The sequence below is a fragment of the Paenibacillus sp. BC26 genome (genome assembly GCF_900116125.1).
Classification (GTDB): Bacteria; Bacillota; Bacilli; order Paenibacillales; family Paenibacillaceae; genus Paenibacillus_Z; species Paenibacillus_Z lignilyticus.
The window spans coordinates 230,686-346,028 of record NZ_FPAD01000001.1 but is presented as its reverse complement, the minus strand read 5'-3'; the positions used below and the strand labels follow the sequence as shown (position 1 = coordinate 346,028).

At 51.5% G+C, this 115,343-nt stretch carries 98 protein-coding genes and 1 riboswitch (2 of these 99 only partly in view); of the genes, 17 read left to right on the top strand and 81 right to left on the bottom strand.

Annotated elements, in window-relative coordinates; all coding sequences use genetic code 11:
* Together BM412_RS01540 and BM412_RS01535 are read right to left on the bottom strand one after the other, a co-directional pair.
* Positions 1-731, bottom strand: partial view of a sensor histidine kinase gene (locus BM412_RS01540; protein ID WP_091220076.1) — the 5' portion only. Its footprint begins 160 nt before the window's first position; the window shows 731 of its 891 coding nt (coding positions 1-731); it begins with the start codon at positions 729-731; the stop codon falls past the left edge of the window.
* A 23-nt stretch (positions 732-754) separates the two neighbouring features.
* Complete coding sequence (locus BM412_RS01535) at positions 755-2,404, bottom strand: copper resistance CopC/CopD family protein (RefSeq protein WP_091213003.1); 1,650 nt, start codon at positions 2,402-2,404, stop codon at positions 755-757.
* A gap of 446 nt (positions 2,405-2,850) precedes the next feature.
* Between BM412_RS01535 and BM412_RS01530 the strand changes: the two genes are divergently transcribed.
* The 4 genes from BM412_RS01530 to BM412_RS01515 all read left to right on the top strand — a co-directional run bounded on the left by BM412_RS01530 (position 2,851) and on the right by BM412_RS01515 (position 8,143).
* Positions 2,851-5,076 (top strand): ribonucleoside-diphosphate reductase subunit alpha, encoded by a 2,226-nt coding sequence (locus BM412_RS01530; protein ID WP_091213000.1) that lies wholly within the window; start codon positions 2,851-2,853, stop codon positions 5,074-5,076.
* 144 nt (positions 5,077-5,220) lie between these two features.
* A complete protein-coding gene (locus BM412_RS01525) occupies positions 5,221-6,258 on the top strand; it encodes a ribonucleotide-diphosphate reductase subunit beta (RefSeq protein WP_090977289.1) in 1,038 nt (345 codons plus the stop codon).
* A gap of 162 nt (positions 6,259-6,420) precedes the next feature.
* A complete protein-coding gene (locus BM412_RS01520; RefSeq protein ID WP_143111543.1) occupies positions 6,421-7,269 on the top strand; it encodes an AraC family transcriptional regulator in 849 nt (282 codons plus the stop codon).
* A gap of 139 nt (positions 7,270-7,408) precedes the next feature.
* Entirely contained in the window at positions 7,409-8,143 is a 735-nt protein-coding gene (locus tag BM412_RS01515; RefSeq protein WP_091212995.1) for a hypothetical protein, read from the top strand.
* Between the two features lie 13 nt (positions 8,144-8,156).
* Here BM412_RS01515 and BM412_RS01510 read toward each other — a convergent pair whose 3' ends face one another.
* From BM412_RS01510 to BM412_RS01485, 6 genes are all read right to left on the bottom strand, one after another.
* Complete coding sequence (locus tag BM412_RS01510; RefSeq protein ID WP_091212992.1) at positions 8,157-8,564, bottom strand: gamma-glutamylcyclotransferase family protein; 408 nt, start codon at positions 8,562-8,564, stop codon at positions 8,157-8,159.
* A gap of 32 nt (positions 8,565-8,596) precedes the next feature.
* Positions 8,597-10,726, bottom strand: a complete 2,130-nt coding sequence (locus BM412_RS01505; RefSeq protein ID WP_177245605.1) for a putative bifunctional diguanylate cyclase/phosphodiesterase — start codon at positions 10,724-10,726, stop codon at positions 8,597-8,599.
* 107 nt (positions 10,727-10,833) lie between these two features.
* Positions 10,834-11,655 carry a LamB/YcsF family protein gene (locus BM412_RS01500; protein WP_305728713.1) on the bottom strand — a complete coding sequence of 274 codons (822 nt, stop codon included), beginning with the start codon at positions 11,653-11,655 and terminating at the stop codon, positions 10,834-10,836.
* A gap of 4 nt (positions 11,656-11,659) precedes the next feature.
* On the bottom strand, positions 11,660-12,724 hold the full coding sequence (locus BM412_RS01495) for a 5-oxoprolinase subunit C family protein (RefSeq protein ID WP_091212987.1): 1,065 nt from the start codon (positions 12,722-12,724) through the stop codon (positions 11,660-11,662).
* Entirely contained in the window at positions 12,721-13,428 is a 708-nt protein-coding gene (gene pxpB / locus BM412_RS01490) for a 5-oxoprolinase subunit PxpB (protein ID WP_256256339.1), read from the bottom strand. The genes BM412_RS01495 and pxpB overlap by 4 nt, the downstream gene beginning before the upstream one ends.
* 146 nt (positions 13,429-13,574) lie before the next feature.
* Positions 13,575-14,960, bottom strand: coding sequence for a VWA domain-containing protein (locus tag BM412_RS01485; RefSeq protein ID WP_256256072.1), 1,386 nt, complete (start codon positions 14,958-14,960; stop codon positions 13,575-13,577).
* A 160-nt stretch (positions 14,961-15,120) separates the two neighbouring features.
* Here BM412_RS01485 and BM412_RS01480 point away from each other — a divergent pair, with 160 nt between their 5' ends.
* On the top strand, positions 15,121-15,423 hold the full coding sequence (locus BM412_RS01480; RefSeq protein WP_091212983.1) for a hypothetical protein: 303 nt from the start codon (positions 15,121-15,123) through the stop codon (positions 15,421-15,423).
* A 92-nt stretch (positions 15,424-15,515) separates the two neighbouring features.
* Here the strand turns inward: BM412_RS01480 and BM412_RS01475 are convergent, their stop codons facing one another.
* Positions 15,516-16,097, bottom strand: coding sequence for a TetR/AcrR family transcriptional regulator (locus BM412_RS01475; RefSeq protein ID WP_177245604.1), 582 nt, complete (start codon positions 16,095-16,097; stop codon positions 15,516-15,518).
* 269 nt (positions 16,098-16,366) lie between these two features.
* Here BM412_RS01475 and BM412_RS01470 point away from each other — a divergent pair, with 269 nt between their 5' ends.
* Entirely contained in the window at positions 16,367-19,291 is a 2,925-nt protein-coding gene (locus BM412_RS01470; RefSeq protein WP_091212978.1) for an MMPL family transporter, read from the top strand.
* Positions 19,292-19,345: 54 nt separating this feature from the next.
* Here BM412_RS01470 and BM412_RS01465 read toward each other — a convergent pair whose 3' ends face one another.
* Both BM412_RS01465 and BM412_RS01460 read right to left on the bottom strand, forming a co-directional pair.
* Positions 19,346-19,960 carry a hypothetical protein gene (locus BM412_RS01465; protein ID WP_091212975.1) on the bottom strand — a complete coding sequence of 205 codons (615 nt, stop codon included), beginning with the start codon at positions 19,958-19,960 and terminating at the stop codon, positions 19,346-19,348.
* A gap of 100 nt (positions 19,961-20,060) precedes the next feature.
* Positions 20,061-20,849 carry a phytanoyl-CoA dioxygenase family protein gene (locus BM412_RS01460; RefSeq protein WP_091212973.1) on the bottom strand — a complete coding sequence of 263 codons (789 nt, stop codon included), beginning with the start codon at positions 20,847-20,849 and terminating at the stop codon, positions 20,061-20,063.
* Between the two features lie 140 nt (positions 20,850-20,989).
* Here BM412_RS01460 and BM412_RS01455 point away from each other — a divergent pair, with 140 nt between their 5' ends.
* Positions 20,990-21,880, top strand: coding sequence for an AraC family transcriptional regulator (locus tag BM412_RS01455; RefSeq protein ID WP_091212970.1), 891 nt, complete (start codon positions 20,990-20,992; stop codon positions 21,878-21,880).
* Between the two features lie 57 nt (positions 21,881-21,937).
* Here BM412_RS01455 and BM412_RS01450 read toward each other — a convergent pair whose 3' ends face one another.
* The 4 genes from BM412_RS01450 to BM412_RS01435 all read right to left on the bottom strand — a co-directional run bounded on the left by BM412_RS01450 (position 21,938) and on the right by BM412_RS01435 (position 26,747).
* Positions 21,938-22,903, bottom strand: coding sequence for an aldolase catalytic domain-containing protein (locus BM412_RS01450; protein WP_091212968.1), 966 nt, complete (start codon positions 22,901-22,903; stop codon positions 21,938-21,940).
* A gap of 106 nt (positions 22,904-23,009) precedes the next feature.
* Positions 23,010-24,545 (bottom strand): methyl-accepting chemotaxis protein, encoded by a 1,536-nt coding sequence (locus tag BM412_RS01445; protein ID WP_091212965.1) that lies wholly within the window; start codon positions 24,543-24,545, stop codon positions 23,010-23,012.
* Between the two features lie 74 nt (positions 24,546-24,619).
* Positions 24,620-24,709: riboswitch (cyclic di-GMP riboswitch) on the bottom strand.
* A 107-nt stretch (positions 24,710-24,816) separates the two neighbouring features.
* On the bottom strand, positions 24,817-26,196 hold the full coding sequence (gene fumC / locus BM412_RS01440) for a class II fumarate hydratase (RefSeq protein ID WP_091212963.1): 1,380 nt from the start codon (positions 26,194-26,196) through the stop codon (positions 24,817-24,819).
* Between the two features lie 161 nt (positions 26,197-26,357).
* The gene (locus BM412_RS01435; protein ID WP_091212960.1) at positions 26,358-26,747 is read right to left on the bottom strand and encodes an acyl-CoA thioesterase; all 390 of its coding nucleotides are present in this window, start codon (positions 26,745-26,747) and stop codon (positions 26,358-26,360) included.
* Between the two features lie 1,243 nt (positions 26,748-27,990).
* Here BM412_RS01435 and BM412_RS32005 point away from each other — a divergent pair.
* A complete protein-coding gene (locus tag BM412_RS32005; RefSeq protein WP_091212958.1) occupies positions 27,991-28,383 on the top strand; it encodes a hypothetical protein in 393 nt (130 codons plus the stop codon).
* Here BM412_RS32005 and dgoD read toward each other — a convergent pair.
* From dgoD to BM412_RS01405, 5 genes are all read right to left on the bottom strand, one after another.
* On the bottom strand, positions 28,307-29,440 hold the full coding sequence (gene dgoD, locus BM412_RS01425) for a galactonate dehydratase (RefSeq protein WP_091212956.1): 1,134 nt from the start codon (positions 29,438-29,440) through the stop codon (positions 28,307-28,309). The genes BM412_RS32005 and dgoD overlap by 77 nt on opposite strands.
* A gap of 56 nt (positions 29,441-29,496) precedes the next feature.
* Positions 29,497-30,270 carry an SDR family NAD(P)-dependent oxidoreductase gene (locus BM412_RS01420; RefSeq protein ID WP_091212953.1) on the bottom strand — a complete coding sequence of 258 codons (774 nt, stop codon included), beginning with the start codon at positions 30,268-30,270 and terminating at the stop codon, positions 29,497-29,499.
* Between the two features lie 10 nt (positions 30,271-30,280).
* Positions 30,281-31,603, bottom strand: a complete 1,323-nt coding sequence (locus BM412_RS01415; protein WP_091212950.1) for a carbohydrate ABC transporter permease — start codon at positions 31,601-31,603, stop codon at positions 30,281-30,283.
* Positions 31,604-31,676: 73 nt separating this feature from the next.
* Positions 31,677-32,582: a carbohydrate ABC transporter permease gene (locus tag BM412_RS01410; RefSeq protein ID WP_091212947.1), complete on the bottom strand. Its 906-nt coding sequence runs from the start codon at positions 32,580-32,582 to the stop codon at positions 31,677-31,679.
* 80 nt (positions 32,583-32,662) lie between these two features.
* On the bottom strand, positions 32,663-34,123 hold the full coding sequence (locus BM412_RS01405; RefSeq protein WP_091212945.1) for an extracellular solute-binding protein: 1,461 nt from the start codon (positions 34,121-34,123) through the stop codon (positions 32,663-32,665).
* 207 nt (positions 34,124-34,330) lie between these two features.
* Here BM412_RS01405 and BM412_RS01400 point away from each other — a divergent pair, with 207 nt between their 5' ends.
* Both BM412_RS01400 and BM412_RS01395 read left to right on the top strand, forming a co-directional pair.
* Positions 34,331-36,172: a cache domain-containing sensor histidine kinase gene (locus tag BM412_RS01400; protein ID WP_256256338.1), complete on the top strand. Its 1,842-nt coding sequence runs from the start codon at positions 34,331-34,333 to the stop codon at positions 36,170-36,172.
* Positions 36,150-37,748, top strand: coding sequence for a response regulator (locus BM412_RS01395; RefSeq protein ID WP_177245603.1), 1,599 nt, complete (start codon positions 36,150-36,152; stop codon positions 37,746-37,748). The genes BM412_RS01400 and BM412_RS01395 overlap by 23 nt, the downstream gene beginning before the upstream one ends.
* 470 nt (positions 37,749-38,218) lie before the next feature.
* Here the strand turns inward: BM412_RS01395 and BM412_RS01390 are convergent, their stop codons facing one another.
* The 16 genes from BM412_RS01390 to BM412_RS01310 all read right to left on the bottom strand — a co-directional run bounded on the left by BM412_RS01390 (position 38,219) and on the right by BM412_RS01310 (position 61,188).
* Entirely contained in the window at positions 38,219-38,956 is a 738-nt protein-coding gene (locus BM412_RS01390) for a Bax inhibitor-1/YccA family protein (protein WP_091212936.1), read from the bottom strand.
* Positions 38,957-39,005: 49 nt separating this feature from the next.
* Entirely contained in the window at positions 39,006-39,791 is a 786-nt protein-coding gene (locus BM412_RS01385; protein ID WP_091212933.1) for a DeoR/GlpR family DNA-binding transcription regulator, read from the bottom strand.
* Positions 39,792-39,806: 15 nt separating this feature from the next.
* Positions 39,807-40,907, bottom strand: a complete 1,101-nt coding sequence (gene phnW / locus BM412_RS01380; protein WP_177245865.1) for a 2-aminoethylphosphonate--pyruvate transaminase — start codon at positions 40,905-40,907, stop codon at positions 39,807-39,809.
* An 11-nt stretch (positions 40,908-40,918) separates the two neighbouring features.
* A complete protein-coding gene (gene phnX, locus BM412_RS01375; protein WP_091212928.1) occupies positions 40,919-41,719 on the bottom strand; it encodes a phosphonoacetaldehyde hydrolase in 801 nt (266 codons plus the stop codon).
* Between the two features lie 17 nt (positions 41,720-41,736).
* On the bottom strand, positions 41,737-43,416 hold the full coding sequence (locus BM412_RS01370; protein ID WP_091212925.1) for a putative 2-aminoethylphosphonate ABC transporter permease subunit: 1,680 nt from the start codon (positions 43,414-43,416) through the stop codon (positions 41,737-41,739).
* On the bottom strand, positions 43,413-44,462 hold the full coding sequence (locus BM412_RS01365) for a putative 2-aminoethylphosphonate ABC transporter ATP-binding protein (RefSeq protein ID WP_091212923.1): 1,050 nt from the start codon (positions 44,460-44,462) through the stop codon (positions 43,413-43,415). Before BM412_RS01365 ends, BM412_RS01370 begins: the two co-directional genes overlap by 4 nt.
* Before the next feature lie 110 nt (positions 44,463-44,572).
* Complete coding sequence (locus BM412_RS01360) at positions 44,573-45,676, bottom strand: putative 2-aminoethylphosphonate ABC transporter substrate-binding protein (protein ID WP_091212920.1); 1,104 nt, start codon at positions 45,674-45,676, stop codon at positions 44,573-44,575.
* Positions 45,677-46,417: 741 nt separating this feature from the next.
* Positions 46,418-48,046: a sensor histidine kinase gene (locus tag BM412_RS01350; protein ID WP_177245602.1), complete on the bottom strand. Its 1,629-nt coding sequence runs from the start codon at positions 48,044-48,046 to the stop codon at positions 46,418-46,420.
* A 259-nt stretch (positions 48,047-48,305) separates the two neighbouring features.
* Positions 48,306-49,148 carry an NAD-dependent epimerase/dehydratase family protein gene (locus BM412_RS01345; protein ID WP_091212910.1) on the bottom strand — a complete coding sequence of 281 codons (843 nt, stop codon included), beginning with the start codon at positions 49,146-49,148 and terminating at the stop codon, positions 48,306-48,308.
* 35 nt (positions 49,149-49,183) lie between these two features.
* Positions 49,184-50,404, bottom strand: coding sequence for an enolase C-terminal domain-like protein (locus BM412_RS01340; RefSeq protein WP_091212906.1), 1,221 nt, complete (start codon positions 50,402-50,404; stop codon positions 49,184-49,186).
* 45 nt (positions 50,405-50,449) lie between these two features.
* Complete coding sequence (locus BM412_RS01335) at positions 50,450-53,137, bottom strand: glycosyl hydrolase family 28-related protein (protein WP_091212904.1); 2,688 nt, start codon at positions 53,135-53,137, stop codon at positions 50,450-50,452.
* Between the two features lie 154 nt (positions 53,138-53,291).
* A complete protein-coding gene (locus BM412_RS01330; RefSeq protein WP_091212901.1) occupies positions 53,292-54,905 on the bottom strand; it encodes a DUF3502 domain-containing protein in 1,614 nt (537 codons plus the stop codon).
* 76 nt (positions 54,906-54,981) lie between these two features.
* On the bottom strand, positions 54,982-55,866 hold the full coding sequence (locus tag BM412_RS01325) for a carbohydrate ABC transporter permease (protein WP_091212899.1): 885 nt from the start codon (positions 55,864-55,866) through the stop codon (positions 54,982-54,984).
* 36 nt (positions 55,867-55,902) lie between these two features.
* Entirely contained in the window at positions 55,903-56,859 is a 957-nt protein-coding gene (locus BM412_RS01320; RefSeq protein ID WP_371264691.1) for an ABC transporter permease, read from the bottom strand.
* Between the two features lie 905 nt (positions 56,860-57,764).
* On the bottom strand, positions 57,765-59,552 hold the full coding sequence (locus tag BM412_RS01315; RefSeq protein ID WP_091212896.1) for a cache domain-containing sensor histidine kinase: 1,788 nt from the start codon (positions 59,550-59,552) through the stop codon (positions 57,765-57,767).
* The gene (locus BM412_RS01310) at positions 59,545-61,188 is read right to left on the bottom strand and encodes a response regulator (protein WP_091212893.1); all 1,644 of its coding nucleotides are present in this window, start codon (positions 61,186-61,188) and stop codon (positions 59,545-59,547) included. Before BM412_RS01310 ends, BM412_RS01315 begins: the two co-directional genes overlap by 8 nt.
* A gap of 321 nt (positions 61,189-61,509) precedes the next feature.
* Between BM412_RS01310 and BM412_RS01305 the strand changes: the two genes are divergently transcribed.
* Positions 61,510-62,583 carry a M42 family metallopeptidase gene (locus BM412_RS01305; protein WP_091212890.1) on the top strand — a complete coding sequence of 358 codons (1,074 nt, stop codon included), beginning with the start codon at positions 61,510-61,512 and terminating at the stop codon, positions 62,581-62,583.
* 158 nt (positions 62,584-62,741) lie between these two features.
* Entirely contained in the window at positions 62,742-63,275 is a 534-nt protein-coding gene (locus BM412_RS01300; protein ID WP_143111541.1) for a hypothetical protein, read from the top strand.
* 47 nt (positions 63,276-63,322) lie between these two features.
* Here the strand turns inward: BM412_RS01300 and gntK are convergent, their stop codons facing one another.
* The 36 genes from gntK to ilvB all read right to left on the bottom strand — a co-directional run bounded on the left by gntK (position 63,323) and on the right by ilvB (position 105,455).
* Positions 63,323-64,867 (bottom strand): gluconokinase, encoded by a 1,545-nt coding sequence (gene gntK / locus BM412_RS01295; RefSeq protein ID WP_091212884.1) that lies wholly within the window; start codon positions 64,865-64,867, stop codon positions 63,323-63,325.
* Between the two features lie 201 nt (positions 64,868-65,068).
* A complete protein-coding gene (locus tag BM412_RS01290) occupies positions 65,069-66,067 on the bottom strand; it encodes a zinc-dependent alcohol dehydrogenase (protein ID WP_177245601.1) in 999 nt (332 codons plus the stop codon).
* A 94-nt stretch (positions 66,068-66,161) separates the two neighbouring features.
* On the bottom strand, positions 66,162-66,998 hold the full coding sequence (locus BM412_RS01285; RefSeq protein WP_091212876.1) for a helix-turn-helix transcriptional regulator: 837 nt from the start codon (positions 66,996-66,998) through the stop codon (positions 66,162-66,164).
* A gap of 75 nt (positions 66,999-67,073) precedes the next feature.
* Positions 67,074-67,778, bottom strand: coding sequence for a hypothetical protein (locus BM412_RS01280; protein ID WP_091212873.1), 705 nt, complete (start codon positions 67,776-67,778; stop codon positions 67,074-67,076).
* A gap of 3 nt (positions 67,779-67,781) precedes the next feature.
* Positions 67,782-69,242 carry a serine hydrolase domain-containing protein gene (locus BM412_RS01275; RefSeq protein ID WP_091212870.1) on the bottom strand — a complete coding sequence of 487 codons (1,461 nt, stop codon included), beginning with the start codon at positions 69,240-69,242 and terminating at the stop codon, positions 67,782-67,784.
* Between the two features lie 16 nt (positions 69,243-69,258).
* Positions 69,259-69,564 (bottom strand): hypothetical protein, encoded by a 306-nt coding sequence (locus BM412_RS01270; protein WP_091212868.1) that lies wholly within the window; start codon positions 69,562-69,564, stop codon positions 69,259-69,261.
* A gap of 366 nt (positions 69,565-69,930) precedes the next feature.
* A complete protein-coding gene (locus tag BM412_RS01265; RefSeq protein WP_091212866.1) occupies positions 69,931-70,707 on the bottom strand; it encodes a DeoR/GlpR family DNA-binding transcription regulator in 777 nt (258 codons plus the stop codon).
* 73 nt (positions 70,708-70,780) lie between these two features.
* Positions 70,781-71,887, bottom strand: coding sequence for an ABC transporter ATP-binding protein (locus BM412_RS01260; protein ID WP_091220065.1), 1,107 nt, complete (start codon positions 71,885-71,887; stop codon positions 70,781-70,783).
* Positions 71,888-71,892: 5 nt separating this feature from the next.
* Positions 71,893-72,723 (bottom strand): carbohydrate ABC transporter permease, encoded by an 831-nt coding sequence (locus BM412_RS01255; RefSeq protein WP_091212864.1) that lies wholly within the window; start codon positions 72,721-72,723, stop codon positions 71,893-71,895.
* A 25-nt stretch (positions 72,724-72,748) separates the two neighbouring features.
* Complete coding sequence (locus BM412_RS01250) at positions 72,749-73,687, bottom strand: carbohydrate ABC transporter permease (protein WP_091212861.1); 939 nt, start codon at positions 73,685-73,687, stop codon at positions 72,749-72,751.
* Between the two features lie 88 nt (positions 73,688-73,775).
* Positions 73,776-75,164 carry an ABC transporter substrate-binding protein gene (locus BM412_RS01245; RefSeq protein WP_091212859.1) on the bottom strand — a complete coding sequence of 463 codons (1,389 nt, stop codon included), beginning with the start codon at positions 75,162-75,164 and terminating at the stop codon, positions 73,776-73,778.
* 132 nt (positions 75,165-75,296) lie between these two features.
* Positions 75,297-76,637: an aspartate aminotransferase family protein gene (locus BM412_RS01240; RefSeq protein WP_256256070.1), complete on the bottom strand. Its 1,341-nt coding sequence runs from the start codon at positions 76,635-76,637 to the stop codon at positions 75,297-75,299.
* Positions 76,638-76,679: 42 nt separating this feature from the next.
* Complete coding sequence (locus tag BM412_RS01235) at positions 76,680-78,038, bottom strand: MATE family efflux transporter (RefSeq protein ID WP_091212854.1); 1,359 nt, start codon at positions 78,036-78,038, stop codon at positions 76,680-76,682.
* A gap of 9 nt (positions 78,039-78,047) precedes the next feature.
* Positions 78,048-79,004 (bottom strand): CehA/McbA family metallohydrolase domain-containing protein, encoded by a 957-nt coding sequence (locus BM412_RS01230; protein WP_091212852.1) that lies wholly within the window; start codon positions 79,002-79,004, stop codon positions 78,048-78,050.
* Complete coding sequence (locus BM412_RS01225; protein ID WP_091212849.1) at positions 79,001-79,966, bottom strand: CehA/McbA family metallohydrolase; 966 nt, start codon at positions 79,964-79,966, stop codon at positions 79,001-79,003. Before BM412_RS01225 ends, BM412_RS01230 begins: the two co-directional genes overlap by 4 nt.
* A 257-nt stretch (positions 79,967-80,223) precedes the next feature.
* Positions 80,224-81,198, bottom strand: coding sequence for an ABC transporter ATP-binding protein (locus BM412_RS01220; protein WP_091212846.1), 975 nt, complete (start codon positions 81,196-81,198; stop codon positions 80,224-80,226).
* Positions 81,191-82,174: an ABC transporter ATP-binding protein gene (locus tag BM412_RS01215; protein ID WP_091212843.1), complete on the bottom strand. Its 984-nt coding sequence runs from the start codon at positions 82,172-82,174 to the stop codon at positions 81,191-81,193. The genes BM412_RS01220 and BM412_RS01215 overlap by 8 nt, the downstream gene beginning before the upstream one ends.
* A 12-nt stretch (positions 82,175-82,186) precedes the next feature.
* The gene (opp4C, locus tag BM412_RS01210) at positions 82,187-83,116 is read right to left on the bottom strand and encodes an oligopeptide ABC transporter permease (protein ID WP_091212840.1); all 930 of its coding nucleotides are present in this window, start codon (positions 83,114-83,116) and stop codon (positions 82,187-82,189) included.
* Positions 83,117-83,129: 13 nt separating this feature from the next.
* Entirely contained in the window at positions 83,130-84,083 is a 954-nt protein-coding gene (locus BM412_RS01205; RefSeq protein WP_091212837.1) for an ABC transporter permease, read from the bottom strand.
* Between the two features lie 69 nt (positions 84,084-84,152).
* Positions 84,153-85,895 (bottom strand): ABC transporter substrate-binding protein, encoded by a 1,743-nt coding sequence (locus BM412_RS01200; protein ID WP_091212834.1) that lies wholly within the window; start codon positions 85,893-85,895, stop codon positions 84,153-84,155.
* Between the two features lie 270 nt (positions 85,896-86,165).
* Positions 86,166-87,101: a helix-turn-helix domain-containing protein gene (locus BM412_RS01195; protein ID WP_256256068.1), complete on the bottom strand. Its 936-nt coding sequence runs from the start codon at positions 87,099-87,101 to the stop codon at positions 86,166-86,168.
* A 98-nt stretch (positions 87,102-87,199) separates the two neighbouring features.
* The gene (locus tag BM412_RS01190; protein WP_256256067.1) at positions 87,200-88,465 is read right to left on the bottom strand and encodes an MFS transporter; all 1,266 of its coding nucleotides are present in this window, start codon (positions 88,463-88,465) and stop codon (positions 87,200-87,202) included.
* A 75-nt stretch (positions 88,466-88,540) separates the two neighbouring features.
* Positions 88,541-90,076 (bottom strand): leucyl aminopeptidase, encoded by a 1,536-nt coding sequence (locus BM412_RS01185; RefSeq protein ID WP_091212825.1) that lies wholly within the window; start codon positions 90,074-90,076, stop codon positions 88,541-88,543.
* A gap of 180 nt (positions 90,077-90,256) precedes the next feature.
* On the bottom strand, positions 90,257-91,630 hold the full coding sequence (locus BM412_RS01180; protein ID WP_091212819.1) for an ATP-binding protein: 1,374 nt from the start codon (positions 91,628-91,630) through the stop codon (positions 90,257-90,259).
* A gap of 4 nt (positions 91,631-91,634) precedes the next feature.
* On the bottom strand, positions 91,635-92,033 hold the full coding sequence (locus BM412_RS01175) for an ATP-binding protein (RefSeq protein ID WP_091212716.1): 399 nt from the start codon (positions 92,031-92,033) through the stop codon (positions 91,635-91,637).
* Between the two features lie 181 nt (positions 92,034-92,214).
* Positions 92,215-93,849, bottom strand: coding sequence for an anti-sigma factor domain-containing protein (locus tag BM412_RS01170; RefSeq protein WP_091212712.1), 1,635 nt, complete (start codon positions 93,847-93,849; stop codon positions 92,215-92,217).
* A complete protein-coding gene (gene sigI, locus BM412_RS01165) occupies positions 93,846-94,676 on the bottom strand; it encodes an RNA polymerase sigma factor SigI (RefSeq protein ID WP_371264690.1) in 831 nt (276 codons plus the stop codon). The genes BM412_RS01170 and sigI overlap by 4 nt, the downstream gene beginning before the upstream one ends.
* Before the next feature lie 99 nt (positions 94,677-94,775).
* A complete protein-coding gene (locus BM412_RS01160) occupies positions 94,776-95,201 on the bottom strand; it encodes a hypothetical protein (protein WP_091212707.1) in 426 nt (141 codons plus the stop codon).
* Between the two features lie 169 nt (positions 95,202-95,370).
* Entirely contained in the window at positions 95,371-95,919 is a 549-nt protein-coding gene (locus BM412_RS01155; protein ID WP_091212704.1) for a peroxiredoxin, read from the bottom strand.
* Positions 95,920-96,129: 210 nt separating this feature from the next.
* A complete protein-coding gene (leuB, locus tag BM412_RS01150; RefSeq protein WP_091212701.1) occupies positions 96,130-97,209 on the bottom strand; it encodes a 3-isopropylmalate dehydrogenase in 1,080 nt (359 codons plus the stop codon).
* Between the two features lie 842 nt (positions 97,210-98,051).
* Positions 98,052-98,711, bottom strand: coding sequence for a response regulator (locus tag BM412_RS01145; protein WP_091212698.1), 660 nt, complete (start codon positions 98,709-98,711; stop codon positions 98,052-98,054).
* Positions 98,708-100,072, bottom strand: coding sequence for a sensor histidine kinase (locus BM412_RS01140; RefSeq protein WP_091212695.1), 1,365 nt, complete (start codon positions 100,070-100,072; stop codon positions 98,708-98,710). The genes BM412_RS01145 and BM412_RS01140 overlap by 4 nt, the downstream gene beginning before the upstream one ends.
* Before the next feature lie 247 nt (positions 100,073-100,319).
* Entirely contained in the window at positions 100,320-101,861 is a 1,542-nt protein-coding gene (locus tag BM412_RS01135) for a 2-isopropylmalate synthase (RefSeq protein ID WP_091212693.1), read from the bottom strand.
* A 188-nt stretch (positions 101,862-102,049) separates the two neighbouring features.
* On the bottom strand, positions 102,050-103,042 hold the full coding sequence (gene ilvC, locus BM412_RS01130) for a ketol-acid reductoisomerase (RefSeq protein ID WP_091212692.1): 993 nt from the start codon (positions 103,040-103,042) through the stop codon (positions 102,050-102,052).
* 182 nt (positions 103,043-103,224) lie between these two features.
* Positions 103,225-103,713 (bottom strand): acetolactate synthase small subunit, encoded by a 489-nt coding sequence (gene ilvN / locus BM412_RS01125; RefSeq protein ID WP_091212690.1) that lies wholly within the window; start codon positions 103,711-103,713, stop codon positions 103,225-103,227.
* Positions 103,710-105,455, bottom strand: a complete 1,746-nt coding sequence (gene ilvB, locus BM412_RS01120) for a biosynthetic-type acetolactate synthase large subunit (RefSeq protein WP_091212686.1) — start codon at positions 105,453-105,455, stop codon at positions 103,710-103,712. The genes ilvN and ilvB overlap by 4 nt, the downstream gene beginning before the upstream one ends.
* A gap of 560 nt (positions 105,456-106,015) precedes the next feature.
* Here ilvB and BM412_RS01115 point away from each other — a divergent pair.
* A complete protein-coding gene (locus BM412_RS01115) occupies positions 106,016-106,465 on the top strand; it encodes a GNAT family N-acetyltransferase (protein ID WP_091212684.1) in 450 nt (149 codons plus the stop codon).
* A 19-nt stretch (positions 106,466-106,484) separates the two neighbouring features.
* Here the strand turns inward: BM412_RS01115 and BM412_RS01110 are convergent, their stop codons facing one another.
* The 6 genes from BM412_RS01110 to BM412_RS01085 all read right to left on the bottom strand — a co-directional run bounded on the left by BM412_RS01110 (position 106,485) and on the right by BM412_RS01085 (position 111,266).
* Positions 106,485-106,871 (bottom strand): hypothetical protein, encoded by a 387-nt coding sequence (locus BM412_RS01110; protein ID WP_177245600.1) that lies wholly within the window; start codon positions 106,869-106,871, stop codon positions 106,485-106,487.
* 223 nt (positions 106,872-107,094) lie between these two features.
* Positions 107,095-107,454, bottom strand: a complete 360-nt coding sequence (gene rplT / locus BM412_RS01105) for a 50S ribosomal protein L20 (protein ID WP_090977446.1) — start codon at positions 107,452-107,454, stop codon at positions 107,095-107,097.
* A gap of 47 nt (positions 107,455-107,501) precedes the next feature.
* Positions 107,502-107,705, bottom strand: a complete 204-nt coding sequence (gene rpmI, locus BM412_RS01100) for a 50S ribosomal protein L35 (RefSeq protein ID WP_090576365.1) — start codon at positions 107,703-107,705, stop codon at positions 107,502-107,504.
* A 23-nt stretch (positions 107,706-107,728) separates the two neighbouring features.
* On the bottom strand, positions 107,729-108,226 hold the full coding sequence (gene infC, locus BM412_RS01095) for a translation initiation factor IF-3 (protein WP_143111540.1): 498 nt from the start codon (positions 108,224-108,226) through the stop codon (positions 107,729-107,731).
* A 314-nt stretch (positions 108,227-108,540) separates the two neighbouring features.
* Complete coding sequence (locus BM412_RS01090) at positions 108,541-109,779, bottom strand: glycosyltransferase family 2 protein (protein WP_091212675.1); 1,239 nt, start codon at positions 109,777-109,779, stop codon at positions 108,541-108,543.
* A 308-nt stretch (positions 109,780-110,087) separates the two neighbouring features.
* A complete protein-coding gene (locus BM412_RS01085; RefSeq protein ID WP_091212672.1) occupies positions 110,088-111,266 on the bottom strand; it encodes a glycosyltransferase family 4 protein in 1,179 nt (392 codons plus the stop codon).
* 273 nt (positions 111,267-111,539) lie between these two features.
* On the opposite strand from BM412_RS01085, the gene BM412_RS01080 reads away from it, so the two are divergent.
* A complete protein-coding gene (locus tag BM412_RS01080) occupies positions 111,540-112,097 on the top strand; it encodes a phosphatase PAP2 family protein (protein ID WP_091212669.1) in 558 nt (185 codons plus the stop codon).
* Here the strand turns inward: BM412_RS01080 and trmB are convergent.
* Genes trmB through BM412_RS01070 form a run of 3 tightly spaced genes read right to left on the bottom strand, consistent with a single transcriptional unit; the run spans position 112,016 to position 113,199 of the window.
* The gene (gene trmB, locus BM412_RS01075; RefSeq protein ID WP_091212666.1) at positions 112,016-112,801 is read right to left on the bottom strand and encodes a tRNA (guanosine(46)-N7)-methyltransferase TrmB; all 786 of its coding nucleotides are present in this window, start codon (positions 112,799-112,801) and stop codon (positions 112,016-112,018) included. The two genes, BM412_RS01080 and trmB, sit on opposite strands and share 82 nt — an antisense overlap.
* Complete coding sequence (locus tag BM412_RS32310; protein WP_218163115.1) at positions 112,791-113,003, bottom strand: hypothetical protein; 213 nt, start codon at positions 113,001-113,003, stop codon at positions 112,791-112,793. Before BM412_RS32310 ends, trmB begins: the two co-directional genes overlap by 11 nt.
* A 10-nt stretch (positions 113,004-113,013) precedes the next feature.
* Positions 113,014-113,199, bottom strand: a complete 186-nt coding sequence (locus tag BM412_RS01070; RefSeq protein ID WP_090977456.1) for a hypothetical protein — start codon at positions 113,197-113,199, stop codon at positions 113,014-113,016.
* 309 nt (positions 113,200-113,508) lie between these two features.
* On the opposite strand from BM412_RS01070, the gene BM412_RS01065 reads away from it, so the two are divergent.
* From BM412_RS01065 to BM412_RS01055, 3 genes are all read left to right on the top strand, one after another.
* Positions 113,509-114,477 carry a tRNA modification radical SAM protein MnmL/YtqA gene (locus BM412_RS01065; RefSeq protein WP_091212663.1) on the top strand — a complete coding sequence of 323 codons (969 nt, stop codon included), beginning with the start codon at positions 113,509-113,511 and terminating at the stop codon, positions 114,475-114,477.
* Position 114,478: 1 nt separating this feature from the next.
* Positions 114,479-115,048 carry a tRNA 5-(aminomethyl)-2-thiouridylate-methyltransferase MnmM gene (locus tag BM412_RS01060; RefSeq protein ID WP_091212661.1) on the top strand — a complete coding sequence of 190 codons (570 nt, stop codon included), beginning with the start codon at positions 114,479-114,481 and terminating at the stop codon, positions 115,046-115,048.
* A 66-nt stretch (positions 115,049-115,114) separates the two neighbouring features.
* Positions 115,115-115,343: the 5' portion of a VOC family protein gene (locus BM412_RS01055; RefSeq protein WP_091212658.1), read on the top strand. The gene runs 173 nt beyond the window's last position; 229 of the gene's 402 nt are visible here — the first part of the coding sequence; its start codon is at positions 115,115-115,117; its stop codon lies beyond the right edge, outside the window.

Genomic DNA, 115,343 nt, shown 5'->3' with positions numbered 1-115,343 from the left:
TATCGCCCCTTAGCCATAAGCTGAGCCGGCTCAGCTCCCGTTCCGTCATCCTCGATGGTGCAGCGAAAGCCGCTGCCGCCTTCCGAGTCCGGTCGTGCATGCACCGCCAAGCAAGAAGCATTCGCATGCTTGCGTACATTCAGCATCGCCTCGCGAACGATCGCGAGCAGCTCCACCTTTTCCTTGCTGTTTAACATGCCTTCGGCAAGCTGCCAATTCAGCTCGACTGCAAGGCCGCCGCGCTCGAGCTCCTCCGCCATTTCGCGAACCGCCTGCATCCACTGCACATCGGTTCGCGAAGGCTCGCTGCGAAGCGAAGCAATCGACTGCCGTACATCTTCATACACATGCCGCACCGTGCGCCTAAGCTGCTGCGCCGTCTCTTTGACAGCTTCATTGTCCTTCGCCTGCTCCAGCTTATCCAGCTTCACGGATAACAGGAAAAGGGACTGCGAGATGCCGTCATGCAGCTCGCGGGCAAGCTGCTCTCGTTCCATGAACGCTGCCTTAGCCGCTTTCGCCTGCTGCAGCGATTCGTTGGTGCTCTCCAGCATCCGAAAAAGCTTAATAAGAAGCGTTGCCGTTACGGTCATTACAATAACAGGAGCGAGCGCATTGCCAAGATCCATCGAAACATAGGGAAGCAGAAACGTATGCCGCAAATATTCCCACAGCGCTATCGTTAAGGTCGGCGTCCACAAAATGAACCATTTAATCCGTTTATATGTCATTTTGCCGCCACCTTCCCCCGCCATTAATAATTCCGGAACTTCACCTTCTGCACTTGCTCGTTATCATCCTTATCGAGCACGCGGATTTCGGCCTGCCAGCGACCCGCGAACGGAACGAACGGTCCTTCCGCTTTGTATGCCGCCTTCACATAGCCGTCAAAGGTAGTAATTTCAGTATCCTCAAACAGTTTGATCGGCACTTGAATCGGGCCAAGCTCCTTCTGATCCAGCGCAAACAAGCGCATCGTCACGGATTTCGGGGCGCCTGCCGCATCCGGCAGCCACACCTTCACGATAAACTGATTATCGCCCGGCTTATTCGGCGTAACCCGCAATGACAGATGCATGGTGTCGCCCATTTTGTGATAAACAACCGGTTCATTCGCCGGCAATGGGCTTATATAGGTAAAGAGCGCTGCCGATACAATGATAAGGGCCATCAGCGCAGCATCTATGCGAAGCAGTACCGTAGTAGGCAGATTGCCTCTGCGTACGCGCAGATGCAGAATGCCGCCAACGACGAGGACCAGCAGAACGAGTCCGGTCTTGACCAGCAGAATCGTTCCCCAGGCCGTGTAGAATAAATAGTTCAGGGAAGGCAGGAATAGCAAGGTCATGCCAATTCCCGACAAAATAAGAAGCGCAAGCGACAGCAATGCCGCTCTGGAGAACAAGACGGCAAAACGCCCTGCTTCCTTGCGATCCGCCTGCCAAAGCAAACCAAGCAGGATCAACCCGCCTATCCAGATTGCTGCAGCAGCCAGATGTACGAAATCAAACATGACGGAGGCTGTTTTCGGAGCGAAAACAGCTGCATGACCGCTCCAGCTCTCAAGCGCGAGAATGAGCAGCGCCCAAATGGTCTTCAGAATGGCAGGGAAACGGACGATAATAAATCCGAGAAGCACCAGCACCAGAAGCGCAATCCATTCCCGCCCGATGTTCGTCTGCAAGAAAAGCTTACTATATTCATCCCTTGGATACCCGGTCAATATCTCGCGTGCATGAACAAAAATGTACACAAGAGTACCAACCAAGAGTGTCCGCAAGGCAATCTGTTCCCATTTTCGCTGGAGGTCCGGAAGCAGTTTCCCGCGTCCTCGCGTTAGTAACGGCCATAGCATTAGACCTGCCGCCCAGAGCAATGATCCATAATAAACGATGCGGGCGGCGTAAATAATAAATTGTCCTGTCGTCAGCTGGGTGGCCGCGCTGTGCCCTTCGTGACCGAGCTCTTTGTGGGGATCAAATGTGGCTGCATCCACGCCTTCCTGAGGATTTCCTACAATAAAGACGTAAGATCCGCTGACCGGATGGCCGTCTTCGGAAATGACAGAATAAGACACGGTGTACACGCCTTCGCCAAGCGAAGGAAGCGGCAAGATGAGCGATTGATGATCCTTGCTGGCTTGCGCGGTTTCGCTCGTAACGGGTCGTGATTTGGAATCGAGTACTTCAATGGCTCCTACTTTAGCTTCGATGGATTCGTTAAAACGAAGCTCAACCGACTTCGGACTCTGCTCATATTTGACGTTGGCCTCCGGTTCGGATCGTTCAAGCTCAGCGTGCGCGGAAGCCATGCCCGGGATGCTGATCAGTGCCAGGCACATCCAGATGCACAGGACTAAGGCTTGTATGGCGGAATGGGATTTATATCGAATACGGCGGTTCATGGTGTCGTGTAGTCACGTCCTCTCCTTTAGATATGAACAATAAACTCAGAATAAGTGTACTAAAGCTGATGGGCGAACACCAACGGAAAATCCAAACGTTGTTTGAACATCGTTTCAAGAGAAAATACGGCTCCGCTTATCCCTATTATTGTCACCACACGGTCCCTACAGTTAGTGCTATAATTAGGATCCGCAATTCATATAGTACTCACTTTTTTATATTAGCTACGTTTATAGAACTAGCTGTCCCGATCGATAAAAAATGCCGCAGCTATACGTTTTCACGGGATTTTCAACCCCTCAAAACAGTAGTAACGGTATGGTTGGTTGTCGAATAGTATAACTTGACAACCACTATATATTGGTGTAATTTAGGGAAGTACTAACAACATATTGTGTATTAGAGGTTGTCAGACGACATCCTTCGACAAGGAGTGGCTCTGCTCGTGGATATTATTAAGAGGAACGGTCAGAAAGAAGAATTAATCTTTTCAAAGCTTAAGAAGGTTATTGATTTCTCGTGCGTCGGCTATAACGACTGCGATCCGCTTGAGCTGGAAACTGCTTTACTTCCTTATTTCCGCAACAACATTACAACTAAAGAAATTCAGCGTACACTCACACAGGTTGCGGTAGAGAAAACAAGCATCGAACAGCCGAACTGGCAGTACGTTGCAGCCAAACTTCTTGTGTACGATCTTTATAAAGAATCTGCAATCAATCGCAAATACGGCTATTTCGGCTACGGAGACTTCTACTCTCTGATTACGTATTTGACGGACAAAGGGCTTTACGGGAGCTACATACTAGAGTATTACACCCGTGATGAAATCCGTGAGCTCGGCAATTACATCGTGCCTGAACGCGACTACTTGTTCAACTACATCGGTCTCAAAACGCTTGCGGACCGCTACTTGATCAAGAGCTTCAGCGGAGACGTGCTTGAGCTTCCGCAAGAATTGTTCATGGGCGTGGCGATGCATCTGGCTATGAAAGAAGATGACAAGCTCGCTTGGGCACGCAAGTTCTACGATGTGCTTAGCCGTCTTCAAATGACGGTTGCCACACCTACGCTTGCAAATGCACGCAAACCGTTCCACCAGCTTTCCAGCTGCTTCATCGATACAGTGCCGGATAACCTGTGGGGCATTTACAATGTAGACTCCAGCTTCGCGCAAGTGTCCAAATTCGGCGGCGGCATGGGCATCTACATCGGTAAAGTGCGCAGCCGCGGCTCCAACATCCGCGGATACAAAGGCGTTGCCGGCGGCGTAGTCCCTTGGATCAAGAACTACAACAACACGGCGGTTGCCGTTGACCAGCTCGGCGTTCGTTCCGGCGCGGTCGCGGTTTACCTCGACGTATGGCATAAAGATATTTTCGACTTCCTTAATCTTAAAACAAACAACGGCGATGACCGGATGAAAGCACATGACATCTTCCCCGGCGTCTGCATTCCTGACTTGTTCATGCGCAAAGTGCAAGAGCGCGACTCCTGGTTCCTATTCGATCCTCACGAAGTACGCAGCTATATGGGTTGGGCACTCGAGGATTCATGGGGCGATGAGTGGGAGCGTCGTTATGAAGAGTGCGTGAATAACCCTGCGCTTTCCCGTGACGAAGTACCGGCAATCGACATCATGAAGAAGATTCTTGCAAGCTCCTTCGAAACAGGCACACCTTTCGTGTTCTACCGCGATACGGTAAACCGCGCGAACCCGAATAAACATAAAGGCATCATTTATTGTTCTAACCTTTGTACGGAAATTTGCCAGAACATGAGCCCGACTGAATACATCACGACAACTCATGAAGACGGCGTTATTACAACGCAAGTGAAAAGCGGCGACTATGTCGTGTGTAACCTCTCTTCCCTTAACCTTGGCCGTTCCAGAACGAAAGAGGAAATCGAAGAGGTTGTCACTTGCCAAATGCGGATGATGGATAACGTGATCGACCTGAACCATTACCCAATCCCGCAAGCGGAAATTACGAATCAGAAGTACCGTGCGGTTGGCCTTGGCACGAGCGGTTATCACCAATGGCTTGCTCTGAACGGCATTGCATGGGAATCCGAAGAGCATTTGGATCGTGCTGACGAGCTGTACGAGTGGATCAACTACTGTGCAGTCAAAGCTTCGATGGAAATCGCCAAAGAAAAAGGCGCTTACCGCGTATTCGAAGGCAGTGAATGGCAGACGGGAGAATTTTTCGATTCCCGCGGTTATGATGCGCCGCACTGGCAGAAACTGAAGAAGGATGTAGCCGAGCACGGCGTCCGTAACGCATGGATGTTCGCAATTGCGCCTACAGCCTCCACTTCCTTGATCGCCGGTTCCACGGCAGGTATTGACCCGATCTTCAACAAGTTCTTCGTCGAAGAGAAGAAGAACGCGGTCATCCCGCAAACGGCGCCTAACCTGAACGAAGAAACGTTCTGGTTCTACAAAGAAGCGCATCACATCGATCAACACTGGAGCATCCGCGCAGCGGGCCGCCGTCAGCGCCATATCGATCAAGCGCAATCGTTTAACCTGTACATCACGCCGGATTACACGGCGAAGGAATTTATGGATCTGTACATGGCAGCTTGGGAGAACGGCCTCAAAACCGTTTACTATTGCCGCAACAAGAGCCTTGAAGTTGAAGATTGCGTAAGCTGCAGCGCTTAAGAAGCCGTTGAATGATGGTGGCCCGTAGGGTCGGAAGAAGTCGGCAATCGCTGTTTCGACTCGACCTCCGGGCTTCCATTCTCAGCAGTTCTTAAAACGATTGCAGCTTATTTTAGGAAAGTACAGAAGGAGGCAGCCCATTTAATGGATCTGCAAAAGAAAAAATTATTTAACGAAGAAGGCGACCGCGATTGGGGCATGCGTCGCATGATTGGCGGAAATACGACCAATCTGATTGAGCTTAACAATGTGAAATATGACTGGGCAACGAAGATGTACCGTACGATGATGAATAACTTCTGGATTCCGGAAGAGATTCCGCTTGCCCAGGATGCCAAAGATTACAGAAACCTGTCGCTCTCCGAGCGTAACAGCTACGATAAAATTATCAGCTTCCTCATCTTCTTGGATTCGCTTCAAACGGCAAACCTGCCGAACGTAAACGAATATATTACAGCGCCTGAGGTAAACCTGTGCTTAACGGTCCATACTTTCCAGGAAGCCGTTCACAGCCAATCTTATTCCTATATTCTAGACAGCGTGGTTTCTCCGGAAGTACGCGACCAAATTTATAACCTGTGGCGCGAGGACAAGAACCTCTTGAAACGGAATCGGTTCATCACCGACCTATACGAGAACTTCATTGCTAATCCGTCATCGCAGAATCTAATCAAAACGATTATGGCGAACTACATCCTAGAAGGTATCTACTTCTATAGCGGATTTAGCTTCTTCTATGCGCTTGGCCGCCAAGGCAAAATGCTCGGTACCGTTTCGGAGATCAAATACATTCAGCGCGATGAATTGACTCACTTAGCGTTGTTCCAAGGTATTTTCCGCGAAGTTCGCAAAGAAAATCCGGAGCTGTTCACGCCGGTTCTGATCGAAGAGCTTCGCCAAATGATGCGCACAGCCGTTGAGCATGAAATCGAATGGGGTCAATACATTACGAACAACACCATACCGGGCCTCACGGATGAAATCATCGAGAAGTACATCAAGTTCCTCTCCAATGAACGTCTGCGCAAGCTGAATCTCGATATTCTGTATCCGGAAATCGTCGAGCATCCAATGAAATGGGTGGAAAGCTTCAGCAATATGAACGGGATGAAAACCGATTTCTTCGAGCAGAAAGTAACCAACTACAGCAAATCGTCCAACCTCAACTGGGGCGATCTGTAAGTTTAAATCAAAGAAGCTCAAGCCCTCTCCACTCGCGAGGCTTGGGCTTTTTTTTCATGTGAGGTGCAGTTCAGGATATGCACGAGTCATGATACAATAGGGATAAGGGCAGGACATGCGGCAGGGAGTGAATCGAGGTTGGATGCAGCCATACAGCAGCTAATGAGCGAGATACAGCCATTCATCCGCGTAGGACATCACTATCAGTTCCCATACGAGCGCAACGAGTTCGAGTACGGCCGTTTCGGATACTGTTATGCCTTTCATCTCGTGGATGGAGGCAGAGGAAGGATTACGATTGACGGGCAATCCTACCCGCTGAAGAAAGGCGATTTGATCTATTTGCCGCCGCAGCTGATGCATTCCTTCTACACCGATGATGAGCATCCATTAGCAACTTATAATTTGTATTTTGAGCTTTGGAATGAGAAGCCGCGGTCGACCGAGCATCACTTGTATTGGCATCCGGCTGATCTACTGCCAGAGCTGGTGACAACCGTGCGAGAGAACACCGTTCTGGATACCTTGCCGCATCTCTATCCTTTGCAGCATCATACGATCTTGATGGATGTGTTCGCCCATATTGTGAAGCAGCATCAACAACAGCGCGAATACGGCGATCAGATCGCACATAGTCTGCTCAAAGCGTTTATGCTGGAGTTTATCCAGATTGCCGGCGAGAGCTGGCACAGCGACTACCGAATGAAAGCGATTATGCACCGCATCGACAAAGAGGCGCATGCCGGATCGAATTATACGAGCTGGCTGGCACAAAGCGGGCTTCGGAAGACGAGATTCCACTCGCTCTTCAAGCAAACTGCCGGCATCTCTCCGAAAGCCTATTGGAGCCGCGCTGTCATGAAGCAAGCCGCCGCCGCACTTTGGGAGAGCAATCGATCCATTACGGCAATTGCTTCCGATTTAGGCTATGCCTCCATTCATCATTTTACGAAACAATTTACCGCCTACTATGGCGTGTCGCCTTCACAATATCGCAAACGCAAAGAGTAAGGTATATAGGGGAATACAATAAGCACTATGTCTACGACCTAAGTCCAGTTCCGGCACTGGACTTGCGCCCGTTCTCGAATAGCCGTGCTTCCCAGTAAACTAAAACAAGTTCATTCCGTGGAAATGGGGGAAACCGAATATGTCCACACCCGTCTATGTCATCAATGCAGCAATGGCTGTTCTCTTACTTTTGCTGTCTCTTTTTGCGGGGCTTACAACAGGCAGCATGGCCTTCCGGCGTACGACGCACAGTCTAAGACGTACTGCCATCCTGACGCTAGCCCTGCTTGGCTCCATGACACTTCTGGCCTTAGCCAAAATGATCATGCTGATTGCGACGTATTCCTACCGCAACTGGTTTGTGCTCGATAATGCTCTGATGTTCTTCGCGCTCATTATGCTTCCGACTGCAGCCATTGCCTTCTATTCCGTCTCCAGGCTGCTTAATCTGGCTCGACTTACCGTGAAGCACCTGAATGATGTCGTGAGCCGTACAAAGCGTCGTGCTGCGTCTGAAGTCGCTCTAGTCGTCCCAATTCAAGTACTGGTCATCGAAGCGTTCCTATATGCGTCCATTAATGTATTTCCGCTTGGCATGGCTTACCGGAAGCAGATGATTACCGTTGGGCTCATTATTCTCGCTGCGCCGTTACTGCTCATCTGGCGCCAATCCATCCGACGCAGACGGATCCACCGCGATGACGGAACGGCTGTCATTCACAAAATAAAACGCGTGATCGTCTTTACAATGGCTTGCTTGGTGCTCGCCTTCGGTATTATCCATACGTTCAACAACGCAAAAACGCTCAGCAGGACGACTGAGCGTAATTTATCCTTACGTATATCGATGTCAATTCCCGCAACGAACGAGTAATCGCATCCGTTAGTCAGCCCCGCTTGCGGGCGTAGAAGTCAGGCCAATAGTCTTCCGCGATTGGCGGGCAGCCTCTCGGCGTATCCCATACATAAACCCACCCGCTTTGCTCCGGCTGATGCATGTCGGTTACCCAGACCCGATCGTAATCGTTATCATCTTCGATCCCTGCGAACTGCTCCAGTTCATCCATACGTTTCAAGCCTTGCTCATTCACGACAATCCACATTCCCCGAACACTGGCACCATTCGTGAAAGCTGCGGCATCCCGCAGCATTGCCGGGTAAGGTCCGTAATCAACCAGCCTGCCTTGAATGACACCCGGCACAGCAGATTGAATAAATCCGGCACATATCTGATGATTGCTATGGCCCGGCAAGAGCGAGCCATAGATAAAAACCGTTGCAAGCCGTTGCTGCATAGGTGAACACTCCTCTTAAGCTTCCTAAGAGCTTAAGCCGTTTGACTACTGCGATGTCTGTACCAGTTCTCGAACAAATTCGCCGGAATCGGCTTGGTGAAGTAGAAGCCTTGCGCTTCCTCGCAGTTGCGTTCACGCAGAAACTTAATCTGTTCGTCATTCTCTACGCCTTCGGCTGTCACTTTAAGCTTTAAATTTTTGGCCATCGTGGTAATGGTCGCAACGATTGCCGCGTCGCTGCCGCCTTGCGCCAAATCGCTGACGAATGAGCGGTCAATCTTCAGCTTATCAATCGGGAACCGTTTGAGCGAGATCAGCGAGCTGTAGCCCGTACCGAAATCATCGATGCTGATCTGCACGCCTATCTCCTTCAAGCTGGTCAGCGTGTCGCTGGCGAACTCCACGTCACTGGTCATACTCTCCGTAATCTCCAGCTCCAAATACTTCGGCGGCATACCCGTCGAATCCAATATGCCCTTTATCCGCTCCGCCAGCTGATGCTGTCTAAATTGCCGCATGGACAAGTTCACGGACATCATCATTGGCGGCAAGCCTGCTTCCTGCCAAGCAACGTTCTGTTTGCAGGCAGCTTTGAGCACCCATTCGCCAAGCTGAAGAATAAGTCCATTCTCTTCCGTGAGCGGAATAAAATCGCCCGGCGGCAGCAATCCCCGCTGTGGATGATTCCAGCGAACTAACGCCTCCACGCCGATTACTTTACCCGTACTCAAATTGACGAGCGGCTGATAAGCCAGCGTGAACTGTTCCTGATCGATCGCCCGCCGCAGATCGCTTTCCAGCCTCAGACGATCATGCGACTTCCGATTCATCTCCGGATCGTAGCTGGAGAATTCATTGCGATGTGCTTTGGCGCAATACATGGCCGTATCTGCGTTCTTGAGCAGCACCTCAACGCTTTCGCCATCTTGCGGGTAGAAGGAAATGCCCAGACTAATCGTAATATGATATTCCGCTTCGCCAAGCACAAACGGTGCATCGAAGAGCCCCATCAATGCTTTGGCTCTTGTGTCTACCAGCTCCGTCTCCGTATCCTTAATATCCGGCATTAAGACGACAAACTCGTCTCCTCCCATGCGGAACACGTGATTCGATTTGCCCGCTGCCAGTCGCAGTCGCTGGGAAACGGCCTGCAGCATCTGATCGCCGAAGGAATGACCGAGCGCATCATTGAAGGTTTTGAACCTGTCGATATCAAGTAGAAATACAGCGAGCTTATGGTTGCTCTGCTGCGCGCGTGCCAGCTCCGCACTTAGCTGCTCTTGCAGCTGGCGCCGGTTGGATAAACCGGTTAGCTCGTCATGATAAGCCAAGAAATTGATGCGTGATTCCGTCCGTTTCTGCTGCTTAAACGGCTCTTCAAGCGTAACGTAATAGATTCCCTTCATCAGGAAGTAGAATCCGGCTAATTTATAGACATGCCCCAGGAGCATATCCGTGTCAACGACGCCGGCGCTTAAGATGAACTGCAAATTGGCGAACAAGAAGAAAACAAGCGATTGTATGATGGTTAGCAGCGCTTGAGGCCGTTCATTGCGATTCAGATAAAGCACCATGCCGATTGTACTCAAGTAGGAGAAAATGATGACGAAATAAACAAGTACGCGCAGCAGCTCGAGCGATTCGCCCGCAAGCACGGCAATACCTGACCGATCCGCCATCGCAAAGTAGGCGAATCCTACAACGGTTGCAAAACCAAGGGAGATCAACATGGCCGGGAGCCGTTTCCTTGCCGAAACCGGTGCATCATTCTTGCGGAATATGATAAACAACCCGACAGAACCTATGAACTGGGCAGACATGGAGAACAGGGCGGATAATGTTGTTTCTCCAACGGGATGGAAGAACGGCATTCCTTCTGCTGTAAGTCCATGAAGCATGTCGAACACACCGACTGCGCCGAATAATGCCGCTGTATAGAGCCTATGCTTCGACAATGACTTGACGAAGAACAGCCAGCCTAACACCAACATGGTGAAGCTCACTGCATAACTGATAAATTCGATGCCGGAATGCACAAACAAATAAGCTCGGCCCGCAATCGGACGATAGAGCTCGCCATGAAAAACCCGCATCACGATAAAGCTGATGATGGCGGCGCAGGCCGTCCACATCGTTATTTTTTCCGCCCTATTTATAGACATGTTGTCTTGATGTCCTCCTTCAACAAAGAAAGCCGATGCTGTCTGCATGCCCATGTGATGATGTTCGAAAGTTACGAGCAGAGCAGTATCTTCTCGAAAGCAGCAAGTTACCTACGCGGCGTCGGCGGCTGAAGAGCGATTCCCGCTGCTTCCAAGCCTTTACGCAGTGCAGCGGCAAATTCTCCTGCGCGCTGTCCGTCGCCATGGAGACATACCGTGTCTCCATGAATAACGATCTCTTTGCCTTCGATTGTCCTTGCTGTCCCCGTCGTAATGATGCTAAGCGTCTGGAGCAGCGCTTCTTCGGCGGAGGCCAGCGTCGCGCCCTGCCGATTTCGGGGAGTAAGTGTTCCATCCGCTTGATAAGAACGGTCTGCGAAGATCTCGGACGCCGATTGCATGTTATGCTTATTCGCTGTTGCAAGGAGCTCGCTCCCCCATTGTCCATAAACGATGAGGGAAGGATCGTACACGCTCACCGCGCGTACGAATGCGTCCGCAAGCTCTTCGCTTCGCCCTGCCATATGATAGAGCGCGCCGTGCGGCTTCACATGACGCAAGCTGACGCCGGCTGCACGGACGAATGCATCTAACGCGCCGATCTGGTAGAGTGTCATGTCGTAAATTTCCCGCGCGCTGACCGCCATCTCGCGCCGCCCGAAACCAAGTCGATCCGGCAAGCCGGGATGCGCGCCGATGGCTACGCCGGCCTCTGCTGCGCGATAAACGGCCTCACGCATCGCATGCGGATCTCCGGCATGGAAACCGCAGGCAATATTCACCGAAGTCACATGCGCCAGCAGCTCCCTATCTTGTCCAAACGTATAAACGCCGTAGCTTTCGCCAAAATCACAGTTCAAATCGATCACCTGCTGTGACCGCGATAAATCGTGGATAATAGTCATATCGGCTTTTGGCGGTCCTTTCATGATCCTATAATAATTTCCAGCTCGGTTTCTGGCATATTGCGAGAACGGCAGCGAGCTGCCGCATGCCACGTTCTTGCTCTCTATTCCTGCGCTGGGCTTCAGCCAGCGTCACTTCTTCGAAGGTGATGGAATCGCCCGGCTTGCACTGCGCGAGCAGCGGCAGGTCGGCAGTGATGACATGCGCCAGCTTCGGATAGCCGCCGGTCGTCTGGCAGTCCGCGCCGAGAATGATCGGCGCGCCGCCGCGCGGCACCTGTATCGTGCCGGCGATGACGCCGTGGGACAGCAGTTCTTCGCTGTCCTCCATAGGGAGCGGGGGGCCTTCCAGGCGGACCCCCATCCGGTCTGATGCGGGAGCTACGCGATAGCGCTCCCGCATGAACGCCGTACGGGCCGCTTCGCGGAATTGCCCGTACTCGGCGCCCGGCATCACGCGCAGCCGGATGCCGGCGGGGTTTGCGCTGCCGGGCAGCAGCGCATGCGCCTGCGGCGGCGGCGGCGCGAACCAGCCCGGGGCCGCCCAGCTGCGGCGGCCCTGGCCCTGCGGCGCTGCCGCGGCTCGCGCGGCAAGCGCGGCGTGCCACGCGGCCGCCCAAGGCGCGGCGCTGCCGAGCGGCAGCACGTCGCCGCTGCGCAGCTTGCGCCCCGCGATGCCGCCGATGCCGGCACGCGTGTCCGTGCTGCGGCTGCCGAGCGCCGCTTCGGCGGCAATGCCGCCGGCTGCCGCTACGTAAGCGCGGCACCCGCTGGCCGCGGAACCGAAATGGATGACCGTTCCGGCGCCAATCCACACCGGCCGCCACAGCGGAAGCGCCTCGCCTTCGATCGACGGTGCCAGGTCGGCGCCGCACACGGCGATCAGCATCGCTTCTTCCGCCAGCAGCTCCGGCCCATTCAGCGTAAGCTCAAGGCCTGCCGCGCCGGGCGCATTGCCGACGAGCAGATTAGCCGTCCGCAGCGCGATGCTGTCCATTGCGCCGCCTTCGGGAATGCCGAAGCGCCGCCAACCCGGTCGTCCCAAATCTTGTACCGTTGTATGTAAGCCCGGTTTGATGATGCGTAGACTCATGGCGCTTCACCTTGCTCCTTCAGGTCCTGCTCGGATATCGGAACAAAACGCAGCTTATCGCCCATGCGAAGCAGAAAAGGCTCGGCTCGCTTCGGATCAAACAACCGAAGCGGCGTTAGGCCGATCAGCTGCCAGCCTCCCGGCGTCGATAACGGATAAATGCCGGTCTGCCCGCCGGCAATGCCGACAGCCCCTGCGGGCACGCTGCTTCGCGGCCGGGCAAGACGCGGCTGACGGAGCTCGGCGGGCAAACCGCTCAAATACGGAAAGCCCGGCATGAAACCGATCATCGCAACCTGATACTCCGCAGCAGCATGGCAAGTAACGAAACTCGCTTCCGTCATGCCCGCACGTGAGGCGCATGCTGCTAGATCAGGCCCATAATGACCGCCATAACATACCGGGATTTCGATTAGCCTGGGTTCAACCGCATGCGGATGCCGCGTATCCAGCAGAATCCGTTCTACATCGGCAGCCGCCTGCTCATAGTCGAACCTAGCATAAACAACGGTTACCGTATCATAGGCCGGAACCACATCGACGAGCCAAGTAAGCCCGGCCTCTCTCAGCAATTCCGCCATTCCGGCAGCGAGCAGCCAGCGCTCTCCTTCATGCATCTCCGTATCCAAATATACGACAAGAGCCCGATCTCCAAGAGGTCTGATTCTGAACAACCGCGCTGCAGACTCGCCCACAAAATTCACCAATTTTCTCATATTTTCAACATTGCAATTCCCAATTGGAAGGTAATCCCGCTTAATGATAATCTCCTCTAGTTTGTACCATTACGTGCCTTTTTGTCCAGCATCTTTACAAAGCTTTTCCAAAACATTTTCCGACATAAAGAGTTCTATTCTGACGTATAGCGACTAATGACCTCCACGAGCAAATCATTGAGACGTTTCACCTCATATTCCCCGACAGCCGGCGCCATGTGATCATTCCCGATACCGCTGTGATCCGTTAGAAATAAATAAGTCCCGCCTGTCGACGTTGCCATGAAACGCATCAGATATTCGGTCTGTACATCTACGCCGCTGGAAGCTACCGGAATGATCCGTATTCCTTCCGCTGCGGCCGATTCCATCAGCTCATGGATGCGTTTGGTCACCTTGCGCTCATGATGCGGCGGAGCGTCAAGCACGAGAAACAACAGTCTGGCTCTTGCTTCGCCGCTCCATTTATGATCATCAATGGCATTCTCCAGCGCTTCATCCACCGCTTCCGGAAAATCGCCTCCGCCTGCTGCGCTTTGCTGAGAAAGCTGTTTGACGGCCGTATCGATATCCTTCGTAAACGGATAATCTTTAATGAGATATTTATCGCTCCGATCCCGGTAGAAATTCGTGCTGACTTGAATATCCAGCTGCTGGCCGTTATCCCGGCCGACGCGGGCCACGACATCCTTCAGCTCCGATTTCAGAAAATCCAGCTCATCCTGCATGGAGCCTGTCGTATCCACCACGAGCATCAGATCAACGCCAAGCGACGGATTCACCTGTTCGTTTAGATCCACCTGCAGCGCGGAACCTCTCGGAATCTGCACATTCTCGTATTGCTTCTCCTGATTGCCCGATCGAATGATAACCCCGTATCGCTCTTGATTCTGCTGTTCATCGAATAATCCCGCATAGGCTGACGCTTCCCCGTCGATATTGGTCCGCGACTCCCATACCGTATCGCCATCGTCATCAATAAGGCTGACCTCTGCATCGGATACCGGTTTTCCGCCTCCGGTCACCACAACTTCCAATCGATTTTGCGGAAACACGGACCAATAGGACTGCTGCTCTCTGCCCTCGCCGCTATTCAGCAGCTTGATCCATTCCCTCCAGGAGGTAAGATCATTCCACTCCCCGGCAGTCAACTGGCCCGGCTCGGAGTCGTCGTACTGGCTTCCCGGCGAAGTCGTCTCGTCTTTATCACCGGAGCCATCGTCCGTCGGCGGAGCCGGCTCTTCCGAAACGGATGAATCCGCTTTGTCATTGCTGCTTGAGTTGGTAGTAGCTTCACCGCGGTCGCTTGCGCTGCCGTTGTCCCTTGCTTCCGTGTTCGAGCTGTTACTTGTAGAATCCGTATTCGCCGCGGAGTCGTTCTGATTATCAGCCGAGGAGCAGCCCGCCAGCAGAATAGTTAGCGCAGCCAGCAGCATAAGCGACGTCTTCATCTTTCCTTTTGCCGTTGCATTCTCTTTGCTCGGTGCATGTTCTCTGTTTATTCGTTTCCGTTGTTGCATCCGAATTCCCCCTCGATTCTTTTGGAAGCCAAACCATTATATGTAAGAGTCGGCTTATATCCATCGACGGAAACGGGTTGTAAATTGTTGCATTCTCGGCGGCGCGACAGTACAATCGGGGGAAGTATATTTTGGGGGAAGAAAGGAGCGCTGCTGCCTTATGGAAACTTACTCGCTTGCAGAGCTGAGCATTATCTACAACAATGTCATTACAAAATTAATTTATAGGTCTGCTCATTTGGTTGTGGTCACGGACGCCGGCTACAAGCTGTGGTACATCGAGATCGACGGCATGACCCAAACCGCACTCCTTCACATGTTCCATGAATCCGAAGATATCGGCGTTTCCTTATCCGGCATCACGGTCGGCGGCAAGCCGTTCCAAGCAGGCGGGTATTTCCACCCGAATGCCCAGCATCATGCTGCAGCTATCCGCGGTGACGGCGAGCTGATCGGCTTCTAGCAGCTAAAGATTGTGCGTATAAAAAAAGCAGCTTGGTTCTCCTTCCTAAGGTGGAAGGAATGAACCGGAGCTGCTTTTTGTCATATAAGGGATTACTGTACGGCAATGCCTTTGAAGAAGAGCTCAAAGGTAATGGCCATTCGGTTATCGAGCGAATCCTCGGACTCTTCCATCGACCAGACGAAGAGCGTGCCGAAGTAAGCTTGAAAGGCTTGCTGCGCCATCATCTCAGCCGGCATGTCTCTGCGGAATTCGCCGTTCTCCTGCCCTTCGGCAATAAGCGGCAGCAAAGCTTCTTTGAGCGTAGTCAGCATCGAGTTATGGTTATCAAGCGCCTTGGCACTGCCGAGCATGGCTTGAAATAATGCGCGCGTAAGCGGTTTGCTAAGCTCGAATTGTTTCACGATTTGGAATAACAGCAGCTGCAGACGGGGCACCAGCGGGCCGGGCTTGTCTTTGAGCTTCGCCACCTCGTTTAACGCAAAGATCGCTTGCAAGTCGCAGATTAGTTCATCCTTGGAAGAGAAATAATTGAAAAAAGTGCCTTTTGCAACACCTGCTTGCTTGGCAATACTTTCAACGGATGTCTGCTCGTAACCCAGCTCAGCAAATAAAGAGAGCGCAGCTTCTTTGATTCGAATGCGTGTCTGTTCTTTCTTGAGCTCGCGGTTCATCGCTATATCCTCCATCTGAGTTGTTCGCGTTCAGTCAATGCTAATTGTAGCACAGCCCTTACGCTCCGTAAACACGAGTTGACCGTCGGTATAAAACTCAGCTTCTCTTCTCGCATTCATACGATCGAGAATGAAACCGAATTCATGGTACAGGCTTATTTTGAACCTGTGAAATAATTATGACCGATAGTTCAAAATTATTGACGAATGGTTTTGTCTTGCGCTATAACTATTCATAGAGAACCTGTTAGTATCGAGGAGGTATTGAAATGTCTGAACGTATCGTTCGAGGAATTGCCCGCGCCAAATGGGCAGTCCTGATCGCTTGGCTGGCGATAACCGTCGCCTCCATGTTTGCGTTGCCTGATCTGGCGGCCATTGTCCGGCAAACCGAGCAGAAATTTATTCCGGCCGATTCCGAATCCGTCGTAGCCAAGCAGCTTATGGAGCGGATCAATCCGGAGACAACCACCAAATCCAGTGCGATCCTCGTTTATTCCCGCGAAGGCGGCATGACAGCGCAGGACCGCGATTGGCTCAAGGCCAAAGCTGCCGAGCTTGCACAGCTTAGCGGCAAGGACGGCTTCAAGTCGGTACAATCGGCTTATGAAACGCCGGAGCTTGCGGAGAAATTCCGCAGCAAGGATGGCACGACCGAGCTGCTTATCGTCGGGTTCACCCGTGCGGATAATGATACGCTCACCCAGGAAGCGGTCGATATACTTGCCGCTAAAGTGGAAGGCGCTCCGAGCGGAAGCAAAGTAGAGCTCACGGGGAGCGCTCCGATCGGCAAAGATTTTCAGCAGAGCTCCGAGGAGGGTTTGAAGAAAACAGAGCTGCTCACCGTAGCGCTCGTGCTCGTTATTCTTCTGCTTGTGTTCCGTTCGCCGGTCGCTCCGTTCATCCCGCTTATTACGATTGGCATTTCCTTAGTCATCACACGCGGGCTCGTTGCACTGGCCACGGAATACGGCATGCCGGTTTCGTCCTTTACGGAATCCTTCCTTATCGCCGTCTTGTTCGGTGCGGGAACCGATTATTGTATTCTGCTTATCCAGCGTTTCCGCGAGGAGCTTACCCATGACGGCGACAAAGCGGAAGCACTCGTGAGAACGATGCGAACCGTCGGCAAGACCGTCGCGTTCTCTGCTAGTACGGTATTCGTTGCGTTCTTCCTCATTGGTTTCGCCCAGTTTGGCCTTTATCAATCCGCCGTGGGCGTATCCATCGGCGTTGCCATTACGCTCATCGCAGGGCTTACCTTAACGCCTGCCTTGCTGATGATCTTCGGTAAAGCCGCCTTCTGGCCGAGCAAAATCGCTAGCGGTCAAGGCCATGGCGAATCCAAACTATGGGGAGCGATGGCAGCACTTGCCGCACGCAGACCCGTAGCCATTCTGGTTGTCACCGTCCTGCTGCTTACGCCAATTACGTTCCTGTACCATGGCAAACGGTCCTTTGACGACTTGGCAGAAATTAATCCGCAGCTCGGCTCCGTGCAGGGCTTCCGTCAAGTGGAGCATGCCTTCGGAGCCGGCGAAGTGTTCCCGCTCTCCGTAGCGCTGCGATCGGATGAGTCCATGCGCAATCCTGCCGCACTGGCCGCTCTCGAAACGGCAAGCGCGAATGTAGCGAAGCTCAGCGGTGTCAAAGAGGTACGAAGCGCCGTAAGACCGCTCGGCGAACAGCTGGCTGATCTGACGGTGTCGAATCAGCTGATACGAACCTCCGATGCGCTTGAGAAGATGAAGACCGGCGTCGATCAAGTAGCCGACGGCCTAACTACTGCCGGCAGCTCGATTTCGAGCGGGCAAGCCGATATTCAGAAGCTGACGGATGGCTTGCGGAAGATGGCTGCACGCACCTCGGAAGCGCAAAGCGGATTGAAGCAAATCTACGGCGGCATGCAGCAGGCGTCCCAAGGCGCCGGCCAGCTGTCCGGCGGACTCAAGCAGAGCGCTGAAGTATCCGGCTCCATGAGCCAAGATTTGCAGGCGCTGCTGAAGAAATATCCGGAGCTGAAGAATGAGCCTGCCATGCAGCAATTACTAGGCAAGCAGCAAGGGTTATCCGGAGGATTAAACGAACTTTACGCCGGAGCGGCTAAGCTGTCCGCAAGCTTCAATCAATTGAATCCGGGCGTAAACCAAGCAGCCGACGGACTTGGTCAGCTGGCTGAAGGTCAATCCCAAGCGGCGGATGGTACAGCGAAGCTCGGAAGCGGACTTCAAGAGCTTACCGGCGGCTTGAAGGACGGTGCCGCTGGTCTTGGCGACATTTCGAAGGGGCTCACTTCGGTGAAGGATGCGCAACGTACAATTGGGGACAGTCAAATTCCGGGCTGGAACCTTCCTCAGGAAGCGCTCGATAGTCCTGAGCTGAAGCAAGCGCTCGATTACTATATTTCCACTGACGGGGAAACCGCCAAGATGGAGATTGTCCTTGCAGTTAATCCCTATTCGCCTGAGGCGCTGACAACGGTTGATCAGATTCGAGCTGCGCTGAACCACAGCTTCGAAGGAAGCGCCATTGAAGGAACGAAGGTGTATCTGTCCGGCACATCGGCACAGATCTCGGAGCTGAAGGATATTTCGAAAAGCGACTTTATGCGAACAGGCGCGTTTGTTCTTATCGGGATTTTCATCGTGCTCATGATTCTGCTGCGTTCCATACTGGCGCCGCTCTATGTGCTGCTTTCCCTGGGCTTTAACTTCCTGGTCACCATGGGCATCGTCGAATTCATATTCGTGCAATTGCTCGGCAAGGAAGGGTTGTCATGGAGTGCTTCGTTCTTCGTCTTCCTTATTATCGTAGCGCTGGGCGTCGATTACAGCATCTTCCTCATGGCCAGATTCAAGGAAGAATATCGACCGCGGGGCATTACGTATGCGATGTCGAAAGCGATGTCGACGACAGGCGGCGTAATCATTTCCGCAGCGGTCATTATGGGCGGCACCTTCGCCGCACTCATGATGTCCGGCGTGAATACGCTTCTGCAGATTGGAGCAGGTATCGTCATCGGTCTGATTCTATATGCCACTGTCTTTATGGGACTTGTCATTCCCGCACTTGCAAATCTGTTCGGCGAAGCTAACTGGTGGCCATTCCGCCAGCGAACGGCACCTCAAACCGAAGCAGCGAAGAGCAAGGAAGAAGGAACCGGCACGCGTTACAAAGAGCAAACGTCCGAATAAGATAAAAAAAGCTGTATCTGCTCCTTCTCGAGGTGGCGGATACAGCTTTATTGTTTATATAGATGATTCTGCTACAGCACGTTTGGCCGCTTGGTGCGTATACGCAAACAGCTCCATTAGCTCCATGTGCTGCACATATTCAATCGCGCCTCTGGCTTCCTCTGAAATGGTCCCGCTCTCTTGCAGAGCGATCATGCTGGTGAGCGCCGGAGCCTGCCAGCGTACTTGTCGTTTGATCACCTGCAGCGCATCCCGAATGGCGCCTTCCTGCAGATCTCCCAATATGACGCTGTTCTGCAGCCAATCCGCCACTCGCGTTTGCAAGCTCTCCATCGCCGGATGGGCGCCCGCATTGCTGAACCAGTAGTTCGCATTGGAGAAATCACCTTCCATCCGGTGCATAATGCCATGCCAATAGCAGCCCGTCGGATCGTCTTCAATCTCTTGAGACTGTTCATGCGACGCGTCCAGGCTCTCGTTGAGCAAATGCAGTCCGGCTTTGAGCGCGATGAGCGCTGGTACCGCGGACTTCGGAGTTCCAGCAGAAATTAAAGGTAAAGCGGCTATTTCTTGATCGAGTGCAGCATCCCATACCCGTTTCGGAGACAGGGCTTGCATGGTCTGACGCGATTCCAATTGTTCGATGATTAGCGCTAATGATTTCTTCAAGCCGCATCCACTCCTTCAACAGTTCGTAACGCCAATCACTTCCATGAGTGGACTCTATTGTAATGGATGCCCTTCGAAAATTCAATGAGAATATGCCTATTTATCCATATGGCCCGCGCGGATGAAAGCCAAGCAGCCGAGTAAGCCGTGGATTATCCTTCGCAGCCTCGATAACATGCTGCGGCATCGTATAATGAATGAACGGATAGAAGCGCTGCGATACCCAGCGGCGTCCGTAGGTCACCTGCTGCACCATCCGAACATGACTGCTTTCATTGCGTGCGCCGCGATGCCAGGTCTGGCCATTGAACAGCAGCATGTCGCCTTTCTTGGCGACGATGGAAACCGGACCTTGACCGTTATAGAACGGCGTTTCTTTCGGGGAGGCTGGATGCCTTCCGCTCCGGTGACTGCCCGGAATAAGCTGCGTCGGCCCCATATCTTCCGTCACATCCGTCAAATAATACATCGCCGTAAACATAAAGCATGGCATCTGAATTCGCGGATCCAGCTCGGCCTCCTCCGGCATCGGAAAGAACAGATCCTCATCCACATGCCAGAAATCAATACCGGTGCCCGGCGTCGTGTACAGCCCGTTATTGGAGAACATATGGCAGTTTTTTCCGAGCACCGCCTCAGCAAATGACACTGTCCGCTCTTCGTCGATCAACTGCAGAAACAGATTGTTTCGCTCAAACATTTTCGTACGCAAATTGGCACCGTAGCCGTCTGGCTCCGTCGTCTTAAATTCATGCTCAAACGCTTTGCGATAAGTATCCACACGTTCTTCGTCCAGCATGTTTCTGATTACGGTGAACCCCTTGCGGTAAAACTCCTCCAGATGGCCTTGCAAATCAAATGCCGCTTGCTTGTTCGAAGCTGTGTCCATCCCTATCCCTCCCCACTATCTTGTACATATTTTCCAATTAAGACGGTTCTGCTATAGTAAACTTATTACACAAACAACTGCGAACGATTGGGTAATTTAACGCGAAGGTTGGACTTTCTGACAGCTTGGAGGGGCAGCGTATGGATCATTATGTGAACCAGCAGTTTATGGATAACCCTTCATTTCCGTTTCGGGCATTTCGTGCTCCGGTCACGACCGATTATGAGCTGCATACGCATGATTTTGTCGAAATCATCTATGTGACGGAAGGCCAAGGCATTCATTTATTTCAAGATCAGCAATTCCTCATTCGCGAAGGGGATATCTTCATCATCCATCGCCATGTCCCTCATGGCTACAAACGCCTGCCGGGCACGCCGCTTACCGTAAACAATATTATTTTCGATCCGTATTACTTCGAGCAGGAGCTCTCCCATATGGCCGGTGTGACGGCCTTCATCGATTTCTACTACGTCGAACCCTTTCTTAGAGAGAAAACGCGTAATCCGTCCGTGATGAATATCGGTAAGCTTGACCGCATGGAGGCACTGGCGATCCTCGATCGGCTTGTATATGAAGATACGAATCGCCAAGCCAATTATGAACTAATGGTTAGAGCGCATATCATGCAGTTATTCATCTATCTTAGCCGCTGCTATGAACGATCGTTAAAGAAGCCGATGACTGCGGCAAGTGACGAGAATGCGCTCATTCGCAATGTTTGCGACTTTACGAGGCAGCATTACGCGAAGCCGTTAAGCTTGCAGCAGCTCAGCACTTTATGTAACCTCAGCCAGACGGCATTCACCACCAAATTCAAGCAGCATATCGGCATGACCTTCATCGAGTTCCGCAACCATATTCGGTTGCAGGAGGCGAAGAAGCTGCTGGAGACGACGTCCGGCAAAATCATGTCCATCGCGCTTGAAGTCGGTTTCGAGGATTTAAGCTTCTTCAATCGGATGTTCAAACGGCAATTCGGCGTAACGCCGAGTGAATACCGAACCGGGTATTGGCGAGAATCTTCCTAGAAACAAAATAAGCTCCCGGGCCTCATAGGCCAGGGAGCTTATCTATTATAGAAGTGCTTATTTGCTGTGCAGTACTTCAGGCGTAGTCAGTTTGTCGTAGAAATCAACCGACTTGTCCTTGTCATCGGAATTGCGAAGTGCCATTGCGGAACGAGGGTGCTCGTCCAACATACCTGTAATCATATAAGGAATAATATAGCCCCACTCTTCTTTTTCACGCAGCGTAATCATGTGCTTCTCGATCATATCCAGCACCGGACGCACATTGTACTTCGTGTTCTTCAGATGTGCGACAAGCAGTTCCGTCGGGCAGTTGCCTGCCGCGCGGCCCATACCGTATACGGAAGCATCCAGGAACTCGACGCCTTTCTCCACGGAAATGAGCGTATTGGCGAAAGCCAGCTGCATGTTGTTGTGCGTGTGTACGCCCAAACGTTTGCTTGGCAGGTACTTCTGGAATTTGCTGACCAAGTAGTTGAAATCATTCGGATCCAAGCTGCCGTAGGAATCAACCACATATACGACGTCAACCACGCTTGCTTCGATCAATTCGAATGCTTCAAGCAGTTGGTTCTCCATTACGTTGGAGAGCGCCATAATGTTCAGCGTTGTTTCGTAGCCGCGGGAATTGAATACGTTAACCAGCTCCAGCGCCTTCGGCACGTCTTGAATGTAGCAGGCAACACGGATCAAATCGAGCATGCTCTCTTCGCGCGGAAGAATATCGTTCTCGTCTACCCGTCCGATATCGACAAGCGCAGAAAGCTTCGTATTCAGCTTCTGCGGGATGACTTTACGAAGGAAGTCGTCGTCCAGGAAGCGCCATGGACCAGCATCTTCAGCGCCTTTAAGCAGCTTCGGCGAGTTCTTGTACCCGATTTCCATATACTCGACGCCGGCTTCATTCAGCGAGTTGTACAGATGCTGAACGAACTCAACGCTGAAATCCCAGTTATTGACGAGTCCGCCGTCGCGGATCGTGCAGTCGACGATTTTACAATGACTTTTTTTCGAAGCATTCATAGCATTGTGTCTCCTTTTTAGCCAGATCTTGTCTTTTCTACTCATAATACTTGATATTGGCTATGAACGCAAAGTCATTTTTGTCAGAATTGCACTACTCTTCGGATTATATGGCGCGGAAGGATTTCCTTGTGCTGACCATCGTTTGATCTAATTTATCGCTCAGTTTCTCCAGCATTGTCGCCAGCTCCGACGATCTGGAAATCAGCTGATGCTGCTCATTCGAGCTGCCTGTGACCGTCTTTACGCTGCCCGTCAATTCAACGGACATGCGGGAGATTTCCTCGATGTTGATGCTGAACTGCTGCGTACTGGCAGACATTTGCTGAGACGCGCCGGAGATGTAATGAATTTGTTCCGCAACGGTTTTAATAGACCGCATAATGCGTTCGAACGCCGCTCCCGCATCACATACGGCTTGATTTCCTGATGCTACCTCAACAATTACTTGATCCATGGATTGGATGGAAGCCCGGTTATTAGCCTGGATGTCTTGAACAAGCTCAGCGATTCTCTGGGCGGAGGCGGTGGTTTGCTCAGACAGCTTGCGGACTTCATTGGATACGACGGTAAAACCTCTGCCATGCTCGCCTGCCCGTGCCGCTTCGATCGCCGCATTCAGAGCCAGCAGACTGGTCTGGGAAGCTATGTCTGTAATTAAACTCGTAATATCATCTATTTCTTGTGAACGCTGACCAAGCAGCTTTACTTTGGCAGCCGATTCTTGAACGGCATTGCTCATCGATGTCATCTGCCGGACAGCCTTCTGAATGGCTTCATTCCCGTTGTCGGCCTCTGTCGCAACCTCGTTCGAGAAATTAGACACGGTGGCAGACGTTTCAGCGATGGTATGGATATCTCGGAGCATCTCTCCGATCACCTTCTTGCCGGTCTGTGCGCCATTCTCCTGTAAATGTGCCGCGGCATCGACCTTATGCATCGTTTGTACGATATCCCCTGCCAAGAGATTAAGCGTGGCCGCGTTGCAGCTGAGCTCCTTGGAGTTCATGAGCACCTGGTCCGACGTTTCCGTCACATTTTCGATAATTTGTTTGACCGCTGCTTGAATTTTCTGCTGTTGGGCCGATTCCAGTGCGTGGATGAAGGCTCTGCGCGTCATAATTTGATAGGTAACGGCGCCGATAAACAAAACAACAAATACGATGTGAATGGAGACCATGGCCAGCGAATAATCACGGGTTCCGTAGACAAGCTCTGGGAAGATTAAGAAGCCGAGTACATGCTGCAGAGCGAAGATGACGGTGCTGATGAGAAGCATTGCGATGAGGTCGTAGTACAAAATAATGGCCAGTACCATAAAGATGGAGAAGTGGTATTCCACCGTCCCGTTACCGCCGGCAATGATGGATATGCTGCTGAAGGTAAGCGAAAGCGTCATAAGAAGCGGAACGCTCTGCTGTTCCTTCTGTAACCGCATGCAAAATCCGGCAAGCAGTAAGCAAGTAAACGGCAATGCGAAGAACGTTTGATTAAGTAAGGAGAGAAGCGTTGAACCATTCTGATCCGGATGATGATCATGCTGCATGGAAAAACCGAGCCAATCGAATGCGTGTACCAGAAGCGATAAAAGTACAATAATTGTAGAAATGAATAACATGACACGGTTTTTCTCTCTAAGCATACAACGAGCCTACCTCCCAATATTTGTATAAATATAAAAAGAGTCCACCCATGTTAAGGATGGACTCCTTTTCACCCGGTAACCTGTCCACCATGGCATCGGTATCGATGCTTTAGGCCTAGGCTTTGCGTCCCAACATTTCCATTGGTTTGCCTTTATCATATGAGAAGTAGTTGTAAAACTATGGTTTTGTAAATATTAACAGGGTTAATTATAGGAGAGTAAAGCCCTATTTGTACATAGCGTAATTTGTAATCTTTTGTCGAATTTGTCAGATCATCTCTTCTGCTTTCACCACTTCATCGAATTTGGCAGCTGTAATCAGTCCGCTGCGAATGGCAGCCTCACGCAGCGTCAGGCCTTCCTTATGAGCGGACTTCGCAATAGCTGCCGCATTCTCATAGCCGATATGAGGATTGAGCGCCGTAACGAGCATCAGGGACTCGTTCAGATGCCGGGCGATTGCTTCCCGATTCGGCTCAATGCCAACCGCGCAATGCTCATCGAAGGAGCGGATGGCATCGCTTAGAATGCGGGTCGACTGCAGGAAGTTGTGAATGATGACAGGCTTAAACACGTTCAGCTCGAAGTTGCCCTGGCTGGCCGCGAAGCCGATTGCCGCGTCATTGCCCATGATCTGACAGACCACCATCGTCAGCGCTTCGCACTGCGTCGGGTTCACCTTCCCAGGCATGATGGAGCTGCCCGGCTCGTTCTCCGGTATTCGAATCTCGCCAATCCCGCAGCGAGGGCCGCTTGCGAGCCAGCGCACGTCGTTCGCGATCTTCATCAAGTCCGCGGCGAGCGCTTTGATTGCGCCATGCACGAAGACGATTTCGTCGTGGCTTGTCAGCGCGTGAAATTTGTTCGGCGCGCTAATGAAGTTCTTGCCGGTTAGGCGGCTGATCTCCGCCGACACTTTCTCGCTGAAGCCCGGCGGGGCATTGAGGCCCGTGCCCACGGCCGTGCCGCCGATGGCAAGTTCGCGCAGCTCCTCGCGGCTTGCTCTAATATTACGCTCGCCTTTCTCCAGCATCCGAACCCAGCCGCTGATTTCCTGGCCGAGCGTAAGCGGAGTGGCATCCTGCAGATGGGTGCGGCCGATTTTGATTACATCCATGAAGCTTGCGCTCTTCTGCTCGAGCGTGGATTTCAGCTGCGCAATGGCCGGCAGGACGAGATCCTCCACAGCAATCAGCGCGGCGATATGCATCGCCGTTGGAAAGGTATCATTAGAGCTCTGCGAGCGGTTCACGTCATCGTTGGGATGAACGGCTGCTTCTTGGCCTTTCTCCTTGAGCAGCTGTGCCGAACGCCGTGCAATCACTTCATTGACGTTCATGTTGGACTGCGTGCCGCTCCCGGTCTGCCAGACGGCAAGCGGAAACTCATCCTGCCACTTTCCTTCAATTACTTCATCCGCTGCAACCGCTATCGCTTCGGCTTTCAGGGCATCCATCTTCCCCAAGCTTCCGTTCACGGTCGCTGCTGCTTTCTTCAAATAGGCAAAAGCGGTAATTAACTCACGCGGCATCTTCTCCGTACCGATTTTGAAATTGTGCAGACTGCGCTCGGTCTGCGCTCCCCACAGCCGGTGCGCCTCAACCTGTATCTCACCCATGGAATCCTTCTCAATGCGAAAATCGCTCATCACGACTACCTCCTCATACGAATGGTTTCTGTTCGGTTTACTTTCTATATACCCAAAATGGCACTTGTTCTATTTCTATGAAAGAGGCGATGCATCTACGAGCATGCATCGCCTCTTTCCCATGATTACCTATTTGCCGGCTTGTAATACGGATTCTCCGGCTAAAACTGACTCCGCAGCTCCGGCGGCAGCTCCCTGCTCTTGCGCGTGTTCGAATCCATCGTCACACAAGTAACGGTAGCATCCCCGCACAGCTCGCCCTTCTCGTTCACGATCTCTTGCTTGAGCACATAGCTGCTCCGTCCAGCCCGCTCCGGCGTCGTCGCAACCGTCAGCCGATCCCCTTGCCTGCATTCCTTGCGATAGTTGATATTGATATTAACCGTTACCGTCTGAACGCCCATTGCCAATAACACATCATAGTGCAAGCCTGCCTGCTCATACCATTCTTCACGTCCCCATTCGAGGTATTCCAAGTACTTGGCATTGTTCACATGCCCGTTTACATCAATTTCCGTCGAACGGACGATAAGCTCCAGATTCGCTTGCATCGATCCTCACACGCCTCCTTTGCCGCGGCCTGTTTTTACAGCTTCGGCCCTAGTTGCCTTCATGTTAGCTGGCGATAGTATGGATGTCAAAGGTTGAGCGCGGAGTGCCGCCGCAACCCACGCTTAATAGCTCCCATTCTGCCACCCGCGAAATCTCCGCTCCCCCTGCCGAACCATAGTTGCCTCGCGTATTGGTGCTTGAGAGATACGAAAGCAAACTCTCACCACCGTTATCACTCCGAATTGCTGCCGATTTGCTGCTGAGAGTACCCATATTGAACTCTCAGCTATCAAACCAACCATTTCCTCCACTCGCTAGATGCTGAGAGTTCCAAAAACGAACTCTCACCGCCGATATCACGCCGATTTACGCCGATTTGCTGCTGAGAGTAGCGATATTGAACTCTCAGCTATCAAACCAACCATTTCCTCCACTCGTTAGATGCTGAGAGTTCCAAAAACGTACTCTCACCGCCGATATCACGCCGATTTGCTGCTGAGAGTTCCGGTATCGATCTCCCAACTTTCTAACTAACCACTATCTCCGCTCGATAGACGCTGAGAGTTCCGAAATTGAACTCTCACCGCCAATATCACGCCGATTTGCTGCTGAGAGTTCCGATGTCGATCTCCCAACTTTCTAACTAACCACTATCTCCGCTCGATAGACGCTGAGCGTTCCGAAATAGAACTCTCACCGCCAATATCACGCCGATTTGCTGCTGAGTGTTCCGATGTCGATCTCCCAACTTTCTAACTAACCACTATCTCCGCTCGATAGACGCTGAGAGTTCCAAAAACGTACTCTCACCGCAGATATCACGCCGATTTGCTGCTGAGAGTTCCGGTATCGATCTCTCAGCTGTCAAATCAACTGCTAGACGTGCGAGCGCGGCTTGACATACATATGAGACTCCGAAAACTCATGGCTGGGATTCTAACGAATCCAGGAAGCCTTATTTGAACAAAATGGCTGAGTTTGAAATTCTAACGAATCCTGTAGACCTTATTTCGGTTAGAAGTCCCCTATTTGGCTGCATTTCGCTCAAATAAGACCTGTACGATTCGTTAGAATTTTTTAGTGGCCATTTTCGAGCAAATAAGGCTCTCACGATTCGTTAGCCGTATCGCCGACAAATAATCAGCATAGTTGCTGCTACCTTTAGTGCCAGGATTAGTTTTGTGTTGGTGTTGGTGCTGGTGCTGGTGTTGGTGGTGGTGGTGGTGGTGGTGGTGGTGGTGCTTGGTGCCGGTGCTGGTGCTGGTGCTGGTGCTGGTGCTGGTGCTGGTGCTGGTGCCGGTGCTGGTGCTGGTGCTGGTGCTGGTGCTGGTGCTGGTGTTGGTGGCAGTGTCGGTGTCGGTGTTGGTGTTGGTGTCGGTGTCGGTGTCGGTTTTGGTGGTGGTGTGGTGGTGTGGTGGTGTTGATGTCGGTGGCGGGTATCGGGTGTCGGGCTTCGAGCTTCGAGCTCGGACTCCGCGCCTCGGGCCTCAGCCTTATCCACTCCCAAACATCAAAAAGCCGCCCTCTCCGAACCTGGCGGAGAGGGCGGCCTGTCATTCTACCACTCTGCGAACGAGCCGTCGTCGTACGCTAGACGAGGTGTATCCCAGTCGCCTGCGTAGCCGCGTTCAATGAGCGCTTCTTCGTTGATTTCGATGCCAAGCCCCGGTCCTTGCGGGATCGCGACGTGGCCGTCGATGACTTCGAACGGCTTCTTCAAGTAGCCTTCGCCAAGGTCCCACTTCTCCGCCATCGAAGGATGCTCTTGGATCAAGAAGTTCGGCGTGCAAGCATCGAGCTGCAAGCAGGCCGCAAGCGAGATCGGTCCAAGCGGATTATGCGGCGCGATGGAAGCATAGTAGGTTTCCGCCATAGCGGCAATCTTCCGTCCTTCGAAGATCCCGCCGGCATGGCATAGATCCGGCTGAACGATCGCTACCGCGCCTTTCTCCAGCGCTTCGCGGAAGCCCCATCGCGTAAACAACCGCTCCCCCGTTGCAATCGGAATGCTTGTCGATTGCGCAACGCGCAGGAGCGAGTCCACATTCTCGGGCAAGCATGGCTCTTCGATAAACATCGGATAATACGGCTCGAGTGCCGCGGCAAGGCGAATCGCCATAGCCGGGCTGACCCGGCCGTGGAAGTCGATGGCAATGTCTACCCCGCTGCCCACAGCTTCGCGGGCTGCAATGAACTTGTTCACTTGACTCTCCACGAAAGCCAGCGAATCCACATGCCGCACAGGCGCGTCTACGCCTGTTTTGATCGCGTTGAAGCCGGCTTCTACTCTGCGCTTGGCATTAGCAGCGAACGCTTCCGGCGTCTCGCCGCCGCAATGGCAGTACATACGAATCTTGTCGCGCACTCTGCCGCCGAGCATTTCATAGACAGGCATGTTGTAGAACTTGCCTTTAATATCCCATAGCGCCTGCTCGATCCCGCTTATTGCGCTTACGAGGACAGGACCGCCGCGATAGAACGTTCCGCGGTACATGATTTGCCAGTGATGCTCGATCCGAAGCGGATCTTCGCCGATCAAGTAACGCTTCAACTCTTCAATGGCTGTCGCTACGGTAAGGGCACGACCTTCGACGATCGGCTCCCCCCAGCCAACAATGCCTTCATCGGTCTCGATCTTCAGAAACAGCCAGCGAGGTTTCACATGATAGAGCTTCAAATCTGTTATTTTCACAGCTTCCGATCTCCTTTACGTCCTATACTGGTTTCATTGAGCTGGGCAGCCGGAAACTAGCCGTTCCCCTTCTCTGCCCATACCGGGAGCAATGCGCCGCCATCCATAAACATGGTCGTTCCTGTCATATAGCCAGCACTGTCGGAAGCAAGAAACACTGCTGCTTCGCCTACTTCCGCCGGGGTGCAGAATCGTCCCATAGGGATGCGTGAGGAGACCGATTCGATGATCTTCTGGACACGCTCGTTTCCATCTCCCCAGCCATTCTTCGTATAACCCGGCGCAATGCCGACAACCCGAATGCCGTGAGGGGATAAATCGAGTGCCATATTCTTCGTCAGCTTGTTTACAGCAGCCTTCGCCGCCGCATAAACGGTGGAATTCGCCCATGTTCCTTCGGCATGATTGGAACTGATTTGAATGATAACGCCGCGAGTGCCGTTCTTGACCATAAGCCGCGCCGCCTGCTGCGAGCAGAAATAGAGTCCTTTCAAATCGGTATTGAACACTTCGTCGAACAGCTCCGGCGGCGTTTCCAGGAAAGGCTTCATCCGCGTGATGCCCGAATTGTTGACATGCACGTCCAACCGATCGAAATGGCGATTAAATTGCTCGAACAAGGATTCGATGCCTTCAAGCGTAGAGATATTCGCCTGAACCGCCTCTGCCTTCACACCGAGTGCATTGATCTCGCGCACTACTTCTTGAGCCATCTCCGCACTTGTATTGTAGTTGACACACACATCGTATCCGGATCGTGCAAAAGCAAGCGCAATGCCTCTGCCGATCCCGCGACCTGAGCCTGTTACTAAAGCAACTTTGCGATCCACGTAAGTCCCCCTACCCTTTCAAGCCTGTGAAAGAAACACCCTTCTCGATGAGTTTCTGACAGGAAGTGATGATAAGCATGAGCGGAATCGTAGCGATAACCAAGCTGGACATTATGACGTTGGAGCCCATGCTTTGCCGCTGCTGGAAATCATTAAGCGCGACGGTGAATGTCCATACGTCTTGCGTCCGAGCAACAACAAGCGGCCACAGGAATTCGTTCCATACCGCAATGAACGTCATAACCGCAACAACCGTAAAGATCGGCGCCGACATGGGTACGATGATTCTCCAGAAAATCTTAAACTCGGAGGCACCGTCGATGCGTCCCGCCTGCAGCAGCTCGCCCGGCAGCTGTTCAAAGAACCCTTTGAACAAGAAGATAACGATCCCCCATGCCGTATGCGGCAATATAATCCCCCACAGCGAGTTGACCAAATGGAGTTTATCCATCGTTAAATAAAGCGGAACGAGAATTGCGATTTCCGGGATCATAATCGTGGCCACGAAGAACAGCGTCAACCAAGTACCGACTTTGCTCCGAACCAGATGCGCAAGCGCGTAACCAGCCGTTCCGCCGATCAGCAATTGCAGGACAATGGTGGACCCGGTTACGATCACGCTGTTCAATAAGAAATGCGGAAAGCCGAAATTGGCGCCTTTGCTTTCGTCACCGGATTTTTTCCAAAGTACGATGTAATTGTCGAACAGCCTTCTCCAGTCCTTCACCTCAGAGATGGTGAGCACTTTCCCTTTCACAACTTTCGATTCCGTCAGCCATTTCAACGCATTTGTCGCATGTAACGGCAATTCCGCGGCAATTTCAGTGGAGCCCGTATACTTGCCGCCATCCCCCTTGAAATCGAACGAGGTTAATTTCCCGGCACGAATCTTGGCCAGCTTGTTCTTCATAACCGCATGCGTGGCTACCATGGTCGGAACGATCTGCGGCCGTCCAACCGTAAAATTATAAGCGGGCATCGAAGCACTATAGACGATAACGCCATCTTTCACGCCGGTTACCTTCATCGCGCCGACCGCTTCATTCTGCATTCGTTTCCAAGTGAACCAAATCGCCTCCATGGCATCCAGTTCATATTCCTCCGGCTTCGAAATGTCCGCCGCATCGTAATTGAGCGTTACGCTTACGGTCTTGGGCACTTCAGGAATCCATTTCGGCGGAAAGCTGTAAATGGAAATGTTATCTTTCATTGATGAGCTGATCATCCAGACAAGCGGAACGATCGACGATAGAATAAAGAAAATGGCAACTGAATAGGAGACGATTTTGACGGATAAACCGCCCTTCTCCCTAATGCGTCCGCGTCCAGCCATGAGATACTCCTTTCCGGATCCTCTAAATGAGATGATTGCCGAGTCGACCGGAAGCCGCCTCTAACCAATCCTCTTAATCCCTGTTGGACAATTTGAGCTGCACGTAAGTGATCAGCGCGATAATGACGAACATAACGAGCGAGATCGAACCCGCTACCCCGAATCGGAACTCCTTGAAGGAACTGTTGAATACGAGCATGGCCAGTGTCCGCGTGCTGTTCGCCGGTCCGCCGCCAGTCATAATGTACATCGGGTCAAACGTCAGGAATACACCGCTTATAAACGAAATAAACTGAATCCCGATAACGAACTTCAAGCTTGGAAACACGATCGCTGTCATTCTGCGCCAAGGTCCGGCTCCATCGATCTTGGCTGCTTCTACGTTCTCGCTCGGAATACCCTGAAGTGCCGAATAATAAATGAGCATCCCCATTCCGGTTGCAAACACGCCGGGCAGCACAATCGCCCACTTGGACATTGCGGGATCGTTGAGCCAGCCGTATGGCCCAAGTCCAATGAAGCTGAGCAGGTAGTTCAATAAACCGTAATCCGGATTATAAAGCCATTTCCACAGCAGATAGCCTGCTACCGACGGAACGGCTGTAGGGAGCAAGTACAACGAACGCATCGTTTTGCTGGCAAATTTAACTTCGTTTAGCAAAACCGCCTGCACGATCGGCACCCAGAACGTAAGTATGAAATAAATAAAAAAGAAAGCAAAGGTGTTCCGGAGCGCGTTCCAGAACTCCGTCGAATGCCATAAATACTTATAATTATCCAGCCAGACAAACTTGCCCGGCGGGTTAATGACCTTGTAATCAAAGAAACCCATATATACGGCTTGCAGCAGCGGGTAATATTTAAATACCAAGAAACACACGATGGCCGGTGTCAAAAAGAAAATAGGCGTCCACGATATCTTAAATCGGTAGGGAGTCTTTAATTGCACTTGCGGCTGCTGCCCAGTAGCTGTTTTCATCGCTTCCGCTTCCTTTCGGAATTACAGGCGGAGCAGCTCGCGGCATGACCTGCCCGCTCGCTGCCTCCGCCTGCGTCATATTATTTCTTCACGGATGCGTTATACGCATCGATAACTTCTTTCTGTGCTGCATCCTGCGCTTCTTGAAGCAGCTGTTTCGGATCGGATTTCTCGTCCGTCAACGCTTTTTGAACCGCTTTAACTACATAAGGAGTAAGACGCTCTTTCAAGAAGTACTCCAGGTGAGTATCGGAAGCCGCTTTGTTTACGGCAGCAACGAGCTCAGGAGAGATATCTTTTGCGAATTGGGAAGGATCCACGTCGCTGCGAACGGACAGCAGGTTAGGGAACATGCCGTTGTCTTGTTGGAATTGCAGGACTTTCTCCATGACTTCTTTGGAGTTCATGTACGTGATGTATTTCCAAGCCGCATCTTGTTTTTCTTTGGATGTTTTAGGGTTAATGATCCAGTAAGCGCCGCCGATTTGACCCGGACCTTTGCCGCCTGGACCTACCGGATAAGGAGCAAAGCCTACATCGTTTAGATCCATACCTTGCGCAACATAGTCGCCGAATCCGCCGGATGCCGCATTGGACATCGCTGCGCGGCCTTGGAAAATATCATTCATGTTATCTTGGTAGCTTTGGAGCACGTTGTTTTGAACGATTTTGTGCGTCCATTTCAAATCTTTGTAGAATTGAAGGGCTTTAACGGAAGGATCTTCAGTGAAGGCCAGTTGAACGGTGCCGTCAGGCTGCAGGTGCGTCAAGTCGCCGCCGGCTTGCCATACGTAATACTCGAACCACCAGTCAGCCCACTCCATACCCAGAAGCGTGATTCCGTATTGTTTCTTGTCTACGTTGGTCAGCTTCTTGCCGAACTCAACCAGCTGATCCCAGTTGGCAGGAGGCGTATCGCGATCAAGTCCCGCTGCTTCGAACATCTTCTTGTTCCAGAACAAACCTGTTACGTACATATCGTGAGGCACGCCGTAAACTTTGCCATCGATAGTGCCGGCTTGCATCGAGGATGCGATGAATTTGTCTTTGTCCGCATATCCGTCCCAGTAAGGTGTCAGATCAAGCGCAAGCCCTTGGCCAACCCAGTCCGCAATGATTGGGAAGTGAGCTGCGTGGTAAGCATCCGGTCCGTTACCGCCGGCCATTGCCGTTACGAATACTTCACGGTCATTCGTTCCTTGCGGCATCAATTCATGTTTCACTTTAATGCTCGGATTTTGCGTTTCGAACTCCGCGTAAATTTCTTCTTTCAGCTCTTTCTGAGTGTCTTCCGGTGTTGGTTGATCCCAAACCGTAATTTCAACGGTTGCGCCTGTATCTGTTGTAGCTGCTTCGTCTGTTGCAGCGTTATTCGTGTTGTCGGCTGCTGGTTCTGTCGTCGTATTCGTCGACTCTGTGTTTGTACTTGTGTTATTTGCCGTGTTGTTGTTATTCCCGCCCCCACAAGCTGATACAATAAGCATCAAAACCATGACACAAGCTAAAACCGTCCATTTTCTAAGTCGTTTTGCGTTGTTCACTTGACTGCCTCCCTTGAATGATTTCGTCTACAAATGAAGTATATCCCCTTTTTGATAGCGCTTTCTATGTAATATCGTAACATCCTATTAGCAATATTTTAACTTTTATCTGTAAATTCAGAATGGCTAATAAAGGAAAAGTTCGGAAGTTGTCGAATACACGAGGTAAGCGCTGTCAGTGCCTGGAGGGGAATTTCCTTGAAGCAGATGTGGACTTACTTTCAAAGCCTTAATAACCAATTCCGCAGCAAAATGATATTATCCTTCTTCATTGTCATCAGCCTTACGGCATTTATTATGGGCTATTCGTACTATAGAATTATGAGCAACGAGCTTGAAGCTTCCACCTTGCAAGGTCTTGAGAAGCTGACGGAACAAACGGTCGATACCCTTGACCTCCATTTCAAAACGATCGGCAATATCGGATACAGCTATTTCAGCGATACGTCGCTGCAGAAGTTTCTCGATGCTCCTCTTAACTTTGATATCCAACAGTATTATCGCAACAAGCTCGCCTCCCAGAAAGTACAAAATCCACTCATCTCCTTCTTAGCGATCACCGACCTGAAAGGCGAGCAAATCAGCAGCTACTACTACTATAATGCCAGCGTTAGGACGCTTCTCGATCAGGAGCAAGCCATATTGTATCGCAAAGCGCTCGATCAGGATGGCTTCCCCTTCTGGAGCGTGTCCTATACGACGATCAGCACTACCGTAACCCCGGTCAAAACGATCAGCTACATCCAGCTGCTCAAACGAATCACGATGAATGCCCAGCATCCCATTGGCTACATCAAGATCGACATGGACCCCCGCGTGCTTGAGAAAACCTTGCTCGGCTTGCAAAGCGACGACGGCAGCAACTATTACATCGCGGATGCCGGCGGCACGATCGTTTTCTCCCGCAAAGAAGAGGAGATTGGCAAATCGATTGCCGGTACCCCTTTATACACGGGCTACAAGGATGCGCAAGCAAATAAGAAATACATGGATTTCCGATATGAGGACGACGACGAGAATACCAATATCGGCTTTTATCACAAGCTCGGCGTCAGCGATTGGGTTGTCATCGGCAGTGTGCCGCTTGAGCGTATCCTGCAGAAGGTGGATACGTTCCGAAACACGCTCATCCTCATTGCAGCCATCAGCTTCTTGATCGCGATGCTGCTCGGTTCCATTATTGCCGCCAGCGTGACACGTCCGCTCAAGGAATTGAACAAGAAGATGAAGCTCGTAGAGATGGGCGACTTTCAAGCGTTCATTGAGGTTAAAGGTTCTGATGAGCTCTCTACGATCCAGCACAGCTTTAATAAGATGACATCCGAAATAAGCACGCTCATTTCCAAGGTCTATGAAACGGAGCTCCTGAAGAAAGAAGCGGAAATCAAAGCGCTGCAAACGCAAATCAACCCACACTTTCTATACAACACGCTCAGCACCATCGACAGCATTTCTTCCATTCACGGCGATGAGCGAATTTCCTATATCTGTCTGGCGCTTGGCAAGATGCTGCGATACAACCTCAATGGCGGGAACATCGCTACGATCCGGGAAGAGATGGATCACCTGAACCAATATCTATCGATCTACAAAATCCGGTTTCCCGAGAAATTCCACTACGAAATCCATACGGATGAGCAAATCGACGCCTACATTCTGCCGAAGTTTCTCATTCAACCGCTGGTAGAGAATGCAATCATACACGGATTGGAGCAAAAGGTGGGCTATAAATTTGTCCGCGTTTCGCTTATGAGCCTTGACGAGCATTCGCTGCAAATTATCGTCGAAGATAACGGCGTCGGGATGGAGCCGGCTATCATTGAACTGTTTCATCGCAAGCTAAGCGATCCGAACGACATTATGTCGCGCCAGGTTTCCTCGCGGACGATGATCGGACTCGCCAATGTCTTTAAACGCATTCAGATGTATTACGATACGGACCCTCAGGTTGTCATCGACAGCAAGCCGGGGGCGGGGACGCGGATCTATTTTGTATTGCCAAAGCAAACGGCAGGAGGCGGTACCGGTGAAAGTGTTAATCGTGGATGATGAGCCGTTGCTTCGAGAAGGGTTAATTCGCAAAATCGCCTGGGAGCCGCTCGGCTTACAGCTTGCAGGTGAGGCCGGAGACGGCTTCGAAGCGATGTTTCAGCTGGCGAACTGCCAGCCGGACATCGTATTGACGGATGTTCGCATGCCGGGGATGGACGGGCTGCAGTTTATCAACTCGGCGCGGGTGAATTTCCCGCGGACGAAATTCGTGATCATCAGCGGGTTCGATGAGTTCGAATATGTGCGCGAAGCGCTCCTCTATAATGTAAGAGACTACCTGCTTAAGCCGATCGACAAAGAGAAGCTGAACACCCTGCTCGAGGGCATATGCGAGGAGCTGCGGAAAGAACGGCAGGAAGCGGCTGATCGCAGCAAGCTGAGCGAGCTGAACGATATGATTCGCCAGAGCAATTTGCAGCCGCTCGACTTCCAATTGACTCATCTGATCTCGGAGCAGGAGCCCCGCTGGGACGGCATTCCCATGAACCTCATGCAAAGCACCTCCTTCGCCGGAGCATCCGTCAAGATCGTGTATCGCAACGAATCGTCCCGCTTTCAAGAGAATGAAGAGCCGCTCGCGAGGTTTGCTATCCAGAATATTATCGAGAATACATTAGCAGCCGAGACTGGCGTTCAATTCCTGGTATTCAAGCACGCGTATCACTCGGAGGAGATCGTTGTTTTCCTGGGCTCGCAGAGCGGCGAGCTTGATCTGCAAGGGCTGATCGAAACCTTCAATCAAACCGTAGAGTGGATCAAACAGCATCTGGGCATTGTCATCTCAATCGGCCTTGGCGGCATTAAGCAAGAGATGACGCAGCTTCGTCTCTCCTGCATGGAAGCGCGCAAGGCGCTGCAGAATCGCCTGCTCTTCGGCAACGGCAACGTATATACGGATGTTGAATCTCCAACTGCCGCCGCATCCGCTTACCCGCGCGTCTTTGTTCAAGCAGAACGCGGTCTAAGCGCAATGCTCGAAGACGGCCGGCATCAGGAGTTTCTGGATTACGCGGGCCAGCTGTTCCGCACGCTCGCCGAAACGTCGGGTGCCCGATACGAACAAGTGGAATATCTCTATACGGATATCATTCACATGCTGCGCAAGCATGCGGCCAAGACCGCGACCGACTTGCCCAATTGGAATCTGGGCACGCCAATAGCCAGCTTAGACAATCTTAGAAGCTGGAAGGATATTATCGCGATCATCGAGCAGCAGCTGCAGCGTCTCAGCGGCATGCTGAACCGGGGAACCGATCAATCCTGCGACGAAATTATCGAAAGCGTCAAACAATATATTGAGGTTCATTATGCGGAGGAGCTTTCCTTGCAGTGGGTTGGAGAGACGTATTTCATTCATCCGAATTATTTCTCCAAACGGTTCAAGACGGTCGTCGGCATCAGCTTCAATGACTATTTAACGAAGGTGCGGATTGAGCGTTCCAAGGAGCTGCTGCGGACAACAACACTTAAGATCGCCCGCATCTCGCAGCTTGTCGGCTACGAGGATCAGAACTACTTCTGCAACGTGTTCAAGAAAATAACCGGAACCAGCCCTTCGGCATTCCGAAGCTAGACTGGCAATTGTGACGGAATTAGCCGCATGGCTGCCGGTCATGCAGCGAGAATGCTTGGTCAGAAACAGCTTTGTTGCCGTTAGCTAACGATAACGAACCGGTCCCATTCCCGCTTGCAGCCTGGTCATATCGTTGCAGTCATAAATGTCCGTTACAGGCATTTATTGGTATAAGGCTGACTGTAACGGTCATTTTAGTCCGTTATAGCCGAATTTTCAGTGCTTAGGGCTTAGTTTTCGGTTATAACGGACATTCTTGACCGTTAGGTGACAAATACATAGGGTCCTTCTACTTCTCCTTCAACGCCACCAATAATTAAACTCGCTAACAACAAAAAACCGACCGTATAATTACGGTCGGTTCATCGTGCCTGGCGACGTCCTGCTCTCCCAGGACCCTGCGGTCCAAGTGCGCACTGCGGCAGCATCGTCTCTTCTCAGGAAGAAACGATGCTTTTTTCACTTATTATCTAGCGGCTGCGAAGCTTCGAGAGCAGACGCAGAATTTCGATATAAAGCCAGACAAGCGTCACGATTAAGCCAAACGCGCCGTACCATTCCATGTACTTCGGCGCTCCGCGCTGCGCCCCTTGCTCGATGAAATCGAAGTCGAGCACGAGATTAAGTGCAGCTACGATGACGATCACGAGCGAAATCCCGATTCCGATCAAGCTGTTGTCATGCAAATACGGAACCGTCACACCGAACATCCCAAGCACGATGCTGACCAGATACACCAGCGCGATGCCGGCTGTCGCCGCGAACACGCCAAGCTTGAAGTTCTCCGTTGCTTTGATAAGCCTTGTCTTGTAGGCGAGCAGCAAAGCGATGAACACGCACATCGTAATTAACGCGGCTTGCAGCGTAATGCCGTTAAATCTTCCTTCGTAGCTCGCCGAAAGCGCCCCGAGGAACGCACCTTCCAGCGCGGCATAGACCGGTACGAGATATCGCGCCGTTGTCGGTTTGAAGCTGATCACGAGTGCCAGAATCAACCCGCCTATTGCTCCGCCAATCGCAAACCCCGTAACGTTCTGTCCATTGAAATACATCGACCATGTGGCGAACGCGGCCCCAAGCAGAATTGCCAGTGTGATAAAAGCTTTGTTCACCGTACCTTCGATCGTCATGCGATCAGCACCAAGATAATGGCCTGATTTCTCGAAGGACTTGTCATTCAAAGTGGGATTACCGCTTCGACCCAGCAAGATCAATCACCTCATCCATAGATTTACATCTATTATAGCATTCTCACTATTAATCGGCATTAATCCAGCTGACGTCTTTATCTTTCAGATAAGCGTGCCATTCCTTCGGCGCTTCCACATCGCTGACGATAATATCGACGTCTTTCACATCGGCGATTTTGTAGAACTGCATGGCACCGAACTTGGAGTGGTCCGACAAAATAATGCTTTGCTTCGCATGGCTCATCAGCTGCTTAGCCAATTGACCGCGCTCGGCATCGAAGCTTGAAATCCCCTTCTCGATCATAATCCCGTCTATCGAGATGAAGGCTTTATCCGCATAGAAATGCTCTACCATCCGCTCCGTTAATGCCCCGCTCACTCTAGAGTGTCTCGCATTTACCTTGCCGCCGAGAAAATAAATGTCGCCGGAGAAGAACCCTTTATTCTGGTAATCGATAAGCAAGTACATGATTGGGGCAGAGAGGGTGATCACCGTAATATTTTTACGATTGAGCAAATAGTGAACCATCTGCAGCGTCGTTGACCCGTCTTCGATAAAAATAATATCGTTATCTTCCACGAGCGAAGCAGCGGCGCGTCCGATCCGCTTCTTCTCTTCTGCCCGAATGACTTCACGTTTGAGTGGAGTAGGCTCTTCACGGGTTAAATTAATTTTCACCGCGCCGCCGTACACACGCTTCAGTTTATTCTGCTCCTCTAACTCCTCCATGTAGCGGCGAATCGTCTCCGAGGATACTTTTAATTGATCCACTAAAGCTAATGTCCGTACTTTCCCCTCCAGGTTCAGTACATTTAAGATATAATCCTTGCGTTCCTCACCGATCAACGACATTTGTACAGAACCTCCTTACAGCCAGAAGCGTCTCCGCGCTACGGCTTCGATTAACCGTTCCATATCCGCAGCGTGCACATCGCCGATATTGCCGATTCGGAATGTATCTGCGGCTGTAATCTTCCCAGGGTAAAGCACGAAGCCTTCTTCTTTCATCTCATTATAGAAACGCTCGAAAGTAAACGAAGGCGATTCCGGGAAGTAGAAGGACGTAATGATAGGCGAATGATAACGGGCAGGCAGCAGCGTTTGGAAACCAAGTCGCTCCATACCGCGAACGAGCATCCGCTGATTCGTTTCATACCGAAGCTGACGCGCTTTCACGCCGCCTTCATCCTGGAGCTCCAGCAACGCTTCATGGAAAGCATGCACGACATGCGTCGGGGAAGTGAACCGCCATTTGCCGCCGTACCGCTCCATCGAATCCCATTGATCATACAGATCCAGCGACAACGATCGGGCAATCCCTTTACACTGCTCGAGCTGCTCCTTGAGTGCGATGACAAAACCAAATCCGGGCACCCCTTGAATACACTTGTTGCAGCTGCTGATCAAGAAATCGACGCCGAGCTCCTGAACATCCATTTCAATTCCGCCAAATGTACTCATCGCATCGACGATCAGTACTTTTCCGTGTCGTTTCACCGTACCCGCAATATCTGCGAGTGGATTTAACATGCCGGTAGTCGTTTCGCCGTGCACCATAGCCACATGAGTGATGGAGCTGTCTGCGGTCAGCACTTCATCGAGATGATGGGGATTCGCAGGCTCTGTTTCGCCAAAATCAAGCGCAACCGTCTCGATCCCCAACAGGTTCGCCATTTGCACAATACGCTGCCCGTATGCGCCATTCACCAGCACCGCCAGCTTGCAGGCCTGTGGAATGACAGATCCAATGACCGACTCCACGCAATACGTGCCGCTTCCCTGCAGTAACACGCTCGTATAGGACTCAGGCTGTTTCGTTGCCAACTGCACCAGCTTTGCTCGAATGTCTTGGACCAAATCATTATAATCTTTGTCCCATGTACACCAGTCCCGCAGCATGGCCGCCTTGACTCGTTTTGTCGTGCTGAGCGGACCTGGTGTTAGGAGTAAATACGGGTTCTCGGGAATGTTCGTATAGGTCATGGTTTGTCCCCCTGCGCCAATCGAGCATTGATCTCTGCAATAACGGTGTCCAGCTCGCCAATTGAATCAATGACGTAGTGTGCGCCTTCTGCACGATACTTGAGTTCAACAGCTTCCAGCTTCTCCTTTAATTCTTCCGGAGGACAAGCCGCCACTTCCGCTTCCGTCAGGCCGAGCTCGCTGCTGCCTTTCAGAATGCCCACGGTCCAAACGCCTGCATTTACGCCTTCTTGAATATCGCTGATCGTATCGCCTGCTTTGACCATGTGCTTCATCGGATAAAGGCCAAGGCGAATGGCATTTTCGTAGATCATCCACGGATATGGACGCCCAGCCGGCACATCATCGGGAGTAACGAGACAATCCGGCGCATACCCTCTCTTCTTCGCTTCTGCCGAAACGACTTTCATCATATCGAAGGTGTAGCCTGTCGTGGAACCGATCTTGATCCCTTGCTCGCGCAGCCGCTCCATCAGTGCAATGACGCCTGGGATCGGTTCTGCATAGTTAGCCAGAATGGAGAATAGAAGGCGTTCGAAATCGGCATACATCTCATTCACATCGGCATCATTCGGAATTCTGCCGTATTTGTCTTCCCACAGCCCGGCAATACGCTCCATCTCGCATAATGTTCGCAAATGATCGATTTTCAGCATCCCCATTGGCTTGCGTGCTTCTTCCAATGTAATGTCGACGCCTTTATTGGCGAATACCTCTATAAACACCGCTACCGGTGCGAAACATCCGTAATCAACCGCAGTACCTGCCCAATCCAAAATAACTCCTTTAATCTTCATAGTCCTGATTGCCTCCTTTATTTGTGAACCTGCCATGCTTCGGACTGCCTTCTTATGCGTTTTACCGCCAGCTCATAGAGTGACCGAACGACTATATTCGTAAGGACGATCAAGGTGGACATGGCAGCTGCAGCCGCGACGTCGCCGGCATCATCCATATTAACGATGGAAACGGAAGCCAAGTTCGTGTCGGCTGATCGCAGAAAAATCACGGCAGATACGGTAACCATGGCATTAACGAAATAGTAGATCGCATTCTCGAGAATGACCGGCAGCGACAACGGGACCGTTACCCGCAGGAAGGTGCGATAGAACGGAACGCGCATCGATTCCGAGACAAGCTCGAACTCTTTATCCAGCTTCTTCAGTGAAGCTGTCGCCGTAATGAAAGGCACGGAATAGAAGTGAACGATATTCGCGAGTACAATAATCGCCAGCGTGCCGTAAATTCCGCCGAGCGGGTTTCCCGGATTATTAAAGAAGAAGATATATGCGAGACCTACGACCATCCCGGGCAACGCAACAGGCAGGATGGAGAGGAAATATCCGGCTTCGCGCAGCAGCTTCAATTCTCTGGACTTCTCGATAAAATAAGCAAACACGAAAGTGACGATCGTACCGATTACAGCGGTGAAGAAAGCGGCCTTCAAGCTGTTCACATACGGTCCAAGTCCGCCAGCGGCGACTCTTGTAAAGTCGTAATGCTTCAAGCCGAAGCTCAGATCGTAAGGCCATACTTTGACGCAGGAAGCATACACCATCGTCACGAGCGGAATAAGAATGCCTAATGCCACGACCGTGCTGAATACGGTGAACAGGATATCGCGCGTTCGTTTCTTCTCCACGCGGTATGGTGTGGATTTGGCTGACAGCATGGAACGCTGCTTACGGTCGACGATTCGGTTCACAACGAATGCGATTACGGCCGGTACGGTAAGCAGGATGCCGACTGCCGCTCCCATGGACATATTTTGCTGACCAATGACCTGCTTGTAGATGTCGGTTGCCAGCACATTAAACGAGCCGCCGACCGCCTGCGGCGCTCCGAAATCGGTAAACGATGCCGTAAAACATACAAACACGGCGCTGATTAGGCCATATTTGACCGAAGGCACTGTCACCGTGAAGAACCTTCTCAGCTTGCCGGCTCCCATCGACTCTGCAGCTTCATAGAGACGGAAGTCGGTAATCGAAAGGGCCGTCAGGAAAATCATGTAGGCTTGCGGGAAAATGTAGATGACTTCCGAAATGATAATGCCAACAGGGCCGTACAAATGGATGTTGATTCCCGGGATATGACCGAAAAACCCGGTCGTAATTAACCCTTGATTCCCAAACAAATACGTCAAAGCGATACCATGCATGATGGTGGGTTCAAATAACGGCAGCAAAGCCGCGTATTTAAAGAACCCTTTGCCCCACACGGCGGTTCTCGATATGCCAAAGGCATAGAAAAAAGCGAGCGTACCTGCGATGATCGTTGAAACAACAGAGATATAGATCGTATTCGTTAAGGATCGGGACAAAGCCGGTGTCGTGAAATAATGAATGAAATTATCCAGTCCGTTAAATTGACCATCCCGATTCAGAAAAGCTTTGCTGAACAGGGAACATAGTGGAAATAATACGATCACCATTAAGATGAATACGACGCTCACGATAATGACGCGGCGTATCCATTGCTCACGGTCTCTCATCCGAACACCAACTTTTCAGGCTGAAAGTGGATGCACTTGTTTGCGGGCCATTCAAGAAATACGTTCGCATTTCGAGTTAACTGCATGTGAGCGGCGGCTTGGGACGAGATGTCCACAATCATCGTTTGAGCAGCGATGATGCCCTTCGGGAATGCGACTTCCTGCTGCTCGACCTGAACCGTCAGTCGATAGAAGGAACCGCGGAATTCAATCTGTCGCACAATGGCCGGAATCCCGTTAGCGACCGGCCCCGTGTGAATATGAACATGCTCGGGGCGAATTGCCATTCCGCCTTGCACAGCTGCAACTTTGCCAGGATTCATGAAATTAATCGCACCGATAAAATCAGCAACAAACGGGGAGGCCGGCACATCATAAACCTCCTGCGGCGTTCCTACCTGCTTGATTTCGGCATTGTTCATGACTACGATGCGGTCTGCCATCGTTAACGCTTCTTCTTGATCATGGGTAACCATGACCGTCGTAATGCCGAGCTTCTCCTGCAGCTCGCAAATTTGCTCTCTCAGCTTCTCACGAACCTTGGCATCAAGCGCGGATAACGGTTCGTCCAGAAGCAGAAAGTCGGGAGACAATACAATCGCCCGAGCAAGCGCGATTCGCTGCTGTTGTCCGCCAGAGAGCTGAGCCGGGTAGCGATCACCCATATTGGCCAGGTCTACAAGCTCCAGCACATGTCTGACTTTCTCGTCGATTTCTTTCCTGGAGAACTTCTTGCCCTGCAAGCCGTAGGCCACGTTCTGATAGGCCGTCAAATTCGGAAACAGCGCGTACGATTGAAAAACCATGCCGAAATTGCGTTTTGCCGGAGGAAGCTTCGTGATCTCTTTGCCCCCTACCAGAACACTTCCTTCAGTGGGACTTTCAAGACCGGCGATAATGCGCAGCAAGGTTGTTTTGCCGCATCCGCTTGGACCTAACAAACATATAAATTCACCTTTTTGAATAGTGAGATTGATATCCTGGAGTGCGGTAAATGAGCCGAAATGTTTATGAATATGTCGCAGTGACAGGTAAGCTTGTGACATAAGAGCCTCCCTTTAATTGACTTCTATCTGCCGCGAACGGTCGGTTCGCTTAAAGTAAAAGCTGCTCGGCAGCTTACCCGCGCAGCTTTTTCCTTTTTGACTACCAGTAGTTATTCTGTTTTGGGTTCGCTCTTCGCGTTATAGCGTTTATCCCACTCCGCTAAGATGGCGTCTCTGTTTTTTGCCGCTTCATAGAAGTCATTCTTAATCAGCTGCTGCACCGGATCCTGCGAATAACCTTCGGGAATAACCGTTGTATCGGCTTTCGTTGCAAGGATTGCGTAGTTCTTGTTGTATTCCTTCATCGCATCGTCCGTAATGGCCCAATCCAGAAAATCCTTTGCCGTTTGCTTAATCGTTGCTTTCTTCATCAGCGCATTCGCTTCCACATCCCAGCCTGAACCTTCTTTCGGGAACACGACCTCAACCGGTGAACCGTTCTTCTGTTCTTCGATACCGCGGTAGCCGAAGGAAATGCCGATCGGATACTCGCCCGTTCCGGCCATCTTCGCGGGCTTGGAGCCGGAATGCACATACATCGCAATGTTATCGTTCAGCTTATCCATGTACGACCACGCACCGTCTTGACCTTTCAGTTGAACGAGGCCGGATACAGTCAGGAAGCCCGTTCCCGAGGAAGAGGGATTTGGCATCGTGATAAGACCTTTGTATTCGGGTTTGATCAAATCCTCATAGGATTGCGGAATTGGCAGGTTCTTCTTCTCAAGTTCGGGTTTGTTCACGACAAAAGCGGTTTCCCATGCATCAATGCCGACCCAGTGAGCAGGTTCATTCTTGTCTTTGAAATCCGGTTGGATGCGCTCCACACCTGCCGGCGAGTAGCCTTCGAGCATTTCATTCTGGTCAAGCACGAGCAAGCTTGTTGCCGCAACGCCCCAAACGACATCAGCTTGCGGATTGTCTTTCTCTGCCAGCAGCTTCGCTGTGATAACGCCCGTTGAATCACGAACAATATTCAATTTGGTATCCGGGTACTTTTCTTTGAACGTTACCAGGTAGGCGTTAATTTGATCATCTTCAAGCGCCGTGTAGATCGTCAAATCTTTGCTCTCCGTATCAACGCCGCCGTTTGCTCCCGCATTCGTCCCAGCAGATGCTTGATCTGTATTTGCTTCCGGTTTGGCTTGTCCACAAGCTGCCATAATGGAGATTGTCATCAATGTTAGAACGATAAGTGCGATAAACCTTTTCATGAATCGTTTTCACTCCCTATTTATTCAGCTCGGCTTGGCCAAGCTTCGATACTCTAAATATAGGGACCAATTGTAATTTCAATATTAAATGCAAGTTAAGAAATTGTTTTTGTTTGTGTATTCGTTGTTTTTGGTTGTGTTTCGGGGTAGGAAAGATTACTGAGGCATCGTGCCGATGCTGCAGGACTGATGTGGCATCGTACCGATGGACACCTCCCACGCATTCGACATTCCACCGTGCACCTTCCACACAGTTGGCCTCCAACATTCGCACATTCAGTAACTAACATCAGATTCCGTACTCCACATTCCGCGCACTTAACATTCCACGCCCCAACTTCAACATGTTCCGAGATTCTAACGAATCGTACAGGCCTTATTCGGCCGAAATTCAGGGCTTGGAGATTCTAACGAATCGTACAGGTCTTATTTTGGGAAATCGGGTTCCATTTCACATAAAACCCCCCTAATAAGGCTTCTACGATTCGTTAGAATTTTTTTAGTGCTATTTTGGCGCAAATAAGCCCTGTACGATTCGTTAGCGCATTCCACGATCCCCATACTTCCACATTCCCGCACCCCGATCGGCATTCAGTCTTTAGCAGTCGGCTTTCACGATAGGCAGACCGCCATCATGCGAACTAGTCGCTCACTCGGAGCCGCTCGACGCCTAACAATAGCAAAAAGAACCTCCCGCGCTGTGCTGAAGCGCAAGAGGTTCTTCATTAATTGCATCCAACCTTAAAGCATAGGAATGCCAAGCTGGAAGTGGATGTAGCCGTCTACCATTTTCACATCGATCGTGCCTTTGTAAAACTCGACACGTTCTTTCACTACGGCCAGGCCGAGCCCGCAGTGCTCCCCACCGACTTTCGTGCTGAAGCCCGTTCCGAACATCTGATTGAAGCGTGCGGGATCGAAATCATCCTGCACCAGATTAGCAACGGAGACATACAGCATGCCCGTTTCCGACCAGCCTTTCACGATGACGTGACGCAGCTCCGGAGCCAGTCCGCTTACTTCATCAAAGGCATTGTCGATGAGATTACCGATGATTTTCACGATATCCACCGATTTCACGCCAAGCGATAACCCTTCGAGTCCCGTAAAATGATGATCGAACAAGATCTTCGTTCTCATCGCCTGCGCCAGCTTCGCCTGAATCAACGCGGCAACGGCAGGATGGCCGATGCGAATAATGTCGTTCACTTCATTGATTTCTTCAATCAGCTCTTCCATGTATCGCAGCTGTTCTTCCTTCTTCCCTCTGGACAGAAGGGCATACATCGTTTGAACATGATTCAGAAAATCATGCCGCTGGCTGCGAATCTCCGTAAACATAACATCCATATTCTGAATATACAGCTCTTGCGTGGAGCGCACGGCAATTTCCTTGCTTTTGCCCATAAACCTGAATACGAGATACATGCATAAAATGCTGAAAATCGTAAACAGCACAACGAGCAGCGCCAGCCGTACCAGCTGCATATTCAACGTTTGCTCAACAGAGCTATAATCGGAAACGATCGCAATCACGTAAGGAATATCTCGTTGTACTTCGGCTACTCGCGTTTTGGCTCCGATATAGACGAAGGTTTTGAGAACGGTCTTCCCATTCCACTTCTCCAGACTGCTCACCGGCTTGTTCGTTTGAACGGCCTCCGTAAAGCTGTCTATGTCATCCGCGTGTTTGATTTCGTAGCTGCCAAACAGAACAGGTCGATCATAGATGGACATAAACGATGCTCCATTGTTATCCGTATACATTTTCGGAGGCTTGCCAAATGTAACGCCGTTTAAGCCCGCGATTTCGATAATATCCGGATTCACCGCAATGGTCTTCTTCACAATCGTATCGCTGCCGACGATCTCCTGATATTTCAGAACCTGATCGGCATTCACAAATACCGCAATTATATAATCTGTCGATCCGTCGTTATAGAAGCCAAATTTGCTGACCTCGCTTGCACCGGAGGCCGGAACCTCAGCGATGCCGGACCAGAAGTTCGCTAAGCTTTGACCTTCGGGAATCGTCACATTGTGTTTCGTCAGCAGCTGGTCATAGGCCGTAAACCAATAGCCAAACGGCTTCGTGCTCGTAATCTTAAGCTCATTGGGCTCCGAGGATTTGCGCACTGCGATGTCGTCGCTGCCTGCAACGCGCTGCATGAGCGAGATACCGGCAACGCCTGCCTGCTTCGCAAGCGTGCGAAGCTGATCGTTCGTGATCTGTTTCAGATCTGGACTAAGCTGTCCATGGATGAACATTGCGGCCGTGCGCAATTTCTCGCCGATTAGATCCTCTGTGTAGAAAGAGCCTTCTTTGGATTGCTCAATGGAGGTTCGGATTTGAAGGGCTGTTGAGGCCATACGCGCGGACAAGTCATCTTTTAATAAGGTCTTTGTATACCAATAATAGGAAGCGTTGTTGATTGCAACCAATAATACTGCAATACCGAAAATAATATAGATGATTCTGGGATTAATCCGCATGAAACTCACACTTTCTCTCAGGGACAAATTGGAACTCTCTTAGTAGTATAGTTCCATCCCATGTAAGCTGTCTATGTACAGATTTCCTAGTTTAGAACAAAGAACCCCTCTTCTCAGAGGGGCTCCCGACCTATACTTATTCCGAATCCTTCCACGAATAAACAGGCTTCCAGTTCAACAACCGGCAGGCCGCCTCATTGCTGACCAGCGCCTCTCGGCCTTCAAAGCTTCTTCTGCGGTCACGAACCTCCGGATAAAACTCATTCAGCAGCCGCTCCGTATCCCAGTCGCTCAGCGTATCGCTGCTCGTAATATTGAGGGAAACCGCTCCGTAGCCGTCCGTCGTCAAGGCAGCTATCGTAGCCGAAACGGCGTCTCTAATATCGACATAGCTCCATAAAATATGTTTGTAATTAAGCGGCTGATCGATGCGAGCCTTGAACGACTTGAGCTCATCCGGTGTGGCGATCAAAGAATAACGCATCGCAGCCACCTGCATGCCGGTACGGCGGTTGAACGTTTCGCCTGTCTGTTCATTGACGACCTTGGATAGACCATAGCATTCCTGCGGCAGCTGCGGATGTGCCTCATCGACAGGTACATAATGAGGATCAAATTTCTTCGGCGCCCAGCAGAAGCCATACGAGGATTCACTCGAGCCAAATACGACCTTCTGTATACCCAGCACCGAAGCCGCTTCAAACACATTGTAAGTCGATTGGACATTGTTCGAAAACGTAAACTCGTTCGAGTATTGGCCCGGTGACGGGATCGCCGCCAAATGCACGATAGCCTCAGCCCCGTTGATCCCGCCAATCACTTGCCCCAGGTTGGACAGATCTACGGTAATTTGCCTGCAGCGCAGTTTATCCGACTTCTTATTATCCAAAGCAATGACGGTATAACCTTGGGCCAGCAGCTCATTCACGACCCAACCGCCCAGCTTTCCGCTTGCTCCTGTTACGGCTATTGTTTTCAACGCATTCGCCCTCCTCGCTTGATTGCGCTTACCGTTTATGGACGGACAAGCGTTCCATCCGGTCTGCGGTCAAGTTTGTACGGAATATGATAAGCGGAACGACTCCATCCATCATCTACAAGCAATGCCGCTTTCTCCTCATCAATGTCGATCCCTAAGCCCGGCTTCTCCGACAAATAGAGATAGCCGCCTCTGCGCTCAACATGACCCGGGAATGCCTCGCATTCCGCTTCTCTGAAATGATTGATTTCTTGAATGCCGAAATTCCAGACGGCGCGGTCCAGATGAACGGCTGCCGCTTGGTTGACAGGGTCGTTCTCCCCGCCCTCCTGCCAGGCCGTCCGAACGCCGAAGTTTTCGCCTAGTGCGGCTAGCTTGCGGCAGGCACTGATGCCGCCGCCTTTGGACACGCGCACGCGGATGAAGTCGATGAGCCTCTCCGTAATGAGGTCGGTCCATTCATGCGGACTGGTGAACAGCTCCCCAACCGCTTGCGGCGTTGAAGACTGCTGCCTCAATTGGCGATACCAGCCGATCTGCTCCGGCGGCAATATATCCTCTAAGAAGAACAATTGATAAGGGTCCAAGCGTTTGGCCAGCTGTACGGCAGCAATCGGCTGCAGATGGGAATGAACGTCATGCGTAAACTGAATATCGTTGCCAAAAGTAACGCGCAGCTTCTCGAACATGGCCGGAATCGCGTTCATATAGATCGCTTCGTTGAACACATTGGCAGACCAGCTCGGAACCGGAACATTCGCTTGGTCTGCCGGTAAGAAGCCGCCGCCGCCATAAGAGCCAAGCTGACAACGGATAACCGTGTAGCCTTCCTCCTTATAGCGGTGAACCGCTTCGGTCAGCTCCTCTTGATCGCGTCCGTCCGCATGGCCATAGCATGGGACAGCCGATCTGCAGGCACCTCCGAGCAGCTGATAGACCGGCAAATTGGCCTCTTTGCCTTTAATGTCCCAGAGGGCCATATCGATGCCGCCGATGGCGGTTTGGGTGATGGAACCATGCCGCCAATACCCGCTCGTATGCATCATTTGCCAAATGTCCTCGATTTGGCCTGCCTCTCTGCCGATCAGCAGCGGAGCAAACAACTGCTCCACGACCTGAACGACGGCTTCCGGATTAAACATATCCGTCGCCGAGCCGATTCCATACAATCCGTCTTGATCTGTCGTTACTTTTACGATAGTCCAACTGCCGTCATGCCGTGTTCGGATACATTTCACACCTGTGATCTTTGCCACTGTTTGCTCCTCCGATTCTTGGACCTATGAATGGAATTTAACTGCTCATAGGTGCATTTCGTTATAGATTGTGACCGTTCCCAAGGATGTCGTACCGTTATAGCGCATCAGATTCATCACGTTGACCAAACCGCTGTCCACTTTCACGGTGTATCCGCCGGAGCCGAGATTATCCGTTCCTAAGTTGAATGCGTTTACCGTTCCCGACTGCACAACTAGCCCGTTCTTGGAGCCGTAGGCAAAAACGTTAACCAGCTTCTCATCGGAAGCTCCGTTCACGGTGACCAGCGTCTCATTCGGTCTCGTAAACGCATCGATGACCTGCGAGAAGACGTTGCTCTCCACGACCCAGCCGGGAATGTTGTAGCCGGTGCGGCACACGGCGTTGCCGTTGGTGAGGATGCCGGTGATATAACCCGACGTACTGAGCCCTACAGTAATACCATTCTTGAACAAGGTCCCTTGTACCTTCTCCACATAGTGGTTATCATTGCGATTTGTCATCAAATCAATGGCGTTATACGAGTTGGGCAAGCCCACATTAACAATGTATACGCTGCTGCCGTTGCCTCTAATCGTATAAGGGAAAGCTTTTATGCCTGCTGCAGGATTATTCTCCGGATAAAACACGCGCAAGCCGCGCAAACCGGCTGTATTCCCGTTCAGCGTAATAAAGGCCGTGCTTGAATCCGGTGTTGTCGTATCCTTGCCTTCATAAGCGAACAGCACCGTGCCGGCGCTTGATCCGCCTTGATCTCTCGTCGGCGATGATGCCGAGCCGCGAAGCTCTACATTGGCCGGAACGGTCAAGTGCGTGCTGACTTTGAACCAGCCTGCCGGCACGTAGACGACACCGCCGCCGGCGCTTCCCGCGGCGTTCAGTGCAGATTGGATCGCGGAAGTTGCATCCGCCGTCGGCAATGCAGGACCGCGCGAGGAGGAGAACGGCGCATTGTAAGGCGCTTTGGTGACATCGTACAGTACAGCGCGGCTGACCTTCGGCGTAGCGGCAGAAGGGGACACCACCGGCGATGTTCCCGGACCTGAGATCGTTACCGTGCCTGATGTGGCACCGGTCAAATCAGAGTCCGTCACTTTCACATAACCGGCCGTGTTGTTCTGAACGGAAGCGGTGCTGCCCTTCAGCACGCTGCGCAGGAACGATACGCCCCAGCGGGTATCCATATTGTCCACCTTGACCGCAATATTCGTGTTCTGGATATTCGCCCAAATAAAAGCGCCCGAGAACTGAATTCGCTGGCCGGTGACGATGTTGATGCCGATATTGAAGTCGGATGCCTCCATCGCATAGAACTGATCCCATTCCAAGTCGCCAAGCGCGAACGCAGTGGCATTCGTGCGCGTCCAGTTCTTAATCGTTGTCGCACTCGGCGCATTGTAGGAAGCTCCCGCATTGGCCCAATACGAGCTGTTGAAATTCACATGCTCCCAGGTGCCGACGTCTGCGCCGTTATAAGCTTCTACACCCCGGTACAGAATGGTACCCTTCACGTTCTTCACTGTCGCTTGCTCATGAACCTGCGAACCTCCGCTATGGTCAGAGGCCATTGTGCTGATGCCGATCCCCCGGTACGAATTAAGCATCGTCACGTTCATGATGGACGCTGTCATATAATTCTCGCTGCCGATCCAGGCATTGCCCGGAATTTCGAAGGTGTAGTTGTAGTGAACCGGACTTGTTGCATTCTGGTTCGGGTAGTACACCGTCAAGCCCTGTACGGATGCGCTGCCCCCGATGCGGAACAGCACCGGTCCCGAATCGCCGGATGCCAGATTCGCGGCGATTACGGTGCCGTAGCTCCCGCTTCCGCTGTCCGCATCCCGGTAATCGCCGCGAACGGAGCAGAATGCTTTGACCTGAATCGTACCGGATACTTTGTACGTACCTGCGGGCAGCCACACCGTTCCGCCGCCGTCGTTGTAGCAAGCATCGATTGCATTTTGAATGGCTGCGGTCGCATCGTTTACCCCCGTGTTGTCCGCGCCGAAGGCTGTAACATTGTAATCAGAAATAACAATGTCGCTCGTCGGATAGAGCGTGCTGACAATGACGCTGTTGCGGACGGAGCTCGTCGTCGTTGTATTGGAAATCGTAATATCGTCGATATACCCGCGGAAGTTGCCGGTACTCCCCGCACGGTCGTAAGCAACCCAGATGCGGTCGATCGTCTTCCCGGCATTCTGCACGCCGAAGTTCGAATTAATCGGCGACCAAGCATTGAGCGGAATCGTGCCGCCATGACCGCCGGCCGGATGAACGGTATTCCCGTTCTGATCCACCGAACCGCTGTCGCGCAGCGTCGAACCGTCCGTGAAATGGAAATCAACGGCCATATACCTGCCGTTATCCTGCTGCGGATAGATATAATATTGCAGCTTGGACGCCGATGTCACGGGAATGTTGACAGTGAACACCTTGAAATACGCATACGTCGTCGAGCCGCCGTTCGCGTTGCCTGAGTACATAAGCGCCGAGGTGCCCGTATGCGCCTGCTCGCCCGAACGAGGTGAAGCCTCAGGTGAAAGGCCTGACGATATGCCGCTCACATTTGAAGAAAAATCAATGGTGTCCGAGAAGTTTGGCGCGGTTTGACCGGATTCCAAGCCTGTCGTGAACAGGACGGTATCCGCCGATGCCGCAAGCGGGATGAACGGAAAACAGGATACAGCGAGTAAGAAAGCCATGATGAGTGGGGAAAACCTCTTCTTCATGATCTACACCCTTCCCTATTTGTAATCGTTTACAAATAAAGTATAAGGAGTCTCGCCGCACCTTGTAATGAGTCAATCCAATCGTTATCTGAGGCATATTTAGCTGCTTGCCCGGCAAAAAATCCGCACCCTGTGAGAGGCGCGGATTTCTCGATTATTTCTTCGAAGCCAAGTAAGCATCGATTTGTTTTTGCGCTTCCGAGATGATTTTATCAAGGCCGTTTGCTTTCTGCTTCTCGATGTAATCCGCTACTGCTTTATCGACATCCTTGGCATTTCCGTATTCGATCGGTTTGTGGAATTCCTCGATCGCTTGATCGCGTTTGGCCACTTCGTTCTTGATGTTGTCTTCGGAGATGAACAGTCCGTCTACCGGGGAGTTTACGTTAACCGGCAACGCTGCGAATTCCGCTTCATGTACCCAGAAGTCTTTGCCGTAGGCAGGGTTTGGACGCATGAACTGCGGCTTCCACAGTGCCCATTGGCCGCCCCACTCCATGTAGTTGGACGTCGTCGTTTGCATGCCTTCCGGATAGTTCGCGGTTTCGCCGTCGATCACATAGGTTTTGCCTTCGATGCCGTATTGCACGAGGTCATAGAGTGTTTTGTCCGTTTCGAGCATATCTAGGAATTGCAGCACGCGATCCGCATGCTCGGAATTGCGGTTGATCGCTACAACGTTAGCCAGTGCTGTACGGTTGACGTATTTCTTGTCTGGATAGAGCAGCGAGCTGGACAGCTTGTAGGACGGATCCGCGAAGCCCGGGTTTGCGTTCACCCATTCATGCGAGGAGTCGGTGTAGAACATTTTGCCGTTTCTCCATTGCGCCGCGCCGTCTTCTTTGTCGATCATGGCATCTCTGTTGATGATGCCGTCGTCGTACCATTTCTTCGCCATAAGCGCTGCTTCTTTGTAGAACGGTTGTTGTTCAACCGGTTGGATCTTCACAGCCGGATCATTCAGGTAGAAGCCCATGCCGTGGAAGCCAAGGTCAACCCACTCATCGCGCTCCATGTAGATGCCAAGCGGCGTGGAACGGGACAGCTTATCTTTCGGGAACGCTTCTTTCAGCTTGTGCAGGAACGCATCGAGATCTTCGATGGTTTTGATGGAGTCCACAGCCGGCGTGATGCCTGCTTTATCGGTCAGATCCACCCGCCATACCGCATATTTACGTTGGTTCATGCTCATCGTCCAAGGAAGGCCGACGATTTGACCGTTAACCGTTGCAGCCGTGAGCGTGCCTTGTTCTTGATATTTGGCAAACAAGGTCGGTGCGAATTTCGGAAGGAGATCATTCAGCGCCATGTAGGAGCCTTTGGCAGCCATCTGCTTATAGGAGAGCCAATCGCCGTCAAAGTTCATGTCCCATTTATCGCCGGAAGCGGCCATAACGAGCATTTTGTCTTTAAAGTCGCCAAACGGGATAAAGTTGATATCGAATTTCACGTTAAGGCCTTTTGTTTTCACGTAATCGCTGACTGCAGACCAAACTTCATCCGTAGCCGCTTTCTTGTCACCGCCAAAATAAAACTTCAGCGTTACTTCCTCTTGCTCCTTAGCTGTATTATCCGTCGTTGCCGCTGCATTGTTCGTATCTTCTGCGGATGCATTCGTGGTGTTGTCAGCCGCTGCATTGGTGGTACCGGATGAATCTCCATTGTTTTTGCTGTTCTCATTGTTGCCGGAACTACATGCTGATACTAATAGGCTAAGCATAAGCACAATCGTGAGCAGCAGTGGAAGCTTCGCGTGCATCTTCTTCATCGTGTACCTCTCCCCTTGAGCTTGTTTTTTATACTATCCAGCGCCCCGGTAGCGCTGTTATAGCTGCTGCGATTTGTTATCCTTTCACTGCACCGACCATCAAGCCTTGGACAAAATACCGCTGCAAGAACGGATACAAGAAGATGATCGGTCCGATCGTCACGACCGTAAGCGCCATCTTGATGGACTCGGACGGCAGCTGCGCGGAAATGCGCTGCATATCGGCGGCGTTGCTGGAGCTTCGGAGGAACTCCACATTCGAGACGAGCGTTCGGAGGAGCAGCTGCAGCGGCTGCAGTTCTTGCTTATCGACGAACATGAGGCCGAGAAACCAATCGTTCCAGTACCCCAGTGCGACGAACAAGCCGACCGTGGCGAGAACCGGTTTGGATAGAGGCATGATCAGCTGGTAGTAGATGCGGTACTCGCTGGCTCCGTCCATTTTGGCGGATTCATAGATGTCCTCCGGGATGGAGAACAGGAAGTTGCGGATCAGAAACATATTGAACGCGTTCGCCAGCGGTGGCAGAATCATCGCGAAGATCGTATCCTTCAGGTGCAAATAGTTGACGCAGACGATGTACCAAGGCACTAATCCGCCGCTGAACAGCATCGTGATGATCACGTAGATCGAGAGGATGTTCCGGTATTTAAAAGAACGCCGCGCCATCACGTACCCGCCTAAGCTGGTCAGGAAAACCGATAGCACCGTACCTGCAACCGTGACGAGCAAGCTAATTCCGTAAGCATCCACGATACGATTGGAGCCTAGCAGCAGGATCTCATACGACATAAACGTGATATGCCTCGGGAATAGCGAGTAGCCGTTGTTGATAATATCGTTCTCCGTTGCGAGCGAGCCGGTAATGACCATGAGAAACGGCAGCAGACAAGCAAGGCTGAACAGGGAAATGATGACGATTATGATCGTTTGCGAGATGGATATACGTTTTACCGGCATGGTGCCCCTCCTCTTATGTTCGTTCACGGAGTGAAGTTAGAAAATCGCCGAGTCCTTGTCGACCTTCCTTGCCGCATAGTTGCTGCCAAGCACGAGGACGAAGGCAACGACCGATTGGATAAAGCCGGCTGCGGAGGCCATCCCGATATCGCCGGACTTCCGTAAGCTTCGATAGACCAGCGTATCAATTACATCTGTTGTCGGATAGAGGAGAGAAGCATCGCCGACCATGGCGTAGAACATCCCGAAATCCGCATTCATGATTCGCCCGACGGCGAGTAAGGTGAGGATGATAATCGTCGGCCTCAGCATCGGAATGCTGATGAACCGAATTTGCTGCCAGCGGGATGCACCGTCGATGGAAGCGGCTTCATAATAGGAGTTGTCGATGCTCGTGAGCGCGGCTAAATAAATAATGGTGCCGTATCCGGTTACTTTCCAGCGAATGGCGATGGTCAGAATAAGCGGCCACAGCCCTGCTTCGCTGTAGAAATCGATGGGCTGGAAGCCCAACCATTCTACAATGCGATTGATCGCGCCATTCTCATAGTTGAGCAGATTGTATGTAAAGACGCCGACAACGATCCAGGAAATAAAGAAAGGGAGAAACGTGATCGACTGCGTAATCCGCTTAAAATATTTGTTGCGCACTTCGTTCAGCATCAACGCAAGTCCCACCTCGAAAACGAGCCCTACTGCGATGAACAAGCCATTGAGCAGAATCGTGTTTCGAACTGCGCGCGAAGCGGCATCCGAAGAGAGCAGGTAGTCGAAGTTGTTGAGAATGGGCTGCGCCCACGGACTGCCGAAGATCCCTCTGGCAAAATCGTAATTCTTGAACGCGATGATGAGACCCGCGAGCGGCAAGTAGTTGAAGACAAGGAGCAGGATGCCGACCGGGAGGAACATCACGTAGAGCGAGTGGTTCCGCATGAGGTCGGAGACGAAGCTAGATCTCTTGCGATAGACAGCTGCAGATATCGGTTTATTCACAACTTCGCTGCTTGGTTTCATTGGCGTCCTTACCTTTCTTGTTCGTGTTTGGTAGCTGCTTATCGTTGCTATAATCATCATAATGGATGGCCTTCCATGCTACTATGAGCCAAAATTAAACTTTGTGGTGTAAACTTGGCCTCTGTCAGAAACTACCTAAGCATGTGTTGCTCTGGAAGCTACACATTCTCGGAATTCGACTACTGCCCGTTTATGTGTTGCTCTGGGAGCTACACATTCTCAGAATTCACTAACTAGCCGCTCATGTGTTGCTCTGGGAGCTACACATTCTCGGAATTCGACTACTAACCGCTCATGTGTTGCTCTGGGAGCTACACATACTCGGAATTCGCCTACTACCCGTCATGTGTTGCTCTGGGAGCTACACATTATCGAGATTCGCCTACTACCCGCTCATGTGTTGCTCTGGAAGCTACACTCATTCGGTAATCGGTCTCTCTCTTCCACCTAATTCACCTGTTCCCCGCCAATGTGCGGTAACTGTTACCTCTCTTACGGTTACTTCAACCGTTCGCCACCAATGTGCGGTAACTGTTACCTCTTTTACGGTTACTTCTACCGTTCGCCACCAATGTGCGGTAACTGTTACCTCTCTTACGGTTACTTCCCCCCTCCCCCACCAATGTGCGGTAACTGCTACCTCTTTTACGGTTACTTCACCCGTTCGCCACCAATGTACGGTAAATGTTACCTCTCTTCCACCTAATTCACCCGTTCCCCACCAATGTGCGGTAACTGTTACCTCTCTTCCACCTAATTCACCCGTTCCCCTACCATTGTGCGGTAACGGCTACCTCAATCTCCCCTGCAACCAGACGCCTAAACAAAAGGGCACCTATTCCAACCTCGGAATAGTGCCCTCTCTTCGCTTCCCCTCAAGCCCGCTAATTCTGCTCCTCATCCGGCTCCATGATCGGGTGGCGCAGGACGATGCGCGTGCCGCTTCCTGCTCTGGCCTCGATCTGCAGCGTATAGGCCTCGCCAAAATATAGCTTCAGCCTGTCGTTCACGTTGCGCAGGCCGACGCCGCGGCGCTTGGCGACAGGGACGGCCTTCTCCTCCGGATGGGTCAGCTCCTGCAGCACCGCCTCCGGAATGCCTTGTCCGTTGTCGCTCAGCTCAATGACAATATCCGTCCCCTCGCGGCGGCCGGTCAGCATGATCTTCCCCTTCTCGGGATTGCTTCGAATGCCGTGATGAATCGCATTCTCCACTAACGGCTGCAGCAGCAAGCGGAGAAACGGCGCATGCAGCACCTCTTCATCGATCGAAATCAAGAACCGCACCTGGTTGCCGAGACGTGCCTGCTCGATGCGGACGTACGCCTTCACTTGTTCGATTTCCCTCGACACCGTCGTAATCTCCTTGCCTTGATTGAGGCTCAGCCGCAGCAAATTACCCAGCGAGGAAACCATTTCGCTTATATCCGGCATGTTATGGTACTCCGCTTTCCACCGGATCGACTCCAGCGTATTGTACAGGAAATGCGGATTAATCTGGTGGCTCAGCACCTGAAACTCCAGCTCTTTCTTCGTTCGTTCCGCTTGCGTCGTCTGGTCGAGCAGCTGCTGGATTTTGCCGGTCATGTTGTTGAAGCCCCGATACAGCCAGCCGATCTCGTCTCTGCGGTCCGATGGCGGCAGCATGAATTGGAACTCGCCGGACTCCAGCTTGCGCATGGAACGAACCAATCTGTGCAGCGGATGGGTGAAATACAGCGTCATATAGATAACGACCCCGATACAGCAGATCAAATAAATGATCAGGAAGAAAACAAGCAGCTTATCCATTTCCTGAATCGGATGCGTCAGCTGCTCCAGAGGCGTCGTGCTTACCAGCATCCATTGCTCCGTATCCAGCTTCACATACGTAACGAGCTGCTTCACTCCGTCAATCGTGAGCGTCTCCGCTTTCTGCGTCGAGGCTGCTATCGAATCGATGAGCCGCTTCGACGGAATAAGCTTGCCGGCCAGCTCATTATCTGCCGTGTCATAGAGCACATAACCGCTGCGCGTCATCAGGAACATCCGCTGCCCCTTCATCCGCTGCGATGGCGTGAGATACCGTTTCAGTTGATCCTCCGTCAAATCCGTAATGACGATCCCCCGCGCAATTTGGTCGTGCAGCCCGGTAAACCGTTTGATTTTGGACAGCATCGGTCGAAAATACGTGCTTTCCGTCGGCATGAACAAATGCCATGTCGGCGTAATCGTCTTCTGTGCCGCTTTAAACCAGCTGCTCGTCTGAAAACCCTTCTGTTCATCCAGCGTGTTGATATACATGGGATGTTTGTCCGGATCAATCGGAAATACCCGTACGCGAAAAGCATCCACCTGCGACTTCGACTGATCGAGCAGCAGCATCATGCCGGAAATAAAAGCACTCTCATCCTTCGTCGGGGTCATCGAGTTCTCCATCAGCTGCTGAAACTTCGTGTTCCCGATGATGCCGTTAATCTGCTCGTTCAGCTGATTGAGGTAGCGATCCAGATTCCGCTTGGATTGAAGCATGTAGTCCATCGAGAAGGAGGCGTTGGCATTCGAGATCCCTTCAACCGACTTGATATGCGCGTAATATGCGAAGAGCAGAAACGGCACGATGATGATCATGAAGAACATGCCAATCACTTTATTGCGTAAAGAGGCCGCTTGCTGAAGCGTATAGCTACTCATCGATGATTCCTCTCAGCTTCCGATATTCTTTCGGCGTATGGCCGACGTTCTTCTTGAACAGCTTCGTAAAATGAACCGGGTCACGATAGCCAACCTCTTGCGAGACCTGATAGATTTTGCTCCCGACGTCGCCTAACATCTCCTTCGCCTTCTCGATCCGCACCTCGGTCAAATATTCCAGGAATGTCTGCTGCTTCTCCTTCTTGAACAGCTTGCTGAGCCACACCGGCGTAACATGAACCTCCAGCGAAACGGTATGCAGCGTCAAATTATCCCCATAATTCCGCTGGATGACCTTCTCCGCTTCGGATATAATCTGGCTCTGAGGCACCCAGTTTTTCCTGAAATCCGCGGCTATGGAAACCAGGTAGCTCTCCACCTGAATGCGCAGCGAATCGAGCGTATCGTACTGCTCCAGCCGATCCCAGATCGCGATGGGATTGCGTTCCCAGCCCCGTTCTTTCCACCCGCCGGCGGCAGCTTTCTTGAACAGCTCCAGCAGCCACTCGAATATCTTCTGCTGCATATCTTTAATGTTGGTCGCGCCCCATGTCCGAACAAATTCGGGAAATGACTGCATGACTGTCCGGATTTCCCGATCGGAGCCATAACGAATGAGATCGAACATTTCATTGACGTTGCCGATCGACAGCTCCGAGAACTCCGCATCGACGCCGAGATCCTGACGAAGCAGCAGCCGATTGCCGCCGTATACGGCCTTCTGCTCCAGAATATCAGCCGCTTCCTGCCGCATTTCATGCAGCTGCTTAATGCCGCCGACCGTTGAGGCGAGCCCGATGCTGACCTTCACTTTGACATAGCCGTTAATCCGTTCGATGCACGTAACGGCAATATCCTTGATGGAACAAAGCTGTTCCTGATGATTGCAGCTGAGAACGATCACGAAACGGGATTTCGCATCGCTGTACATGCAGGCCGGATGCGCATATTCCTCCTGCAGTGTCTGCTTCACGACATTGCTGATGCCGAACAAGACAAGCTCCTTCTCCTTGCGATACAGCTTCCCTTGGTCAATGGCCTTCAGATCATCCACTTCAATGAGCATGAGCGCGAGCTTATGCTGCGTCAGCCACTCCAGCTGCAGATTGCCGAGCCTATGCATCATGCGCGATTCCCAGTAAGGGTTATACTCGTTCTCCGCCGCTTCGCGAACGACTTCCTCCTGCATTTTGGGCAATGCAAAATGAACCTGGTTCTCCAGCAGCAGCTTATTCTGTTTATCGAGCCGTTCCTCGCGAATTTGACTAAGCGCCTTGTGAATAACCTGCGACAGCTCTTCGATATTAATCGGCTTGAGCACATAATCGATGGCGCCAAGCTGCATCGCATGCTTCACCAGATCGAAATCATCATAGCCGCTGATGACGATCGACTTGCCCGAGAAATTGCCCCGCTGGTGCAGGGACTGAATAAATTCGAGACCCGACATGCGGCTCATTTTGATATCCGTCACAATCAAGTCCGGGTTTAACTGCTCGGTCAGCTCAAGCGCGGTTTCACCGTCGTCGGCCGTATATATTTCATCCAGATTGATGCCAAAATCCACCCAAGGAAAACGAAGCCGCAGCCCTTCCCTGATTTCCTTCTCATCATCTACAATCAGCACCCGATACATGTTCTCTCATCACCCTTTACCGAGTATGTATGCGACTTCAACATGAACGTACCGTTATCTTATCGCTCTTATTTCCAGGGAGGCAATGGGGGATTATTATCTTTATCAGGTCAATCGAAACCAACTTTGGAAGCGCTTTATTACAGTTCGACAACAATTGCGCTTTCCCTGCCCCCCTGGTTTGCCCATGCAACTTTGAGGCCATTATGAATAATGGCTTGGATGCCGCATTTACCTTCGTATGGAAAGGCGGTAGAATAGGGGTGTTTGGTGTTGATCCGACGGCCTCCCCCCATCCCATTACGATAGCGAGGAATTATCATGAATCAAGAAACAATGGAACTGATGCGTACGTTAACCGAATTTCAGGCGGCATCCGGCTTTGAGCGGGAGCTGCGGAGCTTTGTTCGCGGTGAGCTTACGAAATATACAGATGAAATCGTGCAGGATCGGCTTGGCAGTATCTTTGGCGTAATGCGCGGCGATGAGAGCGGTCCGGTCATCATGGCGGCAGGTCATTTGGACGAAGTCGGCTTTATGATCACGGGCATCACGGAGAACGGCATGCTCAAATTCCAGACGCTTGGCGGATGGTTCAGCCAAGTGCTGCCTGCGCAGCGCATTCAAGTGATGACCGAGAATGGGCCGATCGTCGGCATCATCGGAACGACGCCTGTTCATCTGCTCGATGAAGCAGCGCGCGGCAAGCCGCTGGATGTGAAGGGCATGTATATCGACATCGGCGCGGACAGCCGCCAGCATGCGGAGGAAGTCGGCGTGCGCATCGGACAGCAGGCTGTTCCCTATTGTCCGTTCACCCCGCTTGCGAATCCGAAGAAAATCATGGCCAAATCTTGGGATAACCGCTACGGCGTCGGGCTTGCCATCGAGCTGCTGAAAGAACTGCACGGACAGAAGCTTCCGAATGTGTTGTATGCCGGGGCAACGGTACAAGAAGAGCTCGGACTGCGCGGTGCCAAAACAGCATCCGCCATGATTAAGCCGGACCTGTTCTTCGCGATGGATGCCAGCGCGGCCAATGACATGAACGGCGACAAATCCGCCTTCGGTCAGCTTGGTCAAGGCACCTTGCTGCGTCTCTATGATCCAAGCATGCTGACGCATCGCGGCATGGTGGAGTACGTGCTGGATATGGCGCAAACGCATAACATTCCATATCAATATTTCGTTTCCCAAGGCGGAACGGACGCCGGAGCGGTACATACGCAAGGAATCGGCATCCCTTCGACGGTTATCGGCGTTTGCGCAAGGTACATTCATACCTCCGCTTCCGTTCTTCACACCGATGACTATGACGCAGCCAAGGAGCTGCTCGTGAAATTGGTGCAGCATTGCGATCGCACGACTTACCAGACGATTATCGACCGCTCGTAAGCAGCGTTCTAAAGCAAAAGACCAGTGACCGTTCGCGCAAGCCGAACGGTCACTGGTCTTTTTTGATTAGTACTATTTTCTATTTCGCAGATCGAAACATTACGCTGCATCTATTCGTCCATAAAGTGAAAGCATAAAGGATAGAAAGGATGATGGTAATGCAAGCACATATTGGTAAACGATTTAATGTCTGGTACAGGCTGACATCAGCCGTTCTCATAGCCGTCACCGTATTAACTGCAGTTGGCTGCAGCCGATCGGATCAAGATAAGAGCACTACGGAGCATCAGGTCAGCAATTTGCCAACGATCACGAGTCAAATCAAAGCCGGAACCAACCCGTTCGAAGTAGCCGGCATCGAGGATCCACAGGCATTCTTCGACGTATTCAACGCGGTCAAAACAGCCATTGCCGAAGGTGACAAGGTCACTGTAGCCAATCATATTCTGTATCCGCTCCGAGTGAACGGCACATCAGGCTCGCTGCTGATCAAGACGCGTCGCGATTTTGTCGATCAATACGACGCCATTATCGACAAGTCGATCAAGCAGGCGATCGCCGAGCAGTCAGCAGACCAGGTATTCGTGAATTATCAAGGCGTCATGGTCGGCAACGGCGACATCTGGTTCGGCGGCAGCGCCGATAAACCCCAGGTGATCGGAATCATCGCGATTAATCACGATATCCGCTGACGGTTGACGTTGAATAATCCCGCCGACGTCGCCCGCGCCGCGCTGAACTACTGAAACAATTTTCGCTGATAAGCGGCAATGCTTGCGTATTCGTCTGTAAGCTTCTCCGATAGGCGCAAGTAGATAGGCAGCAGCTCCTCATAGTGGGCTGCTGCTTCTTTATTTGGCGTAAGCTCGAACGTGGAGCCCATCATCTTCGAGACAACCGACAAGGAACCGGCACGGCCGATCGCCATTAATCCGAGCACCACCGCTCCCAAGCAGGAGCTCTCGAAGCTCTCCGGAATGACGATTCGCTGCCCCAATATGTCTGCCATCATCTGGCGCCATAGCGAAGAACGGGCAAATCCGCCTGTGGCATGGATTTTGGCCGGCTTACCGATCGTTTCCTCCAAGGCATGGAGAACCGAATATAAATTGTAATTAATGCCTTCCAGAACAGCACGCATCATATGTTCCTTGCGGTGATGCAGCGACAGACCGAAGAATGAACCGCGCGCATTCGGGTTCCACAACGGCGCTCGTTCTCCTGTCAGGTACGGGTGAAAAATCAATCCGTCCGAGCCGGGACGCACCTTCTCCATCATTTGCGTCAGCACATCGTACGGGTCTAAGCCCATACGCCTTGCTTCCTCCGCTTCTGCCGAAGCGAGCTCATCTCTGAGCCAGCGGAAGATGACGCCGCCATTGTTAACCGCCCCGCCGATGACCCATTTGTCCGCCGTCAGCGCGTAACAGAAGTAACGGCCCTTCGGATCCGTCACGGGTTTATCGACAATCGTGCGGATCGCGCCGCTTGTACCGATCGTAAGCGCCACGACGCCGGGATCAATCGCATCCACGCCCAAGTTGGACAGCGGTCCATCGCTTGCACCTACAACGAACGGCGTACTCGGCAGCAATCCGATTTGTTGCGCCAATTCAGCATTCAGCCCGGTAAGCACATGCGTCGTCGGGACCAGCTCCGACAGCCGGTCGCTCGTAATGCCCGCAATCCGAAGCGCTTCCTCATCCCAGTCCAACTGCTCCAGATTCATCATTCCGGTAGCCGAAGCAATCGAATGATCGACGACATAGACGCCAAACAGCTTGAAGAAGACATATTCTTTAATCGAAATGAACTTCTTCGCACGTCCGAACAGCTCCGGCTCGTCGTGTCGCAGCCACAGCAGCTTCGTAATCGGCGACATCGGATGAACCGGCGTGCCCGTCCGAAGATAAACCTCATGACCGCCCATCTCGTTCTTGAACTTGGCCGCCCATGCCGCGCTGCGATTATCCGCCCAAGTCAAACATCTCATAATCGGCTTCCCATCGGCATCGACCGGAATCACGCTATGCATGGCCGAGCTGAAGGAAACGAACAGCACATCCGCGGCGTTTACGCCTTGCATTATTTTCGTCATTGTGGACACGACCGCCGCAAAAATCTCATCCGGATCCTGCTCCGCCACTTCCGGCGTCGGCGTGTAGAGCGGGTACTCCACATGTGCCGAGGTGACGATACTGCCATCCTCCCGGAACAATACGGACTTCGTGCTCGTTGTCCCAATATCCACGCCAATCATATAGTTCAACTGTTCGCTCTGCATCGCTAATCCTTCTTCCCCGCTAACAAATTCAAGTTGCGCGCGTTGTATAGAGTATGTATTTCGGTAATCATCACTTTCCATGTAGTATATATTCCTTGCCTTTATAGCGCAATGTTGCAGGAGCGTTCTGCAGCTGAAAAAGCCGCCCATGCTCCCCTTATAAGAGAAAGCATGGACGGCTCACAATTATTCGTTCAATCTTTACAGCAGATCCCAATCAAACATAACGCCAATCGCCGAAGTGCGATCCTTCATCAAGAAATCATACGCAGCAGGTGCCTCAAGCGGCGAGTATGTATGGGTCATCAAATGCTCGAGGTTCATTCGGCCTTGAAGCAGGTAGTCGTAGAATACGGCCGTCATTTGATCGCCGGTCACGCCGTTATAGTTGCGCGTCATGCTGGCATGAACGCCGAGAATGGCGACCGAGTTCGATACGACGCGCGGTCCGATTACTTGCTTGGACGGCTGGGTTGTATCGCCCAGCAGCACGACACGGCCCATTTCCTTCGCGAGCAGCGTAGCCGGCGCCAGTACAGCCGGATGGCCTGTGATATCGTATACCACGTCGCACATGCTTCCGCCCGTGATGCGGCGCACTTCTTCGGCCGCTACATCAGCAGCAGCGCAGATCGTATGCGTCGCTCCGCTCTTGCGGGAGAACTCCAAGCGAGATTCCGCCTGATCGATTGCAATGATATGTCTGGCGCCGGCAGCTCTCATATACTGCACGACAAGCTGGCCGAGCAAGCCTTGGCCGATGATGGCAATCGATTCGCCAAGCTTCAGCTCCGCGCGGCGCGTGCCCACTTGCGTAATTTGTCCAAGCGTCAGCCAGGACGCCTGCTCATCCGTGATGCCGTCCGGGATCAGCTTCGCGTTGCTTGCGTGAGTGTTGAAATACTGCCTGTGCGACATATTGGATGTAATCCGGTCGCCTACCTTCAAGCCCTCAACGCCTTCGCCCACTTCTATAATTTCAGCGGCCATGGAATACCCCGGGTTAAACGGATACTGGACCCATGACTCCCAGTTCGTATTCGTATCGAAAATCCCGCGCAGGCAAAGCGTTTCCGTACCGGTACTGATCAGCGACTTTCTGGCTTTGCAGCGAACCTCGCCGGGCTGCAACGGGGCAAGCTCTGCTTCGCGAACTTCAACGACTTGCGCCGCAGGAAAAATAACATTCATGGAATTCATACGATCCATTCCCTCCCATTCGTCTATACGGACATTGTAGGAGAAAAGAGTACGCTTACAATAGAGCAGTTTTATCGCTATAATGATCATTTCTTTAGGTTATCGTTTCCTGCATGAAGCGGCGGTACTGAATGGGAGCCATGCCGGTATACTTTTTGAACAGCCTTGTGAAGTTCGTCACCTCCGAGAAGTGAAGCGCCTCCGCCACCTGCGTAACGCTCATATCCAAATCCGTGAGCAGCAGCGCTTTGGCCTTCTCAATTCGCAGCCTGCGCTGCAGCCCGATCGGCGACATGCCGTACAGCTCCTTGAATCTGCTGCTGACGTAAGCCGTGTTCAAGTGCAATTGCTGTGCCATCTCCGTTAACGAGAGCGGCTTCTCCGGCTGCTGCACGATTTGGCACAGAATGCCGAGGAAGCTCTGCTGCGAGGCAGCCGTATCCGCAGCCGCTCGCTGCCCAATCGCCTCGTCGAACAAGAGATATAACAGCTCAAGCGACTTCGCTTTCTGCAAAATCGCCGCCGGCAGTGACGAAGCGTTCCGCCTCGATTCCATGAGCTGCTCGAAAACCGTCTCAAAGCGTTCCTTCTGTTTCAGCTGATAAATATACGGAATTTGGAACAGCGGCAGCACATCCAAGACCCGCTCCACTTTGTAAGTAAAATGCCACCACAGAATAACCGCTTCGTCATCGGTATCTTTATATTGATCATGGATCAAATGAGGAGGAATGAAGATCACGCTGCCCGGTACGATCTCATAGACCGCATCGCCGATCCGCAGCTTGGCCGTGCCTGTTTTGTGATAGGACATCATGTACTCACTCGAGAATGCCCGGTCACGGAAGTTCATTTCCCTGCGTGTATGAATGGCAAACTCCGACACGTTCAGCTCCGCCTGTTGAAGGAGCTTTATCAAGTACTGATTCACTTGTAATCCCCATCCAATCTATCTGTCTGCCTGTTTAGCTGTATCGTCGCAGGTTCCTTTCATTCTAGCATAGGGTCACGGGATCGAGGGATTGCCATTCTTCAAACGGTCGAATTCATAGATAGCTTGCAGCTTAAATTCGCCGTCCATATGATCCCTATGAAAAAGGCCCATGTATCCGACATCGGCGAAAATCATCGTTTCCACGGAAGTCTTCTCGTCGCTGCGGCTGGACTGCCAGTAATAATGCAGCTGCTGCGGCGCTTCATACCACAGCCAATCCAAATCCTTCATCGCCTGATTGCGATGCGTCAGCACCCAAATTTGGAACAGCACATGCGGGTCCTTGATATCGATTTGCGATGCAAGTTTGACAGTCTTTAAGCGTTCCGCTTCCTTCTTAAGCAGCTCATGGATCTCCGAATCCGCGGTAACGGTCGTAATGGAGCGCACTTCATTAAACTGTGAGGCATATTGATCTGCCTTGGCATGCACACGCAGCTCATGGAACGAGAGGGTGGGCAAATAGAAATTTGCCGTAACCGTTACAAGGCCGAAGAGCAATGCTTTCAGCAAGAAGCCATGCTTCTTCTTGTTCATGTAAGACAGTCCGATGATGAACCCTACGGGGATCAGCACCTTGCTAATATTGACGTAGAAATTGCATAAGCAATAGAGCGCGACGATCATCAGCCACATCCGCAGCGTCATCGCTTTACGCTGATCGAGATAGGAAACCAGAAGAAGAGCCAGCAGGCCGAACCAAATCATGATGTTCATGAATTAACGGATTCCGCGAACGATGTTCGTGTCGGTCGAGACGAAGGACACATTTTGCCGGTAACGCAGCTCCAGCTCTTGATCGCCGAATTGAACTTCAAAAGTCACGATAAAAGGCGTTTCGATAAAACGCAACGTAATGAGCAGCGTATCCTGCTCCTGCCAGGTAAAGCTCGACACCGCGCGCTGCTTGCCAAACGCGCTGGGCTCCGGTTGAAGGAGCTTGCCGCTGCCTTCCTTCCATGTACCGCGTCCGCTATTCACGATATAGTCACCGGTTGCTGCACCCTCGAGCGTCATTACGACCTCGCCTCGCTCGAAGTGTAACGTAAGTGATTCCCACTGCTGCGGGTTCTCATTCAGCCGGTATTTATTGCCGGACACAAGTTCCTCCCGCGCTGAGCCGTTGCCGAATACCGGCGGGTGAAGCGCTAAGGATGCAAGCTGCGTCGATAGCCGCGCGGCTTGATCGCCGTTTGCCCCCAATGGGAGCGCTCGATCCTCGATATCGGGGAGAATATGCGTCCAGATGGCATCCAACACGCCTTGCATGTCATTCGTGCTGCTCGTAATGGCGATCACCATGTCTTGTTCCGGCATGACGATGCAGAACTGGCCGAATGCCCCATCTCCGCGGTACGCACCATGTCGGCATTGCCAGAACTGATAGCCGTACCCTTGCGTCCACTCGTTGTCTCCGCCATCGCCATTCTCGATTTGCTTCGAGGTCGCTTCCTCAATCCAAGCCTCGGAGATGAGCCTCTTGCCTTCCCAGAGTCCCTTCTGCAAGTAAAGCTGCCCGAACTTGGCGACGCCTTCCGTCGTTAGCGCCAATCCCCAGCCGCCGATGTGGATGCCGCGAGGACACTCTCCCCATGTCGCGCCAAGAATGCCCAGCGGTTCAAACAATCGAGGCTGCAGGTAATCGAGCAGCTTCTGTCCGCTTACCTTCTGAAGAATCGCCGACAGCATATAGGTCGCTCCGCTGTTGTACACGAAATGAGTACCCGGCTCCCGCTCCACAGGGGCATTCAGAAAAGCACGCACCCAATTGCCGTCCTCGCTGGTTATAAGGTTCACAATGGTGTCTGTTTCATGGCCGGTTCCCATCATGAGCAAATCGCGAATACGCATCGCTTGCAGATTCAGCGACGGGTCCAGCGGAGTCTCTTCCGGGAAGTACGAAATGACGGTGTCATCGATCGACAGCAGTCCCTCCATCGCTGCCATACCGATTGCAGTGGAGGTAAAGCTCTTGCTGAGCGAGAACATCGTATGCGGGAGCTGCCTCGCATATGGCGCCCACCAGCCCTCGGCAGCTACGTGGCCATTACGCATGATCATGACGCTATGAATTTCGATGTGACGTTTCTGCCAATCATTCAGCAAGGCCGTAATCGCCTGCGGACGAATGCCCAGCTCTTCCGGCCGGCTTCTCGGCAGGCGCTGCTCTGTTTTTGTCATTTTGGGGAACCGCCTCTCAAAGTTGTGGCTTGTTATCCTGATTTTCATGGCTGCCGAACTCTTTCCAATTGGTCTTGATTTGGTTCATAAGCTTGGCAAGCGGACGTTCGAACTCTGCAGCAACCAGATAGCAAATGCCTATAATTAGTGCGAACCTGCTCATGACTAAGGGACCGTTACCTACATAATCCAGCATGGCTTCGAATAATTCGCTGTTCCATGAAGTGACGTTCGAGCCGAATATAGCAGCTGTCACATACCAGATGCCATATAGAAAAGCTGCAATACAGATCAAAATAATACCGACTGTTCTCCTTTGCATACATACCTCCCGCGAGATGATGGCAGCGCTACAACAACAAACTGGATAATCCAACTCTCAATTGGTATTGTATCCCATCTCCACTGGGTTGGCATTACTTTTCAGTTGACGCACTGGAGCTCATCCTTAACCTGCTTTGATCGTACGTACCCGGCCTTCTGCGCACAAATCCAGCCAGTACTTCCCTTCTGCCGCATCCGGCTCTGTCGCATCAAGCAGCCATTCCGGCGTTGGCGTTTTCACTATTGATTCTTATTCGGCTTCGCCTCTGTCGAAACCTGTTCGATGCCGATCCTCGGAGCAATAAAAAAAAGCAACCGCACTTCCCACAAGGGTGATGCAGTCGCTTTATACGGACATCATTTATCAAGTCAACCAACTAACGCCCATCTCTTCCAATGAACCTCTCCATCCCGCAGGAGGCTCATGATTGGAGACGATGCACTGAATATCCGTCAACTCGGCGATCCTCGCGACCGTTCGTTTGCCTATCTTCGAGGAATCGGCGACGACAATCGACGTTTCCGAACAGCGAATCAGCTTGCGCGTGAATAACGCCCGTTCGAAGTCGTAGCTCGTAATGCCATTCTCGAGCGAGACGCCATCCACGGAGAGGAAGGATTTGTGCACATAGAAGTCCTCCATCACTTTCTCTGCGATCGGTCCCGAAACCCGCATATGCTTACTGTCGACTTCTCCGCCGATGAAGATCATTCTTCCGTCGAACAACCCTCTCTTCTGGTAATCAATAAGAAGAATAAGCGTCGGAATGGAGCATACGAGAATGGTAAGATTGCGTTTGTCTGCCAGGTGGTGAAGGATCTGCATCGCCGTGCTGCCTTCGTCGATTACGATAACGTCATCATTTTCGATCAAATTGGCAGCCAGCATGCCGATTTTCCGCTTCTCTTCGGCATGAATAACCTCACGTTCGTGATAAGCAGGCTCGAAATCCGTCTGAACCTTGACCGCTCCGCCGTACACCTTCTTGAGTTTGCCATCCTTCTCAAGATCATCGAGGTCGCGCCGAATCGTCTCCGTCGTCACCTCAAACTTAAGCGCGAGCTCGTTAACCTGAACCTTCCCTTGGATGACCAACATCTCAAGAACGCGTTTCTTTCTTTCCTCACTTGCCAGTGACATGCTGCTCACCCCTTGATCGTTATAGTGCCATTATAGCAAAAGGGGATTCAATCGTAATAGCTTCCGCTTTCATCTATCGATACTGCATCAGATTGAGCCCGTTCGCAGTCGAATCAAATACATGGAACTTATCGTCACGGAATCGAATATGGACGATGTCGCCGGAATGAACATCGGCCTCGTTATCGGCCAGAAAACGAATCATGCCCTCCAGCTTGTTTTCCGGATCGATGACTTTCACCAGCTTGCCGCTGCCCAAATGCTCGATGAGGTCAACCTTCATCGGAATCCCCAGCTTGTCCGCAGCATGGGTCAACGTAATATCATGTGGCCGCACGCCCAGATGAACCTGCTTGCCAATATGTTTAACATCTAATTTGCGCGTTTCCGGCAGCGTGTATGGAAACCCTTTCGTCACGATCATCTGCACGCCATCACGCTGTTCGATTTTCCCCGCAATCAGGTTCATCGGCGGGTTGCCGAGGAAGCTGGCGACGAACAGGTTTACCGGGTGGTTAAACAGTTCCTCAGGCGGTGCATATTGCTGGATCTTGCCTCCATTCAGAATCGCGACACGGTCGGAGATCGCGAGCGCCTCCTCCTGGTCATGCGTCACGATAATCGTCGTCACGCCGAGCTGACGCTGCAGCTTGCGGATTTCATCGCGAACGTCCAGCTTCAGCCGCGCATCCAGATTGGACATCGGCTCGTCGAGCAGCAGAATCTCGGGGTCTTTCGCCAAGGCGCGCGCCATCGCTACCCGCTGCTGCTGACCGCCGGACAGCTGCGACGGCTTGCGGTCGAGCAGATGGTCGATCTGCAGAATTCGGCCCATTTCCTTCGCGCGTTCATAGGCCTGCGCCTTCGGTATTTTACGCTCCCTCAGCGGGAACGCGATATTGTCGCGCACCGTAAGATGCGGGTACAAGGCATAGGACTGGAACACCATCCCGATGTTGCGATCCTTGGGCTCCACGTGGTTAACCATCCGGTCTCCGAAGAAAATTTCGCCCGAGGTTGGCTTGAGGAGTCCCGCAAGCATCATCAGCGTTGTCGTTTTGCCGCAGCCGGAAGGGCCGAGCAACGCAACGAATTCCCCTTTTGGAATTTCCAGGTCGAGCCCGTCTACGGCTCTTCCGCTCTCTTTTTTGCCATCGTAGGATTTGACGATATTCCTCATTGTAATCACGATTGTTTCGCCCCTCCCATATTGACCTTCATAAACATCTTCTGCGTGAAAATATAGAACAGCACAACCGGCAGCGTATAGAACAAGCCAATAGCGGTAATCAAGCCGTAGTTCATGATATGGTTCTCCTTGGTGACGAGCTTCGCCAAGTAACCGGCCAGCGTCAGCATTTTATCATCGAAGATGAGCAAGGTGAAGAGAAACCACTCGCCGTAAGCGCCTAGGAAAGCGAATACCGCGATCGCCCCGATGCCGGAAAATACATAAGGAACGAGCACTTTCCGGAATGCGCCGAATCGGCTGGATCCATCGACCATAGCGGCCCATTCAATATCCCAAGGCACCTCGTCGAAGAACCCTTTCATGATATACACCAAACCCGGAAGCGAGCCTGTTGTTGCCACGAGCATAACGCCGAGGTAGGTGTTCACCAAGCCCATTTTGACCAGGATAAAGAACGTTGCGATAATGAGCGTAATACCGGGAAACGAACGCATCAGGAACAGAAACTTCAGCGCCGCCCCCTTGCCCACAAAATCCAGCCGCGAGAACGCATAGGCGGTCGGCACCGATATCCCAACCTCGATTGCGACAATCAGAAGGGAGTAGACGATGGTATTGAGCACAATCGGCCAGATCATCGGCAGCTTCACGCCGGAATACTCAACCGGAGAGGTAAAGAAAGAGAAATTATCGAGCGAGAACTCCCCGGTCGTGAAATTCATCGTCGCTGCGAGAAAATACCAAACGATCATGGCGGCAATCGGAAGCGTAAATAGCGTCATATAAGTGTGCACAAGCACTTTCTTTAACGTGCTGGTCGACATCGGGATTCACCACCGGTCTTCTGGATTAGTCTTCGATACGAGAAGGCTTGATCATCTGATCGAAATCGAACAGGCGGATCAATAGCAGCGTCAGCACGAAGGAAATGAACACGACGATCAGCGATACCGCTGCCCCGTAGCCATAATATTTGAGATTGAATGCTTGCTGGAATGCGTATAGCGATAAGGTCGTCGTATCCCGCATCGGACCGCCGTTCGTGAGCAGCATGATGAAGAAATACGAGGATACGAAGCCGATTAAATCCGAGATCGTGATATACATGAGCGGCCACTTGAGGGTCGGCAGTATGATTTTGAGAATGACGGATTTCTCGCTTGCGCCATCGACCCGCGCCGCCTTGTACAAATCCTCCGGAATGGAGTTGATTGCCGAGGACAATAAGATCATGCCGCCTGATACCGTTGAAACGATGGTCGCCAGAATGACAATGGCCATCGCGCCTTTCGTAAACCAAGAGACCGGCTCCGAAATGACACCCATATTTTGCAGAAATTCGTTAATCAAGCCGCCTTCGGTCGGATCGAAAATAAACTTCCAGAAGGTGACGTACACGACGGACGGAATGATACTCGGGATAAGCCAAAACACTCTATAAATGACAGCCGTCACTTTGCCTTTAAGAAAATATTGCGTCGCAATGGAAATCACAAGCGCAAAGAGCAGCGAGATGACCAAAGTAAGAATGGCGAATACGGCGGTATTACCTAGAATTTGCGGCAGGTTATAGTCCGTGAATATGCGTTTGAAATTGGATAAGCCGATGAAATGCGGTTTCATGGACGCGTTCAGATCCGTGAAAGCCATACCTACCGTCGCAATCGCCGGTAAGACGAAGAAAACGAAGACGAGCAATGCAAACGGCATGATAAACAGATACGGATAAATGATTTTGCGAACAGGTTTCTTGTACGGCTTTGATTCGAGCGCTTGTGCTGAGTTCATTTCGTTGCGGCCTCCATCCGGTGTGCAGCGTGCTGAGAAAAAGGAAAGGCGCCCGCGTCGGGAGTTGAGCGCCTGTTCCTCTTATGCCTTATTCCTCAATGATTAGATGATCGGCTGGTACGTTTTGCTTAACTTCCTTCTCGAACAATTCATAAGCTTCTTCAGCCGTTGCGTTTTTGGTCAAGATCGCATCGATGCCAAGCGTGTAGCCTTTGGTGAATACGGCGTAATCCGGGAGAGCCGGACGCGTCTTCGTGAACTCAACCAGGTAAGCGTGATCCTTATAGAAGGACATTTCCTTGAAACGCGCATCCTCTTGCGCTTCCGGCGTTACCGGCAGCTTGCCGCTCACGACCGTATGGTTAATTTGCAGGTCCGGAGCCAGCACGTTCTCGATTAAGCGCTGTACATAAGGCATTTTCTCATCGTCAACGGTAGGACCAACGAAGATCATAGCTGGGTTACTATAGGACACCGGCTTGCCGCCTTTGGTCGCGGAAGGAACCGGGATCCAAACTACGTTCTGATCGAACCATGTGTTGTAAGCTTGCACATCATCTTTCATGCCGTTTGCTTCGCGCATCATTTGGTAGAATTCCGTACGCGCGAATTGTGCGAAGATCTCGCCTTTTACGAACATGGGTGCGGACATGTCTGTGTCAACATCGCCGATATTCTCTGCGATAACGCCGCGTTTCTTGGCATCTGCCCAGAATGCGTAGACGTCCTTCGCTTTGGGCGTCAGCATCATTTTGTTCTGCGCCGCATCGTAGTTTACGAAGTCAAACGCGTAGTTCCAACCCTCGAAACGAGTATCCTCTACGGCGAAGCCGATCTTCACGAGCTTCTTCTTCTTTGCTTCATCGGCAAGGTTAACCAGATCTTGGAAGGTAAACTCGCCGCTGTCGACTTTGGCTTTCAAGCCGTCGATTTGGTCTTTCGTCCAGCCGATGCCTTCCAGTGCTTTACGGCTGATGAAAACCGGTGAAGCATCCATATCTTGAATCGCGCCATAGTAGTGGCCGTCGTAGCTCATAATATTCGTGTAGGATTCCGGTACGCTCTTGAACACTTCAGAATCCTTCACCCAATCGATATCGCGGATCAGACCCGCGTCCTTCTCCCAACCGATGTCAACGCTGGAGTTGATGAAGACATCCGCGACTTTGCCGGCTTGTGCTTGCAGGACGAGCTCGTCGTCGCCAATGCCCGGCCACCAATCGAGCTTCACTTGTACGTTCTCGGAAGCCAGCTGCTCGTTTGTGCGCTTCTCTGCTTCGATGAAGTTATCTTTGCGTGCTCCCCATGTATTCTCTCGAACCGAAATCGTCACGACCTTAGGTTCCGTGTTTCCCGTTGAGTTCGCATTGTTAGCAGGAGCATTAGCGGATGTGTTTGTGTCGTTGTTGGCTCCGCAGCCCGCCAAAACCCCCATACCTATAACCATTGTCAAAGCAATTCCAGCAAATTTCTTCACAGCTTATACTTCCTCCTTCGAATCTCTCGAATTGATGCCTTACAAGATTGAGTATAGAGCCCGTTTGTAAAATCGCGATAAAAACAACGTTAAGATTTTGTTTACTGTTGTTTTATTTGTTGTTATGTTGTTTTATAAGCCATAAACATGTTGAATCGCTTCTTCTACGATGTCCAAAGCCAGAACCAGCTGTTCTTCGGTGGCAATTAGCGGCGGCACCAAAGTAAGCACGTTCCCGCTGGAAACCTTGAAGCTGAGCCCTCGCTCCATGCAGCGGTACATCACTTTCTCCGCTTCATCGCTTGCCTTATCCTTCGTTTTGCGGTCCGTAACCAGCTCGATCGCCGCCATCATTCCGATGACTCTCACGTCTCCGATCGGCATATATCGCGATTTCATGTCTCGCAATCTAGCTTCAATAACCTTCTCCATTTGGCTCGCATGCTCTACGAGGCCGTTTTGTTCGATATATTCAATCGTGGCCAGCGCCGCGGCGCAGCCGACCGAGCTTTTCTCATGCGTATAGTGACCGAGCGAAATGTCTTGCGCGACGTCAAGCCCTTCGCGAACGATAATGCCCGCCATCGGGAACACGCCGCCTCCGAAACCTTTGCCGATTACCACGATATCCGGCACGATGTCGTAATGCTCGTGCACGAACATTTTCCCCGTCCGGCCGAACGCTGTCGGAATCTCATCCAATATAAGCAGCACACCATAGCGGTCGCATAGCTCCCGCAGCCGTTTGAAATACGCCTTCGGCGGAATTTGAATATCCGTGCTTCGAACCGGCTCCATGATGATCGCGCCAACGTCACTTTCCCGCTCCAGCATGTACGCCAGGTAGTCCAAGCATTTCAAGCCGCAGCCATCGCAATCTCCCATGAAGCATCTGTAGCTGTTGTATGGCATCATGTGTTCCGTGCCCGGAAGCAGAGGGCCCATGGAGTTACGGAATACGCCCTCTCCGCCAACCGAGATCGCATCCAAGCTTGCACCGTGGAACGAATCCCAGGTCGAGATCGTTTTGAATTTGCCTGTAGCTTTGCGAGCCAGCTTCAGCGCCATGCCAATTGCGCTCGTACCGCCCGGCGTGAACAACACTTTATTCAGGTCGCCCGGCGCAAGCTCGGCCAGCTTCTTCGCCAATTGGATTGCGACGGGGTTCGTGAACCGGCGAGGTAGGAACGGCAGCTCGTCGAGCTGGTTCTTAACCGCGTCGATTACATATCGATTCTTGTAGCCGACCTGATGGACGCTGTTTCCATGGAAATCCATATATTTGCGTCCGTCCATGTCGATGAGGTAGATGCCATCCGCATCGGTAACAACATTAAGACACGGGGTCGACATGGATTGATGGATAAAATATTGGCTGTCTTCCTGCAGCACTTCCATCGTTTCCTCGCTTAAGTGCGTTTCTTGCCAAAGCTTCCGCTCCGAAGTAAGGTTGATATCCCCTTCCGTTCTCAAAAAGGCTTTCAATTCCAACTTGTCGCTCCCCTTTCATAGGTGCTAGATACTTTGCGCCAAGTTTTTGGCCCATTTATTCGATCGATATCGGAAAAATCCGATACAAGCTTTCGATACTTCTTCCAGAGCAAATACAACGTACACCCATTCGACCGGCCAGTGAAACAGATAGACACCGGCAAAGACGAGCGGCAATGAAATGAACCAGGTCGTAACCAGGATCAGCTTCATCGTATAAACGTTATCTCCGCCTGCGCGGAACAGGCCGACAATCCATACATTATTGAGGAAATAGGCTGTGAGCACGAGCGATTGGATTAACATGACATGTCCAAAAGCCGTCTTAACCTCCTCGCTCGTGTTGCCGAACAGCTTCACGATAAAGGGACTGGACACGGCGACAGCTGCACTGACCAATAACGCGATCACGACCGTTATCTTCGTAAACTTTCTTCCATAGAGGATCGCTTCGCTTGGGTCCTCGTGGCTCAATTTCTGTCCAATCATGACTTTCGCGGCATACGCGAATCCGAAAATACCCATCATGAAATATCCATTGAATGTTCGCGACAGCTGAAAGGTAGCGAGCGCCGTCACGCCCATGTAACCGAAAGCCACCGCGTACAGCATGTTGCCGACCGACCAGAGTCCTTCATGGAGAACCAGCGGCATCGTCGTTCGGTACAAGCTTCTCGCGAACGATAATTTGAACGAAAACAGCGACTTGAAAGGAATGTTGAACACTGCTTTCCTGGCATAAACGTACCCGATAAGCGCAACGGAGCTGATGACGGACGAAACCAGCGTTGCATAGGCCGCTCCCTCTACGCCGTAGGCGGGAAACCCGAATTTGCCGTAAATCAAAGCGTAATCGAGTATCACGTTAACGGACATCGAGATGATGCCCACGATGAGCGTTGGTGTGACCAGGCCGATGGATCCGAGCGCTTGGCCAAACGCATCCTTCACCGAATGAATAAGATAGACCGCTAACAGAATGGTCAGATAGTGCACGCCATAGGCAACGGCCTCCTCATCATTAATGAAGGCCGTTAAGATCCCATGGCGGAAAACGCACACAGCCCCTGCCAGCACCAGCGTTATGCCAATGCTGGAGGTCAGCATCAAGGAGAACGCCTTCTGCGTGGACGCCCGATCTCCTTTGCCATGGAATTGGGTAATAAAAGCTGTAATGCCATATACGCCTGACAAAATCATGCTTAGTATGAATCCGATCTGTCCGACCGCAGCGACGACCGCAATGGCCGTATCGCCGAGTCCGCCGACCATAAGCGTATTTACCAGGGAAAACGAGTTGCCTATCAGCATCTGAAGCACGGTCGGAATGACCAGCTTGATCAGATTTTGACGGAATTCAGTATGCGATTCAGAGCTGCTCATAGCCGATGTCTACATCCAATCATCAGGGAATATAGGATTGGACCAAGCGACATTCCCTTCGAAGTCGACGCATTCGACGCGAACGTATCGCATCCCGGCATCCAGAAGGAACGCGCCTTCCGTTACTGCCGAAGCATCCCGATTGAACACCGTGCGGCCATTGAAGGGATGCGTTATAAATTTAATGAACTTGACGGGCGAGCATTCGACCTTCAAGTAGCCATCTTCCACTCGCATGTCGTGAATGGCCGGACCGTTCGAGGAGTAATAGCTGCCGGCTTTCAAGGCTTCTATGATGTCCCCTTGTCGCAAGCCTTCTGCCTCAACCGATATCCATCCGCCGAAAAACTCCGAAATCGCGCTGTCCATCGGACCGCCGTGCGCATCGTCTGCCGCGATTCCGAATACTTTGCGCCCATTGCTGAGCAGGTAATCCCAGTGCCTTAATCCATAACCAACCGCTTCATCGAGCTCGGACTGGTGATTATAGATTTCGACGGCGAAATAATGCTGAAGCTGCAGCAGATCCTCAGGTTTATTGCGCGACCAGGTCGGATGATTCATAATGACGAGATTTCCTTTTGCCCCCATCTCATCGATTAGCTCTTGAATGGTGTCCAGGCCGGTGTAATCCGGCTTCGGATGTTCTTCGTTATGCTCGAATTCGGACGTGGAGCCAAGCGACGGATCGAGCAGGCCGTGGATATGATATTGCTGCCCCGTCTCTTTCCAGCTCATCTCGCAGGCCATTTCGTAACCGCTCAGCATCAAGAAGCGCTCATCGTCGTAGGCTTCCGATTTCCAGTAAATCTCGTGATCGCTCAGGCACATGAAATCGTAGCCCTTCTCGCGGTAGGCCTTGATCACCGTTTCCGGCTCGTATTGACCGTCACTTCTCGTTGAATGCGAATGAAGATTACCTTTATACTTGCGTTTGCTTCTATTTAGGAAACTCATCGATTTCATAGCAGAACCTCCACGAATATAGGATTCGTCCAAGCCACATTGCCCTCGAAGTCAACGCATTCCACGCGGATATAGGTCATGTCCTCTTCAATTTCCATCATCGCTTGCGTAAGCGGTTCGCCGGACATAAAATTGCCGAAGAATGGCCCGCGCTGCGGGAATGCTTTGAACATGATGAACTTGCATGGGGAGCATTCAATCTTCAGCCTGCCGTTCTCCACCCGCAGATCGTACACTTCCGGACCGGAGCTCGAGTAGAATTGTCCCTTCTTAAGGCTGCGAATGACATCCGAATGCGTAAGCGAGTCCGCTTGCACCTGAACCCATCCCCCGCCGTACTCGGGTATTTTCCAATTCGGATCGTGGCTGTGTGAATCATCTGCTGCAATGCCATATACGCGTTTGCCGTTCTGCAGCGCATGGTCCCAATAGGCGGCACCGTATGAGCTGGCAGTCGACCATTCCGTAGCATGATTGTAGATTTCAACGGCGAAGAAACCATCGTACTTCACCATGTCCTCGAACCTCGTCAAGTGCCACTCTGGATGGTTGAACACGACGAGATTACCGTGGGAGCGCAGTTCGTCGATCAACAGCTGCGGCGAATGATCGCCAACCCACGGTACAGGTGTAGGGAAAGCGTGCAGATGCTCGTAGCGCGGTTGTTCCGGTTCGACGGTCGGATCATCCAATACCCCAAAGTGGTAGCCCGGGTTCTTGTCCGGCACCGGGTTCAGCTCGCCGCGCTCCGTTCCCGGAAGCGTAATAAAGTCTTGCGTATTGAACTCCTCGGTGCGCGTATAAATATCATGATCGCTGAGAGAAATGAAATGATAGCCTTTCTCCTTGAAAGCTCGAACGACATCCGCGGCAGGCAACCGGCCGTCTGACCAGGTGGTGTGAAGGTGTAGGTTTCCTTTGTAGATCGGTTTATTGCGGTCTAGCAAGATGATATTTTTCATGTCCTGCCTCCATTTGGTTTTCTGTTGTTTTATAAATTGTTTTATGTGGTTTATAACTAGAATACAACGATAAACTGTGCGGTTCAATCGATTCCGGGAAAATTAACACGGAGTTAATACTCTTTAACAAACGAAAACAAACATCAAACCACATCGACTCCTTATTCAATTCAAGCAAGCCGAATACAAAAAAACAGCCGCCCTGACAACCTTGATGTCAGAGCGGCTGTTTCTTTTCTTAATTAGTCCTAATAACGTTATACAAGATGGCAAGCGACGCTATGATCGTTCCCTACATTTCTGAACAGCGGCACTTCCTCACGGCAACGGGCTACCGCAAAGGGACAGCGAGTATGAAACTTGCAGCCGGACGGTGGATTCGCCGGATTTGGCAGCTCCCCGCTCAGCACGATTCGCTCGCGCTTCAGCTTCGGAATCGGGATCGGCACGGCCGAGAGCAAAGCCTTCGTGTACGGATGCAGCGGATTACGGAACAGCTCGTCGCGAGAAGCGGTCTCCATCATCGAGCCAAGATACATCACGCCGATATGGGAGCATAAATGCTCGACGACACTTAGATCATGAGAAATGAATAAATACGTTAAGCCCTGCGTGTCTTGCATCTTGCGAAATAAATTAATAATCTGTGCCTGAATGGATACATCCAGTGCAGAGACCGGCTCGTCCGCAATGATCAGATCGGGATTCAAGACGAGGGCTCGAGCGATGCCGACACGCTGGCGCTGACCGCCTGAGAATTCATGCGGAAACCGATCGATGTGATACGACGACAATCCGCAAGCGGCCAGAACATCCATGACCCGATCGCGTATCTCTTCCTTCGGCACGAGACCATGGTCGAGCAGCGCCTCGCCAATCGCATCGCCGATACGAACGCGAGGGTTCAGCGAGCTGTATGGATCCTGGAAAATAAGCTGCATTTTCGGGCGAAGCCTGCGTAATTCCTCGGGAGGCAAGTTATAGAGATCAACACCTTTGAACTTCACTTCACCGGCCGTTTTGTCCGTCAGTCGCAGGATCGTCCGCCCTACCGTGCTTTTCCCGCTTCCGGATTCTCCAACGAGACCGAAGGTTTCGCCCTGCTTAATCGAGAAGCTGATATCATCAACGGCCTTGACGTTGCCGACTGTACGGCTGAGCAGACCGGATTTGATCGGAAAATATTTCTTTAGCCCGTTTACCTCGAGCAGTGGCTGTTGTACCTCAGACATACGCCATCGCCTCCTCATACAACCAGCATGCGACCTTTTGTCCATTTCCGATGTCCTTTAAATCGGGCTGCTTTGTTCTGCAAATGTCCATGCAGTGCGCGCACCGGTCATGAAAGTAGCAGGATGGGACGAGCTCCAGCGGATTCGGAACCTGTCCGGGAATCGAATACAGCTCATCTTGGCGCTGGTTGATAATGGGCTTGGATTTCAGCAAGCCTTGCGTGTACGGGTGTTTCGGACTTTCGAACAAAGCGACAACTTCGCCTTCCTCTACGACTTTCCCCGCGTACATGACCACAACATAGTCCGCCATCTCCGCTACGACGCCAAGATCATGCGTAATGAGCAATATGGACATATTGGATTCATCCTTGAAGCGGCGCAGCATATCGAGAATTTGCGCTTGAATCGTAACGTCAAGTGCAGTCGTCGGTTCATCGGCGATCAGCAGCTTCGGGCCGCACGAAATCGCGATGGCGATCATGATCCGCTGCAGCATGCCGCCGCTTAGCTCATGCGGATACGAATCCGCAATTTGCTCTGCGCGCGCAATTCCTACTTCGCCGATGAGCTCAATTGCCCGCTTCCGCGCAGCTTTCCTGCTGAGCTTCAGATGCTCCATCAACGGCTCCATCAGCTGCTCCCCGATTCGGAGCACAGGGTTGAGCGAGGTCATCGGTTCTTGGAAAATCATTGCGATTTCATTGCCCCGTACGGTACGGAGCTCATTGCGGCTAAGCGTAAGCAAGTTCTCGCCATGAAATGAAATCGTTCCGCCGACCACTTGACCTGCCGGTGCTTCGACCAAGCCCATCACCGACATCGCGGTGATGCTCTTCCCGCTGCCTGATTCCCCGACGATACAGACGATCTCGCCTTGGCGAACCTGTAAGCTGACGTCATCTACTGCTCGAACGACACCTTCCTCGGTTTTGAAAATCGTGCTTAAGTGCTCTATATCAAGTACGTTATCCATGCTCACGTACACCTACCTTTTCTGCTTAGGATCCAAGACATCCCTCAATCCATCCCCGAAAATATTAATCGCGATGACAGTCGCGAATATCGAGAAACCGGGCGGAATCCAAAGCCACGGATGGTCTTGAAAGTCGATCATATTGTTAGCGGCATCGATCATATTGCCCCACGTTGGTGTTGGCGCCATGACTCCAAGTCCGAAGTAACTCAGGACGGATTCGTATAGAATCGCCCCGCCGATGTTCAATGTGGCAATGACGATGAGCAGCGGCACCAAGCTCGGTAACAAGTGATTGAATAGCTTCCTTCGGTCACGAAGACCGAGGACGACGGTTGCTTGCATATATTCTCGTTCACGCAGGCTAAGCATCTGCCCTCGAACCATTCTGGCAAGCCCGGGCCAGCCGACAATACTTAGCATCAGCATGACGATATACATGCGATAGTCCGTCGGTATTTTCCATTCTGACAGCAGTGCACCTAAGATGAATAGAAGCGGCAGGCTTGGAATCGTCAGAAGCAAATCTGCCAGACGCATGATGATTTGATCGACGATCCCCCGATAATAGCCGGCAATCACCCCAAGCAGCGAGCCAACGAAAACAGACAGCACCATCGAAGCCAAGCCGACGGTCAATGAAATTCGTCCCGCTTGCAGTGCACGGGTCAGTACGTCGCGTCCCAGCGCGTCCGTGCCCAGCCAATGCTTAAGACTCGGCGCCTTATTCATAAAGGCCATATTGATTTTGTTATCGGTGTACGGCGAGAACAGCGGACCGATGAAGCATGCCGCGAACATGAACGCCACGACAACAAAACCAAACACAGCCAGCTTGTTCTTGAGCAGTCGCCTCAAGGATTGACTCCATAGCGACGTATATACAGGTTTAGGTTTAGGGGCCGAAATAACTGCAGTCCCCTCACTATGAGTCGTTGACATCCGATTGGTCCTCCTACAGCCTGACCCGCGGGTCGGCGACATGGTATAGAATGTCCGAGACCAACGTGCCGATGACGGTCAATATGGCAATAAACAAAGTGAATCCCATTAGCAGCGGATAATCCCGCAAGCCGAAGGATTGCATGTAGAGCTGCCCGATTCCCGGCCAGTTGAAAATTTTCTCGATAATCAACGACCCTCCAAACAGCGCGGGAAGCTCGAAACCGACCAGCGTAATGGCGGGCAACAGCGCGTTGCGCAGCGCATGCGTGAACAACACCTTGCGTTCTTTTAACCCCTTCGCGCGGGCCGTACGAATATAATCCTGTTTAATAACGTCAATCATATTGCTGCGGAAGTAACGCGTCAAAGAACCGACTCCGAGCAGCGTCATGACCATCACCGGAAGAATCATATGGTGTATGACTTCTTTGACATAGGCCAATCCCGTTGCATTGCTGCCCGTCGTCATCATGCCTCCCGGAGGCAGCCACTTCCAATCGACGGCTAAAATCTTGATCAGGAAGAGCCCGATAAAGAACGAAGGGATGGACATCGCGGCGAAGAGCGCCACCATGACGAACGTATCGAACCATGAATACTGTTTGTAAGCAGCGATTACACCGACGACGACCGCGATCAGCCAGGTCAGAAACGTGGAAACGGCCGCAAGCAGGAATGAATTCCAAATATATTGGTTAAACAAAGTGAGAACCGGTTTCTGCTGCGACAACGAATAACCGAAATTGCCATGGAACGCATTCTTCATCCAAATCGCATACCGCTCGATCACTGGCTTATTCAGCCCATAGATCTCCCGGAGCTCCGCTTTGCGCTCAGGCGTCAGCTTGATATTTCCCGTGATGAAATCTCCCGGCGTCAACGCGTACAGGCAAAAGATCAAGAAGGAAGAAGCGAACAAAATGGCGATGATATATATGATACGCTTGGTAATGTAAGTGCTCATAATGGACTCCTTAACCTGCTATTCCCTGCGCGGGAAGATCCGAGCAGGGAATAGCATTCGTTTGTATCGTTATTGACTCAACGTCCAATTCGGCAAGCTTGGAGCAAGGCCGTTGAACGGGCTGACGCTTAGATTCTGAATCCGTCCGTTATAGGCATACACGCTCTTCTTATAATTCGTGAAGATGATTGGCAGCTGATCGTTCAGCAGCTTGTAAATATCCTTGTACACGGCTTTGCGCTCTTCAATATTCGAAGTTGCCAAACCTTTCGCGTACAATTCCTTGAAGGTCGCATCATCGTAGCCCGGAATCTCGCCGTCAACGAATTGCAGCAAACCATCCGACGGGTCGGTCAAGAGCGACGTCGAGAAGGAAGCCATATCATAATCGCCGCCTTCCACCTTAGATACAAGCGCGTTGAAATCCGCGAATACTTCAGGCTCGAATTTGATGCCCAGAGCTTCGAAATCTTCTTTGGCTACCGCGATAAAGACATCCGTTTCCGGCTTTTTGTAGCCCAGGTAATGGATCGTCAGCTTCTTGCCATCCTTCTCGCGAATGCCGTCTGCTCCTGCTTTCCAGCCCGCTTGATCCAAGAGCTCCTTCGCTTTCTCCGGATCGAACTTATACGGATTGATGTCTTCCTCCGTATACGACCATGAGATCGGAGAAGATGGAATGTTCGCTACTTGGCCTGCTCCCTGCGCAGCATCCACATAAATGCTTTGACGGTCCAAGCCGTAGGTGAGCGCTTGACGGACCAGCTTATCCTGCAATGCCGGATGTTTCAGGTTCAATTGAAGATAGCCATACGTGCTTGGCGTATACGGAAGAATATTGACGAAGCCAAGTGCTTTCAGCTTATCGATATTTTCCTTTGTAGCCGTGAACGACGCATAATCCACCTCTCCTGTTTCCAGGTACTGCCACGTATCGCCTTGTGCGGTTTTGTATATAAAATGCTCAGTTTTCGGTTTGCCATCGAAGTAATTCTCGTTTGCAATCATGCGAACTTCTTGGCCCGGAATGAATTTCTCCAGCTTATAGGGTCCGGTGCCGAGCGGACTGCCGCTTAGCTTCTTCATGTAATCCAATTGCCCTTGCTTGTAGTCCTTGCCGTAATACGCCTTGGACAGCACGTCGGATCCAAGCAGGGTCAACGCACTGGCGTTCGGCTTCTCAAGCACAACGGCTATCGTCTGCGGGTCTATGACCTTGATTCCCGAAATGTTGGCCGCCGTCCCCGCTTTATAGGCATCGCCGCCTTGGATATGCAGCGTGTTGACCATGGAGTCGCCGTCGTACGACTTGTCGTACAGAATCGTCCACGTAAAGGCGACATCTTCGGCCGTAAGCGGAGAACCGTCGCTGAATTTCAAATCCTTGCGAAGATGATACGTATAAGTCATGTTGTCCGCGGATACTTCCCATTTCTCGGCTAGACCGGGAATCGGAAGTCCTTTGTCATCGACTTTGACTAGCGGCGTGTAGAGCAACGACGAGACGTTGCCATCATATCCGCTTTGCTGGAAGTACGGCGTGAACGCTCCGCTCGGATCGGTTAATCCGACAATGATCGTATCCGTCCGCTTCTTGGCGATGTCCGGAAGTTTAGTCATGTCTGCCGCAGTGAAGAGTCCGGAAGCATCCTCTGCCGGTGCGGTTGTGTTCGCTGCGTTATTCGTATTCGCTGCAGGCTGATTCACTTCGGTCTGGTTGGCAGCCCCTGTTGTATTATTATTGCCGCAAGCAGATAACAAAATGGCGCTCGCAAGTATGGCTGTCGATAAGCTTACAATTTTTCTCTTCATGATACCCTCCTGGATTAGGCAGCTTTTCGCGCCCCATTAATTCCGATAGAAATACTCGACTTTCTTCGTCCTTATTATAGGATCGAAAAGCGGTTCTGTAAATAGAGAACCCAAAATTTATTCTTTATTTAAAGAATTCATAAAAAGTTTACTGGTAACATCCACTTCTCCGGATAAACTGCAGCAAACAAAAAAACCGCTCCCACCGTGGAATCACGCGTGTGGAAGCGGTTGATTTATGAAAGCTGATCTTCTTGAACAGTTCTATCCTCAGCCCTGCTCGATATAACCGATAATTTTGCTATGAACCTGCTCCAAGGCGCACGTCCTTAGGCTATAAGTAGTAAGCGTCTCCCCTTCGAAGTGTGCCGATAACATGCCGGCATAGCGAAGCTTTGCAATATGATCATGGGTGATCCCCTTGGATAATTCCATATGGCGCACGATTTCGATGAACGAGCGCGGCCCTTGGTTGAGGTATCTCAAAATCTTTAATCGGCTCTTCTCTGCCACGCTTCGGATCATGCGATACTCATGCGGCGCCAGAAATTCTTCGTCCTCCGCATAAATTCTGGCTGCGTAGTGGCAAATGGTCACTTTGCCGAAGTTGAAAATAACGTTGATCGGCTGAAAATGATACTGTGGCATGAGAATCAACTGTTCCAGTCCACTGATCGGTGCGAATGACAGCCCATTCGTCGTCTCATCGATGAAGGCAATCGGATCCGTCGACTGAAGCGCTTCCTTGCGGATATGCGCTTGTTCGCGAAGCCCTTCCAGAATAAAGGGATCGATATGTCGAAAATATTGATCATTCCACTGCTCGAACAGATTGATGGTTTGATCGCGAAATTCACCCATCTGAACCGGGAATTGGTTACCGTAAGTTGACATTAATTCATAAAGATCTCCCGCCGACATCCCTTTGAGCCATGCCACGAAATCGGCGACATCTTCTCCCGGGCATAAATGTACGAGTAAATACGTCAGTTTCCAGTCGCCGTCGATCTGAACGCGATCCAGTACATCCGCTAACTCAGGTGTGATCATTTGGCGTACCTGTTTGGCCCAGGACGGAGTTAAATCGAGCTTTTTATGCGATTTACGGCAAACATAGGCATGCAAGCTGCCCATGATTTCGTATAATGGTTTGAATCTCACGTCCAAGCTGTATTCCATGACGTAACGCCCCTCTCTGCCTATCATTATAGCAACTGATCTTCGCTGAGCACCACTTCGAATTTTTTCGGTTCCCCATTACAAAAAAATAACCTTCCCGGCTGGGAAGGCATTCAAAGAAATTGTTATAACGTCTGCTGCTCGCTGCGCTCCGCTCGAAACACGATCGGACCTACGGTAAGCGCAAGCAGAAGCAGGGCTGCTCCTGCAAGAAGTGATATGCCGTAGCTCTGCAGCCAATACGGACTGTCCTCGATTTGCTTATAGAGCCAGCCGCCGAAGAGCGGACCGACAAACCCAGTCACGCCGGTAAGCGCCGAGAACACCGCAACGTACATCGGTCGATCGGACTTTGGCGTATCGCCGATAATAAAGTTAAAGACAAGCAAGTTATAGCCGCCAAGCCCTGCGCCAAGCGCGATATTAACGATGGTCAGGACAAGCAGAACGGGCAATATCTCTATCCCTGCCCAAAGGACGCAAGACCCCGCGATAATCGGCAGCGCCCACAGCAGCAGCGTCCGCGAATCAAATCTACTATTGAGAGTGCCCCAATAATAGTAGCTGAACATCGTCGTCAGCATCTGGACCGTCGTGAGTACCGTAATGCCCCACTTGCTGATATGCAGCGTCTCTAGCATGACGTACGAGAATAACGGGACCACCGCATTTTGCAGCAAAATAAACACCGCAATGAAGATCGTCGCTTTCATGTAGCCTTTATCTTTAAGAGGTTTAAGGAAGAGTGCTGCCGAGCTGGAGGCTGCTGATTTCTCGAACGGCGGATTCGGATAACGCCACAGCTCAATCCCGTTCCAGACCGCGCATAATGCACTGACAATGTAGAGAACGGCAAATCCGGTCTCCGCATTCATTCGCTCCAGAATCTGACCGCCAACAAGCAGTGTGATACTGCCAACGGCCCAGTGAATGGTGTTCCGGATGCCGAAATACCGTCCGCGCACTTGCGCCGGCACCATATCTGCAACGATTGAGGTCCAGAAGACGGCACTGGTAGAGGCGCAAATAAAGGAGATTAGAAACAAACCGATGAAGACCTCGACCTGCAGCCCTTCCGAAACGAAGAACGGAATTAGCCCGGTTGCAACCCAGAACAATCGATGGACCGAACCGAATATCGTGAGGAGCAGCTTGCGATTATTCAGCCGCTGCATGTAGAAAGCCGCCGCCAGCTGCACGAGATTGGCAAGCGCGGGAATTGCCATGACCAGCCCGACATCAGATGCCGAGCCGCCCAAGTATACAACGTAAATGGTTAAGATCGGACCGCCAAGCAGGTTCGCAATAATGACAGCCGGAATGCCTTCCATGATGGAAGTCAGCAAGCCTCTGCGCTGCTCGGACATTTGCTTTCGGCGAAATACAGACATTAAGTGATTGAAGAAATTCATGCGGATATCTCCCTCGTGATGTTACACCTATGAATGGCCGCGCTATATAAAAGGTTAAACGAGCAGTTCGCCCAGCGTGCGCACCATAACTCCCGTGCCGCCTTTAACTTCCCATGAACGATCCCGCTCCAGCCATGCCGTACCGCCGATATCCAAATGCACCCACGGCTTCTCTTCTGCGAAGGCACCGATGAACAACCCGCCGATGCTTGCGCCGCCGTATCGTCCGCCGCCATTCTTCATATCCGCAGCATCGCTGTCCAGCTGCTTGCGGAATTCCGGGAATGCGGGCATCGGCCAGATGCGTTCCCCGGCTCGCTTGGATGCGAGAATCACCTGCTGCTGTAGTGTCTCATCATTCGTGACGACGCCGGTAGCGACATCCCCAAGCGCCACCATAACCGCGCCGGTTAAGGTAGCAACGTCAATGAGCTTCGTTGCCCCGCGGCGGATTGCTGTCGTGAGTCCGTCCGCCAGAACGAGCCGTCCCTCCGCGTCGGTATTTACAATCTCAACTGTCGTGCCGTTCATCATCGTAAGCACGTCACCAGGCTTCATGGCCCGATCGGAAGGCATATTCTCCGCGGTCGGAATGACGATGACCGCGTTAAGCTTCGGTCGCAGCTCGCCTAGAATACGAACCAATCCCAGTACGGCGGCAGCGCCGCCCATATCGGAAATCATCTCTTCCATGCCAAGGCCCTTCTTCAGGGAAATCCCGCCTGTATCGAAGGTGATGCCTTTGCCAATGATGCCCCATTTGTCCTCGTCCCCAGGAGCGCCTTCATACTGAATAACAATCATGCGCGGCGGGTGGATGCTGCCTTTGCCGACGCCGATAAGGCCACCCATGCCCAGCTTCTCGCAAGTCTGTTCATCCATCACTTCAACATTGAGGTTATAAGCCTTAGCCAGCGTCTGTGCTTCGTTCGCCAGCACCTCCGGAGTCAATGTGTTGCCCGGCAAGTTGATCAAATCCCGGGCTAACACGACGGATTCTGCGAATACGGCACCTCGCCGGGTACCGCTCTCCCACTGCTCCGATGCTGCGGCTGCCAGAGGCTCCGGCAATGCCTGTGTCACCGTGAAAGCAACTGCATTCACGAGCGATTGCCTGCGGTTGTCGATCTTCTTCGCCGTCTTACGCGTGAATAAGCCGAGAATATAACCCTCTGTCATGGCCTGCGCTGCCTGACATACCGTGAACACGGCCGTTCCAATCGATAGTACTTGAGGCAGCAGCTGCTGCACGCGCACAGCCTTTAACCGCTTGGCTGCTTTAGCCGCTGTCGCCGCTGCATCCCGCAGTCCATCAACCGTTAGATGGTCCTGCGAGGAAATGCCGACGAAGATTACATGCGACTCCGGCCGCAGCCCTAAGGTTGGCAGCACGAGCGTCTCACGGAGATCGCCCTTGAACAGCTCCTTCTCCACATGCTTGCGAAGCGCCTCGTCCAGCTGTGGATGGATGCCCGCAACTGCCCCTCCGGGCTGCTTTAATTCTTCCTTGCTGATGAAGGCTACGACAACATCGGCAGCATCCGCTGCACTCCGCGCGCTCTTCGTCTCATATGTGAATGTAATACTCATCGTCTGTACACAACTCCTGTCTTGAAACTCGTAGTCTGCACAAGCCTAATCAACACAAAAAAACCGGGTTTCCCCGATTTCCTGGTTCGTCCTTGCCGTGCAGCTCTGAAGTACAAGCATGATCAGCCGCTGCAAGACAACTTCTGCAATTAACACGGGTTATACCCCGATTCTAATCCTTTATTCCGCCAATGGCAAATAGATATTGAACTCCGTACCTTCGCCGCTGCTGCTCGAAACACGGATCTTCCCGCCGTGGTTGCGGACGATACGATAGCTAACCGAAAGGCCCAATCCCGTACCTGCGGCTTTCGTCGTGAAGAAGGGGTCGAACAGCTTGGATTTGGTCACGACATCCATGCCTTTCCCATTATCGCGGATCGTAATTTCGGCGTCTTTGCCGTCTCGCCTTGTAATGATATCAATTCGGCCGCTTCGTTCACCGCCCAATTCATCAATGGCGTCCATGGCATTACGAACGATATTCAAAATCACCTGCTTGATCTGCTTCACATCAATGGAAGTGGAGAGATCCTCGTCATAGGTTTCCAGATGAATTTGGCAGCCCTTCATGAGCGCCTCGCTGTCGGAGAGGAGAATGACTTCTTTTAGCAGCGAATTAATCAGCACCTTCTGCTTCATCGGGGCAGATGGCTTCGAGGAGTTGAGAAACTCATAAATGATGTCGTTCGCACGATCAATTTCAGTCAATATAATACGGGAATATTCTTCTTTCCCTAATTGGGTGAGGTGAGGCTTCAAGAGTTGGATAAAACCACGGATGGAAGTAAGGGGGTTGCGAATTTCATGCGCGATAGCAGCTGCGATCTTACCCAGCATCGCCAGCTTATCGTTCTGATAAGCCGATTGCTCAATCTGCTTGTATTCCGTGACATCCTTGACACTGAATAAATAGTCGCCGTCCAGCTGGTCCCCGTACGTAACGGTTACGAGCAGGAAGCGACCGTTCACATCTTGAAATTCCAGATAACGGCTTCTTCGCAAAAACATTTCTTTATAGAGCCTGAGAATAATGCGCTTCTTGCTCCGGCTTAGCTGATTATGCCATAGAATATCGGTCAAATTGCAGCCGATTAACGTTTTGCGGGGGATATCGAGCAGCTTGGCCATCTGTACATTGATAAACGAGACAATCCCGTCGCTATCCAGAATCGCAATGCCGCTGTCCATATGCTGCAAGACATTCTCGTATTTGTTCTTCACCATGCGGAAAGAGCGGTGCGAGCTGAGCAGCATGTCCCGCATCTCGCTGAAGCGCTGCTCCGGTGTTTGTTCCGGCTGAAGCCGGAATCGGAAAGCGACCATAAGCTCGATCAGAAAAATAAACGAACGGCTGTACAGGTTGAGCGCTTCTTCTGATTCCACGTTAGCAACGAGCATCTGCATCGATTCTTCATGAATGGCGATAATATCTTCCGGATGAATGCCGTGAAGCAGCTTCCCGATTTCAGTCGCTTCAAAAAGCGATGCTTCGCTGCCGCTTCGAATATATTCAGCCAGCGCTGGAAAATATCGCTTTCGAATGGCCTGCATTGATTTACTCCTCTCCTGCTGCACAGTTCGGCGAATCCATGCGCAATGGAGTAACAATCCATTTACGGAGTGTGATCATGGTTCCTCGTAACTGATCATGTGACAGCTCAATATCGTCTGCCAATTTCTCTATCAACTGAAGATGGATTCGACTGGATCCGCGAAAATGATCGAAAAGTCTGACTTCAATGCCACCGGCGGGTTCCCCTTTGGACGGACTGATTTGCCGAATGGTCATATGTCCCTTCTCCGAGAATGAAATGAGCTGAAGCGCTAGTTCGGAAATCGTATATGCAATTACCGTCTGATCAACAAGACTGAAGCCGACCGCCTTCGCGATGTCTCTTCCTCTTTGTCGTGCCTTGATCGCATCAGCCTTTTCCCGAATATGGAGCATTTCCACGTTTTTTCTCGCCTCCGCACATCAAAAAATTGCTTTCTTTATGCAGGTTCCGAGCCCGAGATCGCTTACAATAATCATAGTAATTACGTGCTTTTTCTGTCAACAGGAGATCCTGTCGAATCATACCGAAAAAACGTAGTACGAAAGGCGCAGTCGATGTCTGCGCCTTCGGTAACCTATGCTAATTGTGATTTGCTTGTTCGCGTCCGTTCTTCCCCTCGTTGTTCCCCTTGTCGTTACTGAAGTTTTTTCCTTGATTCCGATCGTCGTTCTTATCGTTTTTGTTATCGGTCTTTTTACCCTGGTCGCTCGACTTCCCGCTGTTCTTATCGTTTTGTTTCCCTGAATTTCGGTCATTATTCCTGGTGTTGTTCTTACTCGTGCTGTTGCTCTTGCGATCGTCCTGCTTCTTATCATCCTCTAAAACGCCATTATGACGACCATCGGAAGTGTTTTTCACTTCGCCCTGGCCGCCCTTTTGGTCGTTGCTGCGATCCTCGTTCTTGCGATCGTCAACGTTTTGCTTATTGTCATTTTTTCCATCGTCATCGTTATGGCTGTTGTCTCTGGTTTCATCGTCCTTGCGAATGACATTCCCCTTCTGAGGGGAGTTCTGAGTAGGTGCCCCGATGCCTCCGCCTGAGGAATGATTCCCGCGATTCCAGCCTCTGTTGATGAATTTGTTATCATCCTTGCCGTTGCCTTTAATGTTATCTTTGGCATTGCCCTTATTGCTGCCTTTGTTATCGTCCTTCTTGGTGTCCGCGCTGATGACCTTGCCTATGCCAAGGTTCGCTTGCCCCTTGTTATCCTTCGATCCTGACTTGTTGTTATCAGACCCCGAATGATTGCCGCGGCGATCGTCTTTCTTCTTCTCCCGCTTCTCTTGCTCTTTCTTCAGCAGCTCTCTTAACTGCTCTCTCTGCTGTTCCTTCTGCTGCTCCCAAGTCTGCTTTGGTTGAGCTGTAGTCGGTTCTTCCGGTTTCTTTGCCGTATCCCCTTGTTCTTGCCCGTTCTTCGTTACAGATGGCGCCGGCTTGTTGTTATCATTGATGACTGCTTTCACGCCGCCCCATGGCTTCGCCGTCTTGTGAATCGACTGCGTCTTGAGCTGCTCAATCGACACCTTATGGCCTTGCTTCTTCGCCATTAAGTAGAAAGCCAGCTTCCCTGCTGACAGACCGTCCTGCTTCGCCTCATCGCGAATCTCTTTAGGAGCTGAAAGTGTCGTCACTTCGACCTTCAAATTGCGGCCTTTATCCGTCTTCGAAAGCGACTTGCGTACTGCAGCATCCATATGCGTCGTAACGGTATTCTCGTATTCCGAAACTGCCGGATTAGCTACGAGTACACTGGTAATAATGACGTCGCCTTCACCGCTGTTCAGATACGGGCCGGCACTGATTCGATCCATAATCGCTTCCGTGACTTGCTCAAGCGTCAGCCCTTTATACGCCAACCCTTTCGTTACATCTACGCCGTCGTTATTAATTGCGCGCAGCTCTTCAACATGCTCATCCTCTGTGATGCCAAGCTCGATGCTTGGATTCACGTCCATCGTCAGATAAGCGACAACCTGCGGTCCCTGATTCATGTGGTTTAGCAGAAACGGAACAAAGAGGAGAAGCAGAATCGCTGCCGCACCTGCACTAAAGCTGTACAATTTACGCGGCTGGGCGAATCTTCGCTGCTCTGTGAAGCTGAACTCTTCGCCAACCTGAGGTTTCCGGCCTGTAGGCACCTTGCGGAATTGCCCATCCGGCATTAGAAGAATTACGTACTTGTGGCCTGTTTCCATTACAATTCCACGACTCATGCTCTCACTCCTTTCACCTGGGGTTGTTCCTGCTGTGGTGGCTCTTGGGGCTGTATGTATTCCTGCAGGTAAGGATAATCACCGTTATGTAGCAGTGCAATGGCTATGATGTATTTGCGATTCCGCTCGATCGTTTTGCGGGATACGCCTGCCATTTCGCATAACTCTTTAATGGGCAGCTTCTGCTTCGTCTCCATAATCTCGTAGAGCTCCGGAGCGTTCGCGAGCAGCTTGCTGATCGAGATTAGCAGAATCCTGGAATCGGAATGCTTCGGCGATAAATCAGGCAGTTCGGCAAACGAGATGCCAAACTGCTTCAGCCGGCTGTCATACTCGCTGATTTCAAGGCGCCTGGCTTCCACGTCCTGCGCAACGGAGTACCGCTGCAGCGCTTCTTTCATCTCTATAGGATTGACGGTCATTTCTTCCTCGTCATCCTGATCAAAGGCACTGTATGGAACAATGCCGGCATGCCTTTGTTCTTTTCGGACATAGTCAATAAGCCTGCGCCGAATGACCGTTTCGGCAAAGCCGAGAAACGATTTTCCTGCCTGACTTGAGAACTGTTCGATCGCTTCGTCGAAGGCAGCCAGCGCTATGCTGAACTCATCCGAACGAGTAGGATCAATATATCGTTTGCAGAATCGACTTGTCACCTTCGCAATATACGGCTTATACGACGCGATAAAATCATTGCGCGAAGCTTCGCCGCCGCGAATCATCTCCACCATATCTTCCGGCGTGATTTTCGTATCCAGGGTGACAGCGGACGTATCGGGCTTACCGCCAAAAATCCGTTTGAACAGAACAAGTAACAACCGCTCCACCTCACATTTACATTTTTCGTGATGTCCCTTTTGCTTGAGGGGGTCGAACACATTGGTATATAAAAGAAAAAGCCTCCTTCGTCAGGAGGCATTTCGTATCTAGCAATATCCTTCGGAGGTTCGTCGCTGCAGTAGCTTATTACGCCGCTGGTTTAATACGCCGAGCCGCTTTTTCAATTCCGCTTCCCAAGCTTCATCCGCGATTTGCTTCGCAAAGCTTAAGAGATCAAGTGCCATATCGATTTGATTGGTCACGACATCCATGGGATCTTCGTTCTCATTGTTTACACAGTTCTCGAACAGTTCTTTCTCTTCCTGCTCTACATATTCAATAAAGTCGACTTCCGATGCGCCGTCGCCGTGTGCATACTCAGCAAGAATCTCATATTCGTTCTCAATCATGTGATGAATTTCAACGCGATGACATACTGGACAGAAAAGAATAGGAACGTTATGAATATGCGTGCGAAAATGCTTCAGCGTGCCATTCGTGCCGATCATGCTTGCTCCACAGCAAAAGCTCATGTCAGTCTCCTCCTTAGCCTCCATTACCCTTCATCAATCACATCTGAAACCTTGTTTAACTTATTCGCGCCTCTCTGGCAAAATTCCTGCTTTCCTGCGTTTCCAGAGTATAGAAAAACCCGGGGCCTCTGGAGAGGTCCCGGGTTGATCGTATGCAGGATGTCGATTCTTATTTCGCAACCAGGTGAGAATCGCCTGGTTTCCAGTTGATCGGGCACAGACCGCCGGATTGCAGAGCTTGCAATACGCGCAAAGTTTCTTCGACGCTGCGACCAACGTTGTTGTGGTTAACAACTTGGTATTTGACTTCGCCTTCCGGATCGATAATGAACAAACCGCGAAGCGCGATTCCTTCTTCTTCGATCAGGACGCCGTAGTCGCGAGCAACGTTCTTCGTGAGGTCTGAAGCAAGCGGAAAATTCAATTGGCCAAGACCGTTGTCATTAACCGGCGTGTTGATCCAAGCGCGGTGGGAGTGTTTGCTGTCCACGGATACGCCAAGGATTTCTGCTCCGATTTTGCCGAATTGACCGGCAGCTTCGCTAAGAGCTGTAATTTCAGTCGGGCATACAAATGTGAAATCCAGAGGATAGAAGAAAAGGACCAGCCATTTACCTTTGAAATCGGAAAGTGCTGCCGAGCTGAAACCCTGCCCATTACCCGTTGCTGTCTCCATCGAGAAATCCGGAGCAAGACGACCTACCAAACGTTCTGCCATTGTTGTTCCCTCCTGAGATTGCGCGATGCGTTCGGAAGAGGCTTAGGCTTGTACCCAATCACAACTGAACCGCTCGCCGCACAATTTTGCGCTTGCTGCGCTATCATGTGCTGCAATAAACCTCATTGTTGACAACAACGTTTAGCGTAATACCAACACCTTATTACAAAATCAAAATTGAAATTATTACTTGCTTATAATTATTCTATATTATTTCTTCAATGCTGCGATAATCAGATCGCCCATTTCAACTGTGCCGATTGCTTTGCTCTTATCGACAGCGATGTCGCCTGTACGGTGGCCAGCGTCCAGCACGGATTTAACTGCATCTTCGATGCACTGTGCTGCTTCTGCGTAGCCGAACGTCAAACGGTACATCAATGCAACCGATAGGATCGTTGCGATCGGGTTCGAGATGCCTTGGCCGGCAATGTCAGGCGCGGAGCCGTGTACCGGCTCGTACAAGCCGAAGCTGCCTTCGCCAAGCGAAGCGGAGGAAAGCATACCGATGGAGCCGGTCAGCATCGCTGCCTCGTCACTGATGATATCGCCGAACATGTTCTCCGTTACGATAACGTCGAAGCTCGCAGGACGGCGAAGCAATTGCATCGCGCAGTTGTCGACCAGTACGTGCTCAAGCTCCACATCCGGGTACTCCGGCGCGATCCGGTTTACTACTTCACGCCATAGACGGGAAGTTTCAAGTACGTTCGCTTTATCAACCGACGCCAACTTCTTGCGGCGAGTCTGCGCAATTTCGAAGCCTTGGCGAGCAATGCGCTCAACCTCTTGAACGTTGTATACGCACGTATCTACCGCTTCTTCACCGTTAGCACCTTCGCGGCGGAATTTCTCACCGAAGTAGATGCCGCCTGTCAGCTCGCGCACAACGATCAGGTCAGTACCTTCAAGCACTTCCGGCTTCAGCGTGGAAGCTTCCATCAAGCAGTCAAATACGTTCGCTGGGCGAATGTTGGAGAAGAGGCCCAATGCTTTACGAATACCGAGCAAGCCTGTTTCCGGGCGAAGCTCTTTCGGGTTGTTATCCCATTTCGGTCCGCCAACTGCACCAAGCAGTACGGCATCGGCATTTTTACAAATATCGAGCGTTTCTTGCGGAAGCGGAGTACCTTTCTCGTCGATCGCGATACCGCCGAACAAGCCATGCTCAAACTCGAATTGGAAGCCGAACAGCTCCTCTGTTTTCTTCATTACTTTAATCGCTTCGCCAACAACCTCCGGTCCAATTCCGTCACCGGCGATAACTGCAATCTTTTTCACGTCTGCCATGTCTGATTGACTCTCCTTTTATTCAGGACTTGAGAAGCAGCAGCTGTCGCCATCGTCGTGCAGCGCAGTAAGCATCCTCTATAGCCGTCCTTTGATTATGATTCTCAGTCTACTCCTAGTTGTACCACAAGTAGCGGACATTGACAAAGATATGAAAGCTATGACTTTTATAGGCTGAGCGAATAAGTCTAAAAAGATAGGCGCGCGATGGCCAATCCGCTTAGCTGATTTGGTGCATGTCCAACCCGCGATTGTTCGCGAAATGCAATCAGCTTAACTGACTGCTGCAGGTCCAGTTACTGATGATTTTTCGCCAAACCAATCCGCTTTGCCGAATGCTGCTTGTCCAACCACTATATTTCATGCAAACCAATCAAACAAGTCGAATGCTGCTGTCCAACTACTGATGATTGTTCGCGCAAACCAATCCGCTCCGCCGAATGCCGCGATAAAGTTGCTTCTCGAGAATTCTAACGAATCACAGAGGTCTTATTTGTGAGAATATAGCCCCTCAAAAATTCTAACGAATCACAGAGGCCTTATTTAGCCCAAAAAAGCCGTTTGAGGCGATGATTTGGCTAAATAAGACCTGTACGATTCGTTAGAGTTTATTTTTGATCAAAATGGGGCAAATAAGACCTCCTGGATTCGTTAGCGTTTCGGACAGCCAAATTCCACTCAAACGAGCTGAATGCTGCATAACCCAAGCCCGATTGTTCGTGCAAACCAATCAAACTTGCTGAATGCCGCATGTCCACTACCGATTGTTACGCAAACCAATCAGCTTAGCCGAACACCGCATGCCCAATTCCGATTGGACACGCAAACCAATCAGCTGCAGCTCAAAATAAATCATTATCCTTCGCTCGCTGTGCCGCTTCTTTGCTGCTCTTGCCGCCGAGCTTGCGCAGGATGTTATTCACGTGATTCTTGACCGTGCGCAGCGAGAGGAATGACTTCTCGGCGATTTGCGTCTGGCTGTAGCCTTCGTGAATCATCGACAGCAGCTGTACCTCCGATGGCGTCAGCATCCGCTTGAACTTATCCGTTTCGTACTCCCGCTCGAGCTTCTTGAGCCGCCTGAACTCTTCTAGCATCAGCCTAGCCGCAGAGCCGTCGATCGCCGATCGATCCTCGGCCGCTTTGCGTACCGCGCTTGGAATCGAAGTGAAGTCCGACTTCACCAAGTAGTTGACGGCCCCTGCACGGAACGCCTCCACGACAAAAGCGCGATCCTCCATCGAAGTGAGCATAATCACGCGCGCATTCGACGCAACAGACAGCTCCGCTGCCAGCCGTAAGCCCTCCGGACTGTCTGCCAGCATGATATCAAGCAGAATGACATCCGGATTCCGCTCAGCTACAACCGTGAGCGCCGCATCGGCATGATCCGCCTCGCCGACGACTTCCATATCAGGCTCACCGTTCAGGTAAGCGATTAATCCTCTGCGCCAGTCCGGATCGTCTTCAACCAGCACGATCGAAATTGCTCTTTCGCTCATCTCGCTGCTCCTTTCCCCCGTTTGACCGCTTTAAAATGAAACCGCACCACCGTGCCGACTCCCACCTCGCTGCTAATGCGCAGCTCTCCGCCTTGTCGGCTCATCAGCTGGGCACAGTACGCCAGCCCCAGCCCGAAATTCATCGATTTGCCGCTCTTGGTCGTGAAGAACGGCTCAATGACTTTCCTCAGATGAGAGCGCTCAATGCCAGCGCCTGTATCGCTGATCTCAATCGTGCTGCCGCGTTTGCCGCCGATTACGGTGACGGTTAATTCTCCGCCGCCGGGCATCGCATCAATTGCATTTTGCAGTACATTATGTATCGCTTCCGACGTTTGCTCCCCATCGGCAATCGCCGTTGCCTGCTCGTCGGAGTGCACGGTTACGGCAATGTTTCGGCTGCTCGTCTGCTGCTCTAGCATTTCCAGCTGACCGCGTACCAGCTCCGTCAGACGAACCTCCTGCGGCTGCAGTCGCAGCTCCTGCGTCCGTTCATGTACGCTGCGAATCATGGCTTCAATATGCCCGGCCGCTGTGCTGATCACGCTCAGATCGCTGCGCAATTCCTCATTTGCTCCGGCCTCGCGGTTCATTTTATCGGTAAACAGTTTGATTTTCCCGATATCATTCTTGATTGCATGATTCAGCATCGCCGTACCGCTCGTAATCGCCCGCAGGGAATAGTTCAGTTGCCTGCGCTCTATGAGCAGCTGAACCCCGAGGAAACCGAAGTTAAACAAAGCAAAGATAAAGATGGCAAATGCAACGCTGATCGGCCATACGTTATAACGCCAAAGTCCATATAGGCCGAACAGCGGCATAATGAAATTCATCGTCAGCGCGATAAGTACGGCGGGAAGCACCGCTAACAGCAGCACGGAATGTGCCCGCCGTTCCGCCGGATGCACATGCGACTTCGTCAGCACCAGTATCGCTCCGATCACAAAATACGGGATCGCCCATATGGCGAGTATATTGTAATGCACCGGATACGACTCCGCGATCGGCAGCGCAAGCATCCCAAGCGGCAGAATAGCCGCTGCTGCGGGCAATCTGCGCGAGAGCATCGCCGGTATTCGTTCCGAATTATAGGCTGCCCCGAAGCACAGAAATCCGAAGGGCAATCCGTAATAGCTTGTCCAGGAGCAGGTACGTTGAATGATTCGCAGTACATGCTCGCCCGATGCGTCGATATCTTGATTGGCCAGCATCGTGGTGATCCAGCCTTCCAGCACAGATGCCAACGCCCCCATGCCGCCGCAGAAGGCGACAAGGCTGAGCCAGCGGCCGGCAGCATTCCTCCGGTTCGCCGTTACCAGCAGCCCAGATGTAATCCATAGCACAATCCACACGAACAGCATCTATTTACGTTCCCCCAATCGGCAAAACGCTCGCAACCCAAACTGCAAGCTCAGGCTTCGGCGATGTCGATTTTTCTATAGTATAACATGGCTGATGCTGATTGGTTTGCGTAGCCAATCGGATACGCAGCATTCAGCTAATCGGATTGGTTTGCGTTTACAATCGAAGTTGGTAACCCCCTAACCGCAAAAAAAACGCCCTGACAGCCGATAATCAGCCGCCAGAGCGTCGGTCACTTCCATAAAACTAAATCAAGCTCATTTTGTCGCGTCTGCCCGGGGACTTCCGCTTCTCCACGAGTCGGTTCAATGCATCGATGTAAGCACGTGCGCTCGCTTCCAAAATATCCGTGCTAAGGCCGCGGCCTTGTGCGGATACTTCATCTTGCTTGAGCACGACATGCACTTCGCCAAGCGCATCTTTACCATGCGAAACGGATTTGATGGAGTAGTCCTCCAGCTCCACCGTTTCTGCCGTCAGCGCATCAATAGCGTTGTAAATGGCATCAACAGAGCCGTTGCCTTCTGCGGATTGCTCCTTCGCTTCGCCTGCAGTGCGAACACGGATCGTTGCATTAGGTACCGATTTGTTGCTATAGCTGACTTCGATCGTCTCAAGCGAATACACCTCAGGCGTATCGGTGAGCTTCTCTTCCAGCATCGCGCGAATATCCTCGTCCATGACGTTTTTCTTCTTGTCCGCCAAGTCTTTGAATTTCGCGAAAGCCGTGTTTACTGCTTCGTCATCAAGCTCATAGCCAAGATCAATCAGCTTCTCGCGGAACGCAGCGCGTCCGGAATGCTTGCCAAGCACGAGCTTGGAATCACGCAGACCGATCGACTCCGGAGAGATGATTTCGTATGTCGTTTTCTCTTTCAGCATGCCGTCCTGATGGATACCGGACTCATGCGCAAACGCATTCGCGCCTACGATGGCCTTGTTGCCAGGGACAACCATGCCCGTCAGTTTGCTCACAAGACGGCTTGTTTTCGCAATTTCCTTCAGGTTGAGCGACGTTGTCGCTCCGAAGTAATCCGCACGCGTAGCAAGCGCCATTGCAACCTCTTCGAGTGCCGTGTTACCGGCGCGTTCGCCGATACCGTTGATCGTACCCTCGATTTGATCCGCACCGTTTAGAATCGCTGCCAGTGCATTAGCTGTCGCCATGCCAAGATCGTCGTGGCAGTGCGCGCTGAGCTGAATTTTCTCGATGCCCGGCACCTGCTCCTTGAGCGTCTTGAAGATATGTCCATACTCGGACGGATTCATATAGCCAACCGTATCCGGAATATTAACAACCGTCGCGCCTGCACGAATCGCCATGTCCGTTACTTGACACAAGAAATCAAGCTCCGTACGGCCTGCATCCTCAGGCGAGAATTCGATTTTGCTAAAATATTGCTTCGCATAACGGATCGCACGCTCCGCTGCCTCCAACACTTGATCCTTCTCCATACGCAGCTTGTGCTTACGATGAATTGGGCTGGTCGCAAGGAACAGATGGATGCAAGGGTCTTGAGCGCCTTTCAGCGCTTCAACTACCGCATCAATGTCCTGTTCGCGGGAACGCGACAGGCCGATGACAGAGGCATTCTTGACGGCACGCGCAACGGCGTTAACCGCTGCAAGATCGCCCGGAGACGCAGCCGGGAAGCCGGCTTCGATCCGATCGACGCCAAGCTTCTCCAGTTGGTACGCAATCTCAACCTTTTCCTTCGTGTTGAGGTTAACGCCCGGAGATTGCTCACCGTCACGAAGCGTCGTATCGAAAATATAGATTTTACGCATTAGCTACACCTCGGACTCAAGAATAATCCCGGATAGCGAAACGGCCCTGACGCCTCCAGAGCGGAGACGCAGGGACCGGTCACTTTATCCGGGTATGCATATTTATACATTCAACCACAGAATGCCGCCTTCCAAACCAGTTGGAAGGCGAGTCGATCTGCATAACCGGTTACGCGGATAATGCCTTATTATTTCTTGATCCAGTGCATCAATTCACGAAGTTGACCGCCAACCACTTCGATTGGGTGTTGTGCTTCGTTACGGCGAGTTGCCGTCATGAATGCATTGTTGGATTGGTTTTCCAAGATGAAGTCGCGAGCGAATTTACCTTGTTGGATATCGGTAAGAACAGCTTTCATAGCTTTCTTCGTCTCGTCAGTTACAATGCGAGGACCTGTTACATAGTCGCCGTATTCAGCTGTGTTGGAGATGGAATCACGCATAGTGGAAAGGCCGCCTTCATACATCAGGTCAACGATAAGCTTCAGCTCATGCAGACACTCGAAGTATGCCATTTCTGGTGCATAACCTGCTTCAACAAGCGTTTCGAAGCCTGCTTTAACAAGTGCAGTTGCGCCGCCGCAAAGTACGGCTTGCTCGCCGAACAGATCTGTTTCTGTTTCTTCGCGGAACGAAGTTTCGATAACGCCTGCACGAGTACAGCCGATACCTTTTGCGTATGCAAGACCGATTGCTTTTGCGTTGCCGGTAGCATCTTGCTCGATTGCGATAAGACCAGGTACGCCAAAGCCTTCAACATAAGTACGACGAACCATGTGGCCCGGGGACTTAGGAGCAACTAGCAATACATCCGTGTCTTTACGAGGTTTGATTTGGCCAAAGTGAACGTTGAAACCGTGGGAGAACATCAAAGCTGCGCCTTGTTTCAGGTTCGGCTCGATTTCTTCTTTGTAAACGCGAGCTTGCGTTTCGTCAGGCATCAAGATTTGAACAACATCAGCAAGTTTTACAGCTTCGCCAACGGACAATACTTCAAAGCCGTCGTTTTTAGCTTTCTCAGCAGATTTACCAGCGCGAAGGCCGATAATTACTTTCAGACCGCTGTCGCGAAGATTTTGTGCTTGAGCATGACCTTGGGAACCATAACCGATAACTGCGATTGTTTTGCCTTGCAGAACGCTTTGGTCTGCATCTTTCTCATAGTACAATGTAACTGCCATGTGAATGTTGCCTCCTTTAATTTAACCCTTTTGAGCGGGTGTTACAGAAGGGACTTGATCCGAGACTAACCGATTACAGGCAATGCCGCGCCGGTGCCCTTACTCTAACCCCCGCTCAAAAGCGGTGTCGACCTTATGATTTGGTCTAAAGATGTACTTACATTAGGTTACCTATGATCTAGTTATCTAGCGTTTCCACGGACCATTGCCGTTACGCCCGTACGAGACAGCTCGCGAATGCCGTAAGGCTTAAGCAGCTCGATCATCGCATCGATTTTCTCCGAATCGCCTACTACCTGCACCATCAGCGACGTTGTGCCGATATCGACAACGGCGGCGCGGAAGGTTTCTACCACGCCTAGAATTTCAGGGCGGGACGTTGGTTCCGCACTTACTTTAATCAGCGCAAGCTCGCGGCCAACCATCGGATTGGCGCTCAAGTCAACGACTTTAATCACGTCGATGAGCTTGTACAGCTGCTTGATGACTTGCTCAAGCATCTTGTCATCGCCTGTAGTGACGATGACCATGCGGGACAAGCCGGCTTCCTCGCTCGTCCCCACCGTGATGCTTTCAATATTGAAGCCGCGGCGTCCAAACAAACCGGAAACGCGCTGAAGGACGCCTGGCTGATCGTTTACGAGAACTGCTACCGTATGTCTCTTCATCATTCGGAATCCCCCATTAGCATTTGGTCAATTGTGGAGCCTTGTGTAACCATCGGATACACATTCTCATGTTTGCGAACGACAAACTCCACTACTGCCGGTCCCGGATGATTCATTGCTTCTTGCCAAACGGCACGTGCATCTTCTTTATTGGAAGCGCGGAATCCGCGTACGCCGTAAGCTTCAGCCAATTTCACGAAATCAGGGCTGCCCGAGAGATCAATGTGGCTGTAACGGTTGTCATAGATCAGCTCTTGCCACTGACGAACCATACCCAGCACCTGGTTGTTAATGATAACGACCTTGACCGGAATGTTGTTAATGGCACAAATCGCAAGCTCTTGCGCGCACATTTGCATACCGCCGTCACCGTTAATGGAGATAACGAGACGGTCCGGATTCGCCATTTGAGCACCGATTGCCGACGGGAAACCAAAGCCCATCGTACCAAGTCCGCCGGAAGTTACCCACGAGCGAGGTTGATTGAATTTGTAGTACTGCGCTGCCCACATTTGGTGCTGGCCAACGTCAGTCGTTACGATCGCTTCACCCTTCGACTCTTGGTAGAGCATTTCGATAACCCATTGCGGTTTCAATTCTTCATCGGAATCCGTGTAGCTGAAAGGAACTTCCTTGCAGGATTTAGCAAGCTGCTCCCGCCATGCATCGGCTTTCTCCGCATATTTCACTTCTTTGTTCGCGATTTGAAGAACCGTCTTCACGTCGCCAACGATCGGAATGTCTGTCGGAACGTTCTTGCCGATTTCCGCCGGGTCGATATCGATGTGAACGATCTTCGCCTTCGGCGCGAAGCCGGACAGTTTGCCCGTTACGCGGTCATCGAAGCGTGCACCGATATTGATCAGCAAATCCGCGGATTGAATGGCTGTATTGGCTGTGTAGGTACCGTGCATACCCGGCATGCCGAGCCACAGCTCGTTACCGCTTGGGAATGCGCCCAGTCCAAGCAACGTCGTCGTAATCGGAATACCCGATTTCGTAATGAACTCAAGCAATTCCTCATGACCGCCGGAGTATACAACGCCTCCGCCTGCCAATACGATCGGACGCTCCGCTTCCGTGATCGCTTTAATCATTTTTTCAACTTGCAGTTTATTCGGCGTAACCGTTGGGTTATAGCCGCGGATGCTAACTTCCGTCACCGGCTCGAACATCGCAAGCTCGGCGGATACATCCTTCGGAATATCGATCAATACGGGACCTTTACGGCCGGTATTGGCGATGTGGAACGCTTCGTGAATGATACGAGGCAAATCGGCAGCCTTGCGTACCAGATAGCTATGTTTCGTAATCGGCATCGTAATGCCGGTAATGTCAGCTTCTTGGAAAGCATCCGTACCGATAAGTGAAGTCGCTACGTTGCCGGTAATGACGACAAGCGGCACCGAGTCCATATACGCAGTTGCGATTCCTGTGACGAGATTCGTAGCTCCCGGTCCCGATGTTGCGATACATACGCCAACTTTTCCGCTAGCCCGCGCATAGCCGTCGGCCGCATGAATGGCGCCTTGCTCGTGACGGGTCAGCAGATGCTGAAAATCCGAAAATCCGTGCATGGCATCATAAATGTACAACACAGCTCCGCCTGGATAGCCGAACACGCACTCCACATCCTCCAGCACCAAGCTGCGAAGCAAAATTTCTGAGCCGGTAATGACCTCCGGTTTTCTCAGGTTTTCCTTAATTTCTTCTTTTGACCTTAACGTTGCATGTTGAGCGACCATTAAGTCGTCCTCCCTTCCTAGGTGAAACGAGTTAGATATTAGAAAAACAAAAAAACCTTTCGTTCCCAGACGTCTATTGCGTCTAGGGACGAAAGGTTTAGCTTCCGTGGTACCACCCAAATATGTCATTCGCCTCACAGCGAATAACCTCATGAGGTAAGAACGAACCATCGTTCATTACCTTGGCACAATAACGTGTGCCTTACGATTTCCCCTAATACGATCGTCGATCTTTTCAGGGAAACAGCTCCGAGGTGAGCTCGTTGGAAAGGGGTATTGGCGTCGGTTTCAGCAGATCCGATCGCTCTCTGGAGCAAAAGAGCCCTTAACACTTCGTCCTCTTCATAGCCGTTTACTTATTAGCTTATCGTTTATTATATGCTCCCCAATTTCATTCGTCAAGGACTTGCTACAGCATAATTATAAAAAGTTATGTATACGCGATTCTTAGGCGCGCCGCGCCGCTATTTGCTACATAAGATGAAGAATCATGCGCCAAGGTAATCAGCCGCCGCGCAAAACGATATCAGCTTTAGAATTCACGGAAAGCAGGATGCCCTATGATTCGAGCAAGGCAAGCACGCATCGATGACGATGAGATTATCCGTTTAATTAAGACCGAGCTTATCCCGCTCTCGTATACAGCTTCGCCCAGAGATGCCCAAACCATTCGCGAGCTGCCCAAACGTTTAAGCGACGGCGTCTCGCTTGTTTACTCCCGATCCAAAAGAAGCATACCGCTTGGATTCATCCATTACTATACGCGAGGCGACATGCTCCTCTTCGACATGCTCGTCGTCCATCCGCAGCATCGCGGCAAGCAAATCGGCACGCTGCTCATATCCAAAGCGGAAACAGCCGCCAAAGAAAAGGGCTGCAGCTACGCCAGATTGTTTGTCGATCACGGGAATCCAAAAGCCCAGCGGCTCTATTCGAGGCTGGGCTATCAGACCATTCGCTTCATTCATCAGGTTCGCTGCTACGAAATGGTTAAATCATTAGCAACCTAATTCGCTGCTTCCGTCATCATTAATAGTATGGAGTGTTATTGTAACCGGCAATCGGCTGGCAATCGCAGCCGCCCGGGCCGCCAAAGCCCGGTCCGCCGAAGCCTGGGCCGTAACCCGGGCCGCCAAAGCCTGGACCGCCGAAGCCCGGTCCGTAGCCAGGACCGCCGAAGCCGCCGCCCCAGCCAAAGCCGCCTCCGGCAAATAAACCGATCGCAAGCAGATCGAATAATACAAGTGCTATGATCGCTCTTGTTTGAACTTCTTTACCATTGTTAAGCGGCATAAGCTGCAATTGATTTTGATGGGCGCGAACGAGTTTACCGGTGACGACAGAGCCGTCTTTGCGAACCGCATAGACGGTTTTGCCGACCATCTTCTGAACTTGTTCTTTCGTAACGCGTTGCATAAGGATTTCCCTCCTTAACATAGCTTACAATGCATGTGGTTTGCCTTCGGCGACAAATGCTCATGAAGGTCATTTGTCTCGGAAGTATAAACGGCGTTGTCCTATACTCTATTCACTAGCATCCGAATGCGATTGTACCGCTGTCCATATAGAAAAAAAACAAAAAAAGCGCCCTTCCGCTGGTGCGGGAAGGCGCTTTTATCATAAAACGGTAATCCGAAGACTACGCGTTTACTTTTTGTTTTGCAAGGTTTGCAAACGTGTTGAACGAGTTGATGTCGTTAACTGCAAGGTCAGCAAGCATTTTGCGGTTTACTTCGATGCCCGCAAGCTTCAAACCGTACATGAATTTGCTGTAGGACAGGCCGTTTTGACGAGCTGCAGCATTGATACGAACGATCCACAGTTTGCGGATGTCGCGTTTGTGTTGACGACGGTCACGGTATGCATAAAGCAAGGATTTCATTACTTGCTCTTTTGCTGTTTTAAACAGGCGATGCTTTGAACCGAAATAACCTTTTGCTAGCTTCAAAATTCTTTTACGACGACGTGCGCGGACGAATCCGCCTTTAACTCTTGCCATGAGTAGAAACCTCCCGAGTAATAGTTATACGAATTAGATCGATCTAATTAACCTTTGATGTTTGCCAGGCCTTGTTGCAGACGTTTGAAATCGCCTTTAGCCAAGTTTGGTTGAGTGTTAAGAACACGCTTCTGACGGGACGATTTGCCGGAAAGAAGGTGGTTTTTGTAAGCTTTGTAACGAATTACTTTACCAGTACCCGTAATTTTGAAACGATCTTTCAAACTGCTGTGAGTTTTCATTTTAGGCATGTGGTGTTCCTCCTCAAAGAATGTTAGTTTGTCGGTTTCGGTGCCAAAATCATAATCATACTGCGGCCCTCAAGTTTAGGAACACGCTCCATGACGCACAGATCAGCAACCTCTGTTGCAAGCCGATCAAGAATCTTCTGACCGACCGAAGCATGTGTAATTTCACGTCCGCGGAAACGGACCGAACATTTCACTTTATCGCCTTCACCCAGAAACTTTACAACATTGCGGAACTTTGTTTGGTAATCGTTCTCGTCGATGTTGGCACGGAACCAAACTTCCTTCGTGTCTACAATCTTCTGATTCTTGCGAGCTTCTTTTTCTTTCTTTTGCTGCTCATAACGGAATTTGCCATAGTCCATAATCCGGCACACCGGCGGTTTCGCTGTCGGTGCAACGTTCACTAGGTCCAAGTTCAAATCGATTGCCAATTGCAGTGCCTCGCGGAAAAGCTTGATGCCTAGTTGTTCGCCTTCAGCACCGACTACACGCACTTCTCTGGCCCGAATTTCATCGTTGATTTGATGTTCCCTGCTAATAACCTGCCACCTCCAAAAAATTATGAATCACGCAAGCAAAAATCAAAAAATGCGGATCCGCTCGGGACCCGCATTCCAATAATCAAGATTGTTGGCTGTTCAAGCAGCGATTAAGCTGAAGCCTGTTCCAATCATCGATCGCGAACCATTCGGCCATCGCCGAGTAGGTGAGAAGCGGGTGCCTCTACTTGTGCGTATACATGTGTGAATAATCTGTAAGACATGTTACTGAAACACTATAGCATAGCCCATTCAGGTATGTCAAGCTTCAATTGGCGAAGCTGACCGGAAGCTCATTAGACCTGTTTGCTCTGCACTTCTTCCAAACGAAGAACACGCGTATGCTGCGTATGGCTCCATTGTTTGTTGTTTTGCGTGAAGAACGCGTAGCAAGTAATCGGCAGCCAGGAAAGCTGGAAAAACACCATCGAGATCAAATGCGCGTACATTTTCCATGAGCGAATGCCTTCAAGCATCATGACGAGCGGGAACATCACTACAGTGGCAAGAATCGCAACACCCGCTACCCAATACGGCAGGTAGTAGTAGATGGATGAAAAAGCATTCTCCGCCGGAATAATATTATCCATCCACAGCAGCGCCGTAACCAGGAAGCCGATGAATGTGTTGTATACCGAGATGGAGTACAGCGCCGCATCGAACTTCACGAAGCTGCGTTCTTTAATACTTGCCCAAAGCAGCGGGAAGAAATAACTGCGAGCTACGGTAAAGTGACCTTGCATCCAGCGCAGACGTTGTCTGGAAGACGCTTTGAAGCTTAGCGGCTTCTCGTCGTACACTTTGGCATCGTAATTCAAGACCGGATGAATACCGCGTTTCACGCAGCGCATCGAGAACTCCAAGTCCTCAACGAGACTGGTTGCTCCCCAGCCCATTTCCTTAATCAGCGCGGTATCGAAGCACATGCCCGTGCCGCCAAGATAGTTGGCCATGTTCAAGTTTCTGCGGGACAGCTGCCACAACCGGTTGCAATACCAGTAGGTAATGGCATAAGAAGCCGTAACCCAAGAATCCGTCGGGTTCTTCGTATCCAAGTAGCCTTGGATAACCTTATGACCTTCGCAAAGATCATTGTTCATATGAATCAAGAAGTCATTGCCGACCAGGTTATCTGCGTCGAACATCACGATGGCATCATACTGACGGGGCATGGCCCACAATTCCTTCAGCATCCATTCAATCGCATGGCCTTTACCGCGCAGATGCGGGTTCTTACGCTCACATGCTTGCACGCCATAGCTGCGTACGATCTCTGCCGTGTTGTCCGTGCAGTTGTCGCAAATGACGAAAATATCGTAAAGTTCCTTCGGATAATCCAGCTTTTTTAAATTTTCAACAAGCGCTCCGACTACCTGTGCTTCATTGTGCGCAGCGACAAGCACGGCAAACGACTTCTGCGGTGCGTGCTTTACTTCCTTACGTTTCCTTACAATGCCGAACAGGGAAATGCTGAATTGGTACAAACCGACAAAAGCCAAAAAGATTTGAAACATAATAATGATTGTATTAACCATTATTTTTTACTACCCCCTTGAGACCCCATTTTTTATATTCTCTCTAGTTTTGATCTCGCTGTCAGTGAATCGCGGCAGTCCTTTTTTTTATATTCCGCAACCCTACTGATTTTCCACACATTGTGTCCATTTGTCAAAAGTAGAAATCGTCGCTTAACCGCCAAGAAGTCGAAGAAAAGCGCTTGCATTGGGTGTTGACGGGACTGATACCTTGTTTTCGTCCGTTTCACCCTTATTTTCAGCCATTTACGATAAAAACATGTTTCTTTTTCATTAAACGAATACAACTGGCAAAGGTTTCATGTTAATTATCCCCTAGTGTGACGATTTGTTGAACTCGGGACTGCGCTTTCGGCTTTCCGGAACCTCATGAGAAGCTCTTCGAATATGGCATCCCAGGATTGTCTGAGGCTATGCGCCAATCCCCTGGCCGTGAAACGCTTGCGCAGCTCGGGGTTCCGGTACATGCGTTCCAGTGCTGAACTGAAGGCGTCCACGTTGCCGGCCTCGCACCTCAATCCACTCCACTCGTGGACAACCGTGTCCACCACACCTCCCGTATCCGCACAAATGACAGGCGTACCGCAAGCCATCGCTTCCAATACGACATTGCCGAAAGTTTCGGTAGGTGACGGAAACAGCATGACATCCGCTGCCGCATACCATTGTTGAAGCGCAGGCATCGCAGTAAAACCAAGAAAACAAGTCGAAATGCCCTCGCGGGCAGCTTGCTGCTTCAAGGTATTCATGGAAGGACCGTCGCCGGCTATAACGAAAGTGGCGTCGTTGCACACCTCTCGCTTAAACTTTGCAAATGCGGCAATCGCGCAATCCACGTTTTTTTCAGGTGCAAGTCTGCCTACGTAAAGGACGATGAAGCGATCCTTCGGAATTTGATACTGCGCCAGCAGCGCGGCCTTATCCACATTCGGATGAAAGCTCTTCGTATCCATTCCCCGCGTCCAAACGGCCAGACGATGCTCATCCCACCCCCGTTCCTTCAGCTCAAGAAGCGTCGATGCGGAGGGTACGAAAATGAACCTGCATTCCTGGTGAAACCATTCCATATACCTCCATAACATCTTAACCATCCAACGGGTATTGTAAAACGCCAAATAGCGGTCAAAATGTGTATGATAGGAAGCAACCAGCGGTATTCGGTGTTTATGGGCGTAATGAATTCCGCAAAGCCCCAGATTAAACGGGGTCGCTACATGGATGAGAGTTGGCCGAAACGCTTGCAAGGTGCGATTAATATGAATTGGATTTGGCAGTGCCAGGCGGCATTCGGGATAGAGGAAAAAGGGCATGCTGGCAAACCGAGTGACCATCGGCTGAGGTTCTTCATGCGCGGCAGCGGCAGGCTGTGGTGCGAAAACAAGACATGGAATATCGCGGCGGCGCAGGTACTGCTCCCACCGTTCAAGCGTTCGTGCCACTCCGTTCACTTCAGGAGTGAACGTATCCGTAAATAAAGCAAGACGCATCGATCATCGCCTCCATCCGCTTCTACCGCCTAAGAGCGCGGCAAGCTTGTGGAGCCAGCGTACACGAGTTGTATTTCCAGGGTATTAGTGGAACATGAAGAGTACGTGAAGATCGGACAAGCCGCAATCCCGGCATCCTTCATAATCGGTTATTTATTTGTTAATACGGCAAAAACAATTCCGGCCTATACTTGATCTGCAAGTGATAAGCGATTGATGGCTTGCAGCTGATGAATAGGCGTGACATTTGCATACGACCAGGAGGGGATTCATGTGGTTAATGTCGTGTTCTGGGCTTTAACACAGGAGCAGCGCTTATTACTATGGGCGAATCGCAGATCGGCGCACAGAGCCGTTAATCGGTTGTTAGGGGGTTGGCTGGGGACGGTTACCCATGCAGGCGGGGCAACGTTCACTTTAGCGACTGCTTTGCTTTGCGGGCTGTTCGCCCCGGGCGTATGGGGAACCGCGGGCTGGCAAGCTTTCGCCGCCACCGTTATCAGCCACATTCCCGTTGCCATCATGAAACGCAAATTCAGCAGACTCCGCCCTTATCAAGCACTTAGCAGCGTGCATGTATGCAAAAAGCCGCTGCGCGACTCCTCGTTTCCTTCGGGTCACACAACGGCTATATTCGCTTGGCTCTTGCCTTGGCTCGCGGCGGAAACCGCCATGCTGCCGATTATTGTGCCGGCAGCGATCGTCCTCGGCGTATCCGTTGGCTGGTCAAGAATGTATCTCGGTCTTCATTACCCTTCCGATATAGCGGCAGGGGCAATCATCGGTTCGTTCGTATCGTTGTCCGTGTCCGCGGCTTGGTCGCTCTTCTGAGAAGCGGCCAGCTTAGCCTCTTTATGGGCCGCAATGGCCTTCTCGCCAATTACAACTTCGACGCGGTGGATATTGTTGCCCTTCTCGACGAACTTAGCTTCGTATTCCGTCAGCACAAGATCATCGCGCAGCGTTTCTTTATGAAGATGCAGGGAAATATTACGCATATGCAATTCCATATCCGCGAAGCTGTTGAGCGAGAATTCGAAAAGCAGCTGCGAATCTGTTTTAAAGTGGATTTCACCGTATTCGTTTAGAATCTCCATATACTTCTTGACGAAGCGCGGGTGCGTCAGTCTTCTGCGCCCGTGCTTTGCTTTGGGCCAAGGATCGCTGAAATTCAAGTGGATGCGCTGGATTTCCCCAGGCGCAAACATCTCCTCGATCCCCTCGATGTTAGCCCGCAGCAGTGCCAAGTTCGGCGGTTGTGAAACGCCTTCCTTCTCCCATGCCAGACGCGCTTTGTCGCTTGCACGGCGGATCAGTTCGTCGTACATATCAACGCCGATGAAATTAATATGAGGATTCCGAACGCTCATATCGCTGATAAACCGGCCTTTTCCCATCCCCAGCTCCACATAGATCGGGTTATCGTTGCCGAAAAATTCACGCCAGCGTCCTTTATGAGGCGCTGCATCCAGCACCACAAGCTCCGGCTGTGCTTCCAAGCTCTCGAGTATTCCTTTTCTTCCTCTAAGACGCATATCGATTGATTCCTCCATTGTTAAATGCCGAATGCCGTACGGGCAACCGCTCGTCCAAGCCAATCAGCGCTACTAAACCATATTGTGCCCGAATTCGGCACCACTTGTAAAGTCGGCGGTATTGCAGCCTCTGTCCGTTTCCGCGCATATAAAAAGCCGAGGACGCAGCGAGCGCCATCGGCTGAAGTTCATTCTGATGCAACTACCCTTGTTTAGTTGAGCATTTGGTTCTGAGCGGTTTCTTGCGACTCCAGGATGTCATGAAGTTTCTTCCGAGCGGAAACCTCAACATTATGGTTACCGTAAAAACGGATACCTGCGAGCGACATCAATTCTTTTCTCGTTAATTCAACCGTAACTTTCTCGTCACCATGCGGAATTTTAACTTGTGAATCCATTCCTCATCACCTCAACTTGATTATTTTCAAGCGCATTTCCAGAAAACCGACCTGCTATGACAAGTGTTTGGAAGAGGGTTAAAAGTAGTGTTTTTGCTGTTCTGTCGCACTTTTAATATAACACTTCATGTTAGGTTTAGCAAGCCCTTTTCTAATCTTTTTTACAGCATTGCGCCTATTTTGAAACCGTTTTATTGTTTCTAATGAAGTGCGCTTATGTCTCCGATCACACCCTCAGCGTAGCGTTTTGTCTCTTTTTTCGTTATGATTGGGGATATAAGTTTTAATAAAAGCAAGAGGAGCCTACTAATGAAAGTGCAAACTCAGCCGGATGCCGACTCCCTACAGCCTAGCCTGTGGAGCGACAAAAGGTTTCATACATGGAATCACGAAATGCGGGAGCTATTCGGGAGCAAAGTATTCAAGGTCATGCTGGATGCCGGCTTTACCTGTCCCAACCGGGATGGGAAGATCGCGACAGGCGGATGTACCTTCTGCAGCGCCAGAGGCTCGGGTGATTTTGCGGGCAGCCGCAGAGACGACTTGGTGACCCAATTCAATAAAATCAGAGACTTGCAGCACCAGAAATGGCCGGAAGCGCAATATATCGGATATTTCCAAGCGTATACGAATACGTATGCGCCGGTTGAAGAGCTGCGGGAATATTACGAGGCGATCCTCGTTCAGCCCGGCGTCGTCGGCTTGTCCATCGCAACACGGCCGGACTGCTTGCCGGATGATGTCGTCGATTATTTGGCTGAGCTGAATGAGCGGACTTATCTGTGGGTCGAGATGGGACTTCAAACGATCCATGAGTCCACTTCCACGCTGATTAACCGCGCCCATGATACAGCCTGCTACGAAGATGCGGTTAAACGTCTTCGCGCAAGAGGCATTCGCGTTTGCGCGCATATTATTTACGGCCTGCCTCAGGAAACGCATGAAATGATGCTCGATACCGGCAGAGCTGTTGCTGCTATGGATGTGCAGGGGATTAAGATTCACCTGCTTCATCTTATGCGCAAGACGCCGATGGTCAAGCAATATGAAGCAGGCCTGCTCCGCTTCCTGGATCAAGACGAATATGTGAAGCTGATCGTGGATACGCTTGAGCTGCTTCCGCCGGAAATGATTGTGCACCGGCTTACAGGCGACGCGCCTCGCGATCTGCTGATCGGTCCGATGTGGAGTCTTAAGAAATGGGAAGTGCTCAATGCGATCGACCGCGAGCTGACCACGCGCAACACTTGGCAAGGCCGCTTGTGGGAGGCGCACTAGGATGGGATTCCTAAGCGTACTCAGCATGGCTCATAAACTCGTGAAGGAACGCGTCTCACCCGGCGACACCGTTATAGACGCGACCTGCGGAAACGGCGTAGACACGCTGTTCCTGGCGGAGCTCGTTGGCCCACGCGGTACCGTCTATGCCTTCGACATCCAGGAGGAAGCGCTGGAGCGGACGAGGCAGCGATTGAACGACAATGCGGCAGGCGCAGCGCTCCACCTCGTCCATGCGAGTCATGCCGATATGGTGGAACAGATTTCTGCCGATGCGCGCGGTAAGGCGGCAGCTGCAATGTTTAACCTCGGCTATCTGCCCGGCGCGGATCAGTCCGTCATCACCACGCCTGATGGCACGCTCGCCGCTCTGGATGCTGCTCTTGCGGTCCTTCGCCCTTCCGGCATCGTGACCGTCGTGCTTTATCCCGGTCACCCCGGCGGCGCCGAGGAAGCCGACGCTGCCCTGCAATGGGCATCCTCGCTGCCTCAGTCGCTGGCCCAAACGGTGCTGTATCGTATGGCGCAGAAACCGGAGGCACCTTATTTGCTTGCAATCGAGAAACGGTAGTACACGTAAGACAAGCTAGCTTCGAAGCTATGCCGGATTCGTTAAATTATGAGGAGGTCATTATTCATGGCAGTTCGTAAACTTGAGCATGTAGGCATTATGGTTTCTGATTTGGAGAAGTCGATCGCATTCTATACCGAGATTGTCGGCTTGAAGTACCTGTACACGTTGAAGCATTCCAACAATGTCATCCGCCTTGCTTTCCTGTCCGGCACCGATGGCGGTGAATCCGAAGTCGAGCTGATTGAAGGTTATGACGGTCAATTGGCGGATGAAGGACGCACGCATCACGTCG

What these genes read in the sequence shown, in the direction of transcription:
- BM412_RS01535 (WP_091213003.1), bottom strand. Translation starts at nt 2,404, where the DNA reads ATGAACCGCCGTATTCGATATAAATCCCATTCCGCCATACAAGCCTTA.
- BM412_RS01525 (WP_090977289.1), top strand. Translation starts at nt 5,221, where the DNA reads ATGGATCTGCAAAAGAAAAAATTATTTAACGAAGAAGGCGACCGCGAT.
- BM412_RS01520 (WP_143111543.1), top strand. Translation starts at nt 6,421, where the DNA reads ATGAGCGAGATACAGCCATTCATCCGCGTAGGACATCACTATCAGTTC.
- BM412_RS01515 (WP_091212995.1), top strand. Translation starts at nt 7,409, where the DNA reads ATGTCCACACCCGTCTATGTCATCAATGCAGCAATGGCTGTTCTCTTA.
- BM412_RS01510 (WP_091212992.1), bottom strand. Translation starts at nt 8,564, where the DNA reads ATGCAGCAACGGCTTGCAACGGTTTTTATCTATGGCTCGCTCTTGCCG.
- BM412_RS01505 (WP_177245605.1), bottom strand. Translation starts at nt 10,726, where the DNA reads ATGTCTATAAATAGGGCGGAAAAAATAACGATGTGGACGGCCTGCGCC.
- BM412_RS01500 (WP_305728713.1), bottom strand. Translation starts at nt 11,655, where the DNA reads ATGAAAGGACCGCCAAAAGCCGATATGACTATTATCCACGATTTATCG.
- BM412_RS01495 (WP_091212987.1), bottom strand. Translation starts at nt 12,724, where the DNA reads ATGAGTCTACGCATCATCAAACCGGGCTTACATACAACGGTACAAGAT.
- BM412_RS01485 (WP_256256072.1), bottom strand. Translation starts at nt 14,960, where the DNA reads ATGCAACAACGGAAACGAATAAACAGAGAACATGCACCGAGCAAAGAG.
- BM412_RS01480 (WP_091212983.1), top strand. Translation starts at nt 15,121, where the DNA reads ATGGAAACTTACTCGCTTGCAGAGCTGAGCATTATCTACAACAATGTC.
- BM412_RS01475 (WP_177245604.1), bottom strand. Translation starts at nt 16,097, where the DNA reads ATGAACCGCGAGCTCAAGAAAGAACAGACACGCATTCGAATCAAAGAA.
- BM412_RS01470 (WP_091212978.1), top strand. Translation starts at nt 16,367, where the DNA reads ATGTCTGAACGTATCGTTCGAGGAATTGCCCGCGCCAAATGGGCAGTC.
- BM412_RS01460 (WP_091212973.1), bottom strand. Translation starts at nt 20,849, where the DNA reads ATGGACACAGCTTCGAACAAGCAAGCGGCATTTGATTTGCAAGGCCAT.
- BM412_RS01455 (WP_091212970.1), top strand. Translation starts at nt 20,990, where the DNA reads ATGGATCATTATGTGAACCAGCAGTTTATGGATAACCCTTCATTTCCG.
- BM412_RS01450 (WP_091212968.1), bottom strand. Translation starts at nt 22,903, where the DNA reads ATGAATGCTTCGAAAAAAAGTCATTGTAAAATCGTCGACTGCACGATC.
- BM412_RS01445 (WP_091212965.1), bottom strand. Translation starts at nt 24,545, where the DNA reads ATGCTTAGAGAGAAAAACCGTGTCATGTTATTCATTTCTACAATTATT.
- fumC (WP_091212963.1), bottom strand. Translation starts at nt 26,196, where the DNA reads ATGAGCGATTTTCGCATTGAGAAGGATTCCATGGGTGAGATACAGGTT.
- BM412_RS01435 (WP_091212960.1), bottom strand. Translation starts at nt 26,747, where the DNA reads ATGCAAGCGAATCTGGAGCTTATCGTCCGTTCGACGGAAATTGATGTA.
- BM412_RS01415 (WP_091212950.1), bottom strand. Translation starts at nt 31,603, where the DNA reads ATGGCTGGACGCGGACGCATTAGGGAGAAGGGCGGTTTATCCGTCAAA.
- BM412_RS01410 (WP_091212947.1), bottom strand. Translation starts at nt 32,582, where the DNA reads ATGAAAACAGCTACTGGGCAGCAGCCGCAAGTGCAATTAAAGACTCCC.
- BM412_RS01400 (WP_256256338.1), top strand. Translation starts at nt 34,331, where the DNA reads ATGTGGACTTACTTTCAAAGCCTTAATAACCAATTCCGCAGCAAAATG.
- BM412_RS01385 (WP_091212933.1), bottom strand. Translation starts at nt 39,791, where the DNA reads ATGTCGTTGATCGGTGAGGAACGCAAGGATTATATCTTAAATGTACTG.
- phnX (WP_091212928.1), bottom strand. Translation starts at nt 41,719, where the DNA reads ATGAAGATTAAAGGAGTTATTTTGGATTGGGCAGGTACTGCGGTTGAT.
- BM412_RS01370 (WP_091212925.1), bottom strand. Translation starts at nt 43,416, where the DNA reads ATGAGAGACCGTGAGCAATGGATACGCCGCGTCATTATCGTGAGCGTC.
- BM412_RS01365 (WP_091212923.1), bottom strand. Translation starts at nt 44,462, where the DNA reads ATGTCACAAGCTTACCTGTCACTGCGACATATTCATAAACATTTCGGC.
- BM412_RS01360 (WP_091212920.1), bottom strand. Translation starts at nt 45,676, where the DNA reads ATGAAAAGGTTTATCGCACTTATCGTTCTAACATTGATGACAATCTCC.
- BM412_RS01350 (WP_177245602.1), bottom strand. Translation starts at nt 48,046, where the DNA reads ATGGCCTCAACAGCCCTTCAAATCCGAACCTCCATTGAGCAATCCAAA.
- BM412_RS01335 (WP_091212904.1), bottom strand. Translation starts at nt 53,137, where the DNA reads ATGAAGAAGAGGTTTTCCCCACTCATCATGGCTTTCTTACTCGCTGTA.
- BM412_RS01330 (WP_091212901.1), bottom strand. Translation starts at nt 54,905, where the DNA reads ATGAAGAAGATGCACGCGAAGCTTCCACTGCTGCTCACGATTGTGCTT.
- BM412_RS01325 (WP_091212899.1), bottom strand. Translation starts at nt 55,866, where the DNA reads ATGCCGGTAAAACGTATATCCATCTCGCAAACGATCATAATCGTCATC.
- BM412_RS01315 (WP_091212896.1), bottom strand. Translation starts at nt 59,552, where the DNA reads ATGAGTAGCTATACGCTTCAGCAAGCGGCCTCTTTACGCAATAAAGTG.
- BM412_RS01310 (WP_091212893.1), bottom strand. Translation starts at nt 61,188, where the DNA reads ATGTATCGGGTGCTGATTGTAGATGATGAGAAGGAAATCAGGGAAGGG.
- BM412_RS01305 (WP_091212890.1), top strand. Translation starts at nt 61,510, where the DNA reads ATGAATCAAGAAACAATGGAACTGATGCGTACGTTAACCGAATTTCAG.
- BM412_RS01300 (WP_143111541.1), top strand. Translation starts at nt 62,742, where the DNA reads ATGCAAGCACATATTGGTAAACGATTTAATGTCTGGTACAGGCTGACA.
- gntK (WP_091212884.1), bottom strand. Translation starts at nt 64,867, where the DNA reads ATGCAGAGCGAACAGTTGAACTATATGATTGGCGTGGATATTGGGACA.
- BM412_RS01290 (WP_177245601.1), bottom strand. Translation starts at nt 66,067, where the DNA reads ATGAATTCCATGAATGTTATTTTTCCTGCGGCGCAAGTCGTTGAAGTT.
- BM412_RS01280 (WP_091212873.1), bottom strand. Translation starts at nt 67,778, where the DNA reads ATGAACATCATGATTTGGTTCGGCCTGCTGGCTCTTCTTCTGGTTTCC.
- BM412_RS01275 (WP_091212870.1), bottom strand. Translation starts at nt 69,242, where the DNA reads ATGACAAAAACAGAGCAGCGCCTGCCGAGAAGCCGGCCGGAAGAGCTG.
- BM412_RS01270 (WP_091212868.1), bottom strand. Translation starts at nt 69,564, where the DNA reads ATGCAAAGGAGAACAGTCGGTATTATTTTGATCTGTATTGCAGCTTTT.
- BM412_RS01265 (WP_091212866.1), bottom strand. Translation starts at nt 70,707, where the DNA reads ATGTCACTGGCAAGTGAGGAAAGAAAGAAACGCGTTCTTGAGATGTTG.
- BM412_RS01260 (WP_091220065.1), bottom strand. Translation starts at nt 71,887, where the DNA reads ATGAGGAATATCGTCAAATCCTACGATGGCAAAAAAGAGAGCGGAAGA.
- BM412_RS01255 (WP_091212864.1), bottom strand. Translation starts at nt 72,723, where the DNA reads ATGTCGACCAGCACGTTAAAGAAAGTGCTTGTGCACACTTATATGACG.
- BM412_RS01250 (WP_091212861.1), bottom strand. Translation starts at nt 73,687, where the DNA reads ATGAACTCAGCACAAGCGCTCGAATCAAAGCCGTACAAGAAACCTGTT.
- BM412_RS01235 (WP_091212854.1), bottom strand. Translation starts at nt 78,038, where the DNA reads ATGAGCAGCTCTGAATCGCATACTGAATTCCGTCAAAATCTGATCAAG.
- BM412_RS01230 (WP_091212852.1), bottom strand. Translation starts at nt 79,004, where the DNA reads ATGAAATCGATGAGTTTCCTAAATAGAAGCAAACGCAAGTATAAAGGT.
- BM412_RS01225 (WP_091212849.1), bottom strand. Translation starts at nt 79,966, where the DNA reads ATGAAAAATATCATCTTGCTAGACCGCAATAAACCGATCTACAAAGGA.
- BM412_RS01220 (WP_091212846.1), bottom strand. Translation starts at nt 81,198, where the DNA reads ATGTCTGAGGTACAACAGCCACTGCTCGAGGTAAACGGGCTAAAGAAA.
- BM412_RS01215 (WP_091212843.1), bottom strand. Translation starts at nt 82,174, where the DNA reads ATGGATAACGTACTTGATATAGAGCACTTAAGCACGATTTTCAAAACC.
- opp4C (WP_091212840.1), bottom strand. Translation starts at nt 83,116, where the DNA reads ATGTCAACGACTCATAGTGAGGGGACTGCAGTTATTTCGGCCCCTAAA.
- BM412_RS01205 (WP_091212837.1), bottom strand. Translation starts at nt 84,083, where the DNA reads ATGAGCACTTACATTACCAAGCGTATCATATATATCATCGCCATTTTG.
- BM412_RS01200 (WP_091212834.1), bottom strand. Translation starts at nt 85,895, where the DNA reads ATGAAGAGAAAAATTGTAAGCTTATCGACAGCCATACTTGCGAGCGCC.
- BM412_RS01195 (WP_256256068.1), bottom strand. Translation starts at nt 87,101, where the DNA reads ATGATAGGCAGAGAGGGGCGTTACGTCATGGAATACAGCTTGGACGTG.
- BM412_RS01190 (WP_256256067.1), bottom strand. Translation starts at nt 88,465, where the DNA reads ATGTCTGTATTTCGCCGAAAGCAAATGTCCGAGCAGCGCAGAGGCTTG.
- BM412_RS01185 (WP_091212825.1), bottom strand. Translation starts at nt 90,076, where the DNA reads ATGAGTATTACATTCACATATGAGACGAAGAGCGCGCGGAGTGCAGCG.
- BM412_RS01180 (WP_091212819.1), bottom strand. Translation starts at nt 91,630, where the DNA reads ATGCAGGCCATTCGAAAGCGATATTTTCCAGCGCTGGCTGAATATATT.
- BM412_RS01170 (WP_091212712.1), bottom strand. Translation starts at nt 93,849, where the DNA reads ATGAGTCGTGGAATTGTAATGGAAACAGGCCACAAGTACGTAATTCTT.
- BM412_RS01160 (WP_091212707.1), bottom strand. Translation starts at nt 95,201, where the DNA reads ATGAGCTTTTGCTGTGGAGCAAGCATGATCGGCACGAATGGCACGCTG.
- BM412_RS01155 (WP_091212704.1), bottom strand. Translation starts at nt 95,919, where the DNA reads ATGGCAGAACGTTTGGTAGGTCGTCTTGCTCCGGATTTCTCGATGGAG.
- leuB (WP_091212701.1), bottom strand. Translation starts at nt 97,209, where the DNA reads ATGGCAGACGTGAAAAAGATTGCAGTTATCGCCGGTGACGGAATTGGA.
- BM412_RS01145 (WP_091212698.1), bottom strand. Translation starts at nt 98,711, where the DNA reads ATGAGCGAAAGAGCAATTTCGATCGTGCTGGTTGAAGACGATCCGGAC.
- BM412_RS01140 (WP_091212695.1), bottom strand. Translation starts at nt 100,072, where the DNA reads ATGCTGTTCGTGTGGATTGTGCTATGGATTACATCTGGGCTGCTGGTA.
- BM412_RS01135 (WP_091212693.1), bottom strand. Translation starts at nt 101,861, where the DNA reads ATGCGTAAAATCTATATTTTCGATACGACGCTTCGTGACGGTGAGCAA.
- ilvC (WP_091212692.1), bottom strand. Translation starts at nt 103,042, where the DNA reads ATGGCAGTTACATTGTACTATGAGAAAGATGCAGACCAAAGCGTTCTG.
- ilvN (WP_091212690.1), bottom strand. Translation starts at nt 103,713, where the DNA reads ATGATGAAGAGACATACGGTAGCAGTTCTCGTAAACGATCAGCCAGGC.
- ilvB (WP_091212686.1), bottom strand. Translation starts at nt 105,455, where the DNA reads ATGGTCGCTCAACATGCAACGTTAAGGTCAAAAGAAGAAATTAAGGAA.
- BM412_RS01115 (WP_091212684.1), top strand. Translation starts at nt 106,016, where the DNA reads ATGATTCGAGCAAGGCAAGCACGCATCGATGACGATGAGATTATCCGT.
- BM412_RS01110 (WP_177245600.1), bottom strand. Translation starts at nt 106,871, where the DNA reads ATGCAACGCGTTACGAAAGAACAAGTTCAGAAGATGGTCGGCAAAACC.
- rplT (WP_090977446.1), bottom strand. Translation starts at nt 107,454, where the DNA reads ATGGCAAGAGTTAAAGGCGGATTCGTCCGCGCACGTCGTCGTAAAAGA.
- rpmI (WP_090576365.1), bottom strand. Translation starts at nt 107,705, where the DNA reads ATGCCTAAAATGAAAACTCACAGCAGTTTGAAAGATCGTTTCAAAATT.
- BM412_RS01090 (WP_091212675.1), bottom strand. Translation starts at nt 109,779, where the DNA reads ATGGTTAATACAATCATTATTATGTTTCAAATCTTTTTGGCTTTTGTC.
- BM412_RS01085 (WP_091212672.1), bottom strand. Translation starts at nt 111,266, where the DNA reads ATGCGTCTTGCTTTATTTACGGATACGTTCACTCCTGAAGTGAACGGA.
- trmB (WP_091212666.1), bottom strand. Translation starts at nt 112,801, where the DNA reads ATGCGTCTTAGAGGAAGAAAAGGAATACTCGAGAGCTTGGAAGCACAG.
- BM412_RS01070 (WP_090977456.1), bottom strand. Translation starts at nt 113,199, where the DNA reads ATGGATTCACAAGTTAAAATTCCGCATGGTGACGAGAAAGTTACGGTT.
- BM412_RS01065 (WP_091212663.1), top strand. Translation starts at nt 113,509, where the DNA reads ATGAAAGTGCAAACTCAGCCGGATGCCGACTCCCTACAGCCTAGCCTG.
- BM412_RS01060 (WP_091212661.1), top strand. Translation starts at nt 114,479, where the DNA reads ATGGGATTCCTAAGCGTACTCAGCATGGCTCATAAACTCGTGAAGGAA.